Raw genomic sequence first — 114,698 nt, 5'->3', positions numbered from 1 at the left:
GGCACCGCGGAAATTTTCGGTGAAGTACGCGCCGTAGATGAAGCCCAGGGTGAGCACCCCGGCGCTGAACGGGTCGATCTCGAGGTAGTCCCAGCCCAGCGCCTCGGTGAGGTCGTTGAGCCAGATCTGCATGCTGTAGAAGATCAGCAGGATCAGTACCAGGTCGGGGACGCTGCGAATCAAGGTGGTGTAGAGGCTGGCCGGGATGCGCAACAGCTTGTTGCGCGACAGCTTGGCGCTGGCGCCGACAAGGCCCAGCAGCAGGCTGACGGCCAGCGACAGCAGGGCCAGCTTGACGGTCATCCAGGCGCCTTGGGCCAGCAATGGGCCGAAGCCCTGCAGGCCGTGGGAGAAGAAGTCGTGCATGACAGGAATCTCGCGGGGAGGCCATCGCGGGGCAAGCCCGCTCCCACGCATTGCTCGGCCCGTGGGAGCGGGTTGGGCCCGCGATCGGCGCTGTAGGTCACTCGTTGTAGATGTCCAGCTCGCCGACGTACTTCTGCTGGATCGCGGCGTAGGTGCCATCGGCGTGGATCAGGGCGATGCCCTTGTCGAGCAAGGCCTTGAGCTCGGGGTCGGTCTTGCGCAGGCCCATGGCAATGTCCAGCGGCAAGGTCGGGTCCTTGATCGCCGGGCCGCTCTTGAAGCCGGCGCCTTCGGGCTTGGAGAGGAAGTTGAGCTGGGCTTCGAGCTTGTCGGTGACGGTGGCGTCGAGGCGGCCGTTCATAAGATCGGCGTAGTTCTGGTCCTGGGCCTGGTAGGCCTTGACCTGGGCGCCCAGCGGCGCCAGCACGGCGCGGGCGTAGGCCTCTTGCAGAGAGCCCTGGAGCACGCCGACCTGCTTGCCCTTGAGCGATTCGACGGTGTCGCCGAAGGCGGCGGATTTGCGCACGATCACCGCGGTCGGGCTGAGGAACAGGCGGTTGCTGAAGTCGATCTGTTTCAGGCGTGCCGGGGTGACCGCCATCGACGACATGATGGCGTCGAACTTGCGGGCGCGCAGGGCCGGGATCATGCCGTCGAACTCGTTGTGCACCCAGGTGCACTTGACCTGCAGCTTGGCGCAGATGGCATTGCCCAGCTCGATGTCGAAGCCTTGCAGGCTGCCATCGGCGGCAACCGATTCGAAGGGTGGGTATTCGGGGTAGACGCCGAAGCGGATCTCGGTCCACTCCTTGGCCTGGGCAAGGGTGGTGGCGCACAAGGAAAACAGCAGCACGCCGAGGCGTTTTCGCATGGAGAGCATGGTCGTGGATCCCTGGGTGTTGTTATTGGTAGTAGGGCGATTACCGCGTGTAGGTCCGTCGGTGACTCATGGGTCGGGCTCAGAATGCGCGAGATAGACGGGTTTTTTGTGTCGTTTGCTAGCGCGCGGGAGGCCGGATTCGGCTGTTAGGGATCTCCTGGCAGCCGAATCGGCTGTATCGACAAAGATTTATGGATGTGCGACAGGCGGCCTTTGGGCATATACGTACCGCTGTAGGAGCGGCCTTGTGTCGCGAAGGGGCTGCGAAGCGGCCCCAGGGTTTCAGCTACGCAGCCGACATTGCCGGGGCCGCTCTGCGCCCCTTTCGCGACACAAGGCCGCTCCTACAGCGGTGGTGTAACGCCGGTCAGGCAGCGCTGGCCTTGCGCGCCGCCCCTTTCGGCTGCAGCAGGGCAAACAGGTCCTTCGGATTCTCCAGTTCTGGCACCAGCGCAATGTCATGCCCGATGTCCAGTGCCTTGGCCACATCCAGCACATAGCGCAGCGCCGAGTAGTCCTCCAGGGCAAAGCCGACCGAGTCGAACAGCGTGACTTGCGCGGCGCTTTCGCGGGCTGCTGCGCTGCCGTCGACTACCTGCCAGAACTCGGTGGTCGGCGAATCCGCTGGCATTTGCTGGATCTCGCCCTCGATGCGGCTCTGCGGCTCGTATTCGACGATCACCCGCGCGCGCTCGACGATGTCGCGGTGCAGCTCGGTCTTGCCCGGGCAATCGCCACCGACAGCATTCAAGTGCATGCCCGGCTCGATCATCTCCGGGGTGAGGATGGTGGCGTAGGCCTTGTCGGCGGTGACCGTGGTGACGATGTCGGCACCGCGCACCGCCTCGGCCACGCTACCGGCGATGACCAACCGCAGTTGAGGGAAGCCGGCCAGGTTGGCCGCCAGCTTCTCCGAGGCCCGGCGGTCGATGTCGAACAGGCGGATTTCCTCGATGCCCAGCAGGGTATGGAAGGCGATTGCCTGGAATTCGCTTTGCGAGCCGTTGCCGACCAGCGCCATGCAGCGGCTGTCTTCACGCGCCAGGTAGCGGGCGGCCAGGGCCGAGGTGGCGGCGGTGCGGATCGCGGTGGTCAGGGTCATTTCGCTGAGCAGTACCGGCGCGCCGGTGTCGACATCGCCCAGGGCGCCGAATGCCATCACCGTGAGCAGGCCGTTGTGGGTGTTCTTCGGGTGGCCGTTGACGTACTTGAAGGCATAAAGGTTGGCGTCGGACACCGGCATCAGCTCGATCACCCCGTCCGGCGAATGGTTGGCCAGGCGCGCGCATTTTTCGAAGTCGTGCCAGCGCAGGTAGTCCTGGCGAATGTAGTCGGCCATTTCGGCCAGGCAGGTGGGCAGGCCTTTGCGGTTGACCAGGCGGGCGAGGTCTTGCACGTCGATATGGCGGGTCATGGTGAGGCTCCTTTTCAAGTCAGTGGCGCGAGGGCAGGTGCACTTCGGCGAGCATGCAGCGCGCGCTGCCACCGCCGATGCGTTCGATATGGTCGATATTCACCACCAGCGGGTGGCTGTGGCGCTCCACTTGGCGGCGCTGGCCAGCATCGAGTGCGGCCCAGGCGCTGCGCGACATCACCAGCAGCGAGCGGCCGTCGCGGTCGTGGACTTCGAGCATGTTGCCGGCGAAGTTCTCCAGCTGGTCGAAGTCCAGGGCCAGCAGCTGCTTGCCGGTGTCGCGCAGGGATTGTTCCAATGCCCGGCGCTCATCGGCGTGGGGCAGGGCGTCGAGGCAGGCCACGGCGAGCTGGCGGCCGACGTTCATCATCACGTTGCTGTGGTAGATCGGCGCTTGCTGGCGGTCCACGGCGTGGAACAGGCACAAGCGGTAGTCGAGGTGTTCGGCGAACTGGCGCAGGGCGCGTTCGTGGGTGCGCCCGGAGTGGCAGGCGTAGCTGATCCGGTGTTCGCGGTCCAGGACCATGCTGCCGGTGCCTTCGAGGAACAGATTCTGCTGTTCCAATGGGCTCAGGTCGATGGTGCGCCGGATGGCGAAGCGCTCGGCCAATACGCCGAGCACGCCCTTGCCGCGCTCCAGGCGGCGGTTCTGGCCCTCCATCGGATAGAGCACCAGGCTGCCGTCGGCGTGGCTGCTCCACCAGTTGTTGGGGAAGATCGAATCCGGGGTATGGGGCTCGGGGGTATCTTGCACCACCAGCACCTCGACACCGTGCTGGCGCAAGCTGGCGACGTAGTCGTCGAACTCTTCCAGGGCCTTTTCGCTGGCGGCCCGAGGGTCCAGCGGCGCTTGCTGGAAGCGGTTGGTGATGGCGGTGTCCGGGTTGAAGGCGAACCGCGCCGGGCGAATCATGAGGACGGTATTTGTTGTTTGCATTGGGCACGCATCCACGGGTGGGCTGTGTGACCATTGTGTGGGGGGTGGCGGTGAAATCCCGGCTGAAGCGGGTGGGGCGGGCAGCGGGTCCAGCTGAAAAGGCTTGCTTGGCAGCGGAATCGGCTGGTGTCGCAGAAAAGTTCGCCAGACGAGTGGGAGCGCAAACGAAAACGGCGCCTCGAAAGGCGCCGTCGTCATGCTCCGAACAACCTATTTGTGCAGCTCTTCGGCTGCATACAGGGTGTTTTCCAGCAGGCAGGCGCGGGTCATCGGACCAACCCCACCCGGTACCGGGGTGATCCAGCCAGCGCGAGGCAGGGCGGTCTCGTAGACCACGTCGCCGACCAGCTTGCCGTCGTCCTGGCGGTTGATGCCGACGTCGATGACGATGGCGCCTTCCTTGATCCATTCACCCTTGACCAGGCCTGGCTTGCCGGCAGCCACCACCACCAGGTCGGCGCGCCCGACGTGGCCGGGCAGGTCCTTGGTGAAGCGGTGGCAGACGGTGACGGTGCAGCCGGCCAGCAGCAATTCCATGGCCATGGGCCGGCCCACGATGTTGGAGGCGCCAACGATCACCGCGTTCATGCCGTACAGGTCCTGCCCGGTGCTTTCCAGCAGGGTCATGATGCCCTTCGGGGTGCAGGGGCGCAGCAGCGGGATGCGCTGGGCCAGGCGGCCGATGTTGTAAGGGTGGAAGCCGTCGACGTCCTTGTCCGGGCGAATACGCTCGAGCAGCAGCGAGGCGTCCAGGTGCGCCGGCAGCGGCAGTTGCAGCAGGATGCCGTCGACGGCCGGGTCGTCGTTGAGCCGGTCGATCAGCTCGGTCAGGGCTTGCTGCGTGGTCTCGCTGGGCAGGTCGAACGCCTGGGAAATGAAGCCGACCTCTTCGCAGTCCTTGCGCTTGTGCGAGACATAGACTTGGGAGGCTGGGTCGGTGCCGACCAGGATCACCGCCAGGCCCGGGGTGCGCAGGCCTTGCTGGCGGCGCTCGGCGACACGTTGGGCGATCTGCTGGCGCAGGTTGGCGGCGATCGCCTTGCCATCGATAAGGTGTGCAGTCATAGACGCGTGATTAACCATCGAGAAGGGAACATATAAGAAGCGCGTATTCTCGCACGACCTGGCCCGAGGGCAAAGGCGGGTGGTCGGGCAAATCCCCTAACCCCTTCAATAATTTAAATTTTTTAGAGAAAGGTGTTGACGGCCCAAAGGGTCGCCTATAAGATTCGCCGCACTTGTCGGGCACTGCCTGGCACGGGTTGGCAAGGTCGGGCAGAATAGGCGGTTCGTTTGTTCGGTCGGACTGATAGCTTAAGCGCCCGTAGCTCAGCTGGATAGAGCATCCGCCTTCTAAGCGGATGGTCGCAGGTTCGAGTCCTGCCGGGTGCGCCATCAGGCCTGGGCAAGTAAGCAACAGCAGTACCGCACTATGGTGGGCGTAGCTCAGTTGGTAGAGCGCTGGATTGTGATTCCAGTTGTCGTGGGTTCGATTCCCATCGTCCACCCCAGATTCTTCAGGGGCGCCTTGATTGAATAATCCGGCGCCTTTGTTTTTGAGTTATGCGGACGTGGTGAAATTGGTAGACACACTGGATTTAGGTTCCAGCGGCGCAAGCTGTAAGAGTTCGAGTCTCTTCGTCCGCACCATGTTTCTGTAAAGCTGTATCGCAACATTGCATTATGGTGGGCGTAGCTCAGTTGGTAGAGCGCTGGATTGTGATTCCAGTTGTCGTGGGTTCGATTCCCATCGTCCACCCCATATTTCGAAGGCGCCCGCATCGTGAGATCGGGCGCCTTTGTCGTTTCCGGGGTTTCGCGCTACTGGTGGCCCTGCCCATAAAGCTGATAAATTTCAGCCGGTTGAATGCCCGCGCAGGAGTGGCGCAGATGATTGCAAAAGAGGCGCGCCAGGCCCTGGCGCTGCAACGGTTCGCTGAGCAGAACCGGCAACTGCTCGAGGAAATTCGCGAGCTCGATGAGCGCGAGCAGGCCCAGCAGATCGAGTGGGCGTTCGAGGACGCCGCCGATGAGTTGGGGGTGCAGCCTTGGGAGTATGCGCTGCAGTTGATTGCCGAGTCGCCGGAGCAGCTGCAGGCCATGCGCCTGGAGACCCATCGCGAGGTGGCCGAGGCGCTGGGGTTGGGGTGGGAGGAGTATTGCCAGTTCAACGATATTGAGCTGGGGTGAGGTTGGGGGTACGGCGATAGCCTTGCTGCGCAGTCTTTTATCTCGTTCCCCCTTGAAATCTCAGACAAAATTCCCATATCCCGGTCAATCGCTGTTTGTTTGACAAGGTTTTACAACCGTGCGGCGCTCAAGGCGCCGGGCGGGTCCGGCTGAAACTGGCTCGACGCCCCGGCGCGCGGGCCTTTCAAGGAAATCGACCGGCGTGCTCGGCCAGCAATCTGGGTGGGGTGACTTCTGTGGCTTGAGTCACTAGAATGCTTGCCCTTGATTCTGGAGTCGGGCTATCGCCGGCTAACGTCTGTGCAACGAGGAATATCCATGCAAGTTTCTGTTGAAAACACTTCCGCTCTCGAGCGCCGCATGACCATCGCCGTTCCGGCCGAGCGCGTCGAGAACGAAGTCAACAAGCGTCTGCAGCAGACTGCCAAGCGCGCCAAGGTCGCGGGCTTCCGCCCAGGCAAGGTGCCGATGAGCGTGATCCGCCAGCGGTTCGAGGCCGATGCCCGTCAGGAAGCCTTCGGCGACCTGGTCCAGGCTTCCTTCTACGAAGCTATCGTCGAGCAGAAGCTGAACCCGGCTGGCGCTCCGGCCGTCGAGCCAAAATCCTTCGAAAAGGGCAAGGACCTCGAGTTCGTCGCCATCTTCGAAGTCTTCCCTGAGTTCACCGTTGCCGGTTTCGAGTCGATCGCCGTCGAGCGCCTGAGCGCTGAAGTGGCTGACGCCGACCTGGACAACATGCTGGAAGTCCTGCGCAAGCAGAACACCCGCTTCGAGGCCGTCGAGCGCGCCGCTGCAAACGACGACCAGGTCAACATCGACTTCGTCGGCAAGATCGACGGCGAAGCCTTCGCCGGTGGTTCGGCCCAGGGCACCCAGCTGGTACTGGGTTCCGGCCGCATGATCCCTGGCTTCGAAGAAGGCCTGGTGGGCGCCAAGGCGGGTGAAGAGCGCGTGGTCAACGTGACCTTCCCCGAGGACTACCAGAACCTGGACCTGGCAGGCAAGGCTGCCGAGTTCACCATTACCGTCAACAGCGTCAGCGCGCCTGTGCTGCCAGAGTTGAACGAAGCCTTCTTCGCTCAGTTCGGCATCAAGGAATCGACCCTGGAAGGTTTCCGCGCCGAAGTTCGCAAGAACATGGAGCGTGAGCTGCGCCAGGCGATCAAGACCAAGGTCAAGAACCAGGTCATGGACGGTCTGCTGGCTGCCAACCCGATCGAAGTGCCAAAGGCCCTGCTGGAGAACGAAGTCAACCGTCTGCGCGTGCAGGCAGTTCAGCAGTTCGGTGGCAACATCAAGCCAGACCAGCTGCCAGCCGAGCTGTTCGAGGAGCAGGCCAAGCGTCGCGTGGTCCTGGGCCTGATCGTCGCCGAAGTGGTCAAGCAGTTCGAACTCAAGCCTGATGAAGCCGAAGTTCGCAAGATGATCGAGGAAATGGCCTCGGCCTACCAGGAGCCTGAGCAGGTTGTGGCCTGGTACTACAAGAACGACCAGCAGCTGAACGAAGTTCGTTCGGTTGTACTGGAAGAACAAGTTGTAGATACTGTCCTGCAGAAAGCGACTGTGACCGACAAATCGGTCTCGTACGAAGAAGCCGTCAAGCCAGCACAGGCAGCCGCCGACGCTGAGTAACAGGCTACTCTCGTAGGAAACCCCCACAAGCCAGCCTTCGCGCTGGCTTGTGTGTATTCAAGCCATGACTATTTGGGAGCGAGTGCAGGACATGTCCCGCAATTCTTATATTCAGCAAAGCTCTGACATCCAGGCCGCAGGCGGTCTGGTCCCGATGGTTATCGAGCAGTCCGCCCGTGGCGAACGTGCCTACGACATCTATTCGCGCCTCCTCAAGGAGCGCGTGATCTTCCTGGTCGGCCCGGTAGAAGACTACATGGCCAACCTGGTGGTGGCGCAGCTCTTGTTCCTTGAAGCGGAAAACCCGGACAAGGATATCCATCTGTACATCAACTCCCCGGGCGGCTCGGTAACTGCCGGCATGTCGATCTACGACACCATGCAGTTCATCAAGCCGGACGTCTCGACCATCTGCATCGGCCAGGCCTGCAGCATGGGCGCCTTCCTGCTCGCGGCCGGTGCCGCCGGCAAGCGCCACTGCCTGCCGAACTCGCGGGTGATGATCCACCAGCCGCTCGGCGGCTTCCAGGGTCAGGCCACCGACATCGAGATCCACGCCCAGGAAATCCTCAACATCAAGGCGCGCCTGAACGAACTGCTGGCCCATCACACCGGCCAGGACCTCGAGACCATCAAGCGCGACACCGAGCGCGACAACTTCATGAGCGCCGCGCGCGCGGCCGAGTACGGCCTGATCGACTCGGTCTACGACAAGCGGCAACTGGCATCCTGAAGCAATGCGCCAGAGCGGGTGGGCGCGGAATGCGCCCATCCGCGGACTTGAAAAAGCCAGCGATTGCCTTCATCTTGTGTTTCAAGCCTACCGGATTGGATCGATCGAATGACTGACACCCGTAACGGCGAGGACAACGGCAAATTGCTCTATTGCTCCTTCTGCGGCAAAAGCCAGCACGAAGTGCGCAAGTTGATTGCCGGCCCCTCGGTATTTATCTGCGACGAGTGCGTCGACCTGTGCAACGACATCATCCGTGAGGAGGTGCAGGAAGCCCAGGCCGAGAGCAGCGCGCACAAACTACCCTCGCCGAAAGAAATCAGCGGAATCCTGGACCAGTACGTCATTGGTCAGGAACGCGCCAAGAAGGTGCTGTCCGTAGCGGTGTACAACCACTACAAGCGCCTGAACCAGCGTGACAAGAAGGGCGACGAAGTCGAACTGGGCAAGAGCAACATCCTGCTGATCGGGCCGACTGGCTCGGGCAAGACCCTGCTCGCCGAGACGCTCGCGCGCCTGTTGAACGTACCGTTCACCATTGCCGACGCCACCACCCTGACCGAAGCCGGTTACGTGGGTGAGGATGTCGAGAACATCATTCAGAAACTGCTGCAAAAGTGCGACTACGACGTGGAAAAGGCCCAGATGGGCATTGTCTACATCGACGAGATCGACAAGATCTCGCGCAAGTCGGACAACCCGTCCATCACCCGTGACGTCTCGGGCGAGGGCGTGCAGCAGGCATTGCTGAAGCTGATCGAGGGCACCGTGGCCTCGGTACCGCCGCAGGGCGGTCGCAAGCACCCGCAACAGGAGTTCCTGCAGGTTGATACCCGCAATATCCTGTTCATCTGCGGTGGCGCGTTCTCGGGCCTGGAAAAGGTCATCCAGAACCGCTCCACCAAGGGCGGCATCGGCTTCAGTGCCGAAGTGCGCAGCAAGGAAGAAGGCAAGAAAGTCGGCGAGTCGCTGCGTGAGGTCGAGCCGGACGACTTGGTCAAGTTCGGCCTGATCCCGGAATTCGTCGGCCGTCTGCCGGTCCTGGCGACTCTGGACGAGCTGGACGAGGCTGCATTGATGCAAATCCTCACCGAGCCGAAGAACGCCTTGACCAAGCAATACGCCAAGCTGTTCGAGATGGAAAGCGTCGACCTCGAGTTCCGCAGCGATGCGCTCAAGGCCGTTGCCCGCAAGGCCCTGGAGCGCAAGACCGGCGCCCGTGGCCTGCGTTCGATCCTCGAAGGCGTGCTGCTCGACACCATGTACGAGATTCCTTCGCAGAAGGAAGTCAGCAAGGTGGTCATCGACGAGAGCGTCATCGAAGGCACGTCGCAGCCGCTGTTGATCTACGAGAACAGCGAGCCGCAAGCCAAGGCTGCCCCCGACGCCTGATCGGGCAAGGGTAGCGTGATGAAAGGGGGCCTTCGGGCCCCTTTTTGCATTTCATGGACTCGGCGCTTGTAATTTACCGGGGCTGCCCCCACATTAGCCCCAAGCACCATTTCCAAAGGTTTCCGGCCACAAGGCCGCTGTAGAGGCGAAATCATGAAGACCACCCTCGACTTGCCTCTTCTGCCATTGCGTGACGTTGTCGTCTATCCGCACATGGTCATCCCGCTGTTCGTGGGGCGTGAGAAGTCCATCGAGGCCCTTGAGGCCGCGATGACGGGCGAAAAGCAGATCCTCCTGCTGGCCCAGAAGAATCCCGCCGATGACGATCCAGGTGAAGACGCCCTGTATCGCGTGGGCACCGTCGCTACCGTTCTGCAACTGCTCAAGCTGCCCGATGGCACCGTCAAGGTGCTGGTCGAGGGCGAGCAGCGTGGCGCGGTCGATCGCTTCAACGAAGTCGACGGCCATATCCGTGCCGAAGTCAGCCTGATCGACGAAACCGAGACCGCCGAGCGCGAGTCCGAGGTGTTCGTGCGCACCTTGCTGTCGCAGTTCGAGCAGTACGTGCAGCTGGGCAAGAAAGTCCCGGCCGAGGTGTTGTCCTCGCTCAACAGCATCGAGGAGCCCGGGCGCCTGGTCGACACCATGGCTGCACACATGGCGCTGAAGATCGAGCAGAAGCAGGAGATCCTCGAGATCGTCGACCTGGCCGCGCGTGTCGAACACGTGCTGGCGTTGCTGGATGCCGAAATCGACCTGCTGCAGGTGGAGAAGCGCATCCGTGGCCGGGTCAAGAAGCAAATGGAGCGCAGCCAGCGCGAGTACTACCTGAACGAGCAGATGAAGGCCATTCAGAAAGAACTCGGCGATGGCGACGAAGGCCACAACGAAATCGAGGAGCTGAAAAAGCGCATCGATGCCGCCGGTCTGCCGAAGGATGCCCTGGCCAAGGCCCAGGCCGAGCTGAACAAGCTCAAGCAGATGTCGCCGATGTCGGCCGAGGCCACGGTGGTGCGTTCCTACCTGGACTGGCTGGTGCAGGTGCCGTGGAAGGCCCAGAGCAAGGTGCGCCTGGATCTGGCCAAGGCCGAGGAAATCCTCGACGCGGACCACTACGGCCTGGAAGAGGTCAAGGAGCGCATCCTTGAGTACCTCGCCGTGCAGAAACGGGTGAAGAAGATTCGTGGCCCGGTGCTGTGCCTGGTCGGCCCGCCTGGCGTGGGCAAGACCTCGCTGGCCGAGTCGATCGCCGCAGCCACCAACCGCAAGTTCGTGCGCATGGCCCTCGGTGGCGTGCGTGACGAGGCCGAGATTCGCGGGCACCGCCGTACCTACATCGGCTCGATGCCGGGGCGGCTGATCCAGAAGATGACCAAGGTTGGCGTACGCAATCCGCTGTTCTTGCTCGACGAAATCGACAAGATGGGCAGCGACATGCGCGGCGATCCGGCCTCGGCGTTGCTGGAGGTGCTCGACCCCGAGCAGAACCACAACTTCAACGACCATTACCTGGAAGTCGATTACGACCTTTCGGACGTGATGTTCCTGTGCACTTCGAACTCGATGAACATCCCGCCAGCGTTGCTGGACCGGATGGAAGTCATCCGCCTGCCGGGCTACACCGAGGACGAGAAGATCAACATCGCGGTCAAGTACCTGGTGCCCAAGCAGGTCAAGGCCAACGGTCTGAAGAAGGACGAGCTGGAGGTCGATGTCTCGGCCATCCGCGACATCATCCGCTACTACACCCGCGAAGCCGGCGTGCGTGGCCTGGAGCGGCAGATCGCCAAGGTCTGCCGCAAGGTGGTCAAGGAGCACACCGGGCACAAGCAGGTGAAGGTCAAGGTCAGCGGCGAGCAGCTCGAGCACTTGCTGGGCGTGCGCAAGTTCCGCTATGGCCTGGCCGAGCAGCAGGACCAGATCGGCCAGGTCACGGGCCTGGCCTGGACCCAGGTGGGCGGCGAACTGCTGACCATCGAGGCTGTGGTCATCCCTGGCAAGGGTCAGTTGATCAAGACCGGCTCGCTCGGCGACGTCATGGTCGAGTCGATCACGGCCGCGCAGACCGTTGTGCGCAGCCGTGCCCGTAGCCTGGGGATCGCCGCAGATTTCCACGAGAAGCACGACGTTCATATCCATATGCCCGAAGGCGCCACGCCCAAGGATGGCCCGAGCGCCGGTATCGGCATGTGCACCGCGCTGGTCTCGGCGTTGACCCAGATCCCGGTGCGCGCCGATGTGGCGATGACCGGCGAGATCACCTTGCGTGGCCAGGTCCTGGCCATTGGTGGCCTCAAGGAAAAACTGCTGGCGGCACACCGTGGCGGAATCAAGACCGTGATCATTCCTGAAGAGAATGTTCGCGATCTCAAGGAGATTCCGGAAAATATCAAGCAGGATCTTCAGATCAAACCGGTCAAATGGATTGACGAAGTCCTCCAAATTGCGCTGCAATACGCCCCGGAGCCCTTGCCAGATGTGGCTCCGGAGATTGTCGCGAAAGATGAGAAGCGCGACGGCGATGCTAAGGAAAGAATCAGCACGCATTAGTACGTATTTCGCTGGAGGGCTTCGGTTGACAGCATTTTCGGCCCCTTGCTATAAAGCGGCACGCCAGTGTCAACAGGGCCACCCAGCGCAGGTTTCATAAGCTTTTCAATACATACTTAGAAACAAACTCAATAGTGATATAAGGGGACTTAGAGTGAACAAGTCGGAACTGATTGACGCTATCGCTGCATCGGCTGACATTTCCAAGGCTACCGCTGGCAAAGCTCTGGATGCTGTGATCGACTCCGTGACCGGTGCCCTGAAAGCAGGCGACGACGTCGTCCTGGTCGGCTTCGGTACCTTCTCGGTCAAGGAGCGCGCCGAGCGCACCGGCCGCAACCCGCAAACCGGCAAGGCGATCAAGATCGCTGCCGCCAAGGTTCCAGGCTTCAAGGCTGGCAAGGGCCTGAAAGACGCCGTCAACTAAGTCGTCTTTCAGCCGGCCCGGGCACGCCCGGGCCGACCGCGTGACGGCGGGTCGCAAACGTTCCCGCTGGCACGCTCGCTTCGAGAAGGCGCATCCACTGGATGCGCCTTTCTTCTATCAGGACTCTACCCACGCTCCGCGGTTGTCGACGCAGTGGTACAACCGTTTCTGGGGGACGCATGCTGCAGAATATCAGGGACAATTCACAAGGTTGGATTGCCAAGACCATCATCGGCCTCATCGTCGTACTGATGGCGTTGACCGGCTTCGAGGCCATTTTCCAGGCCGCCAGCCATAGCCAGGACGCCGCCAAGGTGAACGGCCAGACCATCAGCCAGAACGAGCTGAGCCAAGCCGTGGACATGCAGCGCCGCCAGCTGATGCAACAGCTGGGCAAGGATTTCGACCCCGCGCTGCTGGACGACAAGATGCTGCGCGAAGCGGCGCTCAAAGGGCTGATCGATCGCAAGCTGCTGTTGCAGGGTGCCGAAGACGCCAAGTTCGCTTTCTCCGAGGCCGCGCTGGATCAGCTGATCCTGCAGACGCCTGAATTCCAGGTCGATGGCAAGTTCAGCGCCGAGCGCTTCGACGCCGTTATCCGCCAGATGGGTTACGGCCGCATGCAGTTCCGCGAGATGCTCGCCCAGGAAATGCTCATCGGCCAGCTGCGCACCGGCCTTGCCGGCAGCAGCTTCGTCACCGACAAGCAGGTCGAGGCATTCGCCCGCCTGGAGAAGCAGACCCGTGACTTCGCCTCGCTGACCTTCAAGGCCGATGCGGCCGCGGTCAAGGTGAGCGATGACGAGGTCAAGGCCCACTACGACCAGCACGCCAAGGAATTCATGACCCCCGACCAGGTGGTCATCGACTACATCGAGCTGAAGAAGTCGGCCTTCTTCGACCAGGTCAAGGTCAACGAGGACGAGCTCAAGGCCCTGTACGAGAAGGAAATCGCCAACCTCGGCGAGCAGCGCCATGCCGCGCACATCCTGATCGAAGTCAACGACAAGGCCACCGATGCCCAGGCCAAGGCCCGCATCGAGGAGGTCCAGCAGCGCCTGGCCAAGGGCGAAGACTTCGCCAAGCTGGCCAAGGAGTTCTCCCAGGACCCAGGTTCGGCCAGCACCGGTGGTGACCTTGGCTTCGCCGGCCCTGGCGTGTACGACCCGGCCTTCGAGGAGGCGCTGTACAAGCTGAACAAGGACCAGGTGTCCGCGCCGGTGCGTACCGAGTACGGCTATCACCTGATCAAGCTGCTGGGCGTCGAGGCACCGGACGTACCGAGCTTCGCCAGCCTCAAGGACAAGCTGACCCATGAGCTGAAGACCCAGCAAGTGGAGCAGCGCTTCGTCGAGGCCACCAAGCAGCTCGAGGACGCCGCCTTCGAAGCGTCCGACCTGGCCCAGCCGGCCCAGGACCTTAACTTGAAGGTACAGACCTCCGCAGCCTTCGGCCGTGAAGGTGGCGAAGGCATCACCGCCAACCGCGCGGTGATCCAGGCCGCGTTCAGCGAGGAAGTGCTGGAAGAGGGCGCCAACAGCAACGGTATCGAGCTGGATCCGGAGACGGTGGTGGTCCTGCGCGTCAAGGAGCACCGCAAGCCCGAGCAGCTGCCGCTGGAAGCCGTGGCCAAGAACATCAGCGCGCACCTGGCCAAGGAAAAGGCGACCGCCGAGCTCAAGGCCAAGGCCGACACGCTGATCGCCGGCCTGCGCGATGGCTCGGTCAAGGCCGCCAGCCAGAACTGGAAGGTTCAGGAAGCGGCGACCCGCGGTCAGGACGGCATCGACCCGGTCGAACTGCAAGCCGTGTTCCGCCTGGGCAAGCCTGAGTCCAAGGACAAGCCGGTTTATGGCAGCGCGGTCCTGGGTGATGGCAGCCTGGTGGTCCTGCAGCTCAAGGGTGTCAACGAAGGCGCCGCGGCCACCGACGAGGAAAAGGCGCAGATCCGCCGTTACCTCGCTTCGCGTGCTGGTTCCCAGGACTTCGCGGCTTACCGCAAGCAACTGGAAGGCAGCGCCGACATCACTCGCTACTGAGTGTTGTCGCGATGACGAAACAGGCCGCTTATGCGGCCTGTTTCGTTTCTGATGTTCAAGACCTAGCGCTTAACCCTCCCCTGTAGGAGCGGCCTTGTGTCGCGAGAGGGGCGCGAAGCGGCCCCAGGGTTTCAGTGTTAACGCAGCAATCGCCGGGGGCGCTACGCGCCCCTTTCGCGACACAAGGCCGCTCCTACAGGGATCGCGCATAGCCGCGGCCTACCGCCGAACCCCCTCATGATTGTCCAGTGTATCGCGCGCAATCTCCCGGCCCAGGGCAATCAGCTCCGGCGCCTTGTAGAACTCGAAAAACCGGCACACCCGCTTGGGCACGTTGATCAACACGTCCGGTGGATACCCGGCGATCTTGTACTGCGCCAGCGACGTCTGCATCACTTCGAAGCTCTGGTTGATCAGGTCGAGCAACGACGCCGGGCCGACGTTGTCGACAATGAACGAACCGGTGGCCGACTTGGGCGCGCCTTCGCTCTGCGGCGCCGCTGCCGGTTGCTGGCCTTCCGGGTCGGCGTCCTCACCCAGCCAGGGGTTGGCTGGGGCGACGATCTCCTGCTCAAGACGCATCAACTGTTCGGCCGGCTTGCGCCGAAACGGCAGGCGCGAGCCCAGCGAACTGATCAGCGCATCGAAACGCATCTTGAACGCCGCCGGGCGCTCGATCACCGGCAACTGGTACTGCTTCTGGTTGGTGGCATTGAGGTTGACCGCGATGATCAGGTCGCAGTGGCTCGACACCACAGGCACGATCGGCAATGGGTTGAGGATGCCGCCGTCGACCAGCATGCGGTTGCCTTGCACCACCGGGGTGAACAGGCTGGGGATCGCCGCAGAGGCGCGCATCGCCTGGTGCAGGCAGCCTTCCTGGAACCAGATTTCCTGCTGGTTGGTGAGGTCGGCGGCGACCGCCGTATAGGGGATGCGCAGTTGCTCTATGTTGATCTCGCCGACGATCTTGCGGATCTGCCCGAATACCTTGTCGCCGCGGATAGCGCCTAGGCGGAAGCTGACATCCACCAGGCGCAGCACGTCGAGGTAGTCCAGGCTCTCGATCCAGCTACGGTATTCGTCGAGCTTGCCGGCGGCGTAGATGCCGCCGATCACCGCGCCCATGGAGCAGCCGGCGATACAGGCGATGTCGTAGCCGCGCCGTTCGATCTCCTCGATCACGCCAATGTGCGCATACCCCCGGGCCCCGCCGGAACCCAGTACCAATGCCACGCGTTTGCCCATGAGTCATCCCCCCTTGCCAGTGCAACCATGGTCCAACAATGCACCTGTTGATGCCTGTGCTTCAATGTAGTCCGCGCTGGACTACGCTAAGCAGGGCACTTTTCGTTTGCTTTGCCGTCGAACGGCGACCTTAGTTCTCTCCCTCGAGGTATTACCGATGAAAGTCTGGATCACCCTTCCACTGCTGGTGCTGGCCTTGGCCGGTTGCGCAGGCAAGACGGCCTACCGCGACAGCTGCGCGACCCAGCTCGATGCCGCCTGGAAGGAACTGGACCTGGCCAAGGCCGAAGGCTTTGCCGGCACCGTGAGTTATTCCAAGGCGCTGTCGCTGTTGACCGGGGCCAAGACCCAGCAGCAGTTCGAAGGCTTCGAAGGGTGTACCCACAAGGCCGAGAAGGCGCGTTTCTACATTCGTGAGTCCCGTGCAGGCCGTTGACCAGGGAGTGCTTCATGTCCGCAATGCTCGATCACGTGGTGGCCCAGGTGCTCGCCCTGCAGGTGGGCTTGCTGGCTTGCCGCGAGCGCCTTGGCGCCGATACCGACAGCGAGGCGCTGCACGCGCTGCGTACCACGCTGCGGCGGCTGCGTAGCTTGCTGCGGCCGTTGCGCGGCCTGCCGGGTGTCGAACAACTGGAGGGCGCGGCGCAGGCACTGGGCACCCTGACCACGCCGTTGCGCGACCGCGAGGTACTGGCGGCGCAACTGATCGGGCGCGGCCATGTGCAGGCCGGCGAGCGCCGCCAGGCGGGCAGGGCGCAGACCTTTGCCGATGTCGCGGCCAGCCCCCAGCTGGCCCGGGTGCTGGCGATTCTCGATGCCTTCCCGTTGTTCCTGCGTGCCGCCGGTCGTGAGGGCCTGGCGCGGCGCCTGGCCAAGCGTATCGACCAGCGCCTGGAAAAGCAGTGGCGCAAACTGGGCAAGGCCCTCGACGACCCGGCGCACGACCGCCATCGCCTGCGCCTGCTGATCAAGCGGGTGCGCTACGGCGACGAAGCCTACCCGCAACTCGACCATGCGAGGCGCAAGCTTCAGCGCTTGCTGAAAAAGGCCCAGGGCGATCTGGGTGATTGGCATGACCGCGTGCAATGGTTGCTGCAGGTACGCGAGCACGGTGACCTGGCCGGCTGCAAGGTGGCCTGGGAGCATGAGCTGCATGCTGCCCAAGGCAAGGCCGACGTCACCCTCGAGGCCTTGCGCAAGGCGGTGGCACGCCGTTAGTTCCGGTAAATGACCGAAATGCGGGCTGCCGCTGGCGTATTCGCTGGTTAAGATCGGGCTTTTCCCGCAGGAGCCCAGGCACATGAACTTTACCGAATTGTTGGCGGCGGCACGCGAGCATCCCGAAGCGCTCAGCGTGCCGGCTACGTGGGCCCAGGGGCGCGCGGTGTTCGGCGGCCTGATGGCGGCGCTGGTGCATGAGGCGATGCGCCAGAAGCTGGCGGATGACCGGCCGGTACGTTCCCTGGCCATCACCTTCGTCGGCCCGGCGGCGCCGGATGTGCCGATCAGCCTGGAGGTGGAAGTGCTGCGCGCGGGCAAGGCGGTCAGCACCTTGCTGGGACGCGCGGTGCAGGATGGCCAGGTGGTGACCCTGGTGCAGGGCAGCTTTGGCGCGGGGCGACCGTCGGCGGTGACGGTCGAGGCGCAGCCAGCGATGGCGCTCAAGCCGCTTGAGCAGGCCGCGCCCGAACTGCCCTACATCAAGGGTGTGACGCCGGAGTTCATGCGCCATGTGGCATTGCGCTGGGCGGTGGGCGGCTTGCCGTTCAGTGGCAACGACGCTCGCCACATGGGTGGCTGGGTGCGCCTGCGCGATGTGCCCGAGGGGCCGGTGGAAGTCGCGCACCTGCTGGCGCTGGTCGATGCCTGGCCGCCAAGTCTGATGCCGTTCCTCAAGCAGCCGGCCGCCGGCAGCACGCTGACCTGGACCATCGAGTTCGTGCAGCCGGTGGCGCAGTTGTCGACGCTCGATTGGTGCCGTTACGTCGTCGAGACCGAGCATGCGCGGGAGGGTTATGGGCATGCGGCCGCGGCGTTGTGGACGGCGCAAGGGCAGTTGCTAGCATTGAGCCGGCAGACGGTGACGGTGTTCGCCTGAGGTATCTGCGGCGAACTGATCGCCAGGCAAGCCCGCTCCCACAGGCGCCACTGGCGTGGGCGCGGGCTTGCCCCGCGATGCTTTCAATCAATGCCGGTGCTTGTGGCGTTCGCGCCAGGCCCGCCACCAGGCGCCGCTCAGCACGAAGCGCGGGAAGGTGATGAACTGCTCGGTGAGCAGGCGCTGCACGGCATCCTTGCGGTTGGCGAAGGGCTCCGGTTGCTCGGCTTCCAGGCGGTGCCCCTGGCGCTGCAGGCCCAAGCCCGCGAGCAAGGCGATGATGCCGACGGCGATCTGCGACAGGTCCAGGCCGAACACCCCCGACAGCACCAGCAGCGCGCCCAGGATGAACAGCGGCACGGCGATCAGGTGCAGCACCAGGTTGGTGGGGTGGCGGTGGTTGTGGTGGTAGCCGCGCCATTGCCAGGCGGGCAGGTTGGGCAGTCGTTTGCTCATGGACAGTTCCTCACAGACATGTCCAAAGCTTAGTGCGGCCCCCGGAAGGGGGCCAATCGAGGCTGGCTATGGTCGCCATAGCCGCGCGGGCTCAGAGTTTGAGTTGGCCGATGGCCTTGTTCAGCTCGCCGGCCAGGGTCGCCAGCTCGTTGCTGGTGGTGGCCGAGCCGACGGTCTGTTGCACGGTTTGCTCGGTGACGTCACGGATGCTCACCACGGCGCGGTTCATCTCTTCGGCCACCTGGCTCTGCTGCTCGGCGGCGACGGCGATCTGGGTATTGCTTTCGCGCATCTGCGCCACGGCGCTGGTGATCTCGGCCAGGGCTTCGTGAGCCTCGCGCGCCTGCTTGACGCAATCGTCGGCCTTGTACGAGCTTTCCTGCATGAAGTCCACCGCGTCGCGGGTGCCGGCCTGCAGGTCGGCGACCATGGTGGTGATCTCGTCGGTGGAGGTCTGCACGCGCTTGGCCAGGTTGCGCACTTCGTCGGCGACCACGGCGAAGCCGCGGCCCAGGTCACCGGCGCGGGCGGCCTCGATGGCAGCGTTGAGGGCCAGCAGGTTGGTCTGTTCGGCAATGCTGTGGATCACCCCGACCACGCCGTTGATCTTCTGGCTGTCATCGGCCAGTTGGCGAATCATCTCGGCGGTCTGCTGCACGCCGCTGGACAGCCCGGCGATCGAGTCCTGTACCCGGCTGACCACGGCCTGGCCGCTGCCGGCGAGGGTATCGGCGGTTTGTGACAGGTCTCGGGTGGCACCGGCATGCTGGGCGATATGGTGCACGGTGGCGGTCATTTCGTTGATGGCGGTGGCGGCCTGGTCGGTCTCGCTCTGCTGGCCGATCATGCCGTGACGCACCTCATCCATGCTGCCGGCCAGGCGCGCGGCACCGGAGTCGAGCTGGCCGGCGGTGCGGGCCACGGTGCTGACCACGCGGTGGTAGGTGGTCTGCATGGCGTTGAAGGCGCCGGCCATCTGCCCGACTTCGTCGCCACAGGCCAGCGGCACGCGGGCCGACAGGTCGCCGGTTTTCTCCACGTGCAGCATCACGTCCTTCAGGGTGTTGAGCTGGCTGAGCAGGAAGCGGATCAGCAGTTGCGAGGCACCGAGCATGGCCAGCATGAGGATCAGCACGCACACCGCATAATTGCTGAAACGGTCGAAATACACCTGGCGCAGGCTTGGCGACTGGGCCACCACCGCCAGGTGCGTGTCGCCCTGGCGGAACACCTGAGCACCGCGCAGCGGGTTGTCGCCCAGTATCCAGGCGCCAGGCAGCTCGACCCAGCCTTGGCCGTCGCGCAGGGCTTCGAGGGGTTCGCCGGCAAATTGCGGAGTCTGGCCGTTGCGCCAGCTGATCAGGTTGGCCTGGGTCGGCAGGGCCTGCCCGGCAGGCCAGGCGGCGAGCAGCTCGGCCTGGGCCTGGGCTTGCGCCTGGGCGCCGGTGGCGCGGGCCTGTTGTTCCAGGTACACGGCATAGAGCACCAGCATCAAGGTGGTGACGAAGGCCACCGCATTGACGGCCCAGAACTTGTACTTCAGGGAAATATTGCTAAGCCAGGCACCCATGGTAGGTCTTCTCTGAATTGGCGGAAACATTATTGGCAAGGTGCCATCATTGTGCCTGCCAGGGCCAGAGGGGGCGTTGATATGTGTCAAGAAACCTCAGGCAGGCCGAAGAACGCCCGGGCACAGGCGCTGGTGTGGGCGGCGGTGTGCGCAGGGTCCTCGCCACGGTGCAGGGCCACCTCGCGCAGCACCTGCGGGAGGTAGGCCGGTTCGTTGCGGCCATTTTTGGGCTTGGGGCGCAGGCTGCGCGGCAGCAGGTAGGGGGCGTCGCTTTCGAGCATCAGGCGGCCTTCGGCGATGTTGCCGACCAGTGGGTGCAGGTGGGTGCCGCGGCGCTCGTCGCAGATCCAGCCGGTGATGCCGATGTGCAGGTCCAGGTCGAGGTAGGCGAACAGCGCCTGGCGCTCGCCAGTGAAGCAATGCACCACGGCGCCAGGCAGGTGGTCGCGGTAGGCCTTGAGGATCGCCAGCAGGCGCTCGCTGGCCTCGCGTTCATGGAGAAACACCGGCAGGCCCAGTTCGGCGGCCAACGCCAGTTGCGCCTCCAGGGCTTTTTCCTGCTCGGGGCGGGGCGAGAAGTCGCGGTTGAAGTCCAACCCGCATTCGCCTACGGCCTTGACCCGCGGCTGGGCCAGCAGCTCGCGCAACTGGCGCTCGCTGCTGGCGTTCCAGTGGCTGGCGTCATGGGGGTGGACACCGGCGGTGCTGAACAGGCGCTGGCCAGGTTCGTCCAGGCGTTGGCACAGCGCCAGGGCTTGGGCGCTGACCTCAAGGCTGGTGCCGGTAAGGACCATCTGGGCCACGCCGGCCTGCACGGCGCGCTCGACGACGGCCGCCTGCTGGTCGTGGAAACTGCTGTTGGTCAGGTTGACGCCGATATCGATCAGTTGCATGGTGCTACCTCGTGCCGCGGGGCGGCCAGCATAGCAAAAACCGGGATTTCGCGAAAAACCCAAGAACTTCAACCGTTTGCCGTGGTCTTTTGCGGTCATTTATCACGGATCGATCACTGCGCATGGTGCCTGCCAACCGCCCTCGGACGCCTTCCTCGATGCTGCGAACCCTGCTGACCGTCCTGATGTTGTCCGGCCTGGCGCTGGCCGTGCCGGTGGCTGCCGGCCAGGCCGGGCCGCCGCAGCATGTACCGGCCGGCAAGGCCCGTGACCTGGCGCAGATCCGCAGCAGCAAGGTATTGCGGGTGTTGGTCAACCAGAGCCGTAACAGCTCCGGCGAGGTCAAGGGCGAGCCAGTGGGGGTCGAATACTACCGCCTGCGCGCCCTCGAGCATTACCTCAACGCACGGGTTGCCGATGGCCAGGAAATCGCCCTGAAGATCATCCCGCGAGCCAAGGAGCAGTTGCTGGGGGCGCTGCAGCGCGGCGAGGGCGACCTGGCCGCGCCCGGCGAACTGCTCGACCCAAGCCTGGTGCGCGGCGTCGACGCCAGCGCGCCGGTGGTCGACCGGGTGCCGTTGCAACTGGTCGGGCGCAAGGGCGGGCGCAGCTATAGCCGGGTCGAGCAACTGTCCGGGCGCACCATCGCCCTGACCAGCGCCAGCGCCGCCGGGCCGGCGATCCAGGTGATCAACCAGCAATTGGCGCTGCGCAAGCGCCCGCCGATCAAGGTCGAGTGGGTCGACCCGACGCTGGCGGTGGAGGATGTGCTGGAGATGGTCCAGGCCGGTATTTATCCGTTGACCGTGGTCGAGCGGCCGATCGCCCAGCGCTGGGCGCGGGTGATGCCGAAGCTGCGGGTGGACAGCAAGCTGCAACTGGCCCGGCCCGATGCCATGCGCTGGTACGTGCGCCAGGACGCGCCGATGTTTCAGGCCGCGGTGGATCGCTTTCTCGCCGGTTACCGGGCGCCGGACAACCAGGATGCCGCCTTCGAACGCATCTACCGGCGCCAGTACCGGGTGCACAACCCGTTGGCGCGCAAGGACCGCCAGCGCCTCGAAGCACTGCGTCCGGTGCTGCAAAAGCACGGCGGCGACCAGCAGTTCGACTGGTTGAACCTGGCGGCGCTGGCGTTCAAGGAATCCACCCTCGACCCCAAGGCGCGCGGCACCGGCGGCGCCCATGGCCTGATGCAGATCACCCCGTCGGCGGCGCAGCGGGTCGGGGTGAGCAATACCGCCACGGTCGATGGCAACGTCCAGGCCAGTGCCCGCTACCTGGCGATGCTGCGCCGCAAGTTCTTCGCCAGCGCGCAGCTCAACGAGCGCGAACGCATGGCGTTCATCCTGGCGGCCTACAACCTCGGCCCCGAGCGGGTCCAGGCCATGCGGGCCGAGGCCCGTCGCCGCGGGCTCAACGGCAACCAGTGGTTCTTCCAGACCGAGCGCGTCGCCATGGAGCAGGTGGGCATGGGGCCGGTGAACTTCGTCAATAGCGTCAACAAGTACTACCTCGCGTTCAACCGCGAGCGGGCTTCCCTGGAGCGAGTGGCCAAGCGCTAGTTAAATCTAATTTATCGATTGGTTTAACACGATAATTGCGATTTTCTTATTCGTTTAATTGATTAAGATGGCGCTCATCCAACCCACACCTGCTCATACCCAAGGAAGCAAAAGATCATGAACCACTCCCTCAAAGCCCTGTTCGCCACCCGCGCCGGTTATGGCCTGAGCGTCGTACGCATCCTGGTCGGCGTCATCTTCATGGCCCACGGCGCGCAGAAACTGTTCGGCCTGTTCGGGGGCTATGGCCTGGAAGGCACCGGCCAGTGGATGGAAAGCATCGGCCTGGCGCCGGGCTACCTGATGGCCTTGCTGTCCGGCAGCGCCGAGTTCTTCGGCGGCCTGGCCCTGGTGATCGGCCTCTTGGCCCGCCCGGCGGCGCTGGCGCTGGCGGTGACCCTGGTGGTGGCGATCTTCTCGGTGCACATCAATAATGGGCTGTTCATGTCCAACAATGGCTATGAGTTCGCCCTGGCGCTGCTGGCCGGTAGTGTCGCGGTGCTGATCGAAGGTGCCGGTCGTTTCTCTCTCGACCGCTTGATTGCCCGCTGATAGGGCTGCACGGCGCAAGCCACTGGCTTTGAGCTTGGGGCTTGCAGCTTGCGGCTAATCTGCTCTAGCATACCGACTGCGCCGATTTAAACAGCTACTTGCGGGGCGCAGGAGAAGCCCCTCTCGCGGCGCTCTCCGAAATACCGCTAAAGCGCTGGTTCGGTGACGCCTCCCACCGCTGCCCAGCGGGATCAGCGAGGCGGAGAGAGACTCCATGAGTTGCCCACGTACCAGTGTCTGCTTGACCCCCCTGGCCAAGAACCAGGCTTCCCGAACCCCGCGCATCCTGCTCGGCGGCCAGCATCAACCCACGCTTTTGCGCAACCTCGATGGTTTCTCCCGACGCAAGGGCCAGGCCTGTGCCTTTCTTATCCAGTTCGCCGATGATTGCGAACGGCTCGGCCAGTACGCCAACGATCGTTTCGACCTCGCGGTGATCCAGGCCCCCGAGGCCGAGGATGCCGCCGAAGTCATCGGCCAGTTGACCCGTATCGCCCGTCAGGGCCTGATCACCCGTCGTTGAGGCCGTGTCGCCGCAGATCGTTTTTCGTTAAGCTCGGTCATTCGCAGGGCGCTCGGCGCCCATCGAGGCACTGAGGAGACAGGCGTTGAGCACCAATATCATCACCACGGCAGGTCATCAGGCCCTGAAGCAGGAGCTAGACCATCTGTGGCGGGTCTATCGCCCGGAGATCACCCAGAAAGTCGCCTGGGCGGCCTCGCTGGGGGACCGCAGCGAGAACGCCGACTACCAGTACAACAAGAAGCTGCTGCGCGAGATCGATCGTCGCGTGCGCTACCTGCGCAAGCGCCTGGAAGACGTCAAGGTGGTCGAGTATTCACCGCAGCAGGAAGGCAAGGTGTTCTTCGGCGCCTGGGTGGAGATCGAAAACGACGACGGCGAGCAGCTGACGTTTCGCATCGTCGGCTACGACGAGATTCATGGGCGCAACGACTATATCTCCATCGACTCGCCCATGGCCCGGGCGCTGCTCAAGAAGGGGGAGGGCGACGAGGTGGTGGTGCACACCCCCACGGGTGAGGCGACCTGGTATGTGAACAGCATCCGCTACAACCTCTAGCTGGCGCAGAACTCGAGGCCGCTCCTACAGGAGAAGGCGTTAGCCCCGATCACTGCGTAAAGTTTCATTTTCAACCCTCACGCAACACCGCCAGCGGGCTGGCATTCAGGGCCCGCCGCGTCCCCACCACCCCAGCCCCGCCGACCAGCATCGCGCCGGCCACTGGCAGCATCAGCAACCATGGATGCGGCGCCCAGTGCAGGTCGAACGCATAGCGGTACAGCGCCCAGGTGATCAGCTCGCAGCCCAGCGCCGCCAGCACCCCGCTCAGCGCGCCCAGCAGGCCGAACTCGATGCGCCGCGCCTTGGCCAGCAGCGGCCGCGCCGCCCCCAGCGCACGCAGCAGGGCGCCTTGGCGAATGCGTTCGTCGAGTGTCGCCTGCAGGCCGGCGAACAGCACCGCCATTCCGGCCGCCAGCACGAACAACAGCACGTACTCCACCGCCAGCGTCACCTGGGCGAGGATGCTGCGCAACTGCCCGAGCAAGGCATCTACCTGCAGGATGGTCACCGCCGGGAAGGCCCGCGACAGCGCGACCACCTGCTGGTCGTGGCCCGGCGCCAGGTAGAAGCTGGTCAGGTAGGTGGTCGGCAACCCCTGCAGGGTGCCGGGTTGGAAGATCATGTAGAAGTTCGGCTGGAAGCTGTCCCAGTGCACCGTGCGCAGGCTGCTGACCCGCGCTTGGCGCTGCTGGCCGCCGATGTCGAAGGTCAGCAGGTCACCCAGCTGCAGGTTCAGGCTCTGGGCCAGCTCGGCCTCCACCGATACGCCGGGCATGCGCTCGGCGTCGGGTGCCTGTTGCCACCAGTCGCCCGCGCTCAAGGCATTGCCCTGGGGCAGCTCGGCAGCCCAGGTCAGGCTGAGGTCGCGCTGCACGGCGCGCTCGCCGGTCGACTCCTTGCTGACCCGTTGGCGCACCGGTTGCTCGTTGATATGGGTCAGGCGGCCGGGGATCACCGGGTACAGCGGTGCCGAGCTCGCGTTGATCTGCGCCAGGCGCTCGGCGAACGGCTGGCGGTCGTCGGCCAGGATGTTCAGGGCGAAGTGGTTCGGCGCGTCCTTGGGTAGCTGCGCCTGCCAGGTGTCGAGCAACTCGGCGCGCAGCAGGGCGACCAGGCCCATGGCCAGCAGAATCAGGCCGAAGGCCAGGGCCTGGCCCGCGGCGGCCAGGGGGTGGCGCAGCAACTGCCCAAGGCCCAGGCGCCAGGCCAGGGGCGCGCCGGCGAGCAGGCGGCGCAGGCTGCGCAAGCCGAGCAGCAACAGGCCGCCAAGCAGCAGCGCGGCGAGCAGGCCGCCACCGAGCAGGGCGAAGGTCAGCAGCAGGTCGAGGCTCAGCCGCCACATGATCAGGCCCAGGGCGAGCAGGGCAGCGCCGTATACCAGCCAGCTGCTTGGCGGCAACGGCAGCAGGTCGCGGCGCAGCACCCGCAGCGGCGGCACCCGCCCCAGGGCGGCCAGTGGCGGCAGGGCGAAGCCGACCAGCGCCACCAAGCCGGTGCCGATGCCGGCCAACGCCGGGACCAAGCCGCCCGCTGGCACCTGGCTGGGGAGCAGGCCGGCGAGCAGGTGGAACAGCCCCAGCTGCGCCAGCCAGCCGAGCAGGGCGCCCGCCAGGGCTGCCACCAGGCCCAGCGCGGCCAGTTGCAGGCTGTACAGGCCCAGGGCCTGGTGGCGCGACAACCCCAGGCAGCGCAGCAACGCGCTGGCATCCAGGCGGCGAGCGGCATAGCGGCTGGCCGACAGGGCCACGGCGACCCCCGCCAGCAGCACGGCCACCAGGCTGGCCAGGTTCAGGTAGCGCTCGGCCTTGCCCAGGGCGCCGCCGATCTGGCGGTTGCCGTCACGGGTATCGAGCAGGCGCTGGTTGGCGGCCAGGGTTTGTTCGGTGCTTTGTCGGTACTGGGCCAAGGCGTCCATATTGCCGCGCCACAAGTCGCGGTAGCTGACCCGGCTGCCGGGCTGGACGACACCCGTGGCCTGCAGGTCGCTGATATTCATCAGCACCCGGGGCGTCAGGCTGTAGAAGTTGCCGGCACGGTCGGGTTCGTAGGTGAGCACCCGGCTCATGCGCAGGGTTTTCATCCCGACCTCGATGCTGTCGCCGATGGCCAGGCCCAGCGCTGCCAGCAGGCGGGGCTCGACCCAGGCCTCGCCAGGGGCCGGGCCGCCGCCGGGGCGCTCCTCGCCATAAGGCGCTGGCGCACTGCGCAGTTGACCGCGCAGTGGGTAGGCCGGGTCGGCGGCCTTGATGCTCGACAGTTGGATACCGTTGTCGCCGCCGACCACGCTGGTGAACTCGACCACTCGCGCGTGCCCCAGGCCCAGGGCCGTGCCGCTGGCGACCTGCTGCTCGCTGGCCGGGGCACTGCCTTGCAGTACCAGGTCGGCGCCGAGGAACTCGCTGGCGCGCAACTGCATGGCGCCATTGAGGCGGGCGCCGAAGTAGCCAATGGCGGTGCTGGCCGCCACCGCCACCAGCAAGGCGAAGAACAGCACCCGCACCTCGCTGGCACGGGCGTCGCGCAGCAACTGGCGCAGCGACAGGGCGCACAGGCGCCAGAAGGACAGGCGGGTCATCAGGGCTCCAGGGGCGCCACCAGGCGGCCGGCATCCAAGCGGATCTGGCGCCGGCAGCGCTTGGCCAGGCGTTCGTCGTGGGTTACCAGCACCAGGGTGGTGCCGCGCTCCTGGTTGAGTTCGAACAAGAGGTCGCTGATGCGCTCGCCGGTGTGGCTGTCGAGGTTGCCGGTGGGCTCGTCGGCGAACAGCACCGCCGGTTGCGCGGCGAACGCCCGGGCAATCGCCACCCGTTGCTGCTCGCCGCCGGAAAGCTGGCGTGGCGTATGGCTCAGGCGCTTGCCCAGGCCGACGCGCTCGAGCAGGTCGCGGGCGTGCTCGCGGGCATCGCGGCGGCCGTCCAGCTCCAGCGGCAGCATGACGTTCTCCAGGGCGTTGAGGCTGTCGAGCAGCTGGAACGACTGGAACACGAAACCGACATGCTCGGCGCGCACCCGCGCGCGTTGGTCTTCATCCAGCGGGCCAAGGTCATGGCCGGCCAGCAGCACCTGGCCGGCGCTGGGGCGGTCGAGGCCGGCGAGCAGGCCGAGCAGGGTCGACTTGCCGGAGCCGGAGGCGCCGACGATGGCCAGGCTGTCGCCTTGGGCCAGGTCGAGCGACAGGGCGTGGAGGATGGTCAGGTCGCCTTCCGCGCTGGGGACCACTTTGCTAAGGTTCTGCGCAACGAGAATGCTGGGGCCCATGGAGAATCCGATGCGAATGTGGTGGTTGAGTGCCGGTCTGGCCCTGTGTTGCCTGGCCCAGGGCGCGGCGGCGGGAACATTGCTGGTCGTCGGCGATAGTATCAGCGCCGGTTTTGGCCTGGATACCCGCCAGGGCTGGGTCAGCCTGCTGCAACAGCAGTTGAAGAAGGAGGGTTTCGACGACCAGGTGGTCAATGCCTCGATCAGCGGCGACACCAGCGCAGGCGGCCAGGCGCGGCTGCCGGCGCTGCTTGCGGCGCACAAACCGGACCTGGTGGTGCTGGAGCTTGGCGGCAACGATGGCCTGCGTGGGCAGCCGCCACAACAATTGCAACAGAATCTTGCCGCGATGATCGACCAGTCCCGCCAGGCTGGGGCCAAGGTGCTGCTGCTGGGCATGCGTCTGCCACCGAATTACGGCGTGCGCTACACCACGGCATTCGCCCGGGTCTATGAGCAGTTGGCGGTCGACAAGCAGGTGCCCCTGGTGCCGTTCTTCCTCGAAGGCGTAGGTGGCGTGCCGGCGTTGATGCAAGCCGATGGCATCCACCCGGCGGCAGGCGCCCAGCAGCGGCTGCTGGAAAATGCCTGGCCGGCGATAAAACCCTTGCTGTGACGCTTTTATCGGGGGCCGCTTTCGGCTAATGTTGCGCCCCCCGTTTCGAGTGCCCCCGATGCCCCGCCCCGCCTGGTCCTTGTTTGCCTACCAACTGATCGAGCCCGATGAGCAGCTCGACCTGTTTGCCTGCCAGGAAGTCCGAATCCATCTTGCCGCCCGCCAGCTCGAACTGGGCGTGCCTGTCGATCGTACCCTGTGCGGCGGCCTGCTGCCGGCGCAGCCGCGCTGGTCTGGGGTGGAGCGGGCGATCTACCGCGACGAGCGCCTGTGCCCGCTGTGCCGGGCGATCCTCGATGCCCAGCGTCGTGGCATGCGCCCGGTGTGGCCGGAACTCTGAGTGCCTTTCATCATCTGAAACCCTTGCCGCCGGCCGATGCCTCCCGCTTGTATCGGCGCGGGTGTACAATCGATTCCCTTGACTGACCTTTCGAAGGATTTACCGGATGTTGCCGCGCTTTCCTGCCGTCACCCGTAGCCTCTCGCTGGCCGCCCTGTTGGCCGCCGGCCCCGCTGTTGCGCTGGAACTGCCGTTGCCGCCTCCCGGTGAGGACGTGGTCGGCCAGGTTCAGGTGATCAAGGCCAAGTACGAAGACACCTTCGCCGACATCGGTACCGCCAACGACCTCGGCTACCTCGAGATGATCGCCGCCAACCCGGGGGTCGATCCCTGGTTGCCGGGCGCCGGCACCGAGGTCATCCTGCCGACCCGCTACATCCTGCCGCCAGGTCCGCGCGACGGCGTGGTCATCAACCTGGCCGAGTACCGCCTGTACTACTACCCGAAAGGCCAGGGCGTGGTGTACACCTTCCCACTGGGGATTGGCCGTGAAGGCTGGGGCTCGCCGATCGCCAACACCAAGATCACCGCCAAGACGCCGAACCCGACCTGGACCCCGCCGGCCTCGATCCGCGCCGAGCACGCCGCCGACGGCGACATCCTGCCGAGCGTGGTGCCGGCGGGTCCGGACAACCCGCTGGGGCCGTTCAAGTTCACCCTGGGCGTGCCGGGCTACCTGATCCACGGCTCCAACAAGAAGTTCGGCATCGGCATGCGCACCAGCCATGGTTGCTTCCGCATGCTCAACAACAACGTGCTGGAACTGTCGAAGATGGTGCCGGTCGGTACCCCGGTGCGCATCATCAACGAGCCCTACAAGTTCGGCATCAGTGGCGGCAAGGTATACCTCGAGGCACACACGCCGCTGGACGACCATGGCAACCCGTCGGTGGTCGACAAGCACACCGCGGTAATCAATGCCTTGCTCAAGCGTGAAGACCTGGCCAACAACTTGCGCATGAACTGGGACATGGTCCGCGATGTAGTTGCCGCCGAAGATGGCATGCCGGTGGAAATCGCCGTGCCGGTGGCGGGGGGCAGTGCGCCGATGGTGTCGAGCATTCCGCCCGAACTGCAGTAAGCGATTCGCTACTTGCCCAAGGCCCGCCGCAGTGCGGGCCTTTTCGTTTGTGCCGGTCGGCCTGTGCGCGGGCAATAAAAAAGCCGACCCACAAGTGGGTCGGCTCCATAACAATCCGTGAGGATTATTACTTGCGGCTGGCTTTGTCCAGCATACGCAGAGCGCGCTCGTTGGCTTCGTCAGCGGTCTGCTGAGCCTTCTGAGCAGCTGCCAGAGCGTCGTCAGCTTTGCGGTAGGCTTCGTCTGCACGGGCCTGGGCGCGAGCTGCTGCGTCTTCGGTAGCAGTCAGGCGAGCTTCGGTTTCTTTGGATACGCTGCTGCAACCGGTAGCCAGAACTGCGGCCAGAGCCAGAGCAGAGAATTTCAGAACGTTGTTCATCGTGTTCCCCTTCAAGGACTTTCAATTAAAGAGCCATCTCTCGGAAAAGAGAAACTGGCCGGCGTACATAGTACCCATTACTTGTAGTAAGTAAACTGACTGAACGCAAGAACTGCAAAAAAAATGCTGCAAGACGGTGACGGCGACGGGGTTTGTAAAGAAAGTGTGAAAAAACCTGGCAGGGCGCGCAAGCTTCTGTAGTACGGGAACTTTTTTGTTGAACTAAGGGTGACTTTATAGGTCGCTCAGCGTCTTAGACCAAAGAACATTCAGCGGCTCTTGCAAGGCCAAGCCGGGGTCGGTAAACCCCGTTGCGGCTTTTTTACCCAGGTTGCTTGAGCAATCACGCCGGTGACGCCTACTATTTGGAGGTGCCACAGGGCGGCAGAACGATCGAGGTCGGGCTGCTGTCCAACGGGCTAGGGTGGTGTAGGGATTGCTGCGCCGAATAACCACAAGGGTAAAGGTCTGTAGAGCAGACCTGCGAGGAGTAGTGATGAGCGACACGCTGACCATCCACCATGACCAGGCCGGTCATCAGTTCGAGACCACCGTGGACGGTCACCGGGCTTACCTGACGTACATGGACCTGGGCAAGCAGACGCTGGACATCTACCGCACCTTCGTGCCCAACGCCCTGCGTGGCCGCGGGATCGCCGCCGCACTGACCGAGAAGGCCCTGGAATACGCTGAGCAGATGGGCTACACGGTAATTCCGTCGTGTTCCTATGTAGAACGCTACATGGAGCGCCAGCAGCGCCATTCAAGCAAGGCCTGAACGGGACGCACACGTGAAAACGCCGGGCAGTGCCCGGCGTTTTCGTTTGCGCAAGTGTCAGCCACGCTGGCGCTTGGGCAGCACGTCCTTGAGTTTGGCGTGCATGCTGCGCAGGGTTTTTTCGGTTGCCGCCCAGTCGATACAGGCGTCGGTCACCGAGACCCCGTATTGCAGTTCGTCGAGGTTCTTCGGAATGGCCTGGCAGCCCCAGTTCAGGTGGCTTTCGACCATCAGGCCGATGATCGACTGGTTGCCTTCGAGGATCTGGTTGGCCACGTTCTCCATCACCAGCGGTTGCAGGGCCGGGTCCTTGTTGGAGTTGGCGTGGCTGCAGTCGACCATGATGTTGGGCTTGATCTTGGCCTTGGCCAGGTCCTGTTCGCACAGGGCGACACTGACCGAGTCATAGTTGGGCTTGCCGTTGCCGCCGCGCAGCACCACGTGGCCATAGGCGTTGCCCTTGGTGGTGACGATGGACACGCCGCCTTCCTGGTTGATGCCCAGGAAACGGTGCGGCTTGGACACCGACTGCAGGGCGTTGATCGCCACGGTCAGGCCGCCGTCGGTGCCGTTCTTGAACCCGACCGCCGAGGACAGGCCCGAGGCCATCTCGCGGTGGGTCTGCGATTCGGTGGTGCGCGCGCCGATGGCCGACCAGCTGATCAAATCCTGCAGGTACTGCGGGGAGATCGGGTCGAGGGCCTCGGTGGCGGTGGGCAGGCCCTTTTCGGCCAGGTCCAGCAGCAACTGGCGGCCAATGTGCAGGCCATCCTGGATCTTGAACGAGTCATCCAGGTACGGGTCGTTGATCAGGCCTTTCCAGCCGACAGTGGTACGCGGCTTCTCGAAATACACGCGCATGACCAGGTACAGGGTATCGGAAACTTCCTCGGCCAACACCTTCAGGCGCTCGGCATACTCGTGGGCAGCCTTGATGTCGTGGATCGAGCAGGGGCCGACCACCACGAACAGGCGGTGATCCTTGCCGTCGAGAATGTTGCGCACCACTTCGCGGCCGGCAGTCACGGTCTGCAGGGCCTTGGCGCTGAGAGGGATTTCCTTCTTGAGCTGATCAGGGGTGATCAAAGTCTCGTTGGAGGCAACGTTAAGGTCATCGATCGGTAAATCAGCCATCGTGTTACTCGTCAGGTCACGGGTGCCGGCCGCCAGCAATCCCCGTGCGGCCCAGCAGCAGAATGTTCGCAGCGGGGAGGGCCGAACCTTAGCGCGTTAGCGGGGGCGCGACAATGGGCTGGGGCCCGTCGACACGGGGTTTTTGCCTGCCAGGGTCGCAGGATCGCCGGTGGGCGTGCTAAAAATCGCCAGATAACAACAACTCAGGGCAGGAGCACGGCAATGCACCCAGGCAACATTCGCATCGGCATTATCGGCAGCGGCGCCATTGGCGGCTTTTATGGGTTGATGCTGGCCCGGGCCGGCTTCGACGTGCATTTCCTGTTGCGCAGCGAATACGGTGTGGTCCGTGAGCAGGGCCTGAGCCTCGACAGTGCGCTGCATGGTCTTGTGCATCAGCGGGTGCAAGCCTATGCCAATGCCGCCGACATGCCGCCCTGCGACTGGTTGCTGGTCGGAGCCAAAACCACCAGCAATGCCGAGCTGGCGCCGCTGATCGAGCAGGCGGCCGCCCCGCAAGCGCGGGTGGTGCTGTTGCAGAACGGCCTGGGGGTCGAGGAGCAGTTGCGCCCGGCGCTGCCCGCAGACCTGCACCTGCTGGGCGGTCTGTGCTTCATCTGTGTCAACCGCGAAGGCCCTGGGATGATCCGCCACCAGGCCTTGGGCGCAGTCAACCTCGGTTATCACAGCGGCCCGGCCGCAGACGGCGGCGCTGCGCTGGTCGAGGAGGGGGCCGGGTTGTTCCGCGCCGCCGGCATCGACTCCCAGGCGATGGCCAACCTCGACCAGGCGCGTTGGCAAAAACTGGTGTGGAACGTGCCTTACAACGGCCTGTCGGTGCTGCTGCAGGCCAGCACCACGGCGTTGATGGCGGACCCTGACAGCCGTGTGCTGATCCAGGCGCTGATGGCTGAAGTGGTGGAGGCCGCCCGTGCCTGTGGCCAGCTGTTGCCGGCGGGGTATGCCGAGCACCTGTTCCGGGTCACCGAGCAGATGCCGGACTACTGGCCGAGCATGCACCACGACCATGTGCAGCAGCGTCCGTTGGAGCTGCAGGCCATTTATGCCGAGCCGCTGGCCCGGGCGCGGGCGGCCGGTTGCAGCTTGCCGCGCATGGAGGCGTTGCACCAGGCACTGGCCTTCATCGACCGGCACAACCGCCCGCGCTGACCCCGGCGCAGCCCGCGGCGCCAGTGCGCCGGACGGCAAAACGGCTGCCCCTGGCACTGCTAAGCTCAAGCTTGCTCTGCCGCTGCGGCAGTCGAGGAGGTCGAATGATCCGTTCCATGCTCTACGCCACTGACCTCGGCGTATACGCGCCTTTCGTGCTGCAACATGCCTTGGCCCTGGCGCGCAGCTTCAATGCAGAGCTGTATGTGATCCATGCCGTCGAGCCCATGGGCCAGTTCGCCGAATCCCTGCTGCAGAGCTACCTCGACGAGCAGACCCTGGACACCCTCCATGGCGAAGGCGTCAACACGGTGATGGCCAATATCGAGCAGCGGGTGCTGGAGAGTTTTCGCGACGAACTGGGCGAAGCCGCCGACTTGGCGTTGATCCGCGCGGTGCGTGTGCGCCAGGGCGATCCGGCCCAGGTGATACTCGAACAGGCCCAGCGCCTGGCAGTCGATTTGCTCATCTTCGGCAGCCACAGCGCAGGTGCCGGGGTGGATGTGCCGATTGGCCGAACCGCCGTGCGGCTGCTGCAACTGTCGACGGTGCCGGTGTATATGGTGCCGCTGGCGCAGCACCTTGGGCGTAGGAAAACGTGAATTTGGCGGTAGGTCTTTTTACGGCGATCGTAACAAAATAGTTCTAGATTTATTGCCTGAGCCACTAATATAGTTATAACTCGTCGCTGCCGGCGCGCCGGTGACCTACCGTCTTTGAGGGATTTCTATGAAGCTTCAGCAACTGCGCTACATCTGGGAAGTGGCGCACCATGACCTCAACGTTTCCGCGACGGCGCAGAGCCTGTACACCTCCCAGCCGGGGATCAGCAAGCAGATTCGCCTGCTCGAGGACGAGCTGGGTGTCGAAGTCTTCGCGCGCAGCGGCAAGCACCTGACCCGCGTCACCCCGGCCGGCGAGCGTATCATCAACACTGCTGGCGAAATCCTGCGCAAGGTCGAAAGCATCAAGCAGATCGCCCAGGAATTCTCCAACGAGAAGAAAGGCACCCTGTCGATCGCCACCACCCACACCCAGGCGCGCTACGCGTTGCCGCCGGTGATCAGCGGCTTCATCAAGCAATACCCGGAAGTCGCCCTGCACATGCACCAGGGCTCGCCGATGCAGATCGCCGAGATGGCCGCCGATGGCACGGTCGATTTCGCCATCGCCACCGAAGCGCTGGAGCTGTTCGGCGACCTGATCATGATGCCGTGCTACAAGTGGAATCGCTGCGTGGTGGTGCCCCAGGGCCATCCGCTGACCAAGCTGCCGAAGCTGACCCTCGAGGCTGTGGCCGACTACCCGATCGTGACCTACGTGTTCGGCTTCACGGGGCGTTCCAAGCTCGACGAAGCCTTCAATCACCGCGGCCTGACGCCGAAGGTGGTGTTCACTGCCGCCGACGCGGACGTGATCAAGACTTATGTGCGCCTGGGCCTGGGCGTGGGTATCGTGGCCAAGATGGCGGTCGATCCGAAACTCGACAGCGACCTGGTGTGCCTGGATGCCAGTGAGCTGTTCGAAGCCAGCATCACCAAGATCGGCTTCCGTCGCGGCACCTTCCTGCGTGGCTTCATGTGCGACTTCATCGAGAAGTTCGCCCCGCACCTGACCCGCGAGGTGATGGCCAAGGCCATCCAGTGTCATAACAAGCAGGAACTCGAAGAGTTGTTCGAGGGGGTCGAGCTGCCGGTGCATTGATCTGAAATGGCTGGGGCCGCTTTGCGGCCCTTTCGCGACACAAGGCCGCTCCTACGGGGAAACGTGATCCCCTGTAGGGGCGGCCTTGTTGTGGCGATGGGGCGCGCAGCGGCCCCAGCTATTTCAAGCCTTGCTGATCAGGTTGCCGGCGTGCAGCCCGCATTCCTTCTGGGTCGACTCTTCCCACCACCAACGCCCTTCGCGCTCGTGCTGGTTCGGCAGCACCGGGCGGGTGCACGGCTCGCAGCCAATGCTGATGAAGCCGCGCTCATGCAGGCTGTTGTAGGGCAGCTCGAGCATGCGGATATAACCCCAGACTTCCTCGCTGGTCATCTGCGCCAGCGGGTTGAACTTGTACAGGGTGCGCTGCGCAGTGGAGAAGGCACTGTCAACTTCCAGCGCCGCCACCTGGCTGCGGGTGCCGGGGCTCTGGTCGCGGCGCTGGCCGGTGGCCCAGGCACTGACGGTGGCCAGCTTGCGCCGCAGCGGCTCGATCTTGCGGATGCCGCAGCACTCGCCGTGGCCGTCCTTGTAGAAACTGAACAGGCCTTTTTCCTTGACGAAGGGGTCGAGCTTGTCGCGATCCGGGCTGAGGATCTCGATCGGCAGGTTGTACTGCTCGCGCACCTGATCGATGAAACGGTAGGTTTCAGGGTGCAGGCGCCCGGTATCGAGGCTGAACACCTTGACCTGCTTGTTAAGCTTCCAGGCCATGTCCACCAGCACCACGTCCTCGGCGCCGCTGAAGGAGATCCACAGGTCGTCGCCGAAGTGCTCGAAGGCGAGCTTGAGGATCTCCTGCGGGGACTTGCTGGCATAGGTCGCGGCCAGGGCGGCGACGTCGAAGGGTTGGCTCATCAGGCGGTTTCCATCGGGTGAGTGGCGCTGAGCGCTCGTAGTGCTCAGATGGTAACAAAAAATGGCGGGGCAGATGCCTGGCGATCGCCGGGCAAGCCCGCTGCCACGTGCTCAAAGCGCCTGCAGTGTTTCCATCAGCACCCGCACCTTGGCGATCGATTCCTCGTACTCGGCCTGCCAATCCGAATCGGCCACCACCGCGCCGCCGCCCCAGCAGCTGACCTGGCCATCCTTGACCAGCAGGCTGCGAATGGCGATCGAGCTGTCCATTTCGCCGCGCACGTCCAGGTACAGCAGCGAGCCGCAATACAGCGCCCGGCGCGTCGGTTCCAGCTCGTCGATGATCGCCATGGCGCGGATCTTCGGCGCGCCGGTGATCGAACCGCCGGGGAAGCTGCCGGCAATCAGCTCCAGGGCGTCGCGGCCTGCGCCCAGGCGACCGGTGACGCTGCTGACCAGGTGGTGGACATTGGGGTAGCTTTCCAGGCTGAACAGCTCCGGTACCTTCACCGAACCGATCTCGCAGGTACGGCCGATGTCGTTGCGCAGCAGGTCGACGATCATCAGGTTTTCCGCGCGGTCCTTGGGGCTTGCCAGCAGCTCGGCGGCGTTGCGGGCGTCCTCGGCCGGGTCGGCGGCTCGTGGGCGGGTGCCCTTGATCGGGCGGGTCTCGACCTCGCCCTGGCTGACGCGGATGAAGCGTTCCGGGGAAAAACTCAGTATGGCGCTGCCGTCCTCCAGTTGCTGGTAGCCGGAGAACGGTGTCGGGCAGGCCGCGCGCAAGGCCTGGTAGGCGCGCCAGGGGTCACCCTGGCAGGGAGCGCGCAAGCGTTGGGTCAGGTTGATCTGGTAGCAGTCACCGGCCTGGATGTAGCGCTGCACCTGGTCGAACGCGCTGCGGTACTGGGCGGCGGACAGGTCGCCGGCCATCGCTGCCAGCAGCCGGAAATCGCCGGGCTCGGTGGCGCTGTCGGTTTCGAACAGCTCGACCAGGCGCTGGCGCTCGGTCGGCGCCAGGCGTGGGTGGAACACCAGTTGGCTGGTGCGCAGCTGGTGATCGGACACCAGGGCCCAGGCGTACAGGCCGAGGTGGGCGTCGGGCAGGCCCAGGTCATCGACGGCCAGGGTCGGCAGTTGTTCGAGACGGCGGCCGAAATCGTAGCTCAGGTAGCCGATCAAGCCGCCAGCGAAGGGCAGTTCCACGCCTGCCGGCAGTTGCGCCTGGCCCAGCTCGGCCAGGGCCTGGCGCAGGCGTTGCAGGTAGGCTCGACCATCCTCTGCCGCCTTTGCCTGTAACTGCTGCAATGGCCAGGCGCTGAGCAGGTCATAGCGACCGCGCTCGGCACGGGGGCGGGCGCTGTCGAGCAGGATCGCGCCGGGCGCCGCGCGCATGCGTGCGAAATAGATGGCAGGGTCGGGCTGGTAGGGCAGGGGGTGGAGCGTACAGGTCGGCATCAGAATGGACGGCGATGAACAAGCGAGGAGGGCGATTGTAGACCTGTGTAGGAAATGCGCCTAGCGCTGGCAACGACATTCGCCATCCGGATCTGCGCAATCCCCCTGTAGGAGCGGCCTTGTGTCGCGATAGGGCTGCAAGGCAGCCCCGGCGATCTTTGCATCAACGCTGAAATCCTGGGGCCGCATTGCGGCCCTTTCGCGACACAAGGCCGCTCCTACAGGGATTGCACAGGGCCTGGGCTACAGCGGATTGACGTGCCCGAACAGGCCTTGCGAGACCTTCACCCGTTGCTCGGCATCCTCGCTGCGGCCTTCCTTTGCCAGCGCTTCGATGTGCGCCTCGATGGCGTGGGTGCGCTGGGTCAGGCCGCAGTCGTTGGCGATCTGGATGTTCAGGCCCGGACGGGCGTTGAGCTCGAGGATCAACGGCCCCTTGTCCTGGTCCAGGACCATGTCCACGCCGATGTAGCCCAGGCCGCACAGCTCGTAGCAGCTGGCGGCGAGCTTCATGAAGCCGTCCCAGTTCGGCAGCTGCACGCCGTCCACCGCGTTGGTGGTGTCCGGGTGCTTGCTGATGATCTTGTTCAGCCAGGTGCCGCGCAGGGTCAGGCCGGTGGCCAGGTCCACGCCCACGCCGATGGCGCCCTGGTGCAGGTTGGCCTTGCCGCCGGACTGGCGGGTTGGCAGGCGCAGCATGGCCATCACTGGGTAGCCCATCAGCACGATGATGCGGATGTCCGGCACGCCTTCGTAGCTGATGCTCTTGAAGATCTGGTCCGGGGTGACCCGGTACTCGATCAGCGCGCGGTCGCGGTGCCCGCCCAGCGAGTACAGGCCGGTGAGGATGCTGGAGATCTGGTGCTCGATCTCCTCATGGCTGATGATCTTGCCCGAGACCGTGCGGTAGCGGTCCTCGAAGCGGTCGGCGATGACCAGGATGCCATCGCCGCCGGCGCCCTGGGCCGGCTTGATGACGAAGTCGTTGCGCCCGCCGATGATCTGGTCGAGCTTCTCGATCTGCTTCTCGGTCTCGATGATGCCGTACATCTCCGGCACATGGATGCCGGCCGCCAGGGCGCGCTCCTTGGTGATGATCTTGTCGTCGACGATCGGGTACAAATGGCGCTTGTTGTACTTCAGGACGTAGTCCGCGTTGCGCCGGTTGATACCCATGATGCCCCGGGCTTCCAGGGCCTTCCAGGTCTTGATCAGTCCGAACATCAGGCGTCAGCCTTCACGAAAGCCTTGAAACGAACGAGCTCGGTCAGGCGGTAGCCGCGGTAGCGACCCATCGCCAGCATGAAGCCCACCAGGATCAGCAGTACCGCCGGGAAGGTGAAGACGAAATACACCGCCTCGGGCACGGTCATCAGCAGGTGCGCGATGGACGCGGCGAACAGGGTACCGATGGCCACCTTCATGGCATGGCCGCCGCCACGCTCTTCCCAGGTGATCGACAGGCGTTCGATGGTCATGGTCAGGATCACCATCGGGAACAGCGCCACCGACAGGCCGCGTTCCAGGCCCAGCTTGTGGCTGAACAGGCTGATGGCGGCGATCAGCACCACGACGAAGGTCAGCACCACCGACAGGCGCGGCAGCATCTGCAGCTTGAGGTGTTCCAGGTACGAGCGCAGCGACAGGCCCAGCGCGGTGATCACCGTGAACAGGATGATGCCGAAGCCCAGTTGCGTCTCGCGGAAGGCCAGGGCGATCAGCACCGGGGTGAAGGTGCCCAGGGTCTGGATGCCGATCAGGTTGCGCAGCACCAGGATCACCAGCACGCCGATCGGGATCATCACCATGATCATGAAGGTCTGCTGGGTCTGCAGCGGCAGGCCGTACAGCGAGTACTCGAGGAAGTCGGCGTCGGTGTTCTCGTCGGTCAGCTTGGCCAGGCGGATGGCGTTCATCTCGCTGTTGTTCATGCTGAAGGTGACGGTGGCCTTCTTGCCGCCATCGACGCTGATCAGGTTGTCGTCACCGGTCCACCACAGCAGGCGGTCGCTGGGCAGGCCCTGCTCGCCGGTCTCCGGGTTGAAGTACAGCCAGTCGTTGCCGTTGAAGCTGCGCAGCCACAGCTCGGGGTTTTGCGGAGTGTCGGCGACCAGGCGGATGGTGTGGACCTTTTCCATCGGCACGTGGGCGATGGACAGCAGCAGGTCGATGACCTGGGCTTTCTTCATCGGCGAGTTGTCGCCGGCCAGCAACAGCTTGGCGTTGTCGTCGTTGGCGTTGTTGACCCGCTTGATGGTTTCGCTGACGAAGGTCTCGACGTCGGCCGAATGCTGGCGGATCGGCGCCATCAGCGCCTCGGCGGCGATTTTCTCCGGGCCTTCGACGGCCAGGCTGTCGCGGAAGGTCGGGCCCTTGATCTTGGCCTTTTCGCTGCTGTAGCGCTTGGTCAGTACCAGGCGGTAGTAGAGGGTCTGGTTGCCGCTGGCGCGGCGGGCCGACCAGGTGACCTTGCGGTTGCCGTCGGCGCGGTTGACGCTGACCCCGTAGTTGTTGGAGATGAAGCTCTCGTTGAGGCTGACGTAGTCACGGTTCAGCGGCGGCACGAACATCTGCACCTTGACCGGGTCCTTGGCGCTGGCGACGAATTCGACCTTGGCGTCGATGTTCCACAGGTCGTCGGTTTCGTCCTCGGTCACCGGGATGCCGAGGAAGAAGATCTGATAGGCCGTGACCGCGATGCCCAGCAGCACCAGGACGGTGATCAGGACTTTCAGGTGGAGGGTAAGAGAGCGCATCGGAATTACTCTGCTTTGGGAGCTTCGGTGGCACAGGCAGGTTTGCCGGCCGCGTATTTAAGGCTTGGGTCGACCAGCGCACCGAAGTGCTTGAGAGCCTCGGAACCGATCAGCAGCGGGAACTGGAAGGCGCTGCGGTCGGTGAGGTTGACCTCGATGGTGCGTTGCGTCTGGCCCATGCAGATCTCGAGTTCGATCACCGGACGAGCAGTGTAGGCCTTGCCGGATTCGGCGTCATAGTCCCCGGCGCGGCGCTTGATCTTGCTGACACGGGCCAGGGGGCGTTCGATGGGGTGCTGGTGCGCGGCGTCGATGGCCAGGTAGAAACGCACCCAGCTCTCGCCATTGCGCTTGAAGCGCTTGATGTCGCGGGCGCTGAGCGAGGCGGTCTTGGCGCCGGTGTCGAGCTTGGCCGCCACTTCCAGGTCCAGGCCGCCGAGGCGGGCGTATTCGTTCAGGCCGTAAACGGTCTTGTCTGCCGCGGGCGCGAGCGCCGGCAGCAGGGTCAGGCAGAGCAGCAATGAAGCGGGTATGAGTCTCATAATCCTGGCGCGGTGCTGTGCGGGGGGTCAGGGCAAGGCGACTGGCCAAGCGTCCTCGAAAGGTCTGTCGACACCATGAAGTGATGACAGACACAGTGTCCATGCTCCCGAAGGAGCGCGGCATTCTATCACGCCGGTGCCTTGACGCCAGCGCGCCCGCGATCAGACCGCGTGGGGGCGGGTGAAGTTCGTTATTAGACGATTGTCGACAATGTTCTTTTTGTCTTTGACTGTTCGCCTCTATTTGGCTAGTTTTGCCGTCATTGACTTTTAAGGTGTCGACAATAATGCTGGACACAGCCCAGGCCACGTTGCTCCCCCAGGACGAGACCGAGACCCTCTCGGAGCACGTCTTCCGCTGCATCCAGGCCGCCATCGTCAAGGGTGAGATCGCGCCGGGCAGCAAGATCTCCGAGCCGGAGCTGGCGCGCACCTACGGCATCAGCCGCGGCCCGTTGCGCGAGGCGATCCACCGCCTCGAAGGCCAGCGCCTGCTGGTGCGGGTACCCCATGTGGGCGCGCGGGTGGTATCGCTGAGCCATGCCGAGCTGATCGAACTGTACGAGATTCGTGAATCGCTGGAAGGCATGGCCTGTCGCTTGGCCGCCGAGCGCATGAGCCAGGCCGCCATCGACGAGCTGCGCCATGTGCTCGACACCCACGAGCGCGACGCCGCGTTCCAGGCCGGCCAGGGCTACTACCAGCAGGAAGGCGACTACGACTTCCACTACCGGATCATCCAGGGCAGCGGCAACCAGACCCTGTACAAGATGCTCTGCGGCGAGCTGTACCAGCTGGTGCGCATGTATCGCATCCAGTTTTCCACCACGCCCAACCGTCCGCGCCAGGCCTTTGCCGAACATCACCGCATCCTCGACGCCATCGAGGCCCGCGACGGCGAACTCGCAGAACTCCTGATGCGCCGCCACATCGGCGCGTCCAAGCGCAATATCGAGCGCCACTACCAGGGCGCCGACAACAATAGCCCACGAGGTGAGTCATGACAGTCAAGAGCACCCCCGGCCAGCGTTTCCGTGACGCGGTTGCCGCCGAACACCCGCTGCAGGTGGTCGGGACCATCAACGCCAACCACGCCCTGCTGGCCAAGCGCGCCGGCTTCAAGGCCATCTACCTGTCCGGCGGCGGTGTCGCCGCCGGCTCCCTGGGCCTGCCGGACCTGGGCATCAGCGGTCTGGACGACGTGCTCACCGACGTGCGCCGGATCACCGACGTGTGCGATCTGCCGCTGCTGGTGGATGTCGACACCGGGTTTGGCGCCTCGGCGTTCAACGTCGCGCGCACCGTGCGTTCGATGAGCAAGTTCGGCGCCGCGGCCATTCACATCGAAGACCAGGTCGGCGCCAAGCGCTGCGGCCACCGGCCGAACAAGGAGATCGTCTCGCAGCAGGAGATGGTCGACCGCATCAAGGCCGCGGTGGACGCCCGCAGCGACGACAGCTTCGTGATCATGGCGCGCACCGACGCCCTGGCGGTCGAGGGCCTGAATGCCGCGCTGGACCGCGCCGCCGCCTGCATCGAGGCCGGCGCCGACATGATCTTCCCCGAGGCGATCACCGAGTTGCACATGTACAAGACCTTCGCCGACCGGGTTAAGGCGCCGATCCTGGCCAATATCACCGAGTTCGGCGCCACGCCGCTGTACACCACCGAGGAACTGGCTTCGGTCGACGTGTCCCTGGTGCTCTACCCGCTGTCGGCCTTCCGCGCCATGAACAAGGCCGCCGAGAACGTCTACACCGCGCTGCGCCGTGACGGCACCCAGAAGAACGTGATCGATACCATGCAGACCCGCATGGAACTCTACGACGCCATCGGCTACCACGCCTTCGAGCAGAGCCTGGATGCGCTGTTCGCCCAGAAAAAGGGCTGATTCAAGCGCACATCGCCCTTGGGCGCCGGCTTGCCGGCGAACAGGCCCGGCACCCGATTAGCCAGAAAAGACTTCGATAACAAATTCAAGAAAGGAGAAACACCATGGCCGAAGCAAAAGTACTCAGTGGCGCAGGCCTGCGTGGCCAGGTGGCCGGCCAGACCGCGCTGTCGACCGTCGGCCAAGCCGGTGCCGGCCTGACCTACCGCGGCTACGACGTGCGCGACCTGGCCGCAGGCGCCGAGTTCGAGGAAGTCGCCTACCTGCTGCTGTACGGCGAGCTGCCGAGCAAGGCCGAGCTTGCCGACTACAAGCGCAAGCTCAAGGGCCTGCGCGATTTGCCCCAGGCACTCAAGGAAGTGCTCGAGCGCATCCCGCGCGACGCCCACCCGATGGATGTGATGCGCACCGGTTGCTCGCTGCTCGGCACCCTGGAGCCGGAGCTGACTTTCGAGCAGCAGCGCGACAAGACCGACCGCCTGCTGGCGCTGTTCCCGGCGGTGATGTGCTACTGGTACCGCTTCAGCCATCACGGTGTACGCATCGATTGCAGCAGCGACGAAGAAACGATTGGCGGCCACTTCCTGCACCTGCTGCATGGCAAGAAACCCAGCGCGCTGCACGTCAAGGTGATGAACGTCTCGCTGATCCTCTACGCCGAACACGAGTTCAACGCCTCGACCTTCACCGCCCGGGTCTGTGCCTCGACGCTGTCCGACCTGTACTCCTGCATCACCGCCGCCATCGGCTCGCTGCGCGGCCCGTTGCATGGCGGGGCCAACGAGGCAGCCATGGAGCTGATCGAACGCTTCCAGAGCCCGCAGGAAGCCACCGCCGAGCTGCTGCGCATGCTCGAGCGCAAGGACAAGATCATGGGCTTTGGCCATGCGATCTACAAAGAGTCCGACCCGCGCAACGAGGTGATCAAGGGCTGGTCGAAGCAGTTGGCCGACGAGGTCGGCGACAAGGTGTTGTACCCGGTGTCCGAAGCCATCGACAAGACCATGTGGGAGCAGAAGCGCCTGTTCCCCAATGCCGACTTCTACCATGCCTCGGCGTACCACTTCATGGGTATCCCGACCAAGCTGTTCACCCCGATCTTCGTCTGCTCGCGCCTGACCGGCTGGGCCGCGCACGTGTTCGAGCAGCGCGCCAACAACCGCATCATCCGCCCGAGCGCCGAGTACACCGGCGTCGAGCAGCGCCAGTTCGTGCCGATCGAGCAGCGCTGAGTCATAGATCGCTGGGGCTGCTGCGCAGCCCTTTTGCGACACAAGGCCGCTCCCACCGGTGCGGCGCAGTCCCTGTAGCAGCGGCCTTGTGTCGCGAAAGGGGCGCGTAGCGCCCCCCCAAGGCCAGACCTGCCTTCTGAACACCGTGACCGAGCCCGATAACGATATGAACACCGCATTCCGCAAGCCCCTGCCAGGCACCGCCCTGGACTACTTCGACGCCCGTGCCGCGGTCGAGGCGATCAAGCCCGGCGCCTATGACGGCCTGCCGTACACCTCCCGGGTGCTGGCCGAAAACCTGGTGCGCCGCTGCGCCCCGGCCACCCTCAACGCCTCGCTCGAGCAGTTGATCGAGCGCAAGCGCGACCTCGACTTCCCCTGGTTCCCCGCCCGTGTGGTGTGCCACGACATCCTCGGCCAGACCGCGCTGGTCGACCTGGCCGGCCTGCGCGACGCCATCGCCGACAAGGGCGGCGATCCGGCCCAGGTCAACCCAGTGGTGCCGGTGCAACTGATCGTCGACCACTCGCTGGCCGTCGAATGCGGCGGCTTTGACCCGCAGGCGTTCGAGAAGAACCGCGCCATCGAGGATCGGCGCAACGAAGACCGTTTCCACTTCATCAACTGGACCAAGCAGGCGTTCAAGAACGTCGACGTGATCCAGCCGGGCAACGGCATCATGCACCAGATCAACCTGGAGAAGATGTCGCCGGTGATCCATAGCGACCGCGGCGTGGCCTACCCCGACACCTGCGTCGGCACCGACAGCCATACCCCCCATGTCGATGCCCTGGGCGTGATCGCCATCGGCGTCGGTGGCCTGGAGGCCGAGAACGTCATGCTCGGCCGCGCTTCGTGGATGCGCCTGCCGGAAATCGTCGGCGTCGAGCTGACCGGGCGCCTGGCGCCGAACATCACCGCCACCGACCTGGTGCTGGCCCTGACCGAATACCTGCGCAAGCAGAAAGTGGTTGGCGCCTACCTCGAGTTCCATGGCGCCGGCGCCAGCGCGCTGACCCTGGGCGACCGCGCCACCATCTCCAACATGGCGCCGGAATACGGCGCCACCGCGGCGATGTTCGCCATCGACCAGCAGACCCTCGACTACCTCAAGCTCACGGGCCGCGACGAACAGCAGGTGCAGCTGGTCGAGACCTACGCCAAGACCGCCGGCCTGTGGGCCGACAGCCTGGCCAAGGCCGAGTACGAGCGCACCCTGAGCTTCGACCTGGCCTGCGTGGTGCGCAACATGGCCGGCCCGTCCAACCCGCATGCCCGGGTGGCCACCAGCGAGCTGGCGGCCAAGGGTATCGCCGGTGCCTGGGAACAAGTGCCGGGGCAGATGCCGGACGGCGCGGTGATCATTGCCGCCATCACCAGCTGCACCAACACCAGCAACCCCCGCAACGTCATCGCCGCCGGCCTGATCGCGCGCAACGCCAACAGGCTCGGCCTGGTACGCAAACCCTGGGTCAAGTCGTCGCTGGCGCCGGGCTCCAAGGCCGTGCAGCTGTACCTGAAGGAAGCTGGGCTGGAGCAGGAGCTGGAGCAGTTGGGCTTTGGTATCGTGGCCTTCGCCTGCACCACCTGCAACGGTATGTCCGGTGCGCTGGACCCGGTGATCCAGCAGGAGATCATCGACCGCGACCTGTACGCCACCGCGGTGCTGTCGGGCAACCGCAACTTCGACGGGCGCATCCACCCCTACGCCAAGCAGGCCTTCCTCGCTTCGCCGCCACTGGTGGTGGCCTACGCCATCGCCGGCACCATCCGCTTCGACATCGAGAAGGATGTGCTGGGCGTGGTCGACGGCAAGCAGATTCGCCTCAAGGACATCTGGCCCAGCGACGAGGAAATCGACGCGGTGGTGCGCGCCGCGGTCAAGCCCGAGCAGTTCCGCCAGGTGTACATCCCGATGTTCGCCATCGAGGAGGATCGCGGGCCCAAGGTTGCGCCGTTGTACGACTGGCGGCCGATGAGCACCTACATCCGCCGTCCGCCGTACTGGGAAGGTGCCCTGGCCGGCGAGCGCACCCTGCGCGGCATGCGCCCGCTGGCGGTATTGCCGGACAACATCACCACCGATCATCTGTCACCCTCCAATGCGATCATGCTCGACAGCGCTGCGGGTGAGTACCTGGCGAAGATGGGCCTGCCCGAGGAGGACTTCAACTCCTACGCCACCCACCGTGGCGACCACCTCACCGCCCAGCGCGCCACCTTCGCCAACCCCAAGCTGTTCAACGAGATGGTGCGCAAGGACGATGGCAGCGTGCGGCAGGGTTCGCTGGCACGCATCGAGCCGGAAGGCAAGGTGACGCGCATGTGGGAGGCGATCGAAACCTACATGCAGCGCAAGCAGCCGCTGATCATCGTCGCCGGTGCCGACTACGGCCAGGGTTCGTCCCGCGACTGGGCGGCCAAGGGCGTGCGCCTGGCCGGGGTCGAGGCCATCGTCGCCGAGGGCTTCGAGCGCATCCACCGCACCAACCTGGTGGGCATGGGCGTGCTGCCGCTGGAGTTCAAGCCGGGCACCGACCGCAAGACCCTGGGCCTGGACGGCAGCGAGACCTACGACGTGCTCGGCGAGCGCACGCCGCGCGCGACCCTGACCCTGGTGGTCACGCGGCGCAGTGGCGAGCGCGTCGAGGTGCCGGTGACCTGCCGCCTGGATACCGCCGAGGAGGTATCTATCTACGAGGCCGGCGGGGTATTGCAGCGCTTTGCCCAGGACTTCCTCGAAGCGACCGGCTGAGCATGTAGCGGGGGCCGCTTGGCGGCCCTTTCGCGACACAAGGCCGCTCCTACAGGCGACCGCGACCTCCTGTAGGAGTGGCCTTGTGTCGCGAAAGGGCTGCAAAGCAGCCCCAGGGATTTTCGCCGAAACGAAAAGATCAGGAAAAACTGCAATGGCCCACGTACCCCAAGTAAAAATCCCCGCCACCTATATTCGTGGCGGCACCAGCAAAGGCGTGTTCTTCCGCCTGCAAGACCTGCCCGAGCGCGCCCAGGTCCCGGGCCCGGCCCGTGACGCCCTGCTGCTGCGGGTGATCGGCAGCCCCGACCCATACGCCAAGCAGATCGACGGCATGGGCGGCGCGACGTCCAGCACCAGCAAGACGGTGATCCTGTCAAAGAGCATCAAGGCCGACCACGACGTCGACTACCTGTTCGGCCAGGTGTCGATCGACACCGCCTTCGTCGACTGGAGCGGCAACTGCGGCAACCTCTCGGCCGCGGTCGGTTCGTTCGCCATCGCCAGCGGCCTGGTCGAGGCCGCGCGGGTTCCGCGCAACGGCATCGCCACCGTGCGCATCTGGCAGGCCAATATCGGCAAGACCATCATCGCCCATGTGCCGATCACCGACGGTGAGGTGCAGGAAACCGGCGACTTCGAACTCGACGGCGTGACCTTCCCGGCCGCCGAGGTGCAGCTGGAGTTCCTCGACCCGGCGGCCGACGAGGACGGCGCCGGCGGGGCGATGTTCCCCACCGGCAACCTGGTCGACGACCTCGAGGTGCCCGGTGTCGGCACGTTCAAGGCGACCCTGATCAACGCCGGCATCCCGACCATCTTCGTCAATGCCGCGGATATCGGCTATACCGGTACCGAGCTGCAAGACGCCATCAACGGCGATACCGCGGCACTGCAGCGTTTCGAGACCCTGCGCGCCCATGGCGCGGTACGCATGGGCCTGATCGAGCATATCGACCAGGCCGCCGGGCGCCAGCACACGCCGAAAGTGGCGTTCGTCGCGGCGCCGACCGGCTATACCTGCTCCAGTGGCAAGGTTGTCGCCGCCGAGGACGTCGACCTGCTGGTGCGCGCGCTGTCGATGGGCAAGTTGCACCACGCGATGATGGGTACCGCGGCGGTCGCCATCGGCACCGCCGCGGCGATCCCGGGCACGTTGGTTAACCTCGCTGCCGGTGGCGGTGAACGCAGTGCCGTGCGTTTCGGGCATCCGTCCGGGACCTTGCGGGTGGGGGCGCAGGCGCGTCAGGTGGACGGGCAGTGGAGCGTGACCAAAGCAATCATGAGCCGCAGCGCGCGGGTGCTGATGGAAGGCTGGGTGCGCATACCTGGCGATAGTTTCTAAGGCATCATCAGCGTTCGGCTTTCGTTGGTTGGGGCCGCTTTGCGACCCTTTCGCGAGACAAGGATTGCGTTCCCCCTGTAGGAGCGGCCTTGTGTCGCGAAAGGGCTGCAGCGCAGCCCCGGCACTCTTGAAGGGAGCTGTATATGAGCGCAAACGCAGACCTCAACACCCGGCCCGACTACGACCAGGTCCTGCAGACCATCGCCGACTACGTGCTCGGCTATCGCGTCGAATCCGCCGAAGCCCTGGGCACCGCTCGCCACTGCCTGATGGACACCCTCGGCTGCGGCCTGCTGGCCCTGCGCTTCCCCGAATGCACCAAGCATCTCGGCCCGCTGGTCGAGGGCACCGTCGTCCCTCATGGCGCCCGCGTGCCCGGCACCAGCTATCGCCTGGACCCGGTCAAGGCGGCCTGGGACATCGGCTGCATCGTCCGCTGGCTGGACTACAACGACACCTGGCTCGCCGCTGAGTGGGGGCACCCCTCGGATAACCTCGGTGGCATCCTCGCTGTCGCCGATCATCTTTCGCAAAAGCGCGTGGCCAACGGCGAGGCGCCGCTGCTCATGCGCGAAGTGCTCGATGCCATGGTCATGGCCCACGAAATCCAGGGCGTGCTGGCGCTGGAGAACGCGTTCAACCGGGTTGGCCTGGACCATGTGCTGCTGGTCAAGGTCGCTTCCACGGCAGTCTGCTCGCGGTTGATGGGCGCCAGCCGCGAGCAACTGCTGTCGGCGCTGTCCCACGCCTTCGTCGATGGCCAGGCCCTGCGCACCTACCGCCATGCGCCCAACGCCGGTTCGCGCAAGTCATGGGCGGCGGGGGATGCTGCCAGCCGCGGCGTGCGCCTGGCCGATATCGCGATGCGCGGCGAGATGGGGGTGCCTGGGGTGCTCAGCGCGCCGCAGTGGGGCTTTTATGATGTATCGTTCAGCCACACCAACCAGGACCTGGCGCTCAAGCCCGAAGGCCAGCGCCAACTACGCCTGGCGCAACCGTTCGGCAGCTATGTCATGCAGAACGTGCTGTTCAAGATCAGCTTCCCCGCCGAATTCCACGCCCAGACCGCCTGCGAGGCAGCGGTGATCCTGCACCCGCAGGTGCGCAATCGCCTGCACGAAATCGACCGTATCGTCATCACCACCCATGAGTCGGCGATCCGCATCATCTCCAAGGAAGGGCCGCTGGCCAACGCCGCCGACCGCGACCATTGCCTGCAGTACATGACCGCCGTGCCGTTGATCTTCGGCGACCTGGTGGCCGAGCACTACGAGGATGCCTTCCATGCCGCGCACCCGAGCATCGACCGCTTGCGCGAGCGGATGGTGGTCGTCGAGGCGCCGCGCTTCAGCCGCGAATACCTGGAGGCCGACAAGCGTTCCATCGCCAATGGCGTGCAGGTGTTCTTCAAGGATGGCAGCCATACGCCACAGGTGGTGGTGGAGTACCCACTTGGGCACCGGCGCCGGCGGGAGGAGGGTATGCCGTTGCTCGAGGCGAAGTTCCGCGAGAACCTGGCGACGCGGTTCGCGCGGCAGCGCTGCGAGGAAATCCTGGCTGTGTGCAAGGACCAGGCTGTGCTTGAGGCCATGCCGGTGCACAGGTTTGTCGATCTGTTCGTGATCTGAAAAGCTTCGCCGGCAAGCCGGCTCCTGCAGGTGGGTGTAGGCGCCGGCTTGCCGGCGAACAGGGCCGAACGAAAAAGCCCCGGTATTGCTACCGGGGCTTTGTTTTACAGCGTACTGCTCAGCTTACGCCTGGACCACCGGGATCTTGGCGTTGGCTGCCGCTTCGCGGAACTCGGCGATCTGGTCGAAGCTCAGGTAGCGGTAGACGTCGGCAGCCATGCTGTCGATGTCCTTGGCGTACTGCATGTACTCCTCGACGGTCGGCAGCTTGCCGATGATCGAGGCGACAGCGGCCAGCTCGGCCGAGGCCAGGTACACGTTGGTGGCGTCGCCCAGGCGGTTCGGGAAGTTACGGGTCGAGGTGGAGACCACGGTCGAACCGGTCTGCACGCGTGCCTGGTTACCCATGCACAGCGAGCAGCCTGGCATTTCCATGCGCGCGCCGGCCTTGCCGTAGATGCCGTAGTAGCCTTCCTCGGTCAGCTGGTGGGCGTCCATCTTGGTTGGCGGGGCCAGCCACAGACGGGTCGGAATGCCACCCTTGACCTTGTCCAGCAGCTTGCCGGCAGCGCGGAAGTGACCGATGTTGGTCATGCACGAACCGATGAACACTTCGTCGATCTTCTCGCCCTGTACCGAAGACAGCAGGCGGGCATCGTCCGGGTCGTTCGGCGCGCAGAGCACAGGCTCCTTGACGTCGGCCAGGTCGATTTCGATGATTTCGGCGTACTCGGCGTCTGCGTCGGCCGACAGCAGCTCAGGCTTGGCCAGCCAGGCTTCCATGGCCTGGGCGCGGCGCTCCAGGGTGCGGGCATCGCCGTAGCCTTCGCCGATCATCCAGCGCAGCAGGGTGATGTTGGACTGCAGGTACTCGGCGATGGCCTTCTCTGGCAGCTTGATGGTGCAACCGGCGGCAGAGCGTTCGGCCGATGCGTCGGACAGCTCGAAGGCCTGTTCGACGGTCAGGTCGTTGAGGCCTTCGATTTCCAGGATGCGGCCGGAGAAGGCGTTCTTCTTGCCTTTCTTCTCGACGGTCAGCAGGCCCTTCTGGATGGCGTAGTAAGGGATGGCATGCACCAGGTCACGCAGGGTGATGCCAGGCTGCAGCTTGCCCTTGAAGCGCACCAGGATCGACTCCGGCATGTCCAGCGGCATGACGCCGGTGGCGGCGGCGAAGGCCACCAGGCCGGAACCTGCCGGGAACGAGATGCCGATCGGGAAGCGGGTGTGCGAGTCGCCACCGGTACCGACGGTGTCCGGCATCAGCATGCGGTTCAGCCAGCTGTGGATGATGCCGTCGCCTGGGCGCAGCGACACGCCGCCACGGGTGCGGATGAAGTCTGGCAGGGTGTGGTGGGTGGTGACGTCGATCGGCTTCGGATAGGCCGCGGTGTGGCAGAACGACTGCATCACCAGGTCGGCGGAGAAGCCCAGGCAAGCCAGGTCTTTCAGCTCGTCGCGGGTCATCGGGCCGGTGGTGTCCTGGGAGCCGACGGTGGTCATCTTCGGTTCACAGTAGGCACCTGGGCGCACGCCCTGGCCTTCTGGCAGGCCACAGGCACGGCCGACCATCTTCTGCGCCAGGGTGAAGCCCTTGGTCGAAGCGGCAGGCTGCTCGGGTTTCTTGAACAGGTCCGATGGGGCCAGGCCCAGTTCGGCGCGGGCTTTCTCGGTCAGGCCGCGGCCGACGATCAGCGGGATACGGCCGCCAGCACGGACTTCATCGAGCAGCACTTCGGTTTTCAGTTCGAAGCGGGTGACCAGCTCTTCACTGCCGTTGCGGCGCACTTCGCCCTTGAACGGGTAGACATCGATGACGTCGCCCATGGCCAGGTTGGTGCAGTCGAATTCGATCGGCAGGGCGCCGGCGTCTTCCATGGTGTTGTAGAAGATCGGGGCGATCTTGGTGCCGAAGCAGAAGCCACCGGCGCGCTTGTTCGGCACGTACGGGATGTCGTCGCCGAAGAACCACAGCACCGAGTTGGTGGCCGATTTACGCGAGGAACCGGTGCCGACCACGTCACCGACGTAGGCGACCGGGTGGCCCTTGGCCTTGACCGCTTCGATCTGGGCCAGCGGGCCGACCGAACCTGGTTGCGAAGGCTCGATGCCGTCACGGGCCATCTTCAGCATCGCCAGGGCGTGCAGCGGGATGTCAGGGCGCGACCAGGCGTCCGGGGCAGGGGACAGGTCGTCGGTGTTGGTTTCGCCAGGCACCTTGAACACGGTCAGGGTGTACTTGTCGGCGATCGCCGGACGGCTGGTGAACCACTCGCCGGCAGCCCAGGATTCCAGTACGGCCTTGGCGTGGGCATTGCCAGCCTTGGCTTTTTCGGCCACGTCATGGAAGGCATCGAACATCAGCAGGGTGTGCTTGAGCTGTTCGGCCGCGACGGCGCCCAGTTCGGCGTCATCCAGCAGCGCGACCAGCGTTTCGATGTTGTAGCCGCCCTGCATGGTGCCGAGCAGCTCGGTGGCGTGCTTGCGCTCGATCAGCGGCGACTTGGCTTCGCCCTTGGCAATGGCGGACAGGAACGCAGCCTTGACGTAGGCGGCTTCGTCCACCCCTGGCGGTACGCGGTTGGTGATCAGGTCTACGAGGAAGGCTTCTTCGCCGGCCGGCGGGTTTTTCAGCAGCTCGACCAGGCCTGCAGTTTGTTCGGCGTTCAGCGGCTGGGGCACGATACCCAGAGCGGCACGCTCTTCGATGTGTTTGCGGTAGGCTTCAAGCACAGTTATTACCCTCATCAGTGGTCCCTAAAGGGAGTCCGGGACGCTCATCCAGCATTCCATGCACCCATGCGCAGCGACGACTTTTTGAGTCGCCCAGCCAGGGTCGCAGAGAATCCTTACAGAAGCTGCTTTCAAAGTTTTACGCCTGCAGAACGGGAGCTGATGAGGGCTGGCGCGGGCATGCGAGGGGTGCATGGCCCGGGCCAACGCCGTTCTGCCGGATCAACTGTGCTCGTGACGCTTTGAAAACAGCTTCCAACGGACATGGTTGCCTTGAAAAGGCGGTGTGATTCTACGGCAAAAAAAAGCCGAAGGTAAGGCGCCGATCATGACTTTAACGGGTGACCCTGGTTAGACAAAGGGCTAACATGATCCGATGTTCCCCCGCCAAGCCGTTGTTTTTCCATGTCCAACCAGTCCATCAAGACCCCTTGCGTCGGCCTCTGCTCCACGGTGTACGGAGACCTGGTGTGCCGTGGCTGCAAGCGCTTCCACCACGAAGTGATCCACTGGAACGGTTACGACGATGAACACAAGCGCGCGGTCTGGCTGCGCCTGGAGCAACTGCTGGTGCAGGTGATGATGGCCAAGCTGGAAGTGTTCGACAAAAGCCTGTTGCGCCAGCAGTTGGAGCAGCGCTCGATCCGCTTCGTCGCACACCAGTCCGAGTATTGCTGGGCCTACCAGTTGATCGCCCGCGGGGCGCGGATGATCCGCGATCTGGAGGCCTACGGGATGGCGCTGCTGCCGGAGTTTCGCGACTGGGAGCTGCCGCAGTTGCGCGATGCCATTGATCGTGAGTTCTTCCTGCTGTCCGAGGCGCATTACCAGCGCTATATCGCCCCGCGCTTTCTCGTCGATGTGTCGCACGAGTAGCCGTTCCATCTGAAAACCACCTTCGCGCCATGGCAAGGTCCCCTGATATTCATTCAAGGGGTTTGCGATGCCGCTCTTTTACCGTTATAGCGCCAGTGGTTCTTTCCTTGCCAGGATGTGGTGGCAAGAGGATGAGACCACGGTCGAGTCAGGACACTGGGACGAAAAGGCGCCGGGGATTCTCCCGATCTGGGTGCGCTTCGACGGCCACGATGGGCAGGATACCTACATGCGCGCCGAGCCCCTCGCCGTGCAAGGAAACAAGGGCGTCTTGTTCGACCTTTTCTGGTTTGGTCTTTACGAGGGGCGTGGGTTTGGCGGCGGTTACTACTACCAGATAAGGCCTGCGGCGAGACGTGTCGATGCGCCGCCGAGGATCATGAACTATGCCATGGATGCCGATTATGCCGGCTACATGGCGATGTACGTCAGTGCATCCGAGGCGGGCAAACGCACGATTATCGCGGCCAGTGATTTGTGGCGTCTTGAGGGGCTAACCCCGACGCGCTTGAAAACTGAGAATATGCGTCACAATTTGAAGCTTACGAATTTTGACGGTTCACCAGTCGGGCGCTACAAGCAGTTCGGGGTGCCCTATTTAAACAGTAAGGGCGGGCGGGCCGGGCGCGTGACATTGCAAGTCGTGACGTATCCCTTCCCATGACCAGCGCCCTGCATCAGGCGCACTCAGTTGCCCGTGTACTCACAACCGCTGGTGCAGGTTTCGTGGATACGCACTTTGGACAGCTCCGGCAACAGCGGCTTGACCTGGTCCCAGATCCACTTGGCGATCACTTCGCTGGTGGGGTTTTCCAGGCCGGGAATATCGTTCAGGTAGTTGTGGTCCAACTGCTCGTAGATGGGCTTGAAGATCGCCTTGATCTCGGAGAAGTCGCGAATCCAACCGGTGTGCGGGTCGAGCGGGCCGGTCAGGTGCAGGGCGACCTTGAACGAGTGGCCATGCAGGCGGCCGCACTTGTGGCCGGCCGGGACGTGGGGCAGGCGGTGGGCGGACTCGAATGTAAATTCCTTGAAGATTTCCACGCTGTCTTAACTCTGTGTGAATCGATAATACGCGCAGTCTACCAGCATGACCGCTACAAGGCTTGCAACCGTTCGTGCAGCTGCCCGGTGGCGATCAGCTCCAGCAGTTCGTCGCCCAGGCGCTGGCTTTCGGCGATGGCCTTGTACCAGTAGCGCTTGCGTGCCGGCGCATCGCCCATGAAGCGCTTGAAGTCGTTGCGGTCCGGCAGCTTGCCGTAAGGCAGCGCGGCCAGGTACTGCGGCGACGGGGTCATCAGCAGCACGTTCTGCAGGCGCGTGGCGTCGCCCTTGCGCCAGGGCAGGGCCTTGTCGAACCAGCCGGGCACCACCTTGTCGGTGAAGTGCGGGTACAGCACCAGGTCGTCGCCCTTGTAGGGCAGGTCGAGGTGATAGTCGAGCAGGCCGCCGTCGCGGTAGGTGCCGGCCCCTGCGCCGGGAATGTCGCGCACGCCTTCCATGACCATCGGGATCGAGCCCGAGGCGAGCAGGGCATGGCGCAGGTTGGCTGGGTCCAGCGGCAGGCAGCGCGAGGGGAAGTCGCTGAGGGCATCCAGCGGTGGTGAGGCGCGCCGGTCATGCAGGATCACCCGCTCGAAATGCCGGGCCAGGCGCGCGCGGCCCAGCAGGTTGCTGGCGATCACCGCGCCCAGGCCCAGGCCCAGGCGGCCACGGTGGTCGTGGGCCAGCTGGCCATGGCTCTTCACCACCAGGATGTTCAGGTGGTAGTGCGGGTTGGCCAGGATCTGCCCGTCGCGGCCTTGCAGCAGATCGTCGAGCATGCGCTGGCAGCTCTGGCTGATCTGCCGGGCGGTCACGCCCTTGGCGAAGTCCTGTTCGGTATACAGCTCGCCGAGGCGACGAATGCCGGCCACCGGGTCGTCGAGGCAGGCGCTGGCGAAGCGCCAGGCACCGATCGAGGCGCCAATCAGCGCACGCGGTCGCGGCGCGCTGGGCAGCCATTCACCGAACAGGGCCAGGTCCAGGCCCTGGATCCCCAGTGGCTTGGGGCCACCGGCGGCGCCGGGCAGCACGCCGACGTCTTCGGCCCGCAAACCGCGCTCGCGGATCTGGCGCAGGGCGCGCTGGCCGGCCTTGAAGGTCAGCGCGGGGCGCTTGATGTGGATGGCGCTCATGGTGGGGTCTCGGGCCGGGCAGGCGGGCAGTATAGAGCGTATCGCGGGGCTGGACGTACATATCCCCCTGTAGGAGCGGCCTTGTGTCGCGAAAGGGCCGCAAAGCGGCCCCGGCGATCTTTGCAAAAACGCTGAAATCCCGGGGGCTGCTGCGCAGCCCTTTCCGACCGGTCCGACGCCTCGGCAAGGCCGCTCCTACAAGGGATTGCGTACGGGCTTGCATGAGCTGCGCTATCATGCGGCCAGCTGTTTTCAGGTTGAGTTAAGGACCGGTGGTTAATCTTAACCCGGTAGACAAATTACACAGCTCGATGGAGAGAACCTCATGAAAACCCTGACTGCCCTGTTCACCGCCGCCGCCCTCGCTTTCGGTGCCAATGCCGCCTTCGCCAAGGACGTGCAGCCCGACGAAGTGGTCAAGCTGGTGAACGCCAAGACAATCAAGTCCCTGGACGAACTCAAGGCCGCCGCCGTGGCCAAGCACCCGGGCGCCACCGTGACCGACTCGGAGCTTGAAAACGAATACGGCCGCTACATCTACAAGGTCGACCTGCGTGACGCCCAGAACGTCGAGTGGGATGTGGACCTGGACGCCAAGACCGGTGAAGTCCTGAAGGACGAGCGAGATAACTGATGCCCGATCTGCCGCGAACGGCGCGCTGCCTGGCCCTGGCCCTGATGGCCGTCAGTTCGCTCGCCGTCGCCCGCGACCTGGATCAGGATGAAGCCCTGGAGCTTCGGCAACAAGGCGTCATCCTGCCGCTGGAGCAACTGCTCGATGCCGCCCTGGGGCGTTACCCCGGGGCGCGCCTGCTGGAGGCGGAGCTGGAAGAAAAGCACGGCCGCTACGAGTACGAGGTCGAGCTGCTGACCCCGGCCGGCGTGGTCCGCGAAATCAAGTACGATGCCCGAACCGGCGCCCTGCTCAAGGACGAGGAAGACGACTGAATGCGCCTGCTGCTTGTCGAAGACAACGTGCCCCTGGCCGATGAACTGACCGTCGCCCTGCAACGCCAGGGCTATGCCGTGGACTGGCTGGCCGATGGCCGGGACGCGGTGTACCAAGGCCAGAGCGAACCCTACGACCTGATCGTGCTCGACCTCGGCCTGCCGGGCTTGCCCGGGCTCGAGGTGCTGGCGCAGTGGCGCGCGGCGGGCCTGGCCACCCCGGTGCTGATCCTCACCGCGCGCGGTTCCTGGGCCGAGCGCATCGAAGGCCTCAAGGCCGGTGCCGACGATTACCTGACCAAGCCGTTCCACCCCGAGGAGCTGCAACTGCGCATCCAGGCGCTGCTGCGCCGGGCCAAGGGCCTGGCCAACCAGCCGACGCTGGAGGCCGCCGGGTTGCACCTGGACGAATCGCGCCAGTGCGTGAGCCGTGACGGTGCCGACGTGCAACTGACCGCCGCCGAGTTTCGCCTGCTGCGCTATTTCATGCTGCACCCAGGGCAAGTGCTGTCCAAGAACCACCTGGCCGAGCATCTGTATGACGGCGAGACCGAGCGCGACTCCAATGTGCTCGAGGTGCACGTCAACCACTTGCGCCGCAAGCTCGGGCGCAGCGTGATCGAGACCCGCCGTGGCCAGGGCTACGTCTACGCCGGGAACGTCGCGTGAAGTCGATCCAGGCGCGCCTGAGCCTGGGCCTGGTGGCCGTGCTGGTGCTGGTCGGCGTGGGCCTGGCACAGGTGACCCTGTGGCTGTTCGAGGCCGGCCTGCAGCGCTACCTGGAAAACGGCCTGCGCAAAGAGAGCGAGAACCTGCTGGTGGCGCTGGTGCGTGGGCCTTCCGGTTTGCAGCTGGATGAGCGTCGGCTGTCGGCAGCCTACCAGCAGCCGTTCTCGGGGTATTACTTTCGCATCGACTTTGACCAGGGCACCTGGCGTTCCCGCTCGCTGTGGGACCTGGACATGCCCAAGCCGGCCCGCCCAGGGTTGGACGATGGCCATGAACTCGGCCCCGAAGGCCAGCAACTGCTGGCCTACCGAGGCGATTACCGGCGCCTGGGGCAGGATATTTCCATCAGCGTGGCCCAGGACTACTCGCCGGTGCGCGAGGCCTTCCGGCGCATGCAGCAGATCGGCCTGGGCATGGGCGTGCTGGCGCTGTTGCTGGTGCTGGTGTTGCAGCGCTTCACCGTGACCCGCTCGTTGCGCCCGCTCGAGCGCGCGCGGCAACAGATCGCCCAGTTGCAACAGGGCCAGCGTTCGCAACTGGATGCCGAGGTGCCCAGCGAGCTGCAACCGCTGGTGGACCAGATCAACCACCTGCTGGCCCACACCGAAGACAGCCTGCGCCGTTCGCGTACTGCCCTGGGTAACCTGGGGCACGCGCTGAAGACGCCGCTGGCGGTGTTGCTCAGCCTGGCCGCCAGCGAGCGTTTGCAAGCGCTGCCGCAGGTGCGCGAGCAAATGCGCGAGCAGTTGCAGCAGATCCAGCAGCGCCTGGCCCGCGAACTCAACCGTGCGCGCCTGGCCGGGGACGCGTTGCCCGGCGCGCAGTTCGATTGCGACGCCGAATTGCCCGGGCTGTTGTCGACCCTGGGCATGATCCATGGCGAAGGCCTGTCGCTCGAACGCGACGTGCCGCCCGGGCTGTTGCTGCCGTGGGACCGCGAGGACCTGCTGGAGCTGCTCGGCAACCTGTTGGACAACGCCTGCAAATGGGCCGATAGCGAGGTGCGCCTTGGCATCGCGCCGACCACCGAGGGTTTCCAGCTGTGGGTCGATGACGATGGCCCAGGGATTGCCCAGGACCTGCGCCAGCAAGTGCTGGAGCGGGGCTCGCGGCTGGACGAGCAGGTCGACGGGCATGGCCTGGGGCTGGGGATCGTGCGTGATATCGTCGAAGCCTGGGGCGGGCGCATCGCCTTGCTCGACAGTACCCTGGGCGGTTTGCGGGTGAGCATCGAGCTGCCGCGCAAGGGGCGTTGATCCTGTTGCGGATCAACCGTGCAAAAAAATTGCAGTACAGCCGCAGTTTTTTGAATTGGCCCATTGCCGAGCCACTCGGCACAATCGCCCCTCACGAAACCGCTTGGTTTCCATCTCTCCATGGACGGAGCCCCTTGCGCTATTGCCTTGGCAATACAGGGCCCAGGCCGGTAACGCTGGGCTTTCTTTTTTCAATCAGACCACACGATCCGATCTCCCGATGTCTGCCTCGCGTCCCGAAAGCCGTCTGCAGCGCCTGCTCCCGGCACCCCTGAACATCCCTCCCCGAGAATGGCTGCGCGCAGGCCTTGGCGCGCTGCTCGGCCTGTTCCTTGCCGGTTACCTGTGCAGCCTGCTGTACGGGCCGTCGGTTGCCCTGCACCTGCTCGGGCCGCTGGCGGCCTCGGCGGTGCTGGTGTTCGCCGTGCACTCAGGGCCGCTGGCGCAGCCCTGGCCAGTGCTGGGCAGCTATGCCCTGGCCGGCGCCGTGGGCCTGGCCATGCGCCATGGCTTCGGCGATGGCCTGTGGGTCGCCGCCGCCGCGCTGGGCATCGCCATCCTGCTGATGTGCCTGCTGCGCTGCCTGCACCCGCCGGGTGGCGGCGTGGCGGTCAGTGCGGTACTGGCCGATCCGGGGCTGGTGGCGCTGGGCGACCACCTGCTCGAGCCGGTGCTGCTCAATGCCGTGATCCTGGTCGCGGTGGCGGTGCTCTACAACCGCCTGACCGGCGTGCGCTACCCCAAGGGCACGGCGCCGCGCAAGGACCTGCACCACACTCACGACCCGCTGCCCGGCGAGCGGGTCGGGATCAACGCCCAGGACCTGGACCAGGCCCTGGAAGAGATCGGCGAGTTCGTCGACGTTACCCGCGACGAGTTGGAGCGGATCATCCTGGCGACCGAGCAACATGCCTTGCAACGCAGCCTGGGCGGCATCACCGCCAGCGCGGTGATGTCCCGCGATGTGCAGTCGGCGACGCCGCGCACCACCCTCGAGCAGGCCTGGAAGATGCTTGCCAGCCATCACCTGAAGACCTTGCCGGTGCTGGACGGCGGGCGCTTGGTGGGCATCGTCAGCCTCAGCGACCTGGTCGGCCCGGCGATGGACCGTGGCCGCTTCAGTTGGCGCGGCATGTGGCGGCGCAAGGTGGTGCGCCTGGAGCAGGTGATGAGCCGCCGGGTGGTCAGCGTCAGCAGCCAGCACCCACTGGAGCGCTTGCTGCCGCTGCTCAGCGAGCAGGGGCTGCACTGCCTGCCGGTGCTCGACGCTGACCAGCTGGTGGGGGTGATCACCCAGACCGACCTGATCGCCGGGCTCAAGCGGCACTTGCTCAATGCCGCGGCGCAGGGCTCAGATCAGCGGGTCCCAGCGTTGTGACCAATCGCTGTCGCCGGCGGCCACCAGCCGGCGCAGCACCGTGAAGGCCTGTTGCAGGGCCTCGCTGTCGCGCTTGCGCGGGTAGACCAGGAAGGTCGGGTAGGTGAACTCCGGCGCCTGCGGCACCCGCTCGAACACCCCGCTTTGCAGGTAGGCCTGCACCACCCGGGTGCGGAAGTAGCCGCTGCCACCCTGGTCGAGGATGAACTGCAAGGCCAGCGGCCCGAGGTTGAAGCTCAGCGCCGGGCGTGACAGGTCGGGCAGGGCGGCATCGTGCTGGCGGCGGAACGCCTCGCCCCAGTCGATGTAGATGTACGGCTCGGGGGCGTCGACACGGCGCACGCGGATCAGCTTCTCCTCCATCAGCTGTTCCACCTGCAAGCCTGGGCCATAGGTCGGCTGGTAGACCAGCGCGGCGTCCAGCAAGCCCATCTCGACCTTGCGCAGCAGCGACTCGCCATCGCTCACCTCGCTGCGGATCGCGTGGCTGGGCAGTTCATGGTGCAGGGCGCTGACCCAGTCGAGCATCATCGGGTTGCCCAGGCTCACTTCACCGCCCACATGCAGGACCTGCTGACAGCCCTGGGGCAGCGGCAGGTCGCGGCGCGCCGCTTCCCAGGTTTGCACCAGCTGGTTGGCGTAGGTGACGAAGGCCTCGCCGTCGCTGGTCAGGCTGGCACCGTTGCGGCTGCGCACGAACAGTTGGCAGCCGAGTTGCTGTTCCAGGCGCTGGACCCGTGCGGTGATGGCTGTCTGCGACACGAACAGACGCTCGGCGGCGGCAACCAGGCTGCCGCAACGCACGATTTCCAGGAAGGTTCGGGCCTGATCGATGTCCATGGTGACGCTCTGTGGCTGGAGGGGGGCCTATTCTAGAGGCTTTGCACCGTAATGGGGCGAACACCTGGGGTGTCGCTGTCCTCAACCGCAGCGGCTACAGTGAACCTGCGGCGATCTCGGCAAAGGACGGGCGCGCCAGCACTTGCGCTTGCTGGCAAGCCCTGGCCAGCTCGCGCAGGCCCTGGTCGTCCTGCTCGCAGCAGCCCAGCAACTCCTCCACGAGAATGCCGAAGGCGCGTACTTCCAAGCGCTCCAATGCCCTGGCCGCAGGCGGATGGAACGATGCCGCGCCGAAATCCCCCAGCAGGCATTGGCCGTCTGCATCGAACAGGATGTTGTGGGCGTACAAGTCGCCATGGTTGAGGCCACGCCCATGCAGGTGGGCACACACCGAGGCGATGCCGGCCACCAGGCGGCGGACTGCCGGCAACGTCAAGCGCCGGGTCTCGGGATAGCGGTCGCGGGTGCAGCTGTCGAGGCTGGGCGGGCCGGCGAGATTCGCCCAGTGCCCATCGATCAGCGCCATGACCAGCGCCGGCAGGCCCTGCGGATGATCGTCGATACGCCCGGCCAGGCGTACCAGTTGCGGATGTTCGCCGGCAGCGATGCAGGCGCTCATCTCCGCCAGCGGCGAGCCGTCGCTGGTCATCGCGCCCTTGTACAGCTTGACCGCCACCGGCGCGGCCTGGCCTGACCAGTGCGCCCGGTGGATCAGCCCCGAGGCACCGCGGCCGAGTTCCTCTGCCAGGCGCATGTCGCGCCAGTGCAGCGTCGGGCAGTGGCCATCGGCAGCCGGGGCGACAAAACCCTCGGGCAGCGGGTTGTCGGCGTAGGCCAGCCAGGCCAGGCGCGGCAGCTGCAACAGCCAGTCGGGCAGGGCCGTCAGGCGATTGCTGGCGATACGCAGCAGTTCCAGGCGCTCGCAGCGCGCCAGGCTGCTGGGCAGCGCCATCAGTCGGTTGCCGGCGAGCATCAGTTTTTGCAACTGGGCGCAGTCGCCAAGCGCTTCAGGCAGTTGCTCCAAGGCGTTGTCGGTCAACACCAGCGAGCGCAGGCTCGTCGGCAGGGCCTGGCCATCGACGTGGGTGATGCGGTTGCTCTTGAACCCCACCGTCTCCAGCATAGGGCAGCGTCCGATGCCCAGCGGCAGGTGGGTGAAGGCGTTTTCCGAACAGAACAGCACCTTGAGCCGGTGCAACCGGTGCAGGTCCTCGGGCAGATCGGTAAGGGCGTTGCCGGTGAGGTCGAGCACTTCCAGGCTGTCGGCCAGCGTGAAGATTTCGGCGGGGAAGTGCGTCAGGCCCTGGCGCAGGTCAAGGCGGGTGATACCGCGCAGGCGGCCGGCGCGCAGGTCGTCGAGGGTATGCATGGAACGGCTCTTGGGTCGGGGCTGACTATTCTAGAGGTTTAATCCCTGCAAATCTGCATATGGGTTGCGACTTAAGTCCGATGGCGAGGGTGCAGGCCCGGTCCATACTCCAGGCTCGCCCTTCAATAACAACAAGTACCGGGTTGCCAACCAATGACCTATCAGCACAGCTACGCCCATTCCATTGCCGACCCCGCGGCTTTCTGGCAGGCCCAGGCCGACCAGTTGGCCTGGCAGCGCAAGCCTTCCATCACCTTGCAGCGCAACGCCGACGGCACCCACCGTTGGTTCGCCGACGGTCGCCTGAACAGCTGCTACCTGGCCCTCGACCAGCAGATCGAACAGGGCCGTGGCGAACAACTGGCGTTGATCTACGACTCGCCCGTGACCGGCGCGCAGCAAACCTTCACCTACCTGCAACTACGCGACGAAGTTGCGCGCCTGGCCGGCCTGCTGCGCAGCCTGGGCGTGGGCAAGGGCGACGGGGTGATCATCTACATGCCGATGGTGCCCCAGGCGGCCATGGCCATGCTCGCCTGCGCGCGCATCGGCGCGGTGCACTCGGTGGTGTTCGGTGGTTTTGCCGCGAACGAGCTGGCGCTGCGGATCGACGATGCCCGGCCCAGCTTGCTGCTCACCGCCTCCTGCGGCCTGGAGTTCGACCGGGTGATCGAATACAAGCCGCTGGTCGATCGCGCCCTGCAACTGGCCGGCCACCAGCCGCGGCATGTGCTGGTGCTGCAGCGACCCCAGGCCCGCGCCGAGCTGCAGGCCGGGCGCGACCTGGACTGGCGGCAGGCGCTGGTCGGCGCCGAGGCGGTGGCGCCCGTGGCGCTGGATGCCGGTGACCCGTTGTACATCATGTACACCTCCGGCACCACCGGCAAACCCAAGGGCATCGTCCGCGAAAATGGCGGCAATGCAGTCGCCCTGTGCTACGCCATGCGGCATATCTATGGCATGCAGGCCGGTGACGTGTGGTGGGGGATCTCCGACGTCGGCTGGGTGGTCGGCCATTCACTGATCGTCTACGGGCCATTGATGAGCGGCTGCACCACGGTGTTCTACGAAGGCAAGCCGATTCGCACGCCGGATGCCGCGGCCTATTGGCGTATCGTCGAGCAGCATCGGGTCAATGGGCTGTTCTGCGCGCCTACCGCCATGCGGGCGATCCGCAAGGAAGACCCGGAAGGCGAGTTGCTCCGCGGGCATGACCTGAGCTCGCTGCGCCAGCTGTTCCTCGCCGGCGAGAAGCTCGACTCCAGCACCCACGCCTGGCTCGAGCGGGTCACGGGCAAGCCGGTGCACGACCACTGGTGGCAGACCGAGACCGGCTGGCCGGTAACCGCGCCGTGCGTGGGGCTCGAAGGCAGCGCGGCGCGACCGGGGTCGAGCAACCGCGCGGTGCCGGGTTACCATGTGCAGGTGCTGGACGATGACGGCAAGCCGCTGGGGCCGAACCAGCAGGGTGCCATCGTCATTGCCTTGCCGCTGCCTCCTGGTTGTAGCCAGACCCTTTGGGGTGACCATGAGCGTTACTTGCAAGCCTACCTGCACAGTTATCCAGGCTATTACCACACCGGTGACGGCGGCTACCTGGACGATGACGGCTTCGTCTACATCATGGGACGCACCGATGACGTCATCAACGTCTCCGGTCATCGGCTGTCCACCGGCGAAATGGAGGACCTGGTGGCGCGCCACCCCGCGGTGGCCGAATGCGCGGTGATCGGCGTGCACGACGAGATCAAGGGCCAGGTGCCGTTGGCGCTGGTGGTGCTCAAGGACGGGCAGGGCATTGGCGAGGTGCAGTTGCAGGGCGAACTGGTGGCCAGTGTGCGCGAGCAGATTGGCGCCCTGGCTTGCTTCAGCCGGGTACGGCTGGTCAAGCGCCTGCCCAAGACCCGTTCGGGCAAGATCCTGCGGGCGGTGCTGCGCAAGATTGCCGATGGCCAGGACTACGCGCCGCCCTCGACTCTGGATGATCCGGCGGTGCTGGGTGAGATCGAGGGCGTGCTGGCGGACCTGCCCAGGGCGGGCTGAGCTCACCGCGTCGCTCCCACCAGGCGCCTTCAGGACAGCTGTGGGAGCGATGCTGCGCCGTTGCGACTTGCCCGGTGATCGCCGGCGCCGAGCTGATGCAACTGCCCCAACCGGCTGCGGGTGCGCATCAGGTCGCCGAGCGTCCCGCCCAGGCTTTCGGCCAGTGCCCGCTTACCGATCAGGGTTAGCTGACGGTCCTGGTCGTACAGTACGTCCACCAGATTGATGAAGCGCTGTTGCGCGGCCAACGAGCACGCGGCCAGGTCGTCCAGGCCGTCGATGATCCAGTGCTCGTAGCGCTCGGCCAGCACCAGGTAGTCGATGACTGCGGTGGCTTGCTCGCACAGGTCGCTGAAGGCGAACATCACCTGGCCGCCAGCCTCGGCCAGCACCGGCAGCGGGCGCTGGTTGATCTGCAGCACCAAAGGCTGCGCTGGCGGTATAGCCAAGGCCTGGCGTTGCGCCGCGTTCCCCGGCCAGACGTAATACCCCTGGGTGAACCGCTGCTGCGTGCGGTTGGCCGGCAGGCTGCGAAAATCGGTTTCGCCGTCGACCTCCAGCACGTGCATATGGCCGTTGATCAGGCGGATCACCGGCAGGAAGCGTTGGTGATAAAGCGGGTTGGGCAGCAGCCCCTCGGGGGCATAGTTGCTGGTCAGCAACACAAACACATGGCGCCTGAACAAGGCATCGAACATACGGGTGAGCAGCATGGCGTCACCGATGTCGTGCACGTGAAACTCATCGAAGCACAGCACCTGCACATCGCCCAGCAGTTCATCCAGCGTCGCGCCGAGGGCATCGTCCCGCAGGCGGTGGCGGTGCATGCCCTGGTGCAGGCGGGCGAAGAAGTCATGAAAGTGCAGGCGCCGCTTGGCGGGTGTCGGCACGGCCTGGAAGAAACCGTCGAGCAACCAGCTCTTGCCACGCCCCACGGCGCCATGCAGGTACAGGCTGCGTGCACGGCCGTGGTCGAGCGCAGCCAGTTGCGTGGCCATGGCCTCGATGACCCGGCGCTGGCCGGCGCTCAGGGTATAGCCGCACGCCGCCGCCCGGCCCTGGAAGTCGTCGAGCAGGGCGATGGGCGCAGGGCTGCGGCGAAGCAGCACGGCGGGTATCCAGGTGGGCACGGTGGGTTCCTCACGGTCGAAACAGGCTAGGGCGCAGCTTGCGCGCGCGCAGGCATTTTGACCAGTCGAGAAAATGTCGGGCAATGATCGCGAAAGGTGATAGGTCGCTCAGTCGGTGCGCGCCAGTTGCCGTTCGATCATGTACTTGATCGCCAGGCGGCGTTCCTTGAGGTGGCGCAGGTCTTCGTCCTCGAAGTTGCCCGCCGAGATCGATTCGGCGGCCAGCACCTGGTTGTCGATGTCGACGTACTCGTCGAGCAGGCGGTCGAGTTGCTTGTCCTGCTGACGGCGCTGCTGGACGATTTCGCGGGGGTAGTGCAGGTCCTGGTAGAGGTCATGGGAAACTGGCATGGCGCCCTCCTTGTGAATGCGCAGATAGGTCTCTACCTGATTGGAAGGGGCGCAGCCGAATGTGTTGAAGCGAGGCGGTGGAAAAGCGACGAATGGCGCCTGGCCGGAGCGTCGCGTTGCCTGATGCGGGTTGCACCGGTGTTCACCGGCTTGGCCTAAGGGCAAGGAGACGACAGAAATCAACGGCAAATCGGGCAAAACTACTAACTTGCTGTTTTCGTATGATTTTTTTTAAAAAAAAGCTTCCCACCTTAGAAAAACGTTGTTAAAGTGCGCGCCATTGCTGCACAGCGACACACGCAGCGATAGCAGTCTCTACAGGGGCGTCGCCAAGCGGTAAGGCAGCAGGTTTTGATCCTGCCATGCGTTGGTTCGAATCCAGCCGCCCCTGCCATATTTTGAAAAAATCGCCGAAAGGCGATTTTTTCGTTTCTGCGTGGGAAAAAGTCCGGCGCCAGGCGCGCCGGACACCGTCTAGCGCGGGTCGAGCAGCTCTGCCAGGGCCTGGGCCAGCAGCTGTTCGCTCACCGGCTTCTGGATCACCGCGCTGTGCGGCAATTCCAGCCCTTGGAGTTCTGCATATCCGGTCAGAAACACCACCGGCAGCCTGGGGAAACGCTCGCGGGCGGCCAGCGCCAGTTGCGCACCGTTGAACTCCGGCATGGCGAAATCGGTGAGCAGCAGCTCGACCTGTTCATCGAGCAACGCCAGCGCCTGCTCGCTGCTGTGGGCCTGGCGCACATTGCAGCCATAGCGGCGCAGGACGTCGCCAATCATTTCGCGCACCAGGTGGTCGTCATCCACCAACAGCACATGGCGGTCAACCACGCGTTGCGCCAAGGCGCTGGAAGTGTCCTGTTCGGGGGCGATCTCCACGGCCTGTTGATGGACCGCCGGCAGGTACACGGTGACCTGGGTGCCACGGCCCGGTGCGGTCTCGATGCGAACCCCGCCACCGCTTTGCTTGGCGAAGCCGAACACCTGGGCCAGGCCCAGGCCCGAGCCCTTGCCGATATCCTTGGTGGTGAAGAACGGCTCGAACACTTTGGCCAGCACCTCCTCGCTCATGCCGCAACCGCTGTCGCGGATCGACAATACCACGTATTCGCCCGGCTCCGGGTCTTCTGGGCGATGCGGGCGGGCACTGACCCGGTTGTTGCGGGTGCTCAGCGTCAGCTGGCCGCCCTCGGGCATCGCATCGCGGGCGTTGATGGCCAGGTTGAGGATGATCATCTCGGTCTGGGTCGGGTCGATCAGCGCCTGCCACAGGCGGGGGTCCAGGTCCAGGCGCACCGAGATGCTGCCGCCCAGGGTGCGCCGCAACAGCTCTTCCAGGCCAGACAGGGTGCGGTTGAGGTTCAGCGGCACCGGCTCGAGCCTTTGCTTGCGCGAGAACGCCAGCAGTTGCGCGGTCAGCTTGGCGCCGCGCTCGCCGGCTTCGCGAATGTGTTGCAGGCGGCTATGCGCCTTGTCCACGGAACCGCGTTCCAGGTCGCGCTGCAAGAAGCTGGCCCCGGTGAGAATCACCGTCAGCAGGTTATTGAAGTCGTGCGCCACCCCGGCGGTGAGCTGACCGACCGCTTCCAGGCGCTGCATCTGCTGCAACGCGGCCTCGATACGTTCGCGTTCGGCGATCTGCTCGCGCAGGCGCGCGTTGGCTTCGGCCAGCTCCAGGGCCGCCTCGCGCTCGCTGGTGATGTCGCGGGCGACCACGTAGAGCATGCTGTCGTCCGGCACTACCACCCAGGACAACCAGCGCTGCTGGCCGCCAGCGTGCAGGATGCGGCCAACGAAGCGGGCGCTGGTACGACCCAGCGACAGTGCGGCGAGCTCCGCGAGAAAACCATCCTGGTCGGTTTCAGGCAGCAGCTGCAACAGCGAGATGCGTCCCAGTTGCTCACGGGTAAAGCCCAGGCTGGCTTCCCACGCTGGGTTCAGGGCCACGGGGGTCAGGTCCTTGTTCAGCACCGCCAGCAGGTCCTGGGACAACTCCCAGGCGCGGTCACGCTCCCGGGTTCGGCGCTCGACCCGCTCGCCGAGCATCTCGTTGAGTTGTTCCAGCGCGCGGGTGGCCTGGCGCTGTTGATGGATGTCCTGCAATACCCCGGAGAAACGCACGCAGCGTCCGTCGACGAACTGGGTCTGGCCGCTGGAAAGCAGCCAGCGTGGCTCCAACCCAGCCGGCTGGTCGATGCGAAACTCGGCGCGATACAGGCCGTCGCTGTCCGGTTGCATGGCTTGCTCGACGGCGTCGCGCACCCGCGCCCGGTCGTCTGGGTAGATCCCGGCATAGAAGACCTCGAGGGTCATCTCGGTATCGGTCGGCAGGCCGAACAAGGTCTTGCAGCGGTCATCCCACAGCAGCAGCTGATCCTGCGGGCGGAAGTCCCAGGTCCCCATGCCTGCCGCGTCGATGGCGATGCGCGCACGCGCCTCGACGTCCGCCAGCGCTTCTTCGGCGCGGCGCCGGCGCTGGCGCTCCTGCACTTCGGTCATGGCCCTGCGTACGGCCTTGGGCAGCAGCGGCAGGTTCTTTTTCAGCAGGTAATCGGTAGCGCCCAGGCGGATCATCTCCACCGCGTGCTCTTCGCCATAGATGCCGGAGAGGAAGATGAATGGCACATCCGGCGCCAGGCGCTGGGCGATCGCCAGCACATCGGTCCCGGATGAACCTGGCAGCACGCAATCGCAAAGGATCAAGTCATAGCTGGCTTCGAGCAGGGCGTGTTCCACGCCGACGTGGTCGAAGACCAGTCGCGATTGCACGTGCAGCCCACTGCGTTCCAGGCGCAGCAGGGTCAGTTCGGCGTCCAGGCTGCTGTCTTCGACCAGCAACAGCCTGATGGGCGTGTTCGGCATCGTCGCGGCGCTCAATGCTTGCTACGCCGGTTCAGGCGCAGCGAGCCGGGTGGCGGTTCATTGAGCACGGCCCAGAACACCCCCAGTTCGGAAATGGCGGCGACGAACTCCTTGAACTCCACGGGCTTGACCACATAGGCATTGACACCCAGTTCATAGGCCCGCAGCAGGTCCGGCTCTTCCCGCGAGGAGGTCAGCATCACGGTGGGGATGCTGCGCAGCTCTGCGGTATCGCGCACCTGCTTGAGCACTTCCAGGCCATCCACCTTGGGCAGCTTGAGATCCAGCAGCAATACCGCGGGGTTGCCGTCGTCGCGTTCGGCATAGCTGTTGCGGCGCAGCAGGTAGTCCAGTGCCTCGGCGCCGTCGCGCAGCACGATGACTTCGTTGGCCAACTGGCTGCGCTCCAGTGCAAGGAGGGTCAACTCCAGGTCCCTGGGGTTGTCTTCGACCAGCAGGATAGGTTTGAGCATGTGGGTAACGGTGCCTCAAGAGTGCGCTTGGAAGCGCGGAAGTACGAAATGGAAGCTGGCGCCCTGGCCAGGTTGGCCATCGGCCCAGACCCGACCGTCATGGCGTTCGATGATGCGGCGCACACTGGCCAGGCCGATACCCGTGCCTTCGAAATCCTCCATGCGGTGCAGGCGCTGGAACACACCGAACAGTTTGTTGGCGTAGGTCATGTCGAAGCCGACGCCGTTGTCGCGAACATACACTTCCGTCTCCCGCTCGTGTTGCACGGCGCCGATCTCGATACGCGCCGGGGCACGGTCGCGGCTGTACTTGATGGCATTGGACAGCAGGTTGTGCAACACCATGTTGATAAATGCCGGGTCGGCGATGACCTTGGGCAAGGGGGCGACCTCCCAGATGACTTCACGCCCCTGGTAGTCCGGCTCGAGCTCGACGCGAATGCTGTCTACCAAGGCATTGAGGTCGACGTCCGACAGGCGTAGGGCGGAGCGTCCCATTTGCGAGAAGTTTAGAAGATTGTCCACCAGCGAACCGGCAAAATGCGCGGCCTCGCTGATGTGGGTGAGGAAGCGGCGGCCACGTTCGCTCAAGTGTTCGCCTTCGATCTCGCCGAGCAGTTCCGAATAGCCGGCGATATGGCGCAGTGGCGCCCGCAAGTCATGGGACACGCTATAGGAAAACGCCTCGAGCTCCTTGTTCGAGCGCTTGAGTTCGCCGGCCAATTGCGCCAGTTCCTCGGCCTTGCGCAGGACGATACCGAGCACAGCGCTGCGCAGCTCGAGCACCGCATCGAGGATCATCGGGCTCCAGGGCAAGCTGAAGCCGCGCACCACTTCCTGCCAGCGGGCGAAACTGTGGCGCGGGCTGAGTTGTCCCAGGGGGCTGATCGTCTTGTCGGGGCGCCCGGCCCAGTTCACCCGACGCACCTGCTCCGGGCGGAACCACACCAGGTAGTGCGAGTGGATCTGGGAAATCGCCACGGCCAGCACGCCGCCGACCTGGTCGGCCAGTTCAGGGAGTTCGTCGATGTCCCGCCCGACGTTGTCGGTATGGAACACCAGCTCGTCTCCCCGGCGGGACAGCCAGTGCACCAGGGCGGTGACCTGGGCCTCGGAGGGCGTGTCGCCGATCAGGTCGCAGCGTTCGGCGCTGATGATCGCCGCGCCGCTGGCGCCGGCGAAGGCCAGCAGGACCTCGGGAAGGTCGAGCAGGCCTGCGCTGACACTGTCGTGGTCGGCCATCGAGGCCAGCATGCGCACGATGCGTTCGCGCAGCGCCAGTAACGTGCGGGTGCTGTCGTGGGACTCGCGCGATTCGATCTGCAGCGACAGCACGCTGGCCAGCAGTTCGCAGGCGGTGCGGGTCTGGAAGTCGACCGCGCGGGGTTGCGCGTGGTGGCAGGAGATCAGCCCCCACAGCCTGTCGTCCACCACGATCGACAGCGACATGGAGGCCAGGGTGTTCATGTTGCGCATGTATTGCAGGTGCACGGGCGATACGCTGCGCAGCGTGGCGAAGCTCATGTCCAGGGGGCGCCCGGTACGCGGGTTGAGGGTGGGATGCAACGGCGAAGGTTGGTAGTTGGCGTCCTCGATCAGGCGGATGCGGTTGACCCGATACAGCTCGCGGGCCTGGCGCGGAATATCCGAGGCCGGAAAACACAAGCCCAGGTAGCTGGGGTAGCCGGGATCGGCCAGTTCGCTCAGCACCGTACCGTTGCCCTCGCTGTCGAAGCTGTAGGCCTTGACCCGGCCGAAGCCGGTGATGCGTTTGATCTGCTCGACCGAGTGCTGCAGCAACTCTTCGATGCTGTTGGCCTGGTGCAAGCTACCGACGAAGGCGCGCACCAGTGGGTAGTAGTCGCCCTGGAGTGGCCCGTTATGGCGCTGGCTGGGCTCGAACTCGAGAATCAGCAGCTGCTGGTGACGGTGCGCGAGCACCCGCAGCTGGCCCTGGCAGGGCGCGTCCTGGCGCAGGTGCAGATCGCCGATATGGAAGGGAAACGCCTGCGCATCGGGCAGTTGGGCCAGTTGATCGCGCAGCTCGAAGCCTTCGCGCACCAGCGCGTGGAACGGCATGCCGAGCACTTCGCTGGCGCGCAGGCCGAGCCACTGCTCGACGTTTTCGCTGGCCTGCAGCACCTCGAGCGCGGTCTCGTCCAACACCAGCAGGAACCCCTGGGGCTGGATGCTGCCCGGGACCTGGATCGGTTCCTCGGCACAGCGCTCGATGGCTTGGTCCAGTGGTGTGGGCGCGTTGCTCAAGGGAAAACTCCTGTCAGGCCTGTGCACGGGTTGCAGCTTGCCATGCACGGTATCAGAAGGCCGGTCTTTTTGCCGGTGTCTGGGTGTTGGAGGTGCGTTCGGCGCAGAGGTTTCGTTGAACCCTGTTGTCGGTAGGCGCCAGCCATTTTCATTAATGCCAAAGAAGGGTAGGGCCGCGCAGTCGTCAGCCAATCGCGCTGCTACGCTCAAGCTCAAGCCCTCCAAACAAGGAAGCCGCTGGTGTTGGAACGCGTAGTCGTCGTGCTGCTGGGCCTGTGTGCCTGCTCCAGCGCCCTGGCCGCAGACTTTCTCGTCGAGGTCCAGGTGTTGGTGCAGCGTGGCTGCATGCTGGTCGGCCAGCAACGCGATGCCGGTGCCCAGGCCCTGGGTATCGTCGACCTGGGGGCCGCGCCGCGCCTCGATGGCGCCGATGCGCCCTTGAGCGGCGTGCTGCTCAGCCAGCGTCCGCCACGCCTGGAATGCAACCCCGACACCCCGTACCAGGTGCGCGTCGACGGCGGCCAGCACGGCGGTGTCGGCGAGCTGCGCTACCTGGCCAGCAGCGACGCCCGATCCCGGCCGATCCCGTACCGCCTGTACGCTGACGCCAGCTGGCGCCAGCCACTGGCGGTGAATGTCGCACAAGCGGCACGGGTCCCGGACAGCGGCGTGGTGGAACTGCCGCTGTACGCCAGGATCGACAAGCTGGCCTGGGTCCCGCGCGCCGGGCTGTACGCCGATCTGCTCAAAGTCACGGTCACCTGGTAGGAGGAGGCACCGCACATGGACGCGCTGCACCGTACTTCACTGCTGCTGCTCACCCTCGGCCCGCTGTTGTTGCCCGCTGGCGTGGCCCATGGCAGCAGTACCGGCTTCATTCAGGCGCGGCTGGTGGTCAGTGCCGCCTGCCAGATCAGCAGCGACCCGCAGCAGCCGGCTTCGCTGGGCAACCCTGGCCTGCTCGACTTCGGTGCCCGGGGCCCGACCTGGGACCGGCCCTTGACCAGCCGGGTCGACGAGGCGGGTGGCGATGGCAGCCTGCAGATCAGTTGCACGCCCCAGGTGCGCGCCTTCAGCGTGCGTATCAACGGCGGCCTCAATGGCGGCGACGGCGTGCGCCGGCTGAGCAATGGCCGCGAGCTGATTCCCTACCAGCTGGCCATCGACCCAGGCGGCAACAGCCGCTACGGCATCGGCCAGGCGCGAACCTTCACCATCAGCAGCACCCAGCAAGTACCTGTGCCCATCTACGGCGTGGTCATCGCGCAGCCGCGCGCGCTGCCTGCCGGGCTGTATCGCGACACCCTCAGGGTGACCCTGGACTGGTAACACGCAAGGAGATTTCTATGCCCGTGTACATCACTCGCTGCATGCTCGTCGGCCTTGGCCTCGCCCTGGCGGCTCACGCCCAGGCCGCCACCGTGACCGGCACCATCAGTTCGACCCTGACCTTGACGTCGGCCTGCCAGGTCAATGGCACCGGCGGCACCTCGGGGCTGAACTTCGGTAGCCTCAACTTCGGCACCCAGGACTCGCTGTTCACCACTGCCAACGGCCAGGTGCTGGGCGGTGGCGGCGGGGCCATGAGCATCCTCTGCTCGGCGGGCACGGTACCGGTGATCAAGGTGCGCGCGGGCAGCCACGACAGTCAGTCCGCCGGTGGCACCCGGGCCCTGGCCGACGGCGCCGGTAACTTCGTGCCCTACGACTTCTACACCGACGCCGGGCACACGCAGCTACTGGCCATCGACGGCACCATCACCCTGCCGACCAGTACCGGCGTTGCGCAGACCGTCAACCTGTACGGCCAGGCGCGCGGCAAGGCCGGCTTGCCGGCCGGGGTGTACACCGACACGGTGGCGGTCGAGCTGAGCTTCTGAAGCGCATGGCGCGGCTGCTGGCGCTTGGCCTGTGCCTGGCGCTGACGCAGGGCACCCAGGCGGCCACCAGCAGCACCTTCCAGGTGAGCGCGCAGATCGTTGCCGGCTGCCTGGTGGTGGGCGGCGTGACGGCCTACGGCGTGCTCGACTTCGGCACCCGTTCGGCGCTGTCCACCGCCACCTTGAGCAGCGCCCTCGGCGGCACCACGGTGACCTTCCAGTGCACCCCCGGCGTGGCCCTGAGCATGAGCCTGGACGGCGGCCAGAACAGCGCCGCCGGCACGCGCAACCTGAAACGCACGGGCGGCACCCAGCTGCTGGCCTACCAGTTGTTTCGCGACGCCGCGTTCAGCCAGAGCCTGGGCATCGGCGGCAGCGTGGCGCTGAGCTACAGCGATCCGACGGCGATCAAGCTGCCGGTCTATGGGCGCACCGCCCTGACCGGCACCCTGCCGGCCGGGACCTATACCGATGTGGTGCAAGTGACGGTGAGCTGGTGAAGCCGCCGGCAACCACAAGAACCAGCAAGGAGAGAGGCATGGGGGCAGGCGCGAAGTGGGCGCGAGGAATCATCGGGGTGTTGTGGCTGGCCAGCGCGCCGGCCTTCGCTGCCACATCGGTGCTGATCTGGCCGATCGACCCGGTGCTGGAGGCCGATCAGAAAGCCGGTGCGTTGTGGCTGGAGAACCGCGGCTCGGCGCCGGCCAGCCTGCAGGTGCGGGTGTTCGCCTGGCGCCAGGGCGAATACCAGGAGCAGTTCCAGGCCCAGCGCGACATCATCGGCAGTCCGCCGGTGGCCACGATCGCGCCGGGCCAGAAGCAGCTGATCCGCCTGACCCGCACCGCCAGCTCGCCGGCCGGTCAGGAGCTGGCCTATCGCATCATCATCGACGAGATCCCGTCGCCGTTGCCGGCCGACGCCGCCAGCGAGGGGCCCAAGGCGGCGATCCGCCTGCAGATGCGCTACTCGGTGCCGCTGTTCGTCTATGGCGATGGGCTGTGGGGCAAGCCTGATCCAGAGGGCAAGCGCAGCGCCGAAGGGGTCGGCAAGCCGCAACTGAGCTGGCGCGCGGTGACGGTGCAAGGCAAGCCCTATGTGGAGTTGCGCAACAGCGGGCCGGTGCATGCGCGGCTGACCGATGTGGTGCTGCAACAGGCCGGCCAGGACAAGCCCCTGGTCGAGGGGTTGCTTGGCTATGTACTGCCTGGCGCCAGCATGCGTTGGCCGGTGCCGGTCGCCCCGGGGGCGGCCAGCGTGCTCAAGGGCCGGATCAACGGCCAGGAGGTGGCGCAGGCCATCAGGCAAGGCCAGTAACCCAGGTGTGAAGCTGTCGCAGGGGCCAGGGAGGACCCGCCAATGGTTGGAAATCGTGTGTGAGCTGGGTGCGGGGGGCGACGCACCGGTTGTGGCTGGGCCTGGCGGTGCTGGGGCCCGGCAGCGGTGTGGCCGACGCGCTGCCGCCACCGCCTTCGGAAAGTGCGGTGGTTGCCGATGCCACGCTGTACCTCGACCTGCTGGTGAACCAGGTGGCCAAGGCTGAGCTGGTGCCGGTGCAGCAGCGCGCCGGGCGCCTGTTCCTGGGCAGCGAGGTGCTGCGCGCGGCGGGCGTGACGCTGCCGGGCGATCCCCAGGGCGAGGTGGCGCTGGAGGATATCGCGGGCCTGCACAGCGACTACGACAGCCAGAACCAGCGCCTGCTCCTGCAAGTGCCGCCGGCCTGGCTGCCCGACCAGCGCGTGGGTGATCGCAACCTGTATCCGGCCAGTGCGGCGCGCACCAGCTTTGGTGCCTTGCTCAACTACGATGCCTACCTCAACGACACCGACGAGGGCGGTACCTACTTGGCGGCCTGGAACGAACTGCGTCTGTTCGACGACTGGGGCACCTTTTCCACCACCGGCCAATGGCGCCAGTCGTTCAATGGCACGCAGAGCCAGACCCGCCAAGGCTTCCTGCGCTACGACACGACCTTTCGCCAGACCGACGAGCAGCGCCTGCTGACCTACGAGGTCGGCGACCTGGTCAGCGGCGCGCTGCCATGGACCACCTCGGTGCGCATGGGCGGCCTGCAGCTGTCGCGCGACTTCGGCGCGCGCCCGGACCTGGTCACCTACCCGCTGCCGGCGTTCGCCGGCGAGGCGGCGGTGCCGACCTCGCTGGACCTGTTCATCAATGGCTACAAAAGCAGTAGCACCGAGCTGCAGCCCGGCCCCTACACCCTGACCAACGTGCCGTTCATCAACGGTGCCGGCGAGGCGGTGGTGGTGACCACCGACGCCCTTGGCCGCCAGGTTTCGACCACCTTGCCGTTCTATGTCACCAGCAGCCTGTTGGCCAAGGGCCTGTCGGACTATTCGGTGGCCGCCGGCAGCCTGCGCCGCGACTACGCCGTGCGCGACTTCGCCTATGGCCCGGGGGTGGCCACGGCCAGCCTGCGCCATGGCGTGTCCGACTACTTCACCCTCGAGACCCACGCCGAGACCGCCGAGTCGATGCAGCTCGGCGGCCTGGGCGGCAACCTGCGCCTGGGCACCTATGGCGTGCTCAACGCGGCGCTGGCGCAGAGCCGCTTCGACGGCGACAGCGGCCAGCAGGTGGCGCTGGGCTATCAGTACAACAGCCGGCGCATAGGCTTCAACTACCAGCGTATCGAGCGCCACGGCGACTATGCCGACCTGTCGTTGGTGGACAACCCCTTCACCCGCCTGAGCCGGCGCAGCGAGCAGGCCACCCTGAGCCTCAACCTCGACCGCTACGGCAGCCTAGGTGCCGGTTATTTCGATGTGCGTGCCGGCGACGGCACGCGCACGCGGCTGCTCAACCTCAGCTGGAGCAAGCCGTTGTGGGGCAGCAGCAGCCTGTACCTGTCGGCCAACCGGGAAGTCGGCGACAGCCAATGGGCGGTGCAGGCGCAGCTGGTGATCCCGTTCGACCTGCGCGGCACCCTGGCCTTCAGCGCCGAGCGCAGCAAGGACGGTCAGGACCTGCAGCGGGTCAACTACAGCCAGGCGGTGCCGGTGGGCGGCGGGGTCGGCTACAACCTCGGCTATGCCACCGGCGGCAACACCCAGGACTACCGCCAGGCCGACCTGACCTGGCGCCTGCAATCGGTGCAGTTGCAGGCTGGGCTGTACGGCAGCAGCGGCGAGATGACCCGCTGGGCCGATGCCAGCGGCTCGCTGGTGCTGATGGATGCCGGGCTGTTCGCCGCCAACCGCATCGACGATGCCTTCGTGGTGGTCAGCACCCGTGGCTATGCCGATGTGCCGGTGCGTTACGAGAACCAGCAGATTGGCCGGACCGACCGCAACGGTCATTTGCTGGTGCCGTACAGCAGTGGCTATTACCGGGGCAAGTACGAGATCGACCCGATGGAGCTGCCGGCCGATGTCCTGGCGCCGCAGGTGGAGCAGCGCGTGGCCGTGCGCCGGGGCAGCGGCTACCTGCTGGAGTTCCCGCTCAGGCAGGTGCTGGCGGCGAGCCTGGTGCTGGTCGATGGCCAGCAGCAGGAACTCAAGTTGGGCAGCCGGGTGCTGCACCAGGAAAGCGGTGGCGAGGCGGTGGTGGGCTGGGATGGCCTGGTATACCTGGAGAATCTCGCCGCGCACAACCGCCTGCACGTGGACAAGGCCGACGGCGGGCACTGCCAGGTGGCGTTCGACCTGCCCGAAGGGCAGGGGCCGATCCCCTTGATCGGCCCGTTGGTGTGCCGATGAGCGGGCTGCGTCGCTGTCTGCTGGCCGTGTTCCTGCTGCCCGGCCAGGCCTGGGCGCTGTGTTCGTCGGTGGCGACCACGCCGGCGGCGTTCGGCACGCTTAACTCGACGCTGCTGCGCACCACCGTGCAGACCGCCTCGAGCAGCAACTCAGGCTTGCAGTGCACCGGCTCGCTGCTCAGCCTGCTGACCAGCAACGACCACTTCTACGCCACCATCACCCCGGCCTCCGGCGGCTTGGTCGGCCCGACCGGCGATGTCATCAACTACACCTTGTACGCCGACAACAGCGTCAACTACCCGATCACCCGCGGCGTGGCCTTCGACTTTGCTCGCAATGGCATCATCGACCTGCTGGGGCTGCTCAGCGGGCCGACACCCAAGGCCGTGCCGATCTACCTGCGCACCCAGGTCGGCAGCAACGTCGCCGCCGGGTTGTACCAGGAGACCCTGACCGTGGCCTGGAGCTGGAACTACTGCTCCGGCATCGGCATCGGCAGTATCTGCCTGGGCCGCGACATCGGCAGTGGCAGCAAGACTCTCAATGTCAGCCTGACGGTGAGCAACGATTGCCAGATCACCACCCCCAACATCAGCTTTGGCAGTGCGCCGGTGGTGGCCGGGTTCGCCGCGGTCAACCAGAACGTCAGCCTGTCGTGCACCAAGGGCAGCAGCTACACGGTGGGGCTGGATGACGGGCAGAACGTCTCGGGCGGGCGGCGGCGGATGAAGTCCAGCAGCAACAACTACCTGGCGTACGACATCTTCAAGAGTGCCGGCGCGGTGCGCTGGGGTTCGGTGGGCGCGGCGCGGCGGGCCAGCAGCGATGCCGATGTGAATCCGGGCAATGGCACCGGCACCGGCAGCCAGGTGTTCAACTACAACGCCAAGGTCTACACCGACCAGGCCACGCCGCCGGCGGCGAGCTATACCGACAGCGTGATCCTGGATGTGCAGTTTTGAGTGACACCACAAAGATGGGCGTGTCGCTCAGCGCAGGTCGTCGACCATCTTCAGCAGGGTCTCCAGCACCGCCCCGGCCAGCGCCTTGGAGCGCTCGCCCGACCAGCCAGTGCGCGGGTTGGGTGCGTCGTCATGGTCCTTGAACGGCATCTCCAGGGTCAGCGACAGGCAATCATGGGCCTGGCCAACGGCGTTGCAGGCCAGGGTCATGTTGGCCTGGCCCGGCTCGTCGCGGGTATAGCCGTACTGGGTCTGGAAGTCGGGCGTCAGGTTGCACAGGGTGCTGCGGAACTGCTCTTCGAGCTTGGCAATGCGCGGCGTGTAACCTGGGTTGCCCTCGCAGGCGGCGGTGAACACGTGGGGGATTTCCTCGTCGCCATGGGCGTCGACGAAGGCATCGACGCCATGCAGCTTCATCTGGCTCTGGGCGAACAACACCTCGGGGGTCGATTCGACGCTGGCATCCTGCCAGGCGCGGTTGAGGTCCTTGCCCTTGAAGTTGGTGCGCAGGTGGCCGAGGAAAGCGCCGTCCGGGTTCATGTTGGGGATCAGGTACAGGTCGGCCTTGGCTAGCAGTCGCTGGATGACCGGGCCGTTGCCTTCGAGGGCATCGATCACGCCTTCCATGAACCATTCGGCCATGTGTTCGCCGGGATGCTGCTGGGCAATGATCCACAGCTTGCGCTTGCCGGCTGCGCCGTCACCTGCGCGCAGCAGCGGGATATCCCGGCCTTGCACGCTGCGACCGCTGGCCAGCAGCTCGACACCGGGGATCTGCCGGGCGCGTTCGATCAGTTGGTTGTGGCGGGCACGGGGGTAGGGCTCGAAGTAGGCGAACCAGGCTTGCTCCTGTTCGGCCTTGAAGTCAAAGCTCAGGGCCTTGCCGTCGAACTGGCTGGGCACCCGGAACCAGGTTTGCTGGTCGTAGGAGGCCACGGCGTGATAACCGCTCCAGGCGTTCTTGTAGGAAGACTCATGGGCGTTGTCCAGGCTGAAGCGATGGACCTGGCCCGGTGTCAGGCCGCTGACCCGGAAGTGGAACCACTGGAAGTGGTCGCTATGGCTGTCCTTGCGGATGTTCAGGTGGACATGCGCAGGGTCGCTGGCGTCCTTGATCAGGATGTTGCCGGAATCGAAATCGCAGTCGATGTGCAGCGGGGAGCGCGTCACGGTCATTGCCAGCCTCCTGTTGGCGTTGTTGTGACCGTACTTTACACCGCTTGGTGGTGGGGTTGCGCAGGTTAATTGGCGCGGCAAACTGTGGTAGGGGATTGGCTTGACGCGTTTGCGCAAGGCGCGGGGCTTGGCCTCAGGCCAGCAGGCCCAGCACGGCCAGGGCTGCCAGGCCAAAGCCGATGGCAATCGAACAGCCGCCCAGCGACAGCGCCGCCCGACCTTGCCGGTACCAGCCGTCGTGCCCCAACTGCCGCGCCGGGGGCAACAGGCTGCGCCAGCGCAGTTCGGTGTCGTGGAAAGCGTGCAGGTGCTCGGGCTTGGCATCCAGCCAGCGGCGAAAATCGATACGTTCGCTGGCCGTCACCTGCGGGCTCTGCAGGCGCACGTACCAGTGCCCGGCGGCAGCGGCCAGGGCGTTGCCCGGCTGGTGGGTGGTCTGCAAGGCCTGGTTCATGTGGCGCTCGATGCTGACCAGCGGCAGGTCGAGGCGCGTGGCGATTTCGGCGAAACCCAGCTGGTCGAGGCGGTTGAGCAGGAACACTTGCTGGACCCGCCGTGGCAGGCGCTTGAGCGCATGCAACAAGGCGTCTTCGCCGTGCCGTTCGGCCGTGTGCGGATCATGCTCGAGGGGCAGCAGCAGACGGGTCATGGACAGCTCCTTGCTCATTGGGGAGGGATGGGGGCATCTTCCATGATGCAGCATCAGCTTAGTATTAACGAGATTGATTCTCAAGTGCTGATTCCGCAAAGATTTGTAATGAGCGTTCACGCGCTGACACACTTTTGCTATCATCGGCGCCATCAAACGATCTTCATTAGCCTGAAGAGCCAAAAAAAATGACCCGGCAAAAAGCCGGGTCAAAAACCGTGATTAGCCTGATGAGGAGATAATCTGAGCGTCCGACCTGAGGACGTTGCAGGTTATCCAGCGGGTCTCGCGACCTGCTGAGTGCAATAATAATCGTTATCATTTGCCAGTCAAATGATTTTTCCGTGTATCGGTAAAAAAATCTTCCTGACGCCTTCCTCGTCCCCGGCAACTGGGGCTATCGCCGTTCGTCGGCTATCACGTTCTCCCTAGCGATTACCCGCCTTTTCCGTGGCGTGGCACTGCTCCAGCAGGGCCCGGGCCATGTTCATCATGTGCATCAACGCAAATACCACCTCCCGCGTCGTGCCCTGCAGATGGCTGCCGGTTTCCTGCGCCGTGGCGGCCGCGCAGCGCAGCAGGGCCATGGCATGCTCGCTGGCCTGGGCGTTGCTGACGCCCTCGCGCAAGGTCCAGAGCGAACGCTCCAGGTCGGGCTTGCTGGGGGTAGGGTTGAGGTAATAGTCGAGGGCGCGGCGGGCGGCCTCTTCGTCGAGATCTGTGTCTTCTTTTTTCGAATCACTCATGACTGCACCTACGAAATCCGTTCCGGGACAAAGAACAGTGATAGTAGGTCAAACTGTATTTTTATTGCGTGCTAAGATAATTCTGGATGTGTATTGATGCCATTCATCCAGTCCGTATCGTTCTCAGCCATGGAAAACTGGATCGAATTTCTGTCGCGCTACCAGCGCGAGCACAACCTCAAGCAACACCAACTGGCCGAACGCCTGGGCATGACCCAAGGCGGTGTCGGCCATTGGCTGCGCGGCACACGCAGGCCGACCCTGGCGACCGTCAACGAAAAACTGGAAAAGCTCGGCCTGCTGTACCTCGAGGCGCGGGTGATGGTGGTCGAGCGGGACATGACCCGCGAAAGCCGGGGTGTCTATGCGGTCGACCCGCCGCCGCCGGTCAATGCCCTGCGCCATGCCAGTTTTCGCTTTCCGGTGTTGAAATGGGCCGACCTGCAAGGGCCGTTGCCCGAGGCTGGGGAAACGCAGGAATTGACGGGGTATATGCCGGCTGGCAATGCCTTCTGGCTGCCGGTGGAGAACGACTCGATGAATGCCCCCCGTGGCCGCAGTGTGCCACAGGGGGTGCTGGTGCTGGTGGACGCGGGGGTGGAGGCCGCGCCGGGGCGCCTGGTGGTGGCCCGCCAGCCCGGCAAGCCGGCGGTGTTGCGCGAGTTGATCGAGGAGGGCGGGCAACAGATGCTCAGGCCGCTCAATACCCTGTACCCGACAGTGCTGTGCGAGAAGGGGTGCGAGTTTCTCGGGGTGGTGGTGCGGATGCATGGGCTGCTTTAAGACAAACCGCATTGCGGCGGCAAGGGGCGGGCGGTAGCGCTTGCAGCGCCTGTGAGGCGCTGCGTCTCTCCCGGTGAGCCCCTGAAGCCCTTCACGCCTCCTCCAGCTCCACCAGTACGGTTCCCTCGCTGACCATATCCCCCTCCTGGCAGAACAACGCCTTCACCGTCCCTGCCTGTGACGCGCGAATGCTGTGCTCCATCTTCATCGCCTCCAGGACCACCAGCGCGGTCCCAGCCTCGACCACCTGCCCCGGCGCCACCAGCACGCGCACGATGCTGCCGTTCATCGGCGCGGCCAATCCGCCCTGGTGGACATGGCAGGCTTCGGCCGCGGCAATCGGATCATGCACGCTGACCGCGTGCAACTCGCCTTGCCAACGCAGGTACAACGTGCCACCACGACGTACCGCCAGGTACCGGCGGCGCACGCCCTCGTGTTCATGGCACAGTTGCTCGCCTTCAAGCCGGTAGGTCGACGGCGCACTGCGCTCCAGTGCCACGGCCTGTTCATGCCCATCGCATTGCAGATGCAAGCTGCTGCGCGCCGGCAGGCCCAGGCGCAGGCCATCACGGGCAGCCCAGGGCGACACCTGGTCGTCCTCGCGCTGCTGCTCGGGCCCGCTGTGCAACCAGGCTTCGGCGGCTGCCTCCCAGAACGGCGCAGGCAGCGCTTCGGCCGCTGGCAGCAACAGCGCCTGATGGCGCGGGATGAACCCGGTGTCCAGCTCGGCGGCGGCAAACGCCGGGTGCGCGAGGATGCGGCGCAGGAAGGCGATATTGGTCTTCAAGCCGCCGATGGCGAACTCGTCGAGCATCGCCAGCAGGCGCAGGCGGGCCTGTTCGCGGTCTTGGCCCCAGGCGATCAGCTTGCCCAGCATCGGGTCGTAGAACGGCGAGACGACATCGCCCTCGGCGACGCCGCTGTCCACCCGCCGGCCTTCGCCGGGTGCCGACTCGCGGTACAGCGCCAGGGTGCCGGTGGCCGGCAGGAATTCGTTGGCCGGGTCCTCGGCGTACAGCCGTACCTCGATGGCATGGCCGAGCAGCGGCACCTGCGCCTGGGTGATCGGCAGCGCCTCGCCGCAGGCCACGCGGATCTGCCAGGCCACCAGGTCCAGCCCGGTGATCGCTTCGGTGACCGGGTGTTCCACCTGCAGGCGGGTGTTCATCTCCATGAAGAAGAACTCGCCACGGGCATCGAGCAAAAATTCCACCGTGCCAGCGCCGACATAGCCGATGGCCTGGGCGGCGCGCACCGCCGCCTCGCCCATGGCCTGGCGCAGTTCAGGCGAAAGCCCCGGGGCCGGCGCTTCCTCGACCACCTTCTGGTGGCGGCGCTGGATCGAGCAGTCACGCTCGTTGAGGTACAGGCAGTGGCCGTGCTGGTCGGCGAACACCTGGATCTCCACATGGCGCGGCTTGAGCAGGTATTTTTCCACCAGCATGCGCGCATCGCCGAACGACGACTGCGCCTCACGCTGGGCCGAGGCCAGGGCGTCGGCCAGCTGGCTTTCTTCCTCGACCACCTTCATACCCTTGCCGCCACCGCCGGCGCTGGCCTTGAGCAGCACCGGGTAGCCGATGCGCTCGGCGGCGGCGCGGAAGGTTTCCAGGTCCTGGGCCTGGCCGTGATAGCCCGGCACCAGTGGTACGCCGGCGGCCTCCATCAGGGCCTTGGCCGCCGACTTGCTGCCCATGGCGTCGATGGCGCTGGCCGGTGGCCCGAGGAAGATCAGCCCGGCCTGTTCGATGGCGCGGGCGAAGCCTGCGTTCTCGGACAGGAAACCATAGCCTGGGTGGATGGCCTGGGCGCCGCTGGCCTTGGCGGCGGCGATCAGCTTGTCGATCACCAGGTAGCTGTCGGCCGCCTTGGTGCCGCCGAGGTCGACGCGGATATCGGCTTCGCGGCTGTGGCGGGCATCGCGGTCGGTGGCGCTGTGCACGGCCACGGTGGTCAGGCCCATGGCCTTGGCGGTACGCATCACCCGGCAGGCGATTTCGCCGCGGTTGGCGACCAGCAGGGTGGTCAGGGTAGGGCGGCTCATGGGCGCGGTTCCTTGTTGTCTTGCCAGGCCGGGCGGCGTTTTTCCAGGAAGGCGCGCAGGCCCTCCTGGCCTTCGGCGCTGACGCGGATACGGGCGATGGTGTTCTCGCAGTAGCGGCGCAGCGCTGGGCTCAGTTCACCGTCGTCCACTTCGCGCAGCAGCTCCTTGGTGGCGCGCAGGGCCTGGGGGCTGTTATGCAGCAGGTTGCTCACCCAGGCCTCGACCTGGACGTCCAGCTCGGCGGCCGGGTACACCTCGGCCAGCAGGCCCAGCTCGCGGGCCCGCACGCCGCTGAAGCGCTCGGCGGTCAGGGCATAGCGGCGGGCGGCGCGTTCGCCGATGGCCTTGACCACGAACGGGCTGATCACCGCGGGCGCCAGGCCGATGCGGACCTCGGACAGGCACAGCTGGGCGTCCTCGGTGCCGATGGCCATGTCGCAGCAACTGATCAGCCCCAGGGCACCACCGAAGGCTGCGCCTTGCACCACGGCCAGGGTCGGTGCCTTGAGGCGGTGCAGGGCATACATCAGCTCGCCGAGTTCATGGGCATCGTCGAGGTTGGTGTTGAAGTCCAGTGCCGCCGACTGCTGCATCCAGGCCAGGTCGGCGCCGGCGCTGAAGTGCCGGCCACGGCCGCGCAGCAGCACGAAGCGCAGGCCGGTGTCCTCGGCCAGGCGGTCGAGGGCGACGATCAGCTCGCGGATCATCTGCGCGTTGAAGGCGTTGTTCTTATCTTCGCGGCTGAGCCACAGGGTGGCGAAGCCGCGCGGGTCGTGTTCCAGTTCGATAGTCGCGAAGTCGCTCATGGGTCACATCCGGAAAATGCCGAAGCGGCTCTGTTCGATCGGGGCGTTCAGCGCGGCGGACAAGGCCAGGCCGAGCACATCGCGGGTCTGCGCCGGGTCGATGACCCCGTCGTCCCACAGCCGGGCGCTGGAGTAGTAGGGGTGGCCCTGGCGCTCGTACTGGTCGAGGATCGGCTGCTTGAGTTGCTGTTCGTCCGCAGCGCTGAACACCTCGCCACTGCGCTCGCTCTGTTCGCGCTTGACCTGGGCCAGCACGCCGGCGGCTTGCTCGGCGCCCATCACGCCGATTCGCGCGTTGGGCCACATCCACAGGAAGCGCGGGTCATAGGCGCGGCCGCACATCCCATAGTTGCCGGCGCCGAAACTGCCACCGATGATCACCGTGAACTTCGGCACCTGGGCGCAGGCCACCGCGGTCACCAGCTTGGCACCATGCTTGGCGATGCCGCCTTCTTCGTACTTCTTGCCGACCATGAAGCCGGTGATGTTCTGCAAGAACAGCAACGGGATGCCGCGCTGACAGGCCAGCTCGATGAAGTGCGCGCCTTTTTGCGCGGCCTCGGCGAAGAGAATGCCGTTGTTGGCCAGGATCGCCACCGGGTAGCCGTGCAGGTGGGCGAAGCCGCACACCAGGGTGGTGCCGAACAGGGCCTTGAACTCATCGAACAGCGAGCCGTCGACCAGCCGCGCGATCACCTCGCGGACATCGAACGGCTGCTTGGCATCGGCCGGCACCACGCCATACAGCTCTTCGGCGTTGTACAACGGCGCGATCGGCGCCTGGCATTGCAGCTTGCCTTGCTTGTGCCAGTTGAGGTTGGCCACGCTGCGCCGGGCGATGGCCAGGGCGTGCTCGTCGTTGTCGGCGTAGTGGTCGGCCACGCCGCTGGTGCGGCAGTGCACGTCGGCGCCGCCGAGGTCCTCGGCGCTGACCACTTCACCGGTGGCGGCCTTCACCAGCGGTGGGCCGGCGAGAAAGATGGTCGCCTGCTGGCGGACCATGATCGCCTCGTCGGCCATGGCCGGCACATAAGCGCCACCGGCGGTGCACGAGCCCATCACCACGGCGATCTGCGGGATGCCCAGGGCACTCATGTTGGCCTGGTTGAAGAAGATCCGCCCGAAGTGCTCGCGGTCGGGGAACACTTCGTCCTGGCGTGGCAGGTTGGCGCCGCCGGAGTCCACCAGGTAGATGCAGGGCAGGCGGTTCTGCAGCGCGATGGTCTGCGCGCGCAGGTGTTTTTTCACCGTCAGCGGATAGTAGGAGCCGCCTTTGACCGTGGCGTCGTTGGCCACGATCATGCATTCCACGCCTTCGACGCGGCCGATGCCGGCGATCACGCCTGCGGCCGGCACGTCTTCGCCGTACACCTCATGGGCGGCCAGCTGGCCGATCTCAAGGAACGGTGAGCCGGCATCGAGCAGGCGGTCGATGCGCTCGCGCGGCAGCAGCTTGCCGCGCGAGGTGTGGCGCTGCTGGGCCTTGGGTCCGCCGCCCTGGGCGACGTGGGCGAGCAGTCCGCGCAGGTGGGTGACCTGTTCGAGCATGGCCGCGCTGTTGCCGGCGAATTCCGCCGAGTGCGGGTTGATCTGGGTGTGCAGGGTAGCCATGGACGCCAGTTCCTTGTGCTCAGCGGGTTTCGTTGAACAGTTCGCGACCGATCAGCATTCGGCGGATCTCGCTGGTGCCGGCGCCGATCTCGTACAGCTTGGCGTCGCGCAGCAGGCGGCCAGCCGGGAATTCGTTGATGTAGCCGTTGCCACCGAGAATCTGGATCGCCTCCAGGGCCATCTGCGTGGCGCGTTCGGCGGTATAGAGGATCACCCCGGCGGCGTCCTTGCGGGTGGTCTCGCCACGGTCGCAGGCCTGGGCCACGGCATACAGGTAGGCGCGGCTGGCGTTGAGCTGGGTGTACATGTCGGCGAGCTTGCCCTGGATCAGCTGGAACTCGCCGATGCTCTGGCCGAACTGCTTGCGGTCGTGGATGTAGGGCACCACCAGGTCCATGCAGCTTTGCATGATGCCGGTCGGCCCGCCCGAGAGCACCACGCGCTCGTAGTCCAGGCCGCTCATCAGCACGCGCACGCCGCCGTTGAGCTGGCCGAGTATGTTTTCTTGTGGCACCTCGACGTCGTCGAAGAACAGTTCACAGGTGTTGGAGCCGCGCATGCCCAGCTTGTCGAACTTGTTGCTGCGGCTGAAGCCTTTCCAGTCGCGCTCGACGATGAACGCGGTGATGCCGTGCGGGCCCTTGTCCAGGTCGGTCTTGGCGTAGATCACGTAGGTGTTGGCGTCGGGGCCGTTGGTGATCCAGGTTTTGCTGCCGTTGAGCACATAGCGGTCGCCGCGTTTTTCGGCGCGCAGCTTCATCGACACCACGTCGGAGCCGGCGTTGGGCTCGCTCATGGCCAGGGCACCGATGTGCTCGCCGCTGATCAGCTTGGGTAGGTACTTGAGTTTCTGTTCATGCGTGCCGTTGCGGTTGATCTGATTGACGCACAGGTTGGAATGAGCGCCGTAGGACAGCGCCACTGACGCCGAGCCGCGGCTGATTTCTTCCATCGCCACCACGTGGGCCAGGTAGCCGAGGCCGGCGCCGCCGTATGCTTCCGGCACGGTGATGCCCAGCAGGCCCATGTCGCCGAACTTGCGCCACATGTCGGCGGGGAACAGGTTGTCCTGGTCGATCTGCGCGGCGCGCGGGGCCAGCTCGGCGGCGACGAAGGTGCGCACCTGGTCGCGGAGCATGTCGATGGTTTCGCCCAGGGCGAAGTTCAGGCTGGGGTAATGCATTGGGAGCACCTTGTTGTTCTTGAAATGTACGCGGTGGTCGCGGCGTTGTGGCAGCGGGCTTGCCCCGCGATGTCCGTCAGAGCGGCCAGCCATTGCCTGGTCCGGCCTCATCGCGGGGCAAGCCCGCTGCCACAACGCCGCCATGGCGATGGTTGACGTTAACGTAAACCTGGCCTTCTGGAGTGTCAATTGGAATGTCACCTTTACGTAAACGTAAATTTGGACCAGAGTATTTCCAGCCCGCTTCAGCCGTGCCCAGAACAACCACAAGAAGGGACAGCCATGCCTCAACCAAGCTATACCCGCGGCCGCCAGGACCAGCCCTTGCTGACCCAGACCATCGGTCAGGCCTTCGATTCCAGCGTCGCCCGCCATGCCGAACGCGAGGCCCTGGTGGTGCGCCACCAGGGCCTGCGCTACAACTGGCGTGAACTGGCCGCCGAGGTCGATACTTACGCCCGGGCCTTGCTGACGCTAGGGATAGCCGTTGGCGACCGGATCGGCATCTGGGCGCCCAACTGCGCCCAGTGGTGCATCCTGCAGGTGGCCACGGCCAAGGTTGGCGCGATTCTGGTCAACATCAACCCGGCCTACCGCGTCGGCGAGCTGGACTACGCGCTGCGCCAGTCCGGCTGCCGTTGGCTGGTGTGCGCCGATGCTTTCAAGGCCTGCGATTACCACGCGATGGTGCAGGAGCTGGTGCCGGAGCTGGCAGCCGCGCCGCCTGGCGCACTGGCCAGCGAGCGCCTGCCCGAACTGCGCGGGGTGGTCAGCCTGGCCACCGAGCCGCCGCCAGGCTTCCTGCCCTGGGCCGCGCTGGCCGGGCGGGCAGGGGCGGTGAGCGCGGCCGACTACGCGGCGCGCCAGGCCCAGCTGCAGTTCGACCAGCCGGTGAACATCCAGTACACCTCCGGTACCACCGGTGCGCCCAAGGGCGCCACCCTCAGCCACTACAACATCCTCAACAACGGCTTCATGGTCGGCCAGAGCCTGGGCCTGAGCGAGCGTGACCGCATGGTGATACCGGTGCCGCTGTACCACTGCTTCGGCATGGTCATGGCCAACCTCGGCTGCATCACCCATGGCGCCACCATGATCTACCCCAGCGATGCCTTCGACGCCGAGCTGACCCTGCGCGCGGTGGCCGAGGAGCGGGCCAGCATCCTCTATGGCGTGCCGACCATGTTCATCGCCATGCTCGACCATCCGCTGCGTGCCCAGCTCGACCTGTCGAGCCTGCGCAGCGGCATCATGGCCGGCGCCACCTGCCCGATCGAGGTCATGCGCAAGGTCATCGACCAGTTGCACATGGCCCAGGTGCAGATTGCCTACGGCATGACCGAAACCAGCCCGGTGTCGCTGCAGACCGGCCCGGACGACGAGCTGGAACTGCGCGTGACCATGGTCGGCCGTACCCAGCCGCAGCTGGAGACCAAGCTGGTGGATAGCGACGGGCGCATCGTCGCCCGAGGCGAGATCGGCGAGCTGTGCACCCGCGGCTACAGCGTGATGCTCGGCTACTGGGACAACCTGCAGGCCACCCATGAGGCCATCGACCCGGCCGGCTGGATGCACAGCGGCGATCTGGCGGTGATGGACGATGACGGCTACGTGCGTATCGTCGGGCGCAACAAGGACATGATCATTCGCGGTGGCGAGAACATCTATCCGCGCGAGCTGGAAGAGTTCCTGCACACCCATCCGGCGGTGGCCGAGGCGCAGGTGGTGGGGATTCCGTGCAGCAAGTACGGCGAGCAAGTGGTGGCCTGGATCCGCCTGCATCCAGGGCACAGCGCCAGTACCGAGGAGTTGCAGCAATGGTGCAAGGCACGGCTGGCACACTTCAAGACGCCGCGGCATTTTCGCTTTGTCGATGAGTTCCCCATGACGGTGACAGGAAAGGTGCAGAAGTTTCGAATGCGCGAGATCAGCATCGCGGAGCTGGCTGAGCCGGTAGCGCCCTGAAGACCGCGTCCACCAGTTCGGCGAAAGTGATGTAGGTGTGGATCTGATAGGGGATGAGGATGCCGAAGGTGTCCTCGATGATCGCTTGCAGCTCGACCACGTCGAAACTGTCCGCGCCCAGTTCGTCGAGGGCGATATCGGGCCGGATCCGGTGCGGGCTCTGCTCCAGGAAGCGGGCCAGGATCCGTAGTAGGCGGAGGGTGACATCGAGGCGCGAGCGCATGCCGGGGTGGCCGTTGGAGAATGGAGTTTCTCTGTACGCCGGTTGGCTGCCAGCGGCTACTGGTAGAACTGCCAGGTGTGGTTGGCCTGGCTTTGTGCTTGGTTGGCGGGATCTCGCCAGTGCCGAGTATCGCGTCGCCTGGTTCGCCAGCAACGCTGGCGCCTACCAAGGTACGCGGTGGCGCTGGCGAGCCGCGCCAGGGCTCGAATCGCAAGCCTTGTCTATTCTCAAGCTTTCACCGGCGGCGTCTCGCTCGGCGGGTCGCCCACGGTCGGCGGCACGGTCGGCTTGATCGGCAGTTCGTCCGGCTCCTGCTCGGGCACCGGCGGTGGCAATGCCGGGTCGTCGATGTTCGGGTCGGGGATCTCCGGTGCGATGGGAATGTTCATGGGCCTGACCTCGCGGGATAAATGAGGAGGTGTTGCAGGCTTCGACCCAGGCCTGCGCCATTCGCTCATTTTTTTTGAACCCCCGCCTGCCGCCATGGCTCTGAACCCTTACCGCCACAATCCCCACGGAGCGAGTGCGATGTCAGGTAACGAGCCGTTCGAAAGCGTGCCCATGGCCGGCGATCATCCGGACCAGGCCATCAGCCTGTCCCAGGCGCTGCTGGCGCCACGCATCGTGATCGAGGCGATCAGCCCGGTGCTCGACGGCGGCACCTTCGCCGCCAAGGCCGTGCGCGGCCATGCGCTCGAAGTGGGCGCCAAGGTGTACAGCGATGGCCATGACCGCCTGGCCGTGACCCTGCACTGGCGCCAGGCCCACAGCCGGCGTTGGCACTGCGTGGCCATGCACTCGCCAGGCAACGACCTGTGGCTGGCTGCGTTCACCCCCACCGAGCTGGGCCTGCACCTGTTCAGCATCGAGGCCTGGATCGACCCATGGGCCACCTATTGCCATGACCTGGAGAAGAAATACGCCGCCGGCGTGGAGGTGAAGCTGGAGCTGGAGGAGGGGCGCTTGCTGCTGGGCAAGGGCATCGAGCGCAGCGATGGCCTGCTGCGCGAGCAGCTTGAACAATTGCAGCAGCGCCTGCCGGGGCTGACGGCGGACGATCAGGTGGCGCTGTTGCTGCACCGCGACGCCGCGCAGCTGATGGGCGAGGCCGAGCACCGCAGCTACCTGACCCGCAGCGCCGAACTGCCGCTGGATGTCGACCGCGAGGCGGCGCAGTTCGCCAGCTGGTACGAGCTGTTCCCGCGCTCAGTCACCGACGACCCCGAGCGCCACGGCACCTTTGACGACGTGCACCAGCGCCTGCCGATGATCCGCGACATGGGCTTCGACGTGCTGTATTTTCCGCCCATCCACCCCATTGGCATGCAACACCGCAAGGGCCGCAACAACGCCCTCAAGGCTGAACCGGGCGACCCGGGAAGCCCCTATGCCATCGGCAGCGCCGAAGGCGGCCATGAGGCCATCCACCCGCAGTTGGGCACGCGCGAGGACTTCCGCCGGCTGGTCGCCGCCGCCGCCGAGCATGGCCTGGAAATCGCACTGGACTTCGCCATCCAGTGTTCCCAGGACCACCCCTGGCTCAAGGAACATCCCGGTTGGTTCAGCTGGCGCCCCGACGGTAGCATCCGCTACGCCGAGAACCCGCCGAAGAAGTACCAGGACATCGTCAATGTCGATTTCTACGCCCCCGAGGCGGTGCCGAGCCTGTGGCTGGCGCTGCGCGACGTGGTGCTCGGCTGGGTCGAGCAAGGGGTCAAGACCTTCCGCGTCGACAACCCGCACACCAAGCCGCTGCCGTTCTGGCAATGGCTGATCGCCAATGTGCGTAGCCGCCACCCCGAGGTGATCTTCCTCGCCGAGGCCTTCACCCGCCCGGCGATGATGGCGCGCCTGGGCAAGGTCGGTTATGCGCAGAGCTACACCTACTTCACCTGGCGCAACAGCAAGCAGGAGCTGCGCGAATACTTCGAGCAGCTCAACCAGCCACCCTGGAGCCAGTGCTACCGGCCGAACTTCTTCGTCAACACGCCGGACATCAACCCGTATTTCCTGCAGACCTCCGGTCGCCCGGGCTTTCTCATTCGCGCGGCGCTGGCGACCATGGGGTCGGGGCTGTGGGGCATGTATTCGGGCTTCGAACTGTGCGAGGGCACGCCGCTGCCGGGCAAGGAGGAGTACCTGGACTCGGAGAAATACCAGATCCGCCCGCGCGACTTCACCGCGCCCGGCAACATCGTCGCCGAGATCGCCCAGCTCAATCGCATCCGCCGCCAGAACCGCGCTTTGCAGAGCCACCTGGGGGTGGTGTTCCTCAACTGCTGGAACGACCAGATCCTGTATTTCGCCAAGCGCACGCCCGAGCGCGACAACGTCATCCTGGTGGCCATCAGCCTCGATCCGTACAACGCCCAGGAGGCCAGCTTCGAGTTGCCGCTGTGGGAGCTGGGGCTGGACGACAACGCCGATACCCAGGGCGAGGACTTGATGAACGGCCACCGCTGGACCTGGCACGGCAAGACCCAATGGATGCGCATCGAGCCCTGGCACCAGCCGTTCGGCATCTGGCGCATCGAAAAGCTGCGCTGACCCCTGTAGGAGCGGCCTTGTGTCGCGAACGGGCTGCGCAGCAGCCCCAGGGTCTTGGAGATACCGCGGATTGCTGGGGCTGCTGCGCAGCCCTATCGCGACACAAGGCCGCTCCTACAGGGGCGTGCCGAACCGAAAATTGAAAGGAGTCGCACATGGCCAAGCGTTCCCGCCCGGCAGCCTTCATCGACGACCCGCTGTGGTACAAGGACGCAGTGATCTACCAACTGCACGTGAAATCGTTCTTCGATGCCAACAACGACGGCATCGGCGATTTCGCAGGCCTGATCGGCAAGCTCGACTACATCGCCGAACTGGGCGTCAACACCCTCTGGCTGTTGCCGTTCTACCCCTCGCCGCGGCGTGACGACGGCTACGACATTGCCGAATACAAGGCCGTGCACCCGGACTACGGCAGCATGGCCGACGCCCGGCGCTTCATTGCCGAGGCCCACAAGCGCGGCCTGCGGGTGATCACCGAGCTGGTCATCAACCATACCTCCGACCAGCACCCCTGGTTCCAGCGCGCCCGCCACGCCAAGCGTGGCAGCAAGGCGCGGGAGTTCTACGTGTGGTCGGACGACGAGCAGAAATACGACGGCACGCGGATCATCTTCCTCGACACCGAGAAATCCAACTGGACCTGGGACCCAGTGGCCGGCCAGTACTTCTGGCACCGCTTCTACTCGCACCAGCCGGACCTGAACTTCGACAACCCGCAGGTGCTCAAGGCGGTGATCGGGGTGATGCGTTTCTGGCTCGACCTGGGGGTCGATGGCCTGCGCCTGGACGCCATCCCCTACCTGATCGAGCGCGACGGCACCAACAACGAGAACCTGCCCGAGACCCACGAGGTGCTCAAGGCGATCCGCGCCGAGATCGATGCCAATTACCCCGACCGCATGCTGCTGGCCGAGGCCAACCAATGGCCGGAAGACACCCGGCCCTACTTTGGCGAGGGCGACGGCGACGAATGCCACATGGCCTTCCATTTCCCGCTGATGCCGCGCATGTACATGGCCCTGGCCATGGAGGATCGTTTCCCGATCACCGATATCCTGCGCCAGACCCCGGAGATCCCGGCCAACTGCCAATGGGCGATCTTCCTGCGCAACCACGATGAGCTGACCTTGGAGATGGTCACCGACCGCGAGCGCGACTACCTGTGGAACTACTACGCCGAGGATCGCCGCGCACGCATCAACTTAGGGATTCGCCGGCGCCTGGCGCCGCTGCTGCAGCGCGACCGGCGGCGCATCGAGCTGCTCACCAGCCTGCTGTTGTCGATGCCAGGCACGCCGACCTTGTACTACGGCGACGAGCTGGGCATGGGTGACAACATCTACCTGGGTGACCGCGACGGCGTGCGCACGCCGATGCAGTGGTCGCCGGACCGCAACGGTGGTTTCTCCCGTGCCGACCCCCAGCGCCTGGTACTGCCGCCGATCATGGACCCGCTGTACGGCTACCAGACCGTCAACGTCGAGGCCCAGGCCCACGACCCGCACTCGCTGCTCAACTGGAATCGCCGCCTGCTGGCGGTGCGCAAGCAGCAGAAGGCCTTTGGCCGTGGCAGCTTGAAGATGCTCACCCCCAGCAACCGGCGCATTCTGGCCTACCTTCGCGAGTACACCGACCCGAACGGCAACAGCGAAGTGGTGCTGTGCGTGGCCAACGTCTCGCGCGCCGCCCAGGCCGCCGAGCTCGAGCTGTCGCAGTACGCGGAGCGGGTGCCGGTGGAAATGCTCGGCGGCAGCGCCTTCCCGCCGATCGGCCAGTTGCCGTTCTTGCTGACCTTGCCGCCGTACGGCTTCTACTGGTTCCTGCTGGCCTCCCACGACCGCATGCCCAGCTGGCACCTGCAGCCAGCCGAGGGCTTGCCTGAGTTGACCACCCTGGTGCTGCGCAAGCGCATGGAGGAGCTGCTCGAGGCGCCGTCACGCGACACCTTGCAAGGCACGATCCTGCCGCAGTACCTGCCCAAGCGGCGCTGGTTCGCCGGCAAGGAAGGGCCGATCGACCAGGTGCGCCTGCGCTATGGCGTGCGTTTCGGCACCGCGGCCTTGCCGGCGTTGCTCAGCGAGATCGAGGTGCACAGCGACGGCGTCTGCACCCTTTACCAACTGCCGTTCGGCCTGCTGCCCGAAGAGCAGATCAACGCCGCGCTGCCCCAGCAGCTGGCGCTGTCGCGGGTGCGGCGGGGCCGCCAGGTCGGCCTGATCACCGATGCCTTCGTCCTGGAACCTTTCGTTCGCGCGGTGCTGCGCGGCTGCCAGGACGGCCTGCGCCTGCCCTGTGGCGAGGCTTTGGGCGAGCTGCGCTTCGAATGCACCGATCAGCTCGCGGCGCTGGCGCTGGATGACGACAGCGAAGTGCGCTACCTCAGCGCCGAGCAGTCCAACAGCTCGGTGGTGGTCGCTGGCAGCCTGGTGCTCAAGTTGATCCGCCGGGTCAACCCGGGGGTGCACCCGGAGCTGGAGATGAGCGCCTACCTGACCGCCGCCGGCTTCGCCAATATTTCGCCGCTGCTGGCCTGGGTCAGCCGCGTCGACCACGCTGACCAGGCGCACCTGCTGATGATTGCCCAGGGTTACCTGAGCAACCAGGGCGATGCCTGGGACTGGACGCAGAACACCCTGGAGCGGGCGATCCGCGATGAGATGGAGCCGGGCAGCGTCGAGTCCGAAGCACACACCGACGCGCTGGCCGAGCTCAGCGGTTTCGCCGCCTTGCTCGGCCAGCGCCTGGGCGAGATGCACCTGCTGCTGGCCGCGCCCAGCACCAACCAAGCCTTCGCGCCACGACCGAGCGATGCCGCCGACAGTGAACGCTGGGGCGCGCAGATCGGCGCCGAGCTGGCCCATGCCCTCGACCTGCTGGCCCTGCACCGCGACACGCTGGACAACGACAGCCAGGCCTTGGTCGATGACCTGCAGCAACAGCGCGAAGGCCTGCAACAGCACCTCGATGAACTCGCCCGCCAGGCCCAGGGCGGCTTGCTGATGCGCGTGCATGGCGACCTGCACCTGGGCCAGGTGCTGGTGGTGCAGGGCGACGCCTACCTGATCGACTTCGAGGGCGAGCCGGCGCGGCCGCTGCACGAGCGCCGGGCCAAGCAAAGCCCGTACAAGGATGTCAGCGGCGTGCTGCGTTCGTTCGACTATGCTGCTGCGATGATCCTGCGCAGCGCCTCGGCGGTGGACCTGTCCGACGCGGCGCGCCAGGCCCGCCAGCGGGTTGCCCGGCAGTACTTGCACCAGTCGCGCCACGCCTTCGTCGAAGCCTACGGGCTGGCCACCGCCGCCATGCCCCACGCCTGGCAGCAGGCCGAGGGCGAGCGCGCGGCGCTGGAGCTGTTCTGCCTGGAGAAGGCCGCCTACGAGATCACCTACGAAGCCGAGAACCGGCCCAGCTGGCTGGCCGTGCCTTTGCATGGCTTGCATGGGCTGATCAGTGCCTGGGGTGAAGCATGAGCCTGAAAGACCCTGGGGCTGCAACGCAGCCCCAGGGCTGTCAATGAAAACATGGAAAGGGGCAGTGAGATGAATGCAACCATGCGTGACACCGGCGGCCTTCGGCAACGGGACCTCGATGCCCTGGCCCGCGCCGAGCACGCCGATCCGTTCGCCGTGCTCGGCCCGCACCCCGATGGTGCGGGCGGCCAGACTATCCGCGCCTTCCTGCCCAACGCCCTGAACGTGCGGGTGCTGGCGCGTGACGACGGGCGTATCCTCGCCCAGATGCAGCAGGCCAGCCTGCCCGGGCTGTTCATCGCGCAGCTGACCGAGGCCCAGCCGTACCAGCTGCAGATCGACTGGGCCGGCGGCCAGCAGGTCACCGAGGACCCCTACAGCTTCGGCCCGCAACTGGGCGACATGGACATGTACCTGTTCGCCGAGGGCAATCACCGCGACTTATCCGGGCGTTTCGGCGCGCAGCCCAGCGAGGTCGATGGCGTCGCCGGCGTGTGCTTCTCGGTCTGGGCGCCCAACGCCCGGCGCGTGTCGGTGGTCGGCGACTTCAACAACTGGGACGGCCGCCGTCACCCGATGCGCCTGCGCCACAGTGCCGGCGTCTGGGAACTGTTCGTGCCGCGCCTGGGTGTGGGCGAGACCTACAAGTTCGAGGTGCTCGGCCATGACGGCGTACTGCCGCTCAAGGCCGACCCGCTGGCCCGCGCCACCGAGCTGCCGCCGAGCACCGCGTCGAAGGTGGCCGGGCCGCTGGCCCACGCCTGGCGCGACCAGCCGTGGATGGAGCAGCGGGCCCAGCGCCATGCCTACAGTGCGCCGCTGTCTATCTACGAACTGCACGCCGGCTCCTGGCGCTGCGAGCTGGACGATGCCGGCGAAGTGGCGCGCTACTACAACTGGCGCGAGCTGGCCGAACGCCTGGTGCCCTACGTGCAGGCGCTGGGCTTCACCCATATCGAACTGATGCCGATCATGGAGCACCCGTTCGGTGGCTCCTGGGGCTACCAGCCACTGTCGCTGTTCGCGCCCACTTCACGCTATGGCAGCGCCGAGGACTTCGCCTATTTCATCGACGCCTGCCACCTGGGCGGCATCGGCGTGATCCTCGACTGGGTGCCGGCGCATTTCCCTACCGACGAGCACGGCCTGGCGCGGTTCGACGGTACTGCGCTGTATGAGTACGACAACCCGTTGGAAGGCTTCCACCAGGACTGGAACACCCTGATCTACAACCTTGGCCGCAACGAAGTGCGCGGTTTCATGCTGGCCTCGGCGCTGCATTGGCTCAAGCATTTCCATATCGACGGCCTGCGCGTCGATGCGGTGGCCTCGATGCTCTACCGCGACTATTCGCGCAAGGCCGGCGAATGGGTGCCCAACCGTCATGGCGGGCGCGAGAACCTCGAGGCCATCGATTTCATCCGTCACCTCAACAGCGTCGCCGCCCATGAGGCGCCGGGCGCGCTGATCATCGCCGAGGAGTCCACCGCCTGGCCGGGGGTCAGCCAGCCGGTGCAGCAGGGCGGGCTGGGCTTTGCCTACAAGTGGAACATGGGCTGGATGCACGACACCCTGCACTATATCCAGAACGACCCGATCCACCGCACCTACCACCACAACGAGATGAGCTTCGGCCTGATCTATGCCTACTCCGAGCATTTCATCCTGCCGATCTCCCACGACGAGGTGGTGCACGGCAAGCATTCGCTGATCGACAAGATGCCCGGCGACCGCTGGCAGAAATTCGCCAACCTGCGCGCCTACCTGACGTTCATGTGGATGCACCCGGGCAAGAAGCTGCTGTTCATGGGCTGCGAGTTCGGCCAGTGGCGCGAATGGAACCACGACCAGCAACTGGACTGGTACCTGCTGCAGTATCCCGAGCACCAGGGGGTGCAGAAGCTGGTGGCCGATCTCAACCGCCTGTACCGCGAACTGCCGGCGCTGCACGAGCAGGACTGCCAGCCCCAGGGCTTCCAGTGGCTGATCGGCGACGATGCCGCCAACAGCGTGTATGCCTGGCTGCGCTGGAGCAGCCAGGGCGAGCCGTTGCTGGTGGTGGCCAACTTCACCCCGGTGCCGCGCGAAGGTTACCGCATCGGCGTGCCGTTCGGCGCCCAGTGGCAGGAGCTGCTCAACAGCGACGCCGAGCTGTATGCCGGGTCAAACGTCGGCAACCTGGGGGCGGTGGCGACGGAGGCTAGCGCCAGCCATGGCCAGCCCTTGTCGCTGGCGCTGAACCTGCCGCCGCTGGGCGTTCTGGTCATGAAGCCGGCGTGATCGTTTTTTGCTCTTTTGAAGGCGCGACCTCGTGTCGCGCCTACCGGGTCGCTGCTGGTCAGCGCTACCAGCGCATCCTGACCCCCAGGCTGCCAATCAACCCATTCAAATCGTTGTCATCCACATCGGAGCTGTAATCGGCGCTGACGAACAGCGCCACATTCGGCGTGACCCGCGCCACCAGGCCCAGGCCGAGGTCCACCGAGGTCGAGCGGCGCGAGCTGGAGATCTTGTCCACCTGGTCGAGCTTTACGCTGTCGGCGTTACTGAAGTCGTACCAGACGTTGGTGCGCACGTAGGGCTCGATGGGCATGCCCTTGACCTCGTAGCGCGCCGACAGCTTGGCGCCGACCCGGCCGCTCCAGCTGGGCTGGCTGTCGAATGCCTGCAAGGTCGCTTCCTGCATCTGGCTGCTGGGGAAGAACTGCTGGTTGATCAACTGCGCCTGGGGCTCGATCACCCAGCCGCCGCCCAGGCCGATGGGGAAACCGCCCTCCACCGAGAAGGTCATCGCATGGCCGCTGTCGTCGACCCGCTGGCCGGCCTGGGAGCGGCCGTTGACGTCGATACGCGTGCCCATGGCCACGGCGTCGAGGTGCCAGCCCTGTTCATGGGACATGCTCCAGTACACGCCCAGGCTCTCGCCACTGAGGTTGACCGCGTTGCGCTGTTTGTCGCCGAGCAGCGGGCGCATGCCGTTGAAGCTGCTTTGCAGGTTGTTGTGGCCAAAGAAGATCCCCGCCCGGTGTACATTGCCGGCGGAGGTTTCGCGCACGAACAGGTCCGGGCCGATCGTCAACTGCTGGCTGGGCGCCTCCAGCTGGGCTGGCGCCTGGGCGCCTGGGCGCGGCGCGCCAGGGAAGAACTGCGCCCATTGGCTGGCGATCAAGTCGGGGGCCAACGGCCCGTGGCGTTCGCCCATGCGCTGGGAAAACGCGCTGAGCATGCCCTGGTTGAGGCCGCCGACACTCAGCGGCTCGAGGGGCAGGCGCGGCACCTCGGGGGGTTGCAGGATAGCGGCGAAAGGCGCGTCCTCCTGCAGGTCGAAAGCCAAGGTTTCCACCGGGGTTGCCAGCAGCAGCGACGTGGAAACCGCACAGAAAATGGCTTCGAAGCGCAAGGGGTTCGAGGGGCATTTCATGGCGGATCTCCTGTTGTTGTGGGTTGTACAGCACGCAGAACAGCCGAGGCGCTGGCCTGATGTCACGAGCTGTACGACAAGAACAGGGGGCGACCCAAACCAGCGCGCCAGCCCCTGGGAGCACGCACTAAGGCGCGCGCTAGAGGCCCGGCACGAGTTTTTACGACTGGTGATTACTGTTCAGCTAAGGAGAGGTCGGCGCTTGCGTCAAGAAAGCGTGAAATGTTCGGTAAATCTGTGTTGGGATCTTCAACTATATGATTTTTATATATTTTTGATTTGATATAGCAGCAATGGCGATTGCCCTTGGCGCAGCTATGAAAAATCGTTGCTAGAGCCGCACTTCCACCGCCAGCGGCAGGTGATCGGACAGGTGTGTCCAGGGCTTGTGGCCGAGGATCCTCGGCGCATGGCTGTCGGCGTTGCGCAGGTAGATGCGGTCCAGGCGCAGCAGCGGCAGGCGCGCCGGGTAGGTACGGGCGAGCAGGCCATGATGGCGCTCGAAGGCTTCGTGCAGGTCGCGCTGCAGGCCCAGGGTGCGGTTGCCGCGCAGCTGCCAGTCGTTGAAGTCGCCGGCGATGATCACCGGGGCGTCGGCGGGCAGGGCGTCGAGCAGTCGACGCAGCAGTTGCAGTTGTTGCTGGCGGTGGCTTTCGAGCAGCGACAGGTGCACGCAGATGGCATGCACCTGGTGTTGCCCGGGCACATCCAGCACGCAGTGCAGCAGGCCACGGCGTTCGGGGCCGGTGATCGAGACGTCGAGGTTGCGGTGTTCGAGGATCGGGTACTTCGACAGCAGGGCGTTGCCGTGGTGGCCGTCGGGGTAGACCGCGTTGCGGCCGTAGGCGAAGTCGCTCCACATGCTGTCGGCGAGAAATTCGTATTGCGAGGTCTGCGGCCAGCCGGGGTAGCGGGCGGCGTGGCGGTCGTGGCTGCCGAGCACTTCCTGGAGGAACACGATGTCGGCCTGGGTGCTGCGCACCGCCTCGCGCAGTTCCGGCAGGATGAAACGCCGGTTGAACGTGGTGAAGCCCTTGTGGGTGTTGACCGTCAGCACCTTGACCCGGTGCACGGCGGGGGCTTGGTCGACACTGGCGAAACCTGGGCTGCTCACGTTGGCTCCTGTCGGTCGGTCATGGGCAATCTCTGCAGGAGCCAGCTTGCTGGCGAACCAGGCGCCGCGGAGGATGGCACCGGCTACGCCGGTGTTCGCCGGCAAGCCGGCTCCTACAGGTTTGCGGCGTACCCCGCGCCGTAGGAGCCAGCCTTGCTGGCGAACCAGGCGACGCGGAGGATGGCACCGGCTACGCCGGTGTTCGCCGGCAAGCCGGCTCCTACAGGTTTGCGGCGTACCCCGCCCGTAGGAGCCAGCCTTGCTGGCGAACCAGGCGACGCGGAGGCTGGCACCGGCTACGCCGGTGTTCGCCGGCAAGCCGGCTCCTACAGGTTTGCGGCGTACCCCGCCCGTAGCCAGCCTTGCTGGCGAACCAAGCGCCGCGGTGGATGGCACCGGCTTGGCCGGTGTTCGCCGGCAAGGTCGGCTCCCACGCAGTGTAGGACCGAAATGGCCAGTGCAGGTTCACTCCTCCTCACGCTGCAACGCCAGCAACAGCAATGACCGCCCCTTGACCTCGAACTGCGTGTCGAACGCCAGGTGTTGCGGCTTGCGCAGCTCTGGCCGGTCGGTATCCACCAGGCAGCTCCAGTAGTCGCCCTCCGGCACGGGCGGCAGTTTGAACGGCACCACGTCGTGGTAGGCGTTGACGACCAGCAGCAGGGTCGCCTCGGCGCCGGGCCGGGCAATGCCACTGACCTGGGCGCGGCCGTCCATGAGCATGCCCAGGCAGCGGCCGTGGGGGTCTTCCCATTGCTCGACGCTCATCTCGCTGCCGTCCGGGGCCAGCCAGGTGACGTCCTTCACGCCGATCGCCTCGTTGTAGTCGCCCACCAGGAACCGTGAGCGCCGCAGGATCGGGTAGGCCAGGCGCAGCCGGGTCAGGCGCTTGACGAAGGCCAGCAGCGCCGTGCCGTCCTCGTCCAGGTCCCAGTTCACCCAGCCAATTTCGCTGTCCTGGCAGTAGGCGTTGTTGTTGCCGTGCTGGGTGCGGCTGAACTCGTCGCCGGCGACGATCATCGGCGTGCCCTGGGCCAGCAGCAGGGTGGCGAAGTAGTTGCGCATCTGGCGCATGCGCAGGGCATTGATGGCCGGATCGTCGGTGGGGCCTTCGACGCCGCAGTTCCACGACAGGTTGTTGTCGGTGCCGTCCTGGTTGTTCTCGTCGTTGTCCTCGTTGTGCTTGTCGTTGTACGACACCAGGTCGCGCAGGGTGAAGCCGTCGTGGGCGGTGATGAAGTTGACCGAGGCGTAGGGGCGTCGGCCACGGTTGTTGAACAGGTCGCCCGAAGCGGTGATGCGCGCGGCGAAGTCGGCGAGCATGCCTTCGTCGCCTTTCCAGAAGCTGCGTACGGTGTCGCGGAAGCGGTCGTTCCACTCCGCCCAGCCGGGGGCGAAGTTGCCCACCTGGTAGCCGCCGGGGCCGCAGTCCCAAGGCTCGGCGATCAGCTTGACCTGGCTGAGCATCGGGTCCTGGCGGCAGGCGACGAGGAAGCCGTGGCGTTCGCTGTAGCCGTCGTGGTAACGGCCGAGGATGGTCGCCAGGTCGAAGCGAAAGCCATCCACGTGCATCTCGCCGGCCCAGTAGCGCAACGAGTCGGTGACCAGCTGCAGCACGCAGGGGTGGCTGAGGTCCAGGGTGTTACCGGTGCCCGAGTCGTTGATGTAGTAGCGCTTGTCCTCGGGCATCAGCCGATAGTACGAGGCGTTGTCGATACCGCGCATCGACAGCGTGGGGCCGCGCTCGTTGCCTTCGGCGGTGTGGTTGTAGACCACGTCGAGGATCACCTCCAGGCCGGCGTCGTGCAGGTGCGCGACCATTTCCTTGAATTCGGCGATCTTGCCGCTGGCCAGGTACTTGGGGTGCGGAGCGAAGAAGGCGATGCTGTTGTAGCCCCAGTAGTTGTTAAGGCCCTTGTCCAGCAGGTGCTGGTCGTTGACGAAAGCATGGATCGGCAGCAGTTCGATGCTCGATACGCCCAGGTCCTTGATGTGCTTGAGCAGCTCATCGTTGGCCAGCCCGGCGAAGGTGCCGCGCAGGCTTTCCGGCACGGCCGGGTGGCGCATGCTGATGCCGCGGGTGTGGGCCTCGTAGATGATGGTGCGTTCCCAGGGGATCGATACGCGCTGGTCGCGTCCCCAGGTGAAAGCCGGGTCGATGACCTTGCACTTGGGCACGAACGGCGCGCTGTCACGCTCATCGAACGACAGGTCGCCGTCGGGATGGCCTATGGTGTAGCCGAACAGGGCCTCGGACCACTTCAGTGCGCCGACCAGTTGTTTGGCGTAGGGGTCGATCAGCAGTTTGTTGGGGTTGAAGCGGTGGCCGTTCTCCGGTTCGTAGGGGCCGTGGACGCGATACCCATAGACCAGGCCAGGGTGCGCGTCGGGCAGGTAGCCATGGTAGATCTCGTCGGTGTATTCCGGCAGTTCGATACGCTCGAGTTCTTTTTCACCCGTGGCATCGAACAGGCACAGTTCAACCTTGGTGGCGTTGGCCGAGAACAGCGCGAAGTTGACCCCCAGGCCATCCCAGGTGGCGCCGAGTGGGAAGGGCAGGCCTTCGCGGATGCGCGACGGGGCGACGGAACGGGTTTTCTTCGGGGTGCGCGGGCTCATGGCGGTCCTCATGGTCCGGGGAGAGGGAAATCGCAGGGCAAGTCGCCTCGGCGCACCGAGGCGACTTGCCCTGCGATGAAGCGGGTACAGGCGCTACAAGACCATCAGCTTGCAGGCTTCTTCACTGCCCTGGGTTTCTTCACAGCCAGCGGTTTTTCCACGGCGGGGACGGTCTTGGGCTTGGCTGCCGCCTTCTTGCGCGGCGCCGCCTTGGGCGCCAGCGCCTCGGCTTCGGCCAGTTTGCGCGCCATGTCCCAGTGGCGTTCCTCCTGGCCGGCCGGCTTACCCTCCGACTCCCAGATCTGGTAGGCAAATTCGCGAACTCGCTTTTCATCGACACTCATCACGACGCTCCTGATGCGGTTAGGCATGATCGATCAACACATTGACTGGAAACTCCGCCAGCACGGCGCTCAACATCAGCTCCCTTGAAGGGCTGACCGCAGTGCCGCCGAAAAGTCCCGAACAGTTGGCAGCTGACAAGGCAAACGGCAGTACCAGCCGCGTATCGTCCCAGTTCTGTGCCGGGATCAACGGTGTTGCGGCGCTGCCCAGCAAGCTGCTGGCCAGGCGCGGCACGACGACAATGGCGCGCTCGCCGTCGCCCAGGCGGGCGAAGGCCAGCACCTTGTCGGCATGCTTGCCCTGCACCCCCAAGGGCAGGTAGTCGCCACGCCGGAACAGCTCGGCGCGGGCCAGGCGGCAGTCGAGCATCCGCGCCACCAGCGCCTGCTTGATGCGCCCGTCGCGCCAATGGGCGAGCAGCTCGGCCAGCGACGCACTGTCACCCAGGCTCGCGCGGCGGGCGGCATAGTCCACCGGGCGGCGGTTGTCCGGATCGACCAGTGAAAAGTCCCAGTATTCGTTGCCCTGGTACAGGTCGGGCACGCCGGGCGTGGTCATGCGCAGCAGGGATTGCGCCAAGGCATTGAGCGCGCCGGGGCAGGCCAGCTGGGCGGCGGCTTGCTGCAGGGCCTGGCGCAGCTGTTGGTGCTCGTCGTCCAGCAGCAGGCCGTCGACGTAGCGCGCGCAGGCCTGCTCGTAACGCGCGTTCGGCGCGGCCCAGCTACTGCGCAGCTTGGCTTCGCGCAGGGCCTTCTGCTGCCATTGGCGGATGCGCGCGGCATAGGCGGCCAGGGCCTGGCGGTCGTGCAGGCCGAGGTCCAGCGGCCAACTGCCGAGCAGTGTCTGCAACAACTGCAACTCGTCGCCAGGGCTGGGCGCCTCGCCGTCGTCCAGCGCCTCGCGCAGCGGCGCAGCCAGCTCGCGCCAGTGCTCGACACGGCTGGCCAGCCAGGGACCGCGTTCGCTGAGCAGCGCCAGCCTGGCCCGGCAATCCTCGCCGCGCTTGTGATCGTGGGTGGCGGTGGCCAGCAGGTTGTCGGGGAAATCACGCAGGCGGCGTTGCGCCTCGTTGTGGAACCACGCCGGGTCGGCACTGAAGCGCTCGGCCTCGAAGCCTACATCGTTGCGCGACAGCAGCCGGGCCGAGCGGTAGAACGCGGTATCTTCCACCGCCTTGGCGGCGCTGGGCGCGGTGAGCTGCTGGAAGCGCACGCAAGCATGGCGCAGGTGCTTGCGTGGGCGGCCCGGTGGCAGTTGGCGCCAGGGCTGGCCGCCGAGCCAGCGCTGCAACTGGTCGAGCAGCGGCCAGTCGGCCTCGGCCAGGGTTTGCCGGGCACCGGCCAGGGCTTGCTGGAAGAACGCCTCGTCCTCGGCGGGGCGGCCGCAGGCATTGATATAGGTGCGGTATACCGGATAGTGCTCGACCAGCGCCTGCAATGCCCGGCGGATCGCGCCGAGGGTCAGGTCGCGGGTCATCAGGTCGTCGCGGGCGACCTGCAACAGCGCCTGGGCCACCGACTCGCAATCGCCGGCCAGGCTGGCGTTGAGCACCAGGTGGCGGGCGCTGCGCTGCTCTTCGGCGAAGTCGGGGCGCTGGCTGATGCTGTGCCACAGCTCGCTCAGCGGCGCTTCGCCGGCCGGGTCGTGCTGCAGCAGCGACACCTGGTTCATGAACTCGTAGCCGGTGGTGCCGTCGGCGAGCCAGTCGCGGTGCAGGTGTTCGCCGCTACCGAGAATCTTCTCGACATAGATCGGGAAGTGCTCCAGGGCCGCGCCCAAGGGGCGCCGGGCCAGCAACCCATCGACCCGGCGGCGCAGGTTGCGGCAGTAGCGGCGCGGGTCGGCCAGGCCGTCGATATGGTCGATGCGCAGGCCGTCCACCAGGCCGCGCTCGATCAGCGAAAACAGCTTGGCGTGGGTGGCCTCGAACACTGCCGAGCGCTCCACCCGCAAGCCGCCCAGTTCGTTGATGTCGAAGAAGCGCCGCCAGTTGATGTCGTCGGCGGCGGTGCGCCAGCTGGCCAGGCGGTAGGTCTGGCGCTCCAACAGCAGGTGCAGGCGCTGGAAACCCGCAGCCTCTCGGCTGTCGAAGGCCGCCAGCGCGCCGTCCAGGCTCGCCCCGTCGGCCACCACGCGCGCCAGCTCACGATGCAGCGGCAAGGCCTCGGCCAGTGGGTCGGCCGCCTCGTGCAAGGCGCCGAAGTGGTGGGCCATCGCTTGCAAGCGCGCATCCTCGGCCTGGCCGAGGATGCGGCCGTAATCCAGTGGGCAGATGGGGAAGCGGTGCTCGTGGTGGGCCACTTCGAACACGCCCTCACGGGCGTCGAAGGTCAGCGGGATTTCACCGGCCTGCAAGGCCTGGCCGTAATCGCTGGCCAAAAACGGCAACAGCAGTTGCCCGGCCAGCAACGGGTCGCTGGAATGCCACTGGATATCGAAGAACTCGGCGTAGGGGCTGCGCCTGCCCCAGGCCAGCAGGCTCTGCCACCAGGGATTGTCGGCGCCGCCCACGGCCATGTGGTTGGACACGGTGTCGAGGATCAGCCCCATGCCGTGCTGGCGCAGGGCGCCGACCAGGCGCTGCAGCGCAGGCTCGCCACCAAGCTCCGGGTTGATCCGGGTCGGGTCGACCACGTCATAGCCATGGCGCGAGCCGGCACGGGCGGTGAGGATCGGCGAGGCATACACATGGCTGATGCCCAGCGCTGCGAAATAGGGCACCAGCGCCGCGGCGTCGTCGAGGCTGAATTCGCTGTGCAGTTGCAGGCGCACGGTGGCGGTCAACGGCTTCATCGGTCACGCTCCCATGCCTGTTCGCGGGCTTGGGCCAGCAGTTCCAGGCGGCGGGCGGCGTCCTGGTCGTCGAGCAGCGCGTCGGCCGGTGCCTGGAAGCGCCGACGCCAGTTGGGGTGGCCTGTGGTGGTGCCGGGCAGGTTGGCTTGCTCGTCGCAGCCGAGCAGGTCTTCCAGGGGGACCAGCACCAGCGGGGCGCGGGTGTGGCCGACATAGCGGATGGCGGCGTCGATCACGGCATCGTTGTCCTTTTGCGGTCCGTAGTTGGCTTCCAGGGTGCGGCGCAGGCCGTCGTGCTCCTTCTGCCGGTCATGGCGCCAGTGCAATTCGCTGGCGGGGTCGATCAGCTTCAGGCGATGGCTCCAGTCGATGTCGCGGTTGGCCAGCCAGCCGGCCAGCGGGGCGAGGTCGTGGGTACCGGTGGTGGCCAGGGCGTTGTCCGGCCAGTCGAGAATCGGCCTGAATTGCCCCAGTGGCTGCTGCTCGAACGGCAGCACGCGCATGCCCAGCAGCGCTTTGTCGGCCAGGCGTTCACGCAGGCCGGCAGGCACGGTGCCCAGGTCTTCGCCGAGGATGATCGCAGCGTGCCGCACCGACTCCAGGGCCAGCAGGCGCAGCAGGTCATCCACTGGGTAGTCCAGGTAGGCCCCTTCGCTGGGCGCGGCGCCACGCGGGATCAGCCACAGCCGGCGCAGGCCCATCACATGGTCGATGCGCAAGCCGCCGGCATGGGCCAGGTTGGCCCGCAGCATCTCGATGAAGGCGCGGTAGCCATTGCGCTTGAGCCCTTCGGGGGAAAAGGCGCAGATGCCCCAGTCCTGCCCGGCGCGGTTGAGGATATCTGGCGGCGCGCCGACGTTGAGGCCTGCCAGCAGCTCGTCCTGGCGGCTCCAGGCCTGGCTGCCGGCGCCATCGGCGCCCACTGCCAGGTCGGCGATCAGGCCCACCGCCATGCCGTTGCCGCGGGCCGCGTCCTGGGCCCGTTGCAGGCTGCGTTCGCTAAGCCATTGGCAGAAGGCGTGGAACTCGATGCGCGCGGGGTAGCTGTTGGCCAGGGCTTCAACCTCCGGGTGATAGGGGTCTTGCCAGGCCGCCGGCCAGTTACGCCAGTCGGCGCCCAGCCCCTGGCCGACCGCCTCGGCTTGCAGCACGGCGAAGCGGCAGTGGTGCTCGAGCTTTTCGCCGGCGGCATCGCGGAAGCTTTCGAAGTCCTCGCGCAGCGGGTGCTCACGCTGGCTGAAATCCTGGTACAACGTCTCGAGCAGGCGATGGCGGGCCTCGGCTGCGCGCGGCCAGTCGACCAGGGGCTGTTGCTCCAGTGCGTCGAGTATCGCCTCCAGGCCGCAGGACTGGGCGGCCATGCGCACCTCACGCTCGCCCAGCAAGGCCGCGGGGCTGGCATAGAGCTCGTTGAGCAGCAGGCGGCTGGACGGCGAATAGGGGCTGAAATGCTGCTGGTCGTAAGCCGACAAGGCATGCATCGGGCTGATGGCCAGGGCGTCGGCGCCACGCTCGGCAGCGCTGCGTGCCAGTTGCTCCAGCGCCAGGCAGTCGCCGTAGCCGCCGTCGCCGGGGCGGCGCAGGCTGTACAGCTGTACCGAAAGGCCCCAGCAGCGCGGCGGCCGTTGTTCGACGGCGTCCTGCAGGGGGTGGCAGCGCAACGGTGCCACCGCCAGGGTGAAGGTCCGGCCCTCGATGGCCAGTTGGTGGTAGCCGATCGGCAGTTCGCCGGGCAGGCAGGCCTGGGCATCCAGGGCCAGTTCGCGCTGGCTGCCGTCGTCCAGTTTGCAGCGCACCGGGCTGGCGGCGTTGAAGTAATGCCCAAGGGCCAGGGGCTGGCCGTGATCGACGGTCAGCAGCGGTGGCAGGTGCGCAGGGTCATCGGCCTGCTCGACGGCCCGCAGGCTGGCGTCGACGGCCGCGTCGTCGGCAGCCGGGTGACCGAGGCCTGCGAGCACTTGGCGCAGCACCGCGTCACTGACCTGCTGCGGGCGGTCGTTGGCGTCGACCCAATCGCGGGCCAGGCCGACCCTGGCGGCCAGGCGGTGCAGGGGGGACTCTTTCATGGCGTCTCCTGGGCGGGGGGCAGCAGGCTGACCACGCAACTGTGGGCGGCGAGGGTCGAGTCGGGGTGGGCATTGTCGCTGCTGTCGTACAACCGCTGCGCCTGGGCCGGCAGGGCCACCGGCTGGGGCGTGGCGTCGAGGTTGAGGTCAATGCGCAGCTCTTGGCCATCGCCCAGGCGCCAGCGCGCGGTCAGCGCTCTGGCGCCGAGCACTTCGCTGGCCAAGGCGCGGGTACCTGGCAGGTGCGGGATGACATAGCGCCTGCGCAGCGCGAGCAACTGCTGGTACAACCCGTGCCAGCCGGCCAGCACCTCCTGTTGCCGGGGCTTGGAGGTCTGGAAAGTGCTCTCGGCGTTGGGGTCGGGGATCTGCTCGCGCTTGTGCGGGTCGGCGAAGGCAGCGAAATGGGCGAACTCGCCACGCCGCCCCTCGCGCACGGCATCGGCCAATTCATCATGGAAGTCGGTGAAGAACAGGAACGGCTGACGGCTGCCTTGGTCCTCGCCCATGAATAACAGGGGGATCATTGGCGCCATTAGCAGTAGCGTGGTCGCAGCCTTCAGCGCCGGTGGTGGACAGAGCCGAGCCAGGCGCTCGCCCAGGGCGCGGTTGCCGACCTGGTCGTGGTTCTGCAAGAACAACACGAACGAGGTCGGCGGCAGGTGGGCGCTGGGTTCACCGCGGGGCGTGCCGTGGCGGTTGGGTTGGCCCTGGAACACGAAACCCTCGGCCAGGCAGCGGGCCAACTGGTCGATCGGCTGCTCTTTGTAATCTGCGTAGTAGCCCTCGGTTTCACCGGTCAGCAGCACATGCAAGGCGTTGTGGCCGTCGTCGTTCCATTGCGCGTCGAAACCTTGCTCGAGCAGCGCGGCCTGGTTGTGCTCGTTTTCCAGGACCAGCCAGATGTGTCGGCCCGGCTCGACCGCGGCACGCACCCGCTGGGCCAGCTCGACGAGAAAGTCCGGCTGGTCGATGGCATGCACCGCGTCCAGGCGCAGGCCGTCGCAGCGGTAGTCGCACAGCCACATCAGCGCGTTCTGGATGAAGTACTCGCGCACCTGGGGCTGGCGAAAATCGATGGCGGCGCCCCAGGGGGTCTGCCGGTCCTGGCGAAAGAACCGGCTGGCGTACTGATGCAGGTAGTTGCCGTCGGGGCCGAAGTGGTTGTAGACCACGTCCACCAGCACCATCAGGCCCTGGCCGTGGGCCTGGTCGACCAACGTGCACAGCCCTTGCGGGCTGCCGTAGCTGTGCTGGGGCGCGAACGGCAGCACGCCGTCGTAGCCCCAGTTGCGCTCGCCGGGGAACTGCCCCAGGGGCATCAGCTCGATGGCGCTGACGCCCAGCTCGGCCAGGTGCGGCAGCACCTTTACCACACCGTCATAGCCGCCCAGCAGGCCGACATGGACCTCCTGGATGACCGCTTCGTGCCAGGGCCGGCCGTGCCAGGGGTGTTGCCAGGCAAAACCGCCGACATCCACCACCGCGCTGCGGCCCTGGACGCCCTCGGGCTGGTAGCGCGACGCCGGGTCGGGCACCGCCAAGTGCTCATCTATGCGAAAGTGATAGCGATCGCCCGCCTGGCACGGGGCGACAGCGCTGTACCAGCCATCCTCGTCGGCCAGCAGTTCGACCGCGGGCCGCTGTTCGATTTCCACGCTCACGTGGCGCGCATCCGGTGCCCAGAGGGCGAAGCGCGCCGACGTGGCGTCCAGCAATTGTGCGCCATGCCTGTGCATCGTCAGCGCTCCGCTCAGTAGTGGGCAGTCTGTGCCTGCTGGACCAGGTTCTCGTACAGCCGGGCGTAGGGTTCCACCGCCTGGCACCAGTTGAACGGCTGGGTCATGGACAGGCAACGCATGGCGTTGAGCAGGTCTTGCTTGCCATACACGTAGAATGCTCGGCGCAAGGCTTCCAGGTAGCTGTCCACGGTAGAGTCGTCGAACAGGAAACCGGTCACGCCATCCTCTATGGTATCGGCCAAACCGCCCGTGTTGCGGGCCACCGGCAACGAGCCGAAGCGTTGCGCGTACATTTGGCTGAGGCCGCAGGGTTCGTAACGCGAAGGCATCAACAAGAAGTCGGAGCCTGCGAACATGCGCCTTGCGTCGGTCTCGTTGAAGCCGATGCGCACACCGATGCGACCGGGGTAACGCGAGGCCAGTTCGCGCATGGCCTGTTCTTCCTCGGGCTCGCCACGGCCGATGATGGCGATCTGGCCGCCCTGCTCGACGATGAAGTCGGCCACGCCCAGGGTCAGGTCCAGCCCTTTCTGGTAAACCAGGCGAGAAACCACGGCGAACAGCGGCCCGGCCGTGCGCTCCAGGCCGAACAGCTCACGCACCTGTTCGGCGTTGCGCGCCTTGCCGTCCCAGTCGTTGAGACTGAAGTTGTGGTGCAGGTGCTTGTCGGTGGCTGAGTCCCAGCTCGCGTCGATGCCGTTGGGTATGCCGCCGAGCAGGCCTTGCTCGGCCTTGCTGGCAAGGAAACCGTGCAGGCCGCAGCCGAATTCAGGGGTAGTGATCTCCCGGGCGTAGGTGGCGCTGACCGTGGTGATGTGACTGGCATAGGCCAGGCCTGCCTTGAGGAACGACAGCTTGCCGTAGAACTCCATGCCCTCTTGCTGCATGGCGTGGTCCGGGATCGCCAGCTCAGGGCTGCAGCCTCGGTTGTAGACACCTTGATAGGCCAGGTTGTGGATGGTGAACAGGGTGGGCGTGCTCAGCCCGCGCCAGTGCATGTAGGCTGGGGCCAGGCCGGCTGGCCAGTCGTGGGCATGAACCAGGTCCGGGCGCCAGTGGGCCATGCCTTCGCCGGCGGCGATTTCCGCTGCGGCCAGGCCCAGGCGAGCGAAGCGGATATGGTTATCGGGCCAGTCGCGGCCGTTATTGGCACCGTAGGGTGTGCCGTCGCGCTCGTACAGTTCAGGGCACAGCAAGACGTAGATCACCAGGCCGTCGGCCAGGTCCATGCGCCCGATCTTGCATGCTGGCAGCGCGGCATGGCCGCCCAGCTCGCCGACGATATGGATCGGGTTGTCGCTTTCGACTACCTGGCGATAGCCGGGAATCAGCACCCGTACGTCGTGCAGGTGGGCCATTGCCCGCGGCAGGGCCGACGACACGTCGCCCAGACCACCGGTCTTGATCAGGTCGGCGATCTCGGAGGTGACGAACAGGATCTTGCGTTTGTTCGGATTATGCTGGCGCCGGGCGCCGGGTGCCTTGACTGTCGGGGCGAGTGGCGGTGACAGCGGCTCGCGGTTGTCCGGGTGGAATGACTCTGCGTGAGGTTCGACAGCGGCACTGATCATACTTCTTCCGTCCCTATGGAGTGTTGTGTCTGGTGTGGGTTCTCTCTGGTCTTTGCTGCATCTTCGTAGTGCTGTCCTTGCCCCAAACTTGTGCGCGCAGGCACGACACGATCGGCATTCCGGCCGAGCGGCTATGGACTGGTTGGGGTGGTGGGCCGAGCGTAAGGCAGTCCTTTTGCAATGGCCTACTTAGTTCCTGACCCGCCCGTGTTTTGGAAAGTTCGACTTTTTTTCGTCACGTTCGACGAGCAAAAGATGAGCAAAACCCGGGCCGAAACAGCAGTGTAGGAGACGGGACGGAATAAAAGTGACCCGCTGGTCATTTAGCTCTCGTCGCATTACCCGCGCAAACGTTGGCGAGTTGTTGCAAAATATGCGGCGCACACTGCAGCGCGGCTGCAGAAGGGGCAGCGGCGGTGGCGCAGAGGGGAGGCGATGGTGGGAGCCGAGCAGCTCCCACGCACACAGTGGACGGATCAGAGCCCGGTGGCGTTGGCTTGCAGGCGCGCCTGCTCGAGCAGCAGGTGCAAGTGGGCGAGCTGCTCGCGCAGCTGGTCACGCTCGTCCTTCAACTGGCGCAGCTCGTCGCGGCGCACGGTGACATAGAGGGTCTGGGTGGGAGTGGCAGGCATCAAAGTACCCATGAGCACACCTCGCATTTCTGGCTGGTGACATGAAGAAGCGTAGTCGCCTCACGCGGCGCGCATTCTGAATTCTTTGCGCGCCCTTGGGAACTTTTTTGTTTATCGTTGTCGCCCCGTTCGTCGCTGAACCCTGCGCAAGAACGCTGGACTAATCTGAAATCTTCAACTGTTGTAAAGCAAAACCTACGGGAGCGTCGTCACATGCAACTGGGAATCATCGGGCTTGGCCGCATGGGCGGCAATATCGCAAGGCGCCTGATGCGCGCAGGTCACAGCACTGTGGTCCACGATCGCAACCGCGAAGCTATCACCACCCTGGAAGGTGAGGACGCCGTCGGCGCGCACGACCTCGGTGCGCTGGTACGGAAACTCAAGGCACCGCGCGCGGTATGGGTCATGCTGCCCGCTGGCGAGATCACCGAGCAGACCATCGCGCAATTGGCCGACCTGCTCGAGCCGGGCGATGCCATCATCGACGGTGGCAACACCTTCTACAAGGACGACATGCGCCGCGCCGCCGAGTTGGGCAAGCGTGGCCTGCACTACCTCGACGTCGGCACCTCCGGCGGCGTGTGGGGCCTGGACCGTGGCTACTGCATGATGATCGGTGGCGAGAAGGCCGTGTTCGAGCGCCTCGAGCCGCTGTTCAAGGCCTTGGCCCCGGGCGTTGGCGACATTCCGCGCACCCAGGGCCGCAGCGGCGAGCACGACCGTGCCGAGCACGGCTACATCCATGCCGGCCCACCCGGCGCCGGCCACTACGTGAAGATGATCCACAACGGCATCGAGTACGGCCTGATGCAGGCTTACGCCGAAGGCTTCGACCTGTTGCGCAGCAAGGGCGGCGACGAGTTGCCGGAAGATCAGCGCTTCGACCTGAATGTCGCCGAGATCGCCGAAGTGTGGCGCCGTGGCAGCGTGGTCACCTCCTGGCTGCTGGACCTGACCGCCGACGCCCTGGTCGCCGACCCGCAGCTTCGCGAGTTCAGTGGCTCGGTGTCCGACAGTGGTGAAGGTCGCTGGACCATCGATGCCGCCGTCGAGCAGGCGGTGCCGGTGCCGGTGCTGTCCAGCGCGCTGTTCGCCCGCTTCCGCTCGCGCCAGCAGCAGGGCACCTACGGTGACAAGATCCTCTCCGCCATGCGCCTGGGCTTTGGCGGTCACGTCGAGAAGAAGAAGGGCTAAATGAGCAAATCGACCATCGCCGCGGCGCCGCCATGCACCTTGTTCCTGTTCGGCGCCAACGGCGACCTGGTCAAGCGCCTGCTGATGCCGGCGCTGTACAACCTCAGCCGTGACGGCCTGCTCGACCGCAACCTGCGTATCGTCGGGGTCGATCACAACCCGGCCACGGCCGAGGACTTTGCCGCGCGCCTGCAGGCGTTCATGCAGGCGCGCGACAAGGGCGCGGAGGCTGGCGCCAAGTGCCTGGACGACAAGCTCTGGGCACGCCTGGCCAAGCGCCTGGACTACCAGACCGGCGATTTTCTCGACCCCGAGACCTACAAGGCCCTGGCCCGGCGTATCGATAAAACCAGCCATGGCAATGCCATCTTCTACCTGGCCACCTCGCCGCGTTTCTTCCCTGAGGTGGCCCAACGCCTGGGCGCAGCCGGCCTGCTCGACGAGTCGGCCGGTGGCTTTCGCCGGGTGGTGGTGGAAAAGCCCTTCGGCACCGACCTTGCCAGTGCCGAGGCGCTCAACGCCTGCCTGCTCAAGGTGATGAGCGAGCGGCAGATCTACCGCATCGACCATTACCTGGGCAAGGAAACCGTACAGAACATCCTGGTCAGTCGTTTTTCCAACGGCCTGTTCGAATCGTTCTGGAACAACCATTACATCGACCACGTGCAGATCACCGCCGCCGAGACCGTCGGCGTCGAGACGCGCGGGGCGTTCTACGACAGCACCGGGGCGCTGCGCGACATGGTGCCCAATCATCTGTTCCAGCTGCTGGCCATGGTCGCCATGGAGCCGCCGGCGGCCTTTGGCGCCGATGCCGTGCGTGGTGAAAAGGCCAAGGTGATCGGCGCTATCCGGCCCTGGTCGCAGAAGATGGCCCTGAAGCATTCCGTGCGTGGCCAGTACGGCGCTGGCAAGCAGGGCCGCAAGCCGTTGGCCGGTTACCGCGACGAGCCCAATGTCGCGACCGACAGCCGCACCGAAACCTATGTGGCGCTCAAGGTGATGATCGACAACTGGCGCTGGGCCGGGGTGCCGTTCTACCTGCGCACTGGCAAGCGCATGAGCGTGCGCGACACCGAGATCGCCATCTGCTTCAAGCCGGCGCCCTATGCGCAGTTTCGTGAAAGCGAGCTGGAACGGCCCAAGCCCAACTACCTGAAGATCCAGATCCAGCCCAACGAGGGCATGTGGTTCGACCTGCAGGCCAAGCGTCCGGGGCCTGAGCTGGTGATGGAGAATGTCGAGCTGGGCTTTGCCTACAAGGACTTCTTCAAGATGACCCCGGCGACGGGGTACGAGACGCTGATCTACGACTGCCTCACCGGCGACCAGACATTGTTCCAGCGCGCCGACAACATCGAGAACGGTTGGCGTGCGGTGCAGCCGTTCCTCGATGCCTGGGCCACTGGCGAAGGCGAGGTGCATGAGTACCCGGCAGGCGAGGATGGCCCCGAGGCCGGTGACGAGCTGCTGGCGCGGGACAAGCGGGAGTGGCATACGCTGGGCTGATGTCGATCGGTGCAGGCCAACGAGGGGCAACAGCCTACCGCCGTTGCAGCACGGCGGCAGGTTTTTCGCCGTGCCTTACAGCGTGAACGACAGCGCCGAGAACACCATCCCGCCGCTGCCTGCCCAGCCCATGCAGAACTGCCCTGGCTCGGCCTCGCCGCGGCTCATGGCATCGAAGATGCCATAGGGAATGGACGCGGTGATGATATTGCCGGTCTGGGGCCCGACGTGATGCAACTTGTGATCGATGCCGATCATCTGGCCAATGTGCTCCCACATTTTCGGCGAACCGGTATGGATGAACACTTTATGCACATCGTCCGCCGAGAGTTTTTGCATGTTGAATACTTTTATCGCTTCGTTGCGACCATCTTCATGCAGCGCGGCGGCATAGGAGTTGAATTGGTACTGGCCGCCGGTGGGGGCAATGCGTTCGATGTCTGCCTCGTTGCAGAACAGTTTCCAGTCCGGCAGGGAGATGGTCGACAAGTCACTGAGGTCAGGCCGGTTGATGTAGGAGAACTTGAAGTTGCCGGGGGCTTGGTTGCTGAGGATTGTGACCGTGACCGCTTCGCCAATGGTAAAGCTTGGGAACTTGTAGGCGAGTTCGGCGGGTGACTGCAGCGAGAAGTTCTTGGGCATGACCGGTCCACCCGCCGACATGCCGAATTCCATGTTGACGATGGCGGCGTAGCGGATTTCACCGGCTTGCATCTTGCTGTTGATGACGTCCATGGCGGTGACCCAGCCGTTGCAGGCGTCGACCACATCGAAGTTTCGGCAGTTCAGGCCCAGGGCCTTGGCGATGAAGGTGCTGTTGGCGGGTTCGATGAAACCGCGGGTGACGTTGGGGTAGACCAGCAGGTCGAGGTCGGCCTTGCTGATATTGGCCTGTGCCAGGGCGGCGGCGAATGCGGTTTCCATCAACTGCATGGGTTTTTCGTCGGCGGCCAGCCAATGGCGTGTGTCGCTGCCACTTTTATCCAGTAACTTGCCGATGGTTTTCAAGGTTTTCGGCAGGTCATCCTGGAAGGTGTGTTTGGAGTGTTCCTCGACCAGGTCGATCACGTCCTGGTTGCTGACGCGGCGTGATGGCAGTTTTCCGGAGAGTCCGATGATCTTCATGTGACATCCTTGTCTTTGGCTATTGATTAAATACGCTTCTTACGTGCGGGCAGTGGCTGGCTCATCCTTGCAAGTGGCCACTGGCCCAATACTTCTAGCAGAGCCAAGTGGCGAATCAAGGGCATGAGACTGTCTATTGATCTGGATCAAGAAGCGTGAATTCGCTTGCCCAGGTTTAGGTGCCCGTGGCTGTTTCGTTAAGTTGTCATTTGGATAGGGTTATTTTGGTTTGCGTATCAGAGGTGGTGAGTGCTCGAAGGGCTTCTAGCTCTTGCTCTTGCTCTGCTCTTGCTCTGCTTTTGATTTTGCTTCTAAGCGCGCGGTAGTTCAGGCAACACAAGTTGCGACTTCAGGAGGCCGAGTGGAGTTCTTGCGTAGTGGGGCGACGGCCATGGATGGCCGTCGAGCGCTGCGCCCCAG

96 protein-coding genes and 5 tRNA genes (1 of these 101 running past the window's edge) are annotated in these 114,698 nt (G+C 65.4%); 54 read left to right on the top strand and 47 right to left on the bottom strand.

Going from position 1 to position 114,698, the window contains the following annotated elements:
• The 5 genes from NJG22_RS10230 to folD form a co-directional block, all read right to left on the bottom strand.
• Positions 1-366: the 5' portion of an ABC transporter permease gene (locus NJG22_RS10230; protein ID WP_253094262.1), read on the bottom strand. The gene continues 342 nt to the left of window position 1, outside the view; 366 of the gene's 708 nt are visible here — the first part of the coding sequence; its start codon is at positions 364-366; its stop codon lies beyond the left edge, outside the window.
• A gap of 97 nt (positions 367-463) precedes the next feature.
• Positions 464-1,246 carry an ABC transporter substrate-binding protein gene (locus tag NJG22_RS10225; RefSeq protein WP_253094260.1) on the bottom strand — a complete coding sequence of 261 codons (783 nt, stop codon included), beginning with the start codon at positions 1,244-1,246 and terminating at the stop codon, positions 464-466.
• Positions 1,247-1,613: 367 nt separating this feature from the next.
• Positions 1,614-2,660, bottom strand: coding sequence for an ornithine cyclodeaminase (locus NJG22_RS10220; protein ID WP_253094258.1), 1,047 nt, complete (start codon positions 2,658-2,660; stop codon positions 1,614-1,616).
• Positions 2,661-2,679: 19 nt separating this feature from the next.
• Positions 2,680-3,597, bottom strand: coding sequence for a citrulline utilization hydrolase CtlX (ctlX, locus tag NJG22_RS10215; protein ID WP_253094257.1), 918 nt, complete (start codon positions 3,595-3,597; stop codon positions 2,680-2,682).
• A gap of 210 nt (positions 3,598-3,807) precedes the next feature.
• Positions 3,808-4,662, bottom strand: coding sequence for a bifunctional methylenetetrahydrofolate dehydrogenase/methenyltetrahydrofolate cyclohydrolase FolD (folD, locus tag NJG22_RS10210; protein WP_253094255.1), 855 nt, complete (start codon positions 4,660-4,662; stop codon positions 3,808-3,810).
• 253 nt (positions 4,663-4,915) lie between these two features.
• On the opposite strand from folD, the gene NJG22_RS10205 reads away from it, so the two are divergent.
• From NJG22_RS10205 to NJG22_RS10155, 11 genes are all read left to right on the top strand, one after another.
• Positions 4,916-4,992, top strand: a tRNA-Arg gene (locus tag NJG22_RS10205).
• Positions 4,993-5,032: 40 nt separating this feature from the next.
• A tRNA-His gene (locus NJG22_RS10200) sits at positions 5,033-5,108 on the top strand.
• Between the two features lie 54 nt (positions 5,109-5,162).
• A tRNA-Leu gene (locus tag NJG22_RS10195) sits at positions 5,163-5,247 on the top strand.
• 36 nt (positions 5,248-5,283) lie between these two features.
• Positions 5,284-5,359 (top strand) — tRNA-His (locus NJG22_RS10190).
• 128 nt (positions 5,360-5,487) lie between these two features.
• Entirely contained in the window at positions 5,488-5,787 is a 300-nt protein-coding gene (locus NJG22_RS10185) for a DUF6388 family protein (RefSeq protein ID WP_253094254.1), read from the top strand.
• A 318-nt stretch (positions 5,788-6,105) separates the two neighbouring features.
• Complete coding sequence (gene tig / locus NJG22_RS10180; RefSeq protein ID WP_253094253.1) at positions 6,106-7,419, top strand: trigger factor; 1,314 nt, start codon at positions 6,106-6,108, stop codon at positions 7,417-7,419.
• Between the two features lie 91 nt (positions 7,420-7,510).
• Positions 7,511-8,152: an ATP-dependent Clp endopeptidase proteolytic subunit ClpP gene (clpP, locus tag NJG22_RS10175; protein WP_043213484.1), complete on the top strand. Its 642-nt coding sequence runs from the start codon at positions 7,511-7,513 to the stop codon at positions 8,150-8,152.
• Positions 8,153-8,260: 108 nt separating this feature from the next.
• A complete protein-coding gene (gene clpX, locus NJG22_RS10170; RefSeq protein WP_217848526.1) occupies positions 8,261-9,544 on the top strand; it encodes an ATP-dependent Clp protease ATP-binding subunit ClpX in 1,284 nt (427 codons plus the stop codon).
• 153 nt (positions 9,545-9,697) lie between these two features.
• Positions 9,698-12,094: an endopeptidase La gene (gene lon / locus NJG22_RS10165; protein WP_253094251.1), complete on the top strand. Its 2,397-nt coding sequence runs from the start codon at positions 9,698-9,700 to the stop codon at positions 12,092-12,094.
• A gap of 154 nt (positions 12,095-12,248) precedes the next feature.
• Positions 12,249-12,521 (top strand): nucleoid-associated protein HU-beta, encoded by a 273-nt coding sequence (hupB, locus tag NJG22_RS10160; RefSeq protein WP_253094249.1) that lies wholly within the window; start codon positions 12,249-12,251, stop codon positions 12,519-12,521.
• A gap of 179 nt (positions 12,522-12,700) precedes the next feature.
• The gene (locus NJG22_RS10155; protein ID WP_253094246.1) at positions 12,701-14,560 is read left to right on the top strand and encodes a SurA N-terminal domain-containing protein; all 1,860 of its coding nucleotides are present in this window, start codon (positions 12,701-12,703) and stop codon (positions 14,558-14,560) included.
• A gap of 219 nt (positions 14,561-14,779) precedes the next feature.
• On the opposite strand, the gene NJG22_RS10150 is transcribed toward NJG22_RS10155, so the two are convergent.
• The gene (locus tag NJG22_RS10150; protein ID WP_253094243.1) at positions 14,780-15,808 is read right to left on the bottom strand and encodes a patatin-like phospholipase family protein; all 1,029 of its coding nucleotides are present in this window, start codon (positions 15,806-15,808) and stop codon (positions 14,780-14,782) included.
• 157 nt (positions 15,809-15,965) lie between these two features.
• Here NJG22_RS10150 and NJG22_RS10145 point away from each other — a divergent pair, with 157 nt between their 5' ends.
• The 3 genes from NJG22_RS10145 to NJG22_RS10135 all read left to right on the top strand — a co-directional run bounded on the left by NJG22_RS10145 (position 15,966) and on the right by NJG22_RS10135 (position 17,906).
• A complete protein-coding gene (locus NJG22_RS10145) occupies positions 15,966-16,244 on the top strand; it encodes a hypothetical protein (RefSeq protein ID WP_217848521.1) in 279 nt (92 codons plus the stop codon).
• Positions 16,245-16,258: 14 nt separating this feature from the next.
• Positions 16,259-17,026, top strand: a complete 768-nt coding sequence (locus NJG22_RS10140) for a CHAD domain-containing protein (RefSeq protein ID WP_253094241.1) — start codon at positions 16,259-16,261, stop codon at positions 17,024-17,026.
• 82 nt (positions 17,027-17,108) lie between these two features.
• Entirely contained in the window at positions 17,109-17,906 is a 798-nt protein-coding gene (locus tag NJG22_RS10135; protein WP_253094233.1) for an acyl-CoA thioesterase domain-containing protein, read from the top strand.
• 87 nt (positions 17,907-17,993) lie between these two features.
• Here NJG22_RS10135 and NJG22_RS10130 read toward each other — a convergent pair whose 3' ends face one another.
• From NJG22_RS10130 to NJG22_RS10120, 3 genes are all read right to left on the bottom strand, one after another.
• Positions 17,994-18,362, bottom strand: coding sequence for an Mpo1-like protein (locus NJG22_RS10130; protein ID WP_253094231.1), 369 nt, complete (start codon positions 18,360-18,362; stop codon positions 17,994-17,996).
• A gap of 91 nt (positions 18,363-18,453) precedes the next feature.
• On the bottom strand, positions 18,454-19,932 hold the full coding sequence (locus NJG22_RS10125) for a methyl-accepting chemotaxis protein (RefSeq protein WP_253094229.1): 1,479 nt from the start codon (positions 19,930-19,932) through the stop codon (positions 18,454-18,456).
• Between the two features lie 86 nt (positions 19,933-20,018).
• The gene (locus NJG22_RS10120; RefSeq protein ID WP_253094227.1) at positions 20,019-20,825 is read right to left on the bottom strand and encodes a TatD family hydrolase; all 807 of its coding nucleotides are present in this window, start codon (positions 20,823-20,825) and stop codon (positions 20,019-20,021) included.
• 158 nt (positions 20,826-20,983) lie between these two features.
• On the opposite strand from NJG22_RS10120, the gene NJG22_RS10115 reads away from it, so the two are divergent.
• The 4 genes from NJG22_RS10115 to greB all read left to right on the top strand — a co-directional run bounded on the left by NJG22_RS10115 (position 20,984) and on the right by greB (position 24,024).
• The gene (locus NJG22_RS10115; RefSeq protein WP_253094225.1) at positions 20,984-22,390 is read left to right on the top strand and encodes a transglycosylase SLT domain-containing protein; all 1,407 of its coding nucleotides are present in this window, start codon (positions 20,984-20,986) and stop codon (positions 22,388-22,390) included.
• 114 nt (positions 22,391-22,504) lie between these two features.
• On the top strand, positions 22,505-22,942 hold the full coding sequence (locus tag NJG22_RS10110; RefSeq protein ID WP_217854025.1) for a DoxX family protein: 438 nt from the start codon (positions 22,505-22,507) through the stop codon (positions 22,940-22,942).
• Positions 22,943-23,156: 214 nt separating this feature from the next.
• Positions 23,157-23,465: a hypothetical protein gene (locus NJG22_RS10105; RefSeq protein ID WP_217848509.1), complete on the top strand. Its 309-nt coding sequence runs from the start codon at positions 23,157-23,159 to the stop codon at positions 23,463-23,465.
• 85 nt (positions 23,466-23,550) lie between these two features.
• Positions 23,551-24,024 carry a transcription elongation factor GreB gene (gene greB, locus NJG22_RS10100; RefSeq protein ID WP_253094224.1) on the top strand — a complete coding sequence of 158 codons (474 nt, stop codon included), beginning with the start codon at positions 23,551-23,553 and terminating at the stop codon, positions 24,022-24,024.
• Between the two features lie 70 nt (positions 24,025-24,094).
• Here greB and NJG22_RS10095 read toward each other — a convergent pair whose 3' ends face one another.
• Positions 24,095-26,602 (bottom strand): FtsX-like permease family protein, encoded by a 2,508-nt coding sequence (locus NJG22_RS10095; RefSeq protein ID WP_253094223.1) that lies wholly within the window; start codon positions 26,600-26,602, stop codon positions 24,095-24,097.
• Entirely contained in the window at positions 26,602-27,285 is a 684-nt protein-coding gene (locus NJG22_RS10090) for an ABC transporter ATP-binding protein (protein ID WP_134690178.1), read from the bottom strand. Before NJG22_RS10090 ends, NJG22_RS10095 begins: the two co-directional genes overlap by 1 nt.
• A gap of 10 nt (positions 27,286-27,295) precedes the next feature.
• On the opposite strand from NJG22_RS10090, the gene NJG22_RS10085 reads away from it, so the two are divergent.
• From NJG22_RS10085 to NJG22_RS10075, 3 genes are all read left to right on the top strand, one after another.
• Positions 27,296-27,901: an arylesterase gene (locus tag NJG22_RS10085; protein WP_253094222.1), complete on the top strand. Its 606-nt coding sequence runs from the start codon at positions 27,296-27,298 to the stop codon at positions 27,899-27,901.
• Between the two features lie 58 nt (positions 27,902-27,959).
• Positions 27,960-28,241 carry a hypothetical protein gene (locus NJG22_RS10080; RefSeq protein WP_217848504.1) on the top strand — a complete coding sequence of 94 codons (282 nt, stop codon included), beginning with the start codon at positions 27,960-27,962 and terminating at the stop codon, positions 28,239-28,241.
• Between the two features lie 106 nt (positions 28,242-28,347).
• Positions 28,348-29,322, top strand: coding sequence for a L,D-transpeptidase family protein (locus NJG22_RS10075; protein WP_253094221.1), 975 nt, complete (start codon positions 28,348-28,350; stop codon positions 29,320-29,322).
• A 127-nt stretch (positions 29,323-29,449) separates the two neighbouring features.
• Here the strand turns inward: NJG22_RS10075 and oprI are convergent, their stop codons facing one another.
• Positions 29,450-29,701, bottom strand: coding sequence for an outer membrane lipoprotei OprI (gene oprI, locus NJG22_RS10070; protein WP_003259780.1), 252 nt, complete (start codon positions 29,699-29,701; stop codon positions 29,450-29,452).
• Positions 29,702-30,197: 496 nt separating this feature from the next.
• Between oprI and NJG22_RS10065 the strand changes: the two genes are divergently transcribed.
• On the top strand, positions 30,198-30,479 hold the full coding sequence (locus NJG22_RS10065; protein ID WP_217848501.1) for a GNAT family N-acetyltransferase: 282 nt from the start codon (positions 30,198-30,200) through the stop codon (positions 30,477-30,479).
• 57 nt (positions 30,480-30,536) lie between these two features.
• On the opposite strand, the gene NJG22_RS10060 is transcribed toward NJG22_RS10065, so the two are convergent.
• Complete coding sequence (locus NJG22_RS10060; protein ID WP_011533136.1) at positions 30,537-31,613, bottom strand: 3-deoxy-7-phosphoheptulonate synthase; 1,077 nt, start codon at positions 31,611-31,613, stop codon at positions 30,537-30,539.
• A gap of 222 nt (positions 31,614-31,835) precedes the next feature.
• On the opposite strand from NJG22_RS10060, the gene NJG22_RS10055 reads away from it, so the two are divergent.
• The 3 genes from NJG22_RS10055 (at position 31,836) to cysB (ending at position 34,487) form a co-directional block, all read left to right on the top strand.
• Complete coding sequence (locus NJG22_RS10055; protein ID WP_253094220.1) at positions 31,836-32,783, top strand: putative 2-dehydropantoate 2-reductase; 948 nt, start codon at positions 31,836-31,838, stop codon at positions 32,781-32,783.
• A gap of 104 nt (positions 32,784-32,887) precedes the next feature.
• On the top strand, positions 32,888-33,385 hold the full coding sequence (locus NJG22_RS10050; protein WP_217848498.1) for a universal stress protein: 498 nt from the start codon (positions 32,888-32,890) through the stop codon (positions 33,383-33,385).
• 127 nt (positions 33,386-33,512) lie between these two features.
• Entirely contained in the window at positions 33,513-34,487 is a 975-nt protein-coding gene (gene cysB / locus NJG22_RS10045) for an HTH-type transcriptional regulator CysB (RefSeq protein ID WP_253094219.1), read from the top strand.
• Positions 34,488-34,610: 123 nt separating this feature from the next.
• Here cysB and NJG22_RS10040 read toward each other — a convergent pair whose 3' ends face one another.
• The 5 genes from NJG22_RS10040 to NJG22_RS10020 all read right to left on the bottom strand — a co-directional run bounded on the left by NJG22_RS10040 (position 34,611) and on the right by NJG22_RS10020 (position 40,098).
• Complete coding sequence (locus NJG22_RS10040) at positions 34,611-35,345, bottom strand: phosphoadenylyl-sulfate reductase (protein ID WP_253094218.1); 735 nt, start codon at positions 35,343-35,345, stop codon at positions 34,611-34,613.
• A 111-nt stretch (positions 35,346-35,456) separates the two neighbouring features.
• Positions 35,457-36,800: an aminodeoxychorismate synthase component I gene (gene pabB, locus NJG22_RS10035; protein ID WP_253094217.1), complete on the bottom strand. Its 1,344-nt coding sequence runs from the start codon at positions 36,798-36,800 to the stop codon at positions 35,457-35,459.
• 243 nt (positions 36,801-37,043) lie between these two features.
• Positions 37,044-38,024, bottom strand: coding sequence for an alpha-L-glutamate ligase-like protein (locus tag NJG22_RS10030; RefSeq protein WP_217848495.1), 981 nt, complete (start codon positions 38,022-38,024; stop codon positions 37,044-37,046).
• Positions 38,024-39,556 carry an inactive transglutaminase family protein gene (locus NJG22_RS10025; protein WP_217848493.1) on the bottom strand — a complete coding sequence of 511 codons (1,533 nt, stop codon included), beginning with the start codon at positions 39,554-39,556 and terminating at the stop codon, positions 38,024-38,026. The genes NJG22_RS10030 and NJG22_RS10025 overlap by 1 nt, the downstream gene beginning before the upstream one ends.
• Positions 39,557-39,561: 5 nt before the next feature.
• On the bottom strand, positions 39,562-40,098 hold the full coding sequence (locus tag NJG22_RS10020) for an ATP-dependent zinc protease (RefSeq protein WP_134690189.1): 537 nt from the start codon (positions 40,096-40,098) through the stop codon (positions 39,562-39,564).
• Positions 40,099-40,385: 287 nt separating this feature from the next.
• On the opposite strand from NJG22_RS10020, the gene NJG22_RS10015 reads away from it, so the two are divergent.
• From NJG22_RS10015 to prpD, 6 genes are all read left to right on the top strand, one after another.
• On the top strand, positions 40,386-41,102 hold the full coding sequence (locus NJG22_RS10015) for a GntR family transcriptional regulator (protein ID WP_217848491.1): 717 nt from the start codon (positions 40,386-40,388) through the stop codon (positions 41,100-41,102).
• Positions 41,099-41,989, top strand: a complete 891-nt coding sequence (gene prpB / locus NJG22_RS10010) for a methylisocitrate lyase (RefSeq protein ID WP_253094215.1) — start codon at positions 41,099-41,101, stop codon at positions 41,987-41,989. The genes NJG22_RS10015 and prpB overlap by 4 nt, the downstream gene beginning before the upstream one ends.
• Positions 41,990-42,093: 104 nt before the next feature.
• Complete coding sequence (gene prpC, locus NJG22_RS10005) at positions 42,094-43,221, top strand: 2-methylcitrate synthase (RefSeq protein ID WP_253094213.1); 1,128 nt, start codon at positions 42,094-42,096, stop codon at positions 43,219-43,221.
• A 166-nt stretch (positions 43,222-43,387) separates the two neighbouring features.
• Positions 43,388-45,976 carry a Fe/S-dependent 2-methylisocitrate dehydratase AcnD gene (gene acnD / locus NJG22_RS10000; RefSeq protein ID WP_253094212.1) on the top strand — a complete coding sequence of 863 codons (2,589 nt, stop codon included), beginning with the start codon at positions 43,388-43,390 and terminating at the stop codon, positions 45,974-45,976.
• Between the two features lie 154 nt (positions 45,977-46,130).
• Positions 46,131-47,321, top strand: coding sequence for a 2-methylaconitate cis-trans isomerase PrpF (gene prpF, locus NJG22_RS09995; protein WP_253094211.1), 1,191 nt, complete (start codon positions 46,131-46,133; stop codon positions 47,319-47,321).
• A gap of 143 nt (positions 47,322-47,464) precedes the next feature.
• Positions 47,465-48,949 carry a 2-methylcitrate dehydratase gene (prpD, locus tag NJG22_RS09990; protein WP_253094210.1) on the top strand — a complete coding sequence of 495 codons (1,485 nt, stop codon included), beginning with the start codon at positions 47,465-47,467 and terminating at the stop codon, positions 48,947-48,949.
• Positions 48,950-49,072: 123 nt separating this feature from the next.
• Here the strand turns inward: prpD and acnB are convergent, their stop codons facing one another.
• Complete coding sequence (gene acnB, locus NJG22_RS09985) at positions 49,073-51,682, bottom strand: bifunctional aconitate hydratase 2/2-methylisocitrate dehydratase (RefSeq protein ID WP_253094446.1); 2,610 nt, start codon at positions 51,680-51,682, stop codon at positions 49,073-49,075.
• A gap of 405 nt (positions 51,683-52,087) precedes the next feature.
• On the opposite strand from acnB, the gene NJG22_RS09980 reads away from it, so the two are divergent.
• Positions 52,088-52,558 carry a DUF1289 domain-containing protein gene (locus tag NJG22_RS09980; protein WP_253094204.1) on the top strand — a complete coding sequence of 157 codons (471 nt, stop codon included), beginning with the start codon at positions 52,088-52,090 and terminating at the stop codon, positions 52,556-52,558.
• Positions 52,559-52,625: 67 nt separating this feature from the next.
• Entirely contained in the window at positions 52,626-53,222 is a 597-nt protein-coding gene (locus tag NJG22_RS09975) for a hypothetical protein (RefSeq protein WP_253094202.1), read from the top strand.
• Positions 53,223-53,245: 23 nt separating this feature from the next.
• Here the strand turns inward: NJG22_RS09975 and queD are convergent, their stop codons facing one another.
• Positions 53,246-53,602: a 6-carboxytetrahydropterin synthase QueD gene (gene queD, locus NJG22_RS09970; RefSeq protein WP_253094200.1), complete on the bottom strand. Its 357-nt coding sequence runs from the start codon at positions 53,600-53,602 to the stop codon at positions 53,246-53,248.
• A 53-nt stretch (positions 53,603-53,655) separates the two neighbouring features.
• Complete coding sequence (locus tag NJG22_RS09965) at positions 53,656-54,735, bottom strand: patatin-like phospholipase family protein (RefSeq protein WP_253094198.1); 1,080 nt, start codon at positions 54,733-54,735, stop codon at positions 53,656-53,658.
• A gap of 325 nt (positions 54,736-55,060) precedes the next feature.
• Between NJG22_RS09965 and NJG22_RS09960 the strand changes: the two genes are divergently transcribed.
• The 5 genes from NJG22_RS09960 (at position 55,061) to NJG22_RS09940 (ending at position 59,046) form a co-directional block, all read left to right on the top strand.
• On the top strand, positions 55,061-55,369 hold the full coding sequence (locus NJG22_RS09960) for a PepSY domain-containing protein (protein ID WP_050705079.1): 309 nt from the start codon (positions 55,061-55,063) through the stop codon (positions 55,367-55,369).
• A complete protein-coding gene (locus tag NJG22_RS09955; RefSeq protein ID WP_253094196.1) occupies positions 55,369-55,683 on the top strand; it encodes a PepSY domain-containing protein in 315 nt (104 codons plus the stop codon). The genes NJG22_RS09960 and NJG22_RS09955 overlap by 1 nt, the downstream gene beginning before the upstream one ends.
• Positions 55,684-56,352, top strand: coding sequence for a response regulator transcription factor (locus tag NJG22_RS09950; RefSeq protein WP_253094194.1), 669 nt, complete (start codon positions 55,684-55,686; stop codon positions 56,350-56,352). It begins immediately after the preceding gene.
• A complete protein-coding gene (locus tag NJG22_RS09945; protein ID WP_253094192.1) occupies positions 56,349-57,668 on the top strand; it encodes a sensor histidine kinase in 1,320 nt (439 codons plus the stop codon). The genes NJG22_RS09950 and NJG22_RS09945 overlap by 4 nt, the downstream gene beginning before the upstream one ends.
• A 220-nt stretch (positions 57,669-57,888) precedes the next feature.
• Positions 57,889-59,046, top strand: coding sequence for an HPP family protein (locus tag NJG22_RS09940; RefSeq protein WP_253094190.1), 1,158 nt, complete (start codon positions 57,889-57,891; stop codon positions 59,044-59,046).
• On the opposite strand, the gene NJG22_RS09935 is transcribed toward NJG22_RS09940, so the two are convergent.
• Both NJG22_RS09935 and NJG22_RS09930 read right to left on the bottom strand, forming a co-directional pair.
• Positions 59,020-59,886, bottom strand: coding sequence for a LysR family transcriptional regulator (locus NJG22_RS09935; RefSeq protein WP_217848468.1), 867 nt, complete (start codon positions 59,884-59,886; stop codon positions 59,020-59,022). The two genes, NJG22_RS09940 and NJG22_RS09935, sit on opposite strands and share 27 nt — an antisense overlap.
• Before the next feature lie 94 nt (positions 59,887-59,980).
• Entirely contained in the window at positions 59,981-61,255 is a 1,275-nt protein-coding gene (locus tag NJG22_RS09930; protein ID WP_253094188.1) for a leucine-rich repeat-containing protein kinase family protein, read from the bottom strand.
• Between the two features lie 153 nt (positions 61,256-61,408).
• Between NJG22_RS09930 and NJG22_RS09925 the strand changes: the two genes are divergently transcribed.
• Positions 61,409-63,298, top strand: coding sequence for a propionyl-CoA synthetase (locus NJG22_RS09925; RefSeq protein WP_253094186.1), 1,890 nt, complete (start codon positions 61,409-61,411; stop codon positions 63,296-63,298).
• Between the two features lie 29 nt (positions 63,299-63,327).
• On the opposite strand, the gene zapE is transcribed toward NJG22_RS09925, so the two are convergent.
• Positions 63,328-64,428 carry a cell division protein ZapE gene (zapE, locus tag NJG22_RS09920; RefSeq protein ID WP_253094184.1) on the bottom strand — a complete coding sequence of 367 codons (1,101 nt, stop codon included), beginning with the start codon at positions 64,426-64,428 and terminating at the stop codon, positions 63,328-63,330.
• A gap of 108 nt (positions 64,429-64,536) precedes the next feature.
• A complete protein-coding gene (locus tag NJG22_RS09915) occupies positions 64,537-64,779 on the bottom strand; it encodes a hypothetical protein (protein WP_253094182.1) in 243 nt (80 codons plus the stop codon).
• 319 nt (positions 64,780-65,098) lie between these two features.
• Between NJG22_RS09915 and NJG22_RS09910 the strand changes: the two genes are divergently transcribed.
• A tRNA-Gln gene (locus NJG22_RS09910) sits at positions 65,099-65,173 on the top strand.
• Between the two features lie 80 nt (positions 65,174-65,253).
• On the opposite strand, the gene NJG22_RS09905 is transcribed toward NJG22_RS09910, so the two are convergent.
• From NJG22_RS09905 to NJG22_RS09895, 3 genes are read right to left on the bottom strand one after another with little or no spacing between them, the layout of a single operon-like run.
• The gene (locus NJG22_RS09905) at positions 65,254-67,638 is read right to left on the bottom strand and encodes a hybrid sensor histidine kinase/response regulator (RefSeq protein ID WP_253094180.1); all 2,385 of its coding nucleotides are present in this window, start codon (positions 67,636-67,638) and stop codon (positions 65,254-65,256) included.
• An 11-nt stretch (positions 67,639-67,649) separates the two neighbouring features.
• Positions 67,650-68,111 carry a response regulator gene (locus NJG22_RS09900; RefSeq protein ID WP_253094171.1) on the bottom strand — a complete coding sequence of 154 codons (462 nt, stop codon included), beginning with the start codon at positions 68,109-68,111 and terminating at the stop codon, positions 67,650-67,652.
• A gap of 15 nt (positions 68,112-68,126) precedes the next feature.
• Positions 68,127-70,376, bottom strand: a complete 2,250-nt coding sequence (locus tag NJG22_RS09895; protein WP_253094169.1) for an ATP-binding protein — start codon at positions 70,374-70,376, stop codon at positions 68,127-68,129.
• A 240-nt stretch (positions 70,377-70,616) separates the two neighbouring features.
• Between NJG22_RS09895 and NJG22_RS09890 the strand changes: the two genes are divergently transcribed.
• The 7 genes from NJG22_RS09890 (at position 70,617) to NJG22_RS09860 (ending at position 76,935) form a co-directional block, all read left to right on the top strand.
• Positions 70,617-71,144: a spore coat U domain-containing protein gene (locus tag NJG22_RS09890; RefSeq protein ID WP_253094167.1), complete on the top strand. Its 528-nt coding sequence runs from the start codon at positions 70,617-70,619 to the stop codon at positions 71,142-71,144.
• A gap of 24 nt (positions 71,145-71,168) precedes the next feature.
• Positions 71,169-71,705, top strand: a complete 537-nt coding sequence (locus NJG22_RS09885; RefSeq protein ID WP_253094445.1) for a spore coat U domain-containing protein — start codon at positions 71,169-71,171, stop codon at positions 71,703-71,705.
• A 17-nt stretch (positions 71,706-71,722) separates the two neighbouring features.
• Positions 71,723-72,256 (top strand): spore coat protein U domain-containing protein, encoded by a 534-nt coding sequence (locus NJG22_RS09880; RefSeq protein ID WP_253094165.1) that lies wholly within the window; start codon positions 71,723-71,725, stop codon positions 72,254-72,256.
• 5 nt (positions 72,257-72,261) lie between these two features.
• A complete protein-coding gene (locus tag NJG22_RS09875) occupies positions 72,262-72,756 on the top strand; it encodes a spore coat U domain-containing protein (RefSeq protein ID WP_253094163.1) in 495 nt (164 codons plus the stop codon).
• A gap of 38 nt (positions 72,757-72,794) precedes the next feature.
• A complete protein-coding gene (locus NJG22_RS09870; RefSeq protein ID WP_253094161.1) occupies positions 72,795-73,571 on the top strand; it encodes a molecular chaperone in 777 nt (258 codons plus the stop codon).
• A 68-nt stretch (positions 73,572-73,639) separates the two neighbouring features.
• Positions 73,640-75,973, top strand: a complete 2,334-nt coding sequence (locus NJG22_RS09865; protein ID WP_253094444.1) for a fimbria/pilus outer membrane usher protein — start codon at positions 73,640-73,642, stop codon at positions 75,971-75,973.
• A complete protein-coding gene (locus NJG22_RS09860; protein WP_253094159.1) occupies positions 75,970-76,935 on the top strand; it encodes a spore coat U domain-containing protein in 966 nt (321 codons plus the stop codon). Before NJG22_RS09865 ends, NJG22_RS09860 begins: the two co-directional genes overlap by 4 nt.
• Positions 76,936-76,962: 27 nt before the next feature.
• Here the strand turns inward: NJG22_RS09860 and NJG22_RS09855 are convergent, their stop codons facing one another.
• The 3 genes from NJG22_RS09855 to NJG22_RS09845 all read right to left on the bottom strand — a co-directional run bounded on the left by NJG22_RS09855 (position 76,963) and on the right by NJG22_RS09845 (position 79,506).
• The gene (locus tag NJG22_RS09855; protein WP_253094158.1) at positions 76,963-78,111 is read right to left on the bottom strand and encodes a M14-type cytosolic carboxypeptidase; all 1,149 of its coding nucleotides are present in this window, start codon (positions 78,109-78,111) and stop codon (positions 76,963-76,965) included.
• 133 nt (positions 78,112-78,244) lie between these two features.
• Positions 78,245-78,760 (bottom strand): DUF4880 domain-containing protein, encoded by a 516-nt coding sequence (locus NJG22_RS09850; protein WP_253094149.1) that lies wholly within the window; start codon positions 78,758-78,760, stop codon positions 78,245-78,247.
• Between the two features lie 428 nt (positions 78,761-79,188).
• Complete coding sequence (locus tag NJG22_RS09845; RefSeq protein ID WP_217853837.1) at positions 79,189-79,506, bottom strand: hypothetical protein; 318 nt, start codon at positions 79,504-79,506, stop codon at positions 79,189-79,191.
• A gap of 129 nt (positions 79,507-79,635) precedes the next feature.
• Here NJG22_RS09845 and NJG22_RS09840 point away from each other — a divergent pair, with 129 nt between their 5' ends.
• Positions 79,636-80,289, top strand: coding sequence for a S24 family peptidase (locus tag NJG22_RS09840; RefSeq protein ID WP_253094147.1), 654 nt, complete (start codon positions 79,636-79,638; stop codon positions 80,287-80,289).
• A 91-nt stretch (positions 80,290-80,380) separates the two neighbouring features.
• Here NJG22_RS09840 and NJG22_RS09835 read toward each other — a convergent pair whose 3' ends face one another.
• The 4 genes from NJG22_RS09835 to NJG22_RS09820 are packed head-to-tail and all read right to left on the bottom strand — an operon-like array spanning position 80,381 to position 85,936.
• Positions 80,381-82,336, bottom strand: coding sequence for an acetyl/propionyl/methylcrotonyl-CoA carboxylase subunit alpha (locus NJG22_RS09835; protein ID WP_253094145.1), 1,956 nt, complete (start codon positions 82,334-82,336; stop codon positions 80,381-80,383).
• Positions 82,333-83,142 (bottom strand): gamma-carboxygeranoyl-CoA hydratase, encoded by an 810-nt coding sequence (locus NJG22_RS09830; RefSeq protein ID WP_253094143.1) that lies wholly within the window; start codon positions 83,140-83,142, stop codon positions 82,333-82,335. Before NJG22_RS09830 ends, NJG22_RS09835 begins: the two co-directional genes overlap by 4 nt.
• A 3-nt stretch (positions 83,143-83,145) precedes the next feature.
• Positions 83,146-84,753 carry a carboxyl transferase domain-containing protein gene (locus NJG22_RS09825; RefSeq protein WP_253094141.1) on the bottom strand — a complete coding sequence of 536 codons (1,608 nt, stop codon included), beginning with the start codon at positions 84,751-84,753 and terminating at the stop codon, positions 83,146-83,148.
• 19 nt (positions 84,754-84,772) lie between these two features.
• Complete coding sequence (locus NJG22_RS09820) at positions 84,773-85,936, bottom strand: isovaleryl-CoA dehydrogenase (RefSeq protein ID WP_253094139.1); 1,164 nt, start codon at positions 85,934-85,936, stop codon at positions 84,773-84,775.
• Between the two features lie 282 nt (positions 85,937-86,218).
• On the opposite strand from NJG22_RS09820, the gene NJG22_RS09815 reads away from it, so the two are divergent.
• Positions 86,219-87,901, top strand: coding sequence for an AMP-binding protein (locus tag NJG22_RS09815; protein ID WP_253094136.1), 1,683 nt, complete (start codon positions 86,219-86,221; stop codon positions 87,899-87,901).
• On the opposite strand, the gene NJG22_RS09810 is transcribed toward NJG22_RS09815, so the two are convergent.
• Together NJG22_RS09810 and NJG22_RS09805 are read right to left on the bottom strand one after the other, a co-directional pair.
• A complete protein-coding gene (locus tag NJG22_RS09810; RefSeq protein WP_253094135.1) occupies positions 87,864-88,124 on the bottom strand; it encodes an acyl carrier protein in 261 nt (86 codons plus the stop codon). The two genes, NJG22_RS09815 and NJG22_RS09810, sit on opposite strands and share 38 nt — an antisense overlap.
• Positions 88,125-88,351: 227 nt before the next feature.
• On the bottom strand, positions 88,352-88,513 hold the full coding sequence (locus tag NJG22_RS09805) for a hypothetical protein (protein ID WP_253094133.1): 162 nt from the start codon (positions 88,511-88,513) through the stop codon (positions 88,352-88,354).
• 139 nt (positions 88,514-88,652) lie between these two features.
• Here NJG22_RS09805 and NJG22_RS09800 point away from each other — a divergent pair, with 139 nt between their 5' ends.
• The 3 genes from NJG22_RS09800 to glgB all read left to right on the top strand — a co-directional run bounded on the left by NJG22_RS09800 (position 88,653) and on the right by glgB (position 96,424).
• Positions 88,653-90,671, top strand: a complete 2,019-nt coding sequence (locus NJG22_RS09800; RefSeq protein ID WP_253094131.1) for an alpha-1,4-glucan--maltose-1-phosphate maltosyltransferase — start codon at positions 88,653-88,655, stop codon at positions 90,669-90,671.
• Between the two features lie 155 nt (positions 90,672-90,826).
• The gene (treS, locus tag NJG22_RS09795; RefSeq protein WP_253094128.1) at positions 90,827-94,144 is read left to right on the top strand and encodes a maltose alpha-D-glucosyltransferase; all 3,318 of its coding nucleotides are present in this window, start codon (positions 90,827-90,829) and stop codon (positions 94,142-94,144) included.
• Between the two features lie 69 nt (positions 94,145-94,213).
• A complete protein-coding gene (gene glgB / locus NJG22_RS09790) occupies positions 94,214-96,424 on the top strand; it encodes a 1,4-alpha-glucan branching protein GlgB (protein WP_253094127.1) in 2,211 nt (736 codons plus the stop codon).
• A 64-nt stretch (positions 96,425-96,488) separates the two neighbouring features.
• Here the strand turns inward: glgB and NJG22_RS09785 are convergent, their stop codons facing one another.
• From NJG22_RS09785 to NJG22_RS09745, 9 genes are all read right to left on the bottom strand, one after another.
• Positions 96,489-97,565 carry an autotransporter outer membrane beta-barrel domain-containing protein gene (locus NJG22_RS09785; RefSeq protein WP_253094125.1) on the bottom strand — a complete coding sequence of 359 codons (1,077 nt, stop codon included), beginning with the start codon at positions 97,563-97,565 and terminating at the stop codon, positions 96,489-96,491.
• A 331-nt stretch (positions 97,566-97,896) separates the two neighbouring features.
• Positions 97,897-98,679, bottom strand: a complete 783-nt coding sequence (locus NJG22_RS09780) for an endonuclease/exonuclease/phosphatase family protein (RefSeq protein WP_253094123.1) — start codon at positions 98,677-98,679, stop codon at positions 97,897-97,899.
• A 465-nt stretch (positions 98,680-99,144) separates the two neighbouring features.
• Entirely contained in the window at positions 99,145-101,298 is a 2,154-nt protein-coding gene (gene glgX, locus NJG22_RS09775; protein WP_253094122.1) for a glycogen debranching protein GlgX, read from the bottom strand.
• A gap of 104 nt (positions 101,299-101,402) precedes the next feature.
• On the bottom strand, positions 101,403-101,645 hold the full coding sequence (locus NJG22_RS09770) for a DUF2934 domain-containing protein (protein WP_253094441.1): 243 nt from the start codon (positions 101,643-101,645) through the stop codon (positions 101,403-101,405).
• A gap of 16 nt (positions 101,646-101,661) precedes the next feature.
• Complete coding sequence (locus NJG22_RS09765; RefSeq protein ID WP_253094120.1) at positions 101,662-104,436, bottom strand: malto-oligosyltrehalose synthase; 2,775 nt, start codon at positions 104,434-104,436, stop codon at positions 101,662-101,664.
• Positions 104,433-106,502, bottom strand: a complete 2,070-nt coding sequence (gene malQ / locus NJG22_RS09760; RefSeq protein WP_253094118.1) for a 4-alpha-glucanotransferase — start codon at positions 106,500-106,502, stop codon at positions 104,433-104,435. Before malQ ends, NJG22_RS09765 begins: the two co-directional genes overlap by 4 nt.
• On the bottom strand, positions 106,499-108,241 hold the full coding sequence (gene treZ, locus NJG22_RS09755; protein ID WP_253094117.1) for a malto-oligosyltrehalose trehalohydrolase: 1,743 nt from the start codon (positions 108,239-108,241) through the stop codon (positions 106,499-106,501). Before treZ ends, malQ begins: the two co-directional genes overlap by 4 nt.
• Before the next feature lie 14 nt (positions 108,242-108,255).
• Positions 108,256-109,815, bottom strand: a complete 1,560-nt coding sequence (gene glgA / locus NJG22_RS09750; RefSeq protein ID WP_253094115.1) for a glycogen synthase GlgA — start codon at positions 109,813-109,815, stop codon at positions 108,256-108,258.
• Positions 109,816-110,291: 476 nt separating this feature from the next.
• Positions 110,292-110,459 carry a DUF6026 family protein gene (locus NJG22_RS09745; RefSeq protein WP_253094112.1) on the bottom strand — a complete coding sequence of 56 codons (168 nt, stop codon included), beginning with the start codon at positions 110,457-110,459 and terminating at the stop codon, positions 110,292-110,294.
• Between the two features lie 153 nt (positions 110,460-110,612).
• Here NJG22_RS09745 and gnd point away from each other — a divergent pair, with 153 nt between their 5' ends.
• Both gnd and zwf read left to right on the top strand, forming a co-directional pair.
• Positions 110,613-111,644, top strand: coding sequence for a phosphogluconate dehydrogenase (NAD(+)-dependent, decarboxylating) (gene gnd / locus NJG22_RS09740; RefSeq protein ID WP_290444686.1), 1,032 nt, complete (start codon positions 110,613-110,615; stop codon positions 111,642-111,644).
• The gene (zwf, locus tag NJG22_RS09735) at positions 111,645-113,153 is read left to right on the top strand and encodes a glucose-6-phosphate dehydrogenase (RefSeq protein ID WP_253094110.1); all 1,509 of its coding nucleotides are present in this window, start codon (positions 111,645-111,647) and stop codon (positions 113,151-113,153) included.
• Between the two features lie 75 nt (positions 113,154-113,228).
• Here the strand turns inward: zwf and NJG22_RS09730 are convergent, their stop codons facing one another.
• The gene (locus tag NJG22_RS09730) at positions 113,229-114,278 is read right to left on the bottom strand and encodes a 3-oxoacyl-[acyl-carrier-protein] synthase III C-terminal domain-containing protein (protein WP_253094109.1); all 1,050 of its coding nucleotides are present in this window, start codon (positions 114,276-114,278) and stop codon (positions 113,229-113,231) included.
• Positions 114,279-114,698 lie beyond the last annotated feature (420 nt).

Origin of the sequence: Pseudomonas sp. VA159-2 (assembly GCF_024126635.1) — a bacterium.
In the GTDB taxonomy this organism is placed as follows: Bacteria; Pseudomonadota; Gammaproteobacteria; order Pseudomonadales; family Pseudomonadaceae; genus Aquipseudomonas; species Aquipseudomonas muyukensis.
The sequence above is the reverse complement of the archived record's forward strand: the minus strand, read 5'-3'. Positions and strand labels throughout refer to the sequence as shown.

Bases quoted from the DNA above. Each gene is read 5' to 3' on its own strand.
- NJG22_RS10015 (WP_217848491.1), top strand. From the start codon at position 40,386: ATGCTGGACACAGCCCAGGCCACGTTGCTCCCCCAGGACGAGACCGAG.
- NJG22_RS10145 (WP_217848521.1), top strand. From the start codon at position 15,966: ATGAAAGTCTGGATCACCCTTCCACTGCTGGTGCTGGCCTTGGCCGGT.
- prpF (WP_253094211.1), top strand. From the start codon at position 46,131: ATGGCCCACGTACCCCAAGTAAAAATCCCCGCCACCTATATTCGTGGC.
- NJG22_RS09845 (WP_217853837.1), bottom strand. From the start codon at position 79,506: ATGAGTGATTCGAAAAAAGAAGACACAGATCTCGACGAAGAGGCCGCC.
- NJG22_RS09955 (WP_253094196.1), top strand. From the start codon at position 55,369: ATGCCCGATCTGCCGCGAACGGCGCGCTGCCTGGCCCTGGCCCTGATG.
- NJG22_RS09820 (WP_253094139.1), bottom strand. From the start codon at position 85,936: ATGCATTACCCCAGCCTGAACTTCGCCCTGGGCGAAACCATCGACATG.
- NJG22_RS09745 (WP_253094112.1), bottom strand. From the start codon at position 110,459: ATGGGTACTTTGATGCCTGCCACTCCCACCCAGACCCTCTATGTCACC.
- NJG22_RS10080 (WP_217848504.1), top strand. From the start codon at position 27,960: ATGCCCCGCCCCGCCTGGTCCTTGTTTGCCTACCAACTGATCGAGCCC.
- NJG22_RS10085 (WP_253094222.1), top strand. From the start codon at position 27,296: ATGCGAATGTGGTGGTTGAGTGCCGGTCTGGCCCTGTGTTGCCTGGCC.
- cysB (WP_253094219.1), top strand. From the start codon at position 33,513: ATGAAGCTTCAGCAACTGCGCTACATCTGGGAAGTGGCGCACCATGAC.
- NJG22_RS10150 (WP_253094243.1), bottom strand. From the start codon at position 15,808: ATGGGCAAACGCGTGGCATTGGTACTGGGTTCCGGCGGGGCCCGGGGG.
- NJG22_RS09730 (WP_253094109.1), bottom strand. From the start codon at position 114,278: ATGAAGATCATCGGACTCTCCGGAAAACTGCCATCACGCCGCGTCAGC.
- pabB (WP_253094217.1), bottom strand. From the start codon at position 36,800: ATGCCGACCTGTACGCTCCACCCCCTGCCCTACCAGCCCGACCCTGCC.
- NJG22_RS10060 (WP_011533136.1), bottom strand. From the start codon at position 31,613: ATGGCTGATTTACCGATCGATGACCTTAACGTTGCCTCCAACGAGACT.
- folD (WP_253094255.1), bottom strand. From the start codon at position 4,662: ATGACTGCACACCTTATCGATGGCAAGGCGATCGCCGCCAACCTGCGC.
- NJG22_RS09960 (WP_050705079.1), top strand. From the start codon at position 55,061: ATGAAAACCCTGACTGCCCTGTTCACCGCCGCCGCCCTCGCTTTCGGT.
- NJG22_RS09800 (WP_253094131.1), top strand. From the start codon at position 88,653: ATGTCAGGTAACGAGCCGTTCGAAAGCGTGCCCATGGCCGGCGATCAT.
- NJG22_RS10125 (WP_253094229.1), bottom strand. From the start codon at position 19,932: ATGGGTGCCTGGCTTAGCAATATTTCCCTGAAGTACAAGTTCTGGGCC.
- clpX (WP_217848526.1), top strand. From the start codon at position 8,261: ATGACTGACACCCGTAACGGCGAGGACAACGGCAAATTGCTCTATTGC.
- NJG22_RS09915 (WP_253094182.1), bottom strand. From the start codon at position 64,779: ATGCCAGTTTCCCATGACCTCTACCAGGACCTGCACTACCCCCGCGAA.
- NJG22_RS10135 (WP_253094233.1), top strand. From the start codon at position 17,109: ATGAACTTTACCGAATTGTTGGCGGCGGCACGCGAGCATCCCGAAGCG.
- glgX (WP_253094122.1), bottom strand. From the start codon at position 101,298: ATGAGCCCGCGCACCCCGAAGAAAACCCGTTCCGTCGCCCCGTCGCGC.
- NJG22_RS09880 (WP_253094165.1), top strand. From the start codon at position 71,723: ATGCCCGTGTACATCACTCGCTGCATGCTCGTCGGCCTTGGCCTCGCC.
- NJG22_RS10185 (WP_253094254.1), top strand. From the start codon at position 5,488: ATGATTGCAAAAGAGGCGCGCCAGGCCCTGGCGCTGCAACGGTTCGCT.
- NJG22_RS10155 (WP_253094246.1), top strand. From the start codon at position 12,701: ATGCTGCAGAATATCAGGGACAATTCACAAGGTTGGATTGCCAAGACC.
- glgA (WP_253094115.1), bottom strand. From the start codon at position 109,815: ATGATCAGTGCCGCTGTCGAACCTCACGCAGAGTCATTCCACCCGGAC.
- tig (WP_253094253.1), top strand. From the start codon at position 6,106: ATGCAAGTTTCTGTTGAAAACACTTCCGCTCTCGAGCGCCGCATGACC.
- NJG22_RS10130 (WP_253094231.1), bottom strand. From the start codon at position 18,362: ATGAGCAAACGACTGCCCAACCTGCCCGCCTGGCAATGGCGCGGCTAC.
- treS (WP_253094128.1), top strand. From the start codon at position 90,827: ATGGCCAAGCGTTCCCGCCCGGCAGCCTTCATCGACGACCCGCTGTGG.
- zwf (WP_253094110.1), top strand. From the start codon at position 111,645: ATGAGCAAATCGACCATCGCCGCGGCGCCGCCATGCACCTTGTTCCTG.
- prpC (WP_253094213.1), top strand. From the start codon at position 42,094: ATGGCCGAAGCAAAAGTACTCAGTGGCGCAGGCCTGCGTGGCCAGGTG.
- NJG22_RS10020 (WP_134690189.1), bottom strand. From the start codon at position 40,098: ATGAGACTCATACCCGCTTCATTGCTGCTCTGCCTGACCCTGCTGCCG.
- treZ (WP_253094117.1), bottom strand. From the start codon at position 108,241: ATGCACAGGCATGGCGCACAATTGCTGGACGCCACGTCGGCGCGCTTC.
- NJG22_RS09930 (WP_253094188.1), bottom strand. From the start codon at position 61,255: ATGCATACCCTCGACGACCTGCGCGCCGGCCGCCTGCGCGGTATCACC.
- glgB (WP_253094127.1), top strand. From the start codon at position 94,214: ATGAATGCAACCATGCGTGACACCGGCGGCCTTCGGCAACGGGACCTC.
- NJG22_RS09815 (WP_253094136.1), top strand. From the start codon at position 86,219: ATGCCTCAACCAAGCTATACCCGCGGCCGCCAGGACCAGCCCTTGCTG.
- NJG22_RS10120 (WP_253094227.1), bottom strand. From the start codon at position 20,825: ATGCAACTGATCGATATCGGCGTCAACCTGACCAACAGCAGTTTCCAC.
- NJG22_RS10050 (WP_217848498.1), top strand. From the start codon at position 32,888: ATGATCCGTTCCATGCTCTACGCCACTGACCTCGGCGTATACGCGCCT.
- NJG22_RS09785 (WP_253094125.1), bottom strand. From the start codon at position 97,565: ATGAAATGCCCCTCGAACCCCTTGCGCTTCGAAGCCATTTTCTGTGCG.
- NJG22_RS10105 (WP_217848509.1), top strand. From the start codon at position 23,157: ATGAGTTGCCCACGTACCAGTGTCTGCTTGACCCCCCTGGCCAAGAAC.
- prpB (WP_253094215.1), top strand. From the start codon at position 41,099: ATGACAGTCAAGAGCACCCCCGGCCAGCGTTTCCGTGACGCGGTTGCC.
- NJG22_RS09840 (WP_253094147.1), top strand. From the start codon at position 79,636: ATGGAAAACTGGATCGAATTTCTGTCGCGCTACCAGCGCGAGCACAAC.
- NJG22_RS09965 (WP_253094198.1), bottom strand. From the start codon at position 54,735: ATGAGCGCCATCCACATCAAGCGCCCCGCGCTGACCTTCAAGGCCGGC.
- NJG22_RS09900 (WP_253094171.1), bottom strand. From the start codon at position 68,111: ATGCTCAAACCTATCCTGCTGGTCGAAGACAACCCCAGGGACCTGGAG.
- NJG22_RS09950 (WP_253094194.1), top strand. From the start codon at position 55,684: ATGCGCCTGCTGCTTGTCGAAGACAACGTGCCCCTGGCCGATGAACTG.
- NJG22_RS09765 (WP_253094120.1), bottom strand. From the start codon at position 104,436: ATGAAGCCGTTGACCGCCACCGTGCGCCTGCAACTGCACAGCGAATTC.
- NJG22_RS09825 (WP_253094141.1), bottom strand. From the start codon at position 84,753: ATGGCTACCCTGCACACCCAGATCAACCCGCACTCGGCGGAATTCGCC.
- NJG22_RS09975 (WP_253094202.1), top strand. From the start codon at position 52,626: ATGCCGCTCTTTTACCGTTATAGCGCCAGTGGTTCTTTCCTTGCCAGG.
- NJG22_RS10025 (WP_217848493.1), bottom strand. From the start codon at position 39,556: ATGCGCTCTCTTACCCTCCACCTGAAAGTCCTGATCACCGTCCTGGTG.
- NJG22_RS09810 (WP_253094135.1), bottom strand. From the start codon at position 88,124: ATGCGCTCGCGCCTCGATGTCACCCTCCGCCTACTACGGATCCTGGCC.
- NJG22_RS09980 (WP_253094204.1), top strand. From the start codon at position 52,088: ATGTCCAACCAGTCCATCAAGACCCCTTGCGTCGGCCTCTGCTCCACG.
- NJG22_RS09835 (WP_253094145.1), bottom strand. From the start codon at position 82,336: ATGAGCCGCCCTACCCTGACCACCCTGCTGGTCGCCAACCGCGGCGAA.
- NJG22_RS10075 (WP_253094221.1), top strand. From the start codon at position 28,348: ATGTTGCCGCGCTTTCCTGCCGTCACCCGTAGCCTCTCGCTGGCCGCC.
- NJG22_RS09860 (WP_253094159.1), top strand. From the start codon at position 75,970: ATGAGCGGGCTGCGTCGCTGTCTGCTGGCCGTGTTCCTGCTGCCCGGC.
- NJG22_RS10030 (WP_217848495.1), bottom strand. From the start codon at position 38,024: ATGTTCGGACTGATCAAGACCTGGAAGGCCCTGGAAGCCCGGGGCATC.
- NJG22_RS09905 (WP_253094180.1), bottom strand. From the start codon at position 67,638: ATGCCGAACACGCCCATCAGGCTGTTGCTGGTCGAAGACAGCAGCCTG.
- clpP (WP_043213484.1), top strand. From the start codon at position 7,511: ATGTCCCGCAATTCTTATATTCAGCAAAGCTCTGACATCCAGGCCGCA.
- oprI (WP_003259780.1), bottom strand. From the start codon at position 29,701: ATGAACAACGTTCTGAAATTCTCTGCTCTGGCTCTGGCCGCAGTTCTG.
- NJG22_RS10095 (WP_253094223.1), bottom strand. From the start codon at position 26,602: ATGACCCGCCTGTCCTTCTGGCGCCTGTGCGCCCTGTCGCTGCGCCAG.
- lon (WP_253094251.1), top strand. From the start codon at position 9,698: ATGAAGACCACCCTCGACTTGCCTCTTCTGCCATTGCGTGACGTTGTC.
- NJG22_RS09850 (WP_253094149.1), bottom strand. From the start codon at position 78,760: ATGACCCGTCTGCTGCTGCCCCTCGAGCATGATCCGCACACGGCCGAA.
- NJG22_RS09935 (WP_217848468.1), bottom strand. From the start codon at position 59,886: ATGGACATCGATCAGGCCCGAACCTTCCTGGAAATCGTGCGTTGCGGC.
- NJG22_RS09925 (WP_253094186.1), top strand. From the start codon at position 61,409: ATGACCTATCAGCACAGCTACGCCCATTCCATTGCCGACCCCGCGGCT.
- NJG22_RS09870 (WP_253094161.1), top strand. From the start codon at position 72,795: ATGGGGGCAGGCGCGAAGTGGGCGCGAGGAATCATCGGGGTGTTGTGG.
- NJG22_RS10140 (WP_253094241.1), top strand. From the start codon at position 16,259: ATGTCCGCAATGCTCGATCACGTGGTGGCCCAGGTGCTCGCCCTGCAG.
- NJG22_RS10115 (WP_253094225.1), top strand. From the start codon at position 20,984: ATGCTGCGAACCCTGCTGACCGTCCTGATGTTGTCCGGCCTGGCGCTG.
- NJG22_RS10065 (WP_217848501.1), top strand. From the start codon at position 30,198: ATGAGCGACACGCTGACCATCCACCATGACCAGGCCGGTCATCAGTTC.
- acnD (WP_253094212.1), top strand. From the start codon at position 43,388: ATGAACACCGCATTCCGCAAGCCCCTGCCAGGCACCGCCCTGGACTAC.
- NJG22_RS09855 (WP_253094158.1), bottom strand. From the start codon at position 78,111: ATGACCGTGACGCGCTCCCCGCTGCACATCGACTGCGATTTCGATTCC.
- NJG22_RS10225 (WP_253094260.1), bottom strand. From the start codon at position 1,246: ATGCTCTCCATGCGAAAACGCCTCGGCGTGCTGCTGTTTTCCTTGTGC.
- NJG22_RS10055 (WP_253094220.1), top strand. From the start codon at position 31,836: ATGCACCCAGGCAACATTCGCATCGGCATTATCGGCAGCGGCGCCATT.
- prpD (WP_253094210.1), top strand. From the start codon at position 47,465: ATGAGCGCAAACGCAGACCTCAACACCCGGCCCGACTACGACCAGGTC.
- malQ (WP_253094118.1), bottom strand. From the start codon at position 106,502: ATGAAAGAGTCCCCCCTGCACCGCCTGGCCGCCAGGGTCGGCCTGGCC.
- NJG22_RS09805 (WP_253094133.1), bottom strand. From the start codon at position 88,513: ATGAACATTCCCATCGCACCGGAGATCCCCGACCCGAACATCGACGAC.
- NJG22_RS10040 (WP_253094218.1), bottom strand. From the start codon at position 35,345: ATGAGCCAACCCTTCGACGTCGCCGCCCTGGCCGCGACCTATGCCAGC.
- ctlX (WP_253094257.1), bottom strand. From the start codon at position 3,597: ATGCAAACAACAAATACCGTCCTCATGATTCGCCCGGCGCGGTTCGCC.
- NJG22_RS09830 (WP_253094143.1), bottom strand. From the start codon at position 83,142: ATGAGCGACTTCGCGACTATCGAACTGGAACACGACCCGCGCGGCTTC.
- NJG22_RS10220 (WP_253094258.1), bottom strand. From the start codon at position 2,660: ATGACCCGCCATATCGACGTGCAAGACCTCGCCCGCCTGGTCAACCGC.
- NJG22_RS10090 (WP_134690178.1), bottom strand. From the start codon at position 27,285: ATGGGCCCCAGCATTCTCGTTGCGCAGAACCTTAGCAAAGTGGTCCCC.
- NJG22_RS09875 (WP_253094163.1), top strand. From the start codon at position 72,262: ATGGCGCGGCTGCTGGCGCTTGGCCTGTGCCTGGCGCTGACGCAGGGC.
- NJG22_RS09940 (WP_253094190.1), top strand. From the start codon at position 57,889: ATGTCTGCCTCGCGTCCCGAAAGCCGTCTGCAGCGCCTGCTCCCGGCA.